We start from the raw sequence: 115,343 nt of genomic DNA, 5'->3' as shown, positions 1-115,343 counted from the left end.
GAGGAGCACGTCCTGCGTCGCCTCGTCGGCCCAGTGGACGTCCTCGATCGCGAGGACCACGGGGATCTCCTCGGCGATCGCGCCGAGCAGCCGCAGCAGGAGATCGGCGATCCAGCGCGTGCCGCCCGGGCCGATGGCGCCGCCCTCGTCGGCGAGCCCGACGGCGCGCATGAGCTCGGGGACGAGCCCTTGGAGCAGGGCGGCGTCGTCGGCGACCACGAGGCTGACCAGCCGGCGGATGCGCGCCGCGCGGCTGTCGTTGTGCCGCTCCAGCCAGAGCGCGACCTGCGTCAGCGCCTCGCGGATCGCGGAGTAGGGGATGAGCCCGGAGAGCTCGCGGCACCTGCCGTAGGCGACGATGGCCGTGCCCGTCTGCTCGACGCTCCGGAGCAGCTCGGCGACGAGGCGGCTCTTGCCGACGCCCGTGTCGCCGACCACCACGGCCGGCCGCGGCTCACCGCACACCGCGCCCTGGATGAGCTCGGCGAGCCGGCCGAGCTCCAGCTCGCGGCCGATGAACGGCGCGTCGTCGAGGGCCTCGGGCGGGGCGGCGTCGCGCTCGCGCTCGGCCGCGTCGGCGGCCGGGGGCTGCGAGGTGCCGTGGAGCGTGACGTAGTAGAGCTCCTTGAGCCGCGCGCAGAGCCGGGCCGCGCTCGAGAAGCGCCGCGCGGGGTCGCGCTGCATGAGCTCGTCGACGAGCGCGACGACCGGCGCCGGCGTCTCCGGGGCCACGGTGGCGAGCGGCACGAGGGTGCCGTAGACCTTCTGGTTGATGACGCTGTCGACGGTGCCGTCCGCGAACGGGAGGCGGCCGGCGAGCAGCTCGTAGAGCACGACGCCGACCGCGTAGAGGTCCATCCGGGGGCTCGGGCGCGCGAGCCCGCCCCGCTTCAGGCACTCGGGCGCGAGGTAGGCGATGGTGCCCGCGTTGACGCGGGCGTGCTCGGGCTGAAAGCTCACCGTGAGCGTGGCCAGGCCGAAGTCGAGGATCTTGAGCCGGGGCTCGTACGGATCGGTGAGGACGATGTTGCTCGGCTTGAGGTCGAGGTGCAGCACGTTGAGCGCGTGGCAGTGGGCGAGCGCCTCGGCCACGCGGCGCGCGATGCGCAGGGCCTCGATCGTGTCGAGCGAGCCCATCCGCGCGAGGTACCTGTCGAGCGTCTCGCCCTGCACGAGCTCCATCGCGAGGTAGAGGCCGATCCCGTCGAGGACGCCATACGAGGAGAGCTTCACCAGCGACGGATGGCGCAGGCGGAGCAGCGCCTCGATCTCGTTCTGCTGGGCGAAGAGCTGCCCGACGTTCTGGGCGCTCACTTCCTTGAAGATCTTGATGGCGGCGACGTTCCCGGACTCGTCGTGGCCGCGGAACACCGCGCCGAAGCCGCCCTCGCCGAGCGGCTCGTCGATCGTGTACTCGCCGATCCTGGCGCCGCGCTCGATCAAGGGACCGCCGACCATCGTACCTGCCCTTCCGAGTACCCCGTCATCACCCGCAGAACCGTCATGATACTCCGGACGCGGCGCCGTGACGGCGCGCAATGGCCACTTTTGCAGCCATCTTGCCAGCTTGCCGCCTCGCGGCGCGCCGCGCCTCGACGGCCTGCTGCATCTTGCCGGGTTCGACAAGAAACGTGCATGTCACGTTCGGGGGGAGATTCCGGTGCTCGCCTGGACGTCCGCGCGCCGCGCGGCGACAAGGAACGTGAGCCGGCACCCAGAGCTGCGCTGTCGACCTCGGGTCGGGGCCGAAAATGACGACGGCGGCGGCACCCCCGGGAGGGGGTGACCGCCGCCGCGTCCGGACTCAAGCCGTTCCGGGGATCAGGTCCCGCCGCTGGCCGAGCCGCTGGCCGAGCCGCTGACGCTGGCGCTGGCCTTGATGTTGACGTCGATCGAGGCCGTCGCGCTGGCCGACGCGTCCACCGCGGCCGCGACGCAGGCGACCGCCTTGCCGCCGGCCTTGAGCGCCGCGTCCTTGACCTCGACGCCCGCCTTGCCGACGCCGGACACGGCCGCCGCCAGCTTCTTGCCGGTCCCGAGCTGGACCTTGGCGATCGCCGGGAGCGACGCCCGGAGCGCGGCGACGAGCTTCTGCGCGTCGGCGTTCACCTTGCCGTTCGCCACGATGCGGACGTTCGGCGCGTCGCACTTCGCCTCGCCGGCCGTCTTCGCGGTGCACTGCATCTGGCAGCTCGGGTCGACGCTCGGGGGCTTGAACTCGCCCGAGCACTTCGGCTCCTTGATCTCGGCGCTGCAGCCGCCCGAGCAGGACCCCGAGCACTTGGCCGAGCCCTTGATCTCGCAGGAGCCCGAGCAGGAGCCGTCGCAGGTGCCGGTGCAGCTGCCCTCGGCCTTGGCGTCGCACTTGCCCTCGCAGGTGCCCGCGCACGCCGCGCCCTTCGAGTCCTTGCCGTCGCACTTGCCGTCGCACTTGCCGCCGCAGGTGCCCTTGAAGCCGGCTTCGCACTTGCCCGAGCAGCTCGCGTTGCAGGTGCCGGAGCACGCCGCGCCGGCGTCGACGGTGCACTTGCCCTTGCACTCGGCGTCACACTTGCCGCTGATCTCGCCGCCCTCGCAGCTCGCCTCGAGCTTGCCGGGCTGCACCGGCGAGCCGCAGTCGCCGAGGCACTTCTGCATGGCCTCGACGTCGGCGTAGCACTTCGGGGGATCGATCTGGACCGCGAGCTTCGCCTCGGCGTTCGCCTTGACGGCGGCGTTCACCTTGGCCGAGACCGCGTTGCAGACCTTCTCGGCGCCCTTGCCGCCGCCCGGCTCGGCCTTGAGCTCCGCGTCGCTCATGCCGAGGTCCTTGCCGAGCTTGCCGCACGAGGCGATGAGATCCGCCTCCAGGTCCGCCGTGAGCTTGTCGAGCGAGGCCGCGGCCTGGAGGAAGCCCTTGATTTTGCCCTCGACATCGGCGCCGCCCTCGAACTTGAGGTCGGCGATACCGCCGTTCTTCAGCTCCTCGCAGCCGCCCGCGGCGGACGCCAGGTCACCGGCGGGCCCGGGCAGGCTGTCCGCGCCGGGGATCCCCTTGCCGCCACAGTTCACGAGGAGAGGCGAAGCCAGCCCGAGCAGGGCCACGGGCATCGCGACCAACTTCCATCGATTGACGCTCATTTCAGAAACCCTCCGGCACCTCGACGGGTACCCCATGGGGCGCGGACCCTACACCAATGGCCGCCACCTTGAAAGCTGGGACAGCCGCGATCCTGCGCGGCCGTCGCTCGCGATGCCGAGCAGCCCGCACGTCGAGCCCCAGCGATGGAGCGCCCTATTGCCCTAAGTCACGATGGCTGTAAAGAAACAAGCTGAGCGCGCCGAGCGGGGATGTGCGGCGGAGCGGCGCGCCTCGCGCGCCTCGCGCGCCTCGCGCGCCTCGCCCTGATTACTCGTCGCCTTCGTCGAAGGGGAGGTTGAGCTGCGCGAGCGGGCGCGCGCCGACCGTGGGCCCGCCCTTCTTCTCGAAGAGCGCCTGCTCGCGGGCGATGTCGGCCTCGATGAGGTCCTGGTTGTCGTAGGCGAACGCGAGCGCGTCGAGCACGCGCGCGGGCCCGAGGTTCGGGTACCGCTTGAGCAGCGTCTCGACCGACGCGCCGCCGCGGTGCCACGCCCAGAGCCGCCGCACCGGGACGCGCGACCCGGCGACGTGCGGGCTCCCGGCGAGCACCTGGCTGTCGCACCGCACGTGAGGGTGGGGGACGCGGATTCGCGGGAGCACCGGCGCGGCCATCGCGCGGGGGAGCCTAGTACCGGTCGCGATCGGATGGAAGGGCGCCGCGAGCCGGCGGACACGCTCGGCGCCGCCGCGCGCCCGGCCCGCACGCCCGCGCGAAGCCGTCGCCGCGGCGGCGCGGCGACGGCGACGCGCGTCGTTCCGCCTTCCGCCGGCGCGATCGGAGCTACCCTACGCCGCGGAGGCGCGCGGGCATCGTGCCCGTCGTCGCCGATCGGAGCTCATCCATCATGACCCAAGCCGAGAAGAACCCGCTTCGCGAAGGAATGCCCGAGGAGCGAACCGCCTCGCCGGCAGCGCTCGTGATCTTTGGCGCCTCGGGCGACCTGACCCGTCGCAAGCTGTTGCCCGCGGTCTACAACCTGGCGCTCAGCCGCCTGCTGACCGGCGGCTTCGCCGTTGTCGGCGTGGCGCGGCGCCCGAAGCCGGACTTCGCCGAGGAGATGCGCGAGGCGGTCGGGAAGTACTCGCGGCGCCCGCTCGAGGAGGCGTCCTGGAGCGAGCTCGAGAAGGGCATCAGCTACGTCCAGGGGTCGTTCGACGAGCCCGAGACGTACACCCGGCTCGCCGCGGAGCTCGAGCGGCTCGACGCCGAGCGCGGCACCCGCAAAAACCGCGTCTTCTACCTGGCCGTCGCGCCCGACCAGTTCGCGCCCATCGTGCGCGGCCTGCGCGCGGCGAACCTCGTCGCGCCGCCGTCGCACGAGAAGGACGCGCCGTTCCAGCACGTCGTCGTCGAGAAGCCGTTCGGCGAGGACCTGGCGAGCGCCCGCGCCCTCAACCGCGACCTGCTCGCCCACCTGGCCGAGTCGCAGATCTACCGGATCGACCACTACCTCGGGAAGGAGACGGTCCAGAACCTCCTCGTCCTCCGGTTCGGCAACACGATCTTCGAGCCGCTCTGGTCGCGCCAGCACGTCGACCACGTGCAGATCACCGTGGCCGAGGAGATCGGCGTCGAGGGCCGCGGCAAGTTCTACGAGAAGGTCGGCATCACCCGGGACATCGTGCAGAACCACGCGCTCCAGCTGCTCACGCTCGTCGCGATGGAGCCGCCGTCGTCGTGGGACGCCGACGCGGTGCGCGACGAGAAGGTGAAGGTGCTGCGGACGCTCCGGCCGATCGAGGGGCCGGACGTGCTGGCGTCGACCGTGCGCGGCCAGTACGCGGCCGGCATCGTGCGCGGCGAGAAGGTGCCCGGCTACACCGAGGAGCCCGACGTGGCGAAGGACTCGATGACCGAGACCTACGTCGCGATGAAGCTTCACCTCGACAGCTGGCGCTGGGGCGGCGTGCCGTTCTACCTGCGGGCCGGCAAGCGGCTGGCGAAGCGGGTGGCCGAGGTGGTGCTGCACTTCAAGCCGCTGCCGCACGGCCTGTTCAAGGGCGCCCCCGGCGCCACCGAGGAGCCGAACGCGCTCGTCATGCGCCTCCAGCCCGACGAGGGCATCTCGCTCCGGTTCGCGGCGAAGATCCCGGGCAGCGGCATCGCGATCCGCGGCGTGACCATGGATTTCCGCTACGGCGCCGCGTTCGGATCGAGCACGCCCGAGGCGTACGAGCGGCTCCTGCTCGACGCGCTGCGCGGCGACGCCACGCTGTTCACGCGCGCCGACGAGGTCGAGGCGCAGTGGGGCTTCGTCGATCCGATCTTCGAGGGGTGGCGGACGCAAAACGCGCCGATCGCGCGCTACGCCGCGGGCACGTGGGGCCCGCAGGAGGCTGACGCCCTGGTCCAGCCGTCCGAAGGCGCCCGCGGGGCGTGCGGCGAGCAGCGGCCGTCGGAGCGGGCCTGGAGGCGGCCGTGAGCGCCGGGCGCATCGCCGAGGTGATCAAGCGGGTCGAGTCGGAGCTCGCCGAGTTCTGGTCGTCGCCCGACGAGTCGCGGCCGGAGCCGGCCCCGAAGACGCGCGCGTCGACGATGAACTTCGTCGCGGTGGGCAGCCGCGCCGAGGTCGAGCGCCTGAAGGAGCAGACCGAGGAGCTCGCCGAGACGCACGCGGGCCGGACGCTGCTCATCACGCTCGACGACCGGCTCGATCCGCTGAGCGTCCAGGCCGACTGGTCGGCCACGTGCCGCCGCGCCGGGGAGGTGCCGATCTGCTACGACCGCGTGGAGCTCACGTTCGGGGTGGCCGCCGCCGAGCGCGTCGCGTCGGTGGTGAGCGCGCTGACGATCTCCGACGTGGCGGTGATCGTCGAGCTCGCGCCGGGCGCGCCGAACGTGCTCGGCGACGCGCTCGCGCCGATCTGCGATCGGCTGGTGTTCGACTCGGCCGAGACGTGCATCGAGCGGATCGCGGAGGTGGCGCGCGGGACGAGGGCGCCGCTCGCGGACCGGGCGTTCGTGCGGACGTTCTCGTTCCGCGAGCTCGTGGCCCGGTTCTTCGACGACATGCCCGAGGCGTGCCGCGCGATCCGGCGGGTGGAGATCGCGCGCAGCGCGGGGCCGAAGCCGGATCCGGCGGCGCTGTTCCTCGGCTGGATGGCGTCGCGGCTCGGCTGGACGTTCGAGTCGCGGGGGCCGGCGCAGCCCGGCGGCGCCGGGGTCGTGGGCCGCGCCCGCGCGGCGGACGGCGCGCCGATCGAGATCGCGCTGGTCGACGGGCCGCCGGCCGGGGAGCAGGCGCAGCGCCGGATCGACGGCGTGCGCCTCTTCACGACGCTGCGCGGCGAGCCGCTCGCGCTCGGGTGCGTGCGGCTCGACAAGGCGCCCGCGACGGCGCGGTGGACGATGGAGGGGGCGCGGTCGGCCGACCACCTGCACCCGCTCGGCCACCGGGACGAGACGTGGGTGCTGACGAAGACGATCGACTCGCTGGAGGGCGATCGGCTGCTGCGCGAGGCGGTGCTCGCCGCCGCGGCGTGGAGCGCCCTCTGACGAGGCCGAGAGGAGGGAGGAGGACCGAGATGAACGGTGGTGAAGAGACGCTCGTCGCGGCGGACGCGGCGGAGCTCGCGCTCCTCGGGGCGGAGCTCATGGCGCGCGCGATCGCGGAGGCGATCGAGGCGCGCGGCGTCGCGCGCATCGCGCTGTCGGGCGGGGGCACGCCGTCTCCGGCGTACCAGCGGCTCGCGGCGCTGTCGCTCCCGTGGGCGCAGACCGAGTGGTTCTGGGTGGACGAGCGCGCGGTCGCGCCCGACCACCCCCGCTCGAACTACGGCGCCGCGCGCCGGGATCTCGCGGCGGCGCGCATCCCGGAGGACCGCTTCTTCCGCATGGAGGGGGAGGCGGCCGATCTCGCCGGGGCCGCGGCGCGCTACGAGGCGCTCCTGCGCGCGCGCTTCGGGGTCGCGTCGGCGGTGGCGTTCGACCTGATGACGCTGGGGATCGGCGACGACGCGCACACGGCGTCGCTCTTCCCCGGCACGGGGGCGGTGGCCATCGAGGATCGCCTCGTCGCCGCGATCCCGGCGCAGCCGGACAAGGGGCTGGAGGCGCGGCTCACGCTGACGCCCCCGGTGCTCCGGGAGGCGCGGATCAAGCTCTTGCTCGCGCGCGGCGCGAGCAAGCGCGCGGTCGTGGAGCAGGCGAAGCGGCCGGGGCCGGCCGACGAGGTGCCGGCGCGCGTCGCGCGCGGCGGGGCCGGACGGCTCGTCTGGCTGCTCGACGCGGCGGCGCGGCCCGCGTAGCGCGCGCGCGGCCGCGTCCCCTCGCGCGCCACGCGCCGCGCGCCAGCGGCTGCGCGCCAGCTCGCGTCGAGCCGCTGGCGCGCGGCCGCGGCGATTCCGCGCGGCGCGAGGCTTGACGCCATGGCTCCTTGCGCCAGAAGCCACGACACGCGCGCAGATGCCGTCGGGCGAGGGAGGAGCTGCAAGCCGAGAGCCGCGGATCGCCGAGGGCGACGACGCCGAGGCGCGCCTGTTCACGGCCGCGATCCTGACGGGCAACTACGTCGCCGCGCGGAGCGTGCTGCACGCCGCGATCGGCGACGGGCTCGGCTACATCTACGAGCGCGTCGTCGTGCCCGCCATGGAGGAGGTCGGGCGCCGCTGGTACGAGAACCGGATCAGCGTCGCGGACGAGCACCTCGCCACGGCGGTCGCGCAGACCGCCGTCGCCTCCATCTACCCGCTGATCCGGTGGCCGGCGGGGGGCCCGCTGGCGGTGGTCGGCTACGTCGAGCCCGAGCTCCACGGGTTCGGCGCGCGCATGGTCGCCGATCTCCTCGCCCTCGACGGCTGGCAGACGACGTTCACGAGCGGGGGGATCTCGCTCGCGCGCGGGCTCGACGAGCTCAGGCGGAGCGAGGTGAAGCTCTTCGCCGTATCGGTCACCCTCGGCGAGCACCTGCCGGCGGCCCGCGCGCTCATCCAGCGCGTGCGCGAGGACGTGCCCGGCGTGAAGATCCTCGCGGGCGGCCGCGCCGTCGCGGCGCTGCCCGACGCGATCCAGCTGCTCGGGGCCGATGAGGTCGCGGCGTCGGCCTCGCGGGCGGTGGAGGTCGCGAGGGCATGGCGGTGACGCAGCCGGACGCCGCGGCGCTCCTCGGCGCCCTCCTCGCGAGCGAGGACGACCTCCTGCTCGTGGTGCAGCGCGGCGAGATCACCCACGCCAGCGCGGCGGCCGAGCGGCTGCTCGGCGGCGCCGCCGCGCCGGGCAGGGACGTCGCTTCGCTGTTCCACGAGGAGAGCCGCGAGAAGCTCTCGGCCGCGCTGGCCCACGAGGCGCCCGCCACGTGGGAGCTCCAGGTGTGCCGCGAGGGGGAGGGGCAGGCGCCGGTGAATTTCCTCGTGGTCCCGGCCGCGGGCGGATCGCGCATCCTGCTCGGGCGGGCTCCCGCGCGGGACGAGGCGGTCCGGATCAAGGAGGCCGCCATCACGCTGACGACCGCGCTCGCGGACATCGCCCGCGAGCTCGCGACAAAGGGCGCCGAGCTCGAGGCGGCGCGCGCCGGGCTCGAGGAGCTCGGGCGGCACCGCGACGAGCTCCTGTCGATCGTGTCGCACGACCTGAAGGCCCCGCTGCACGCCATCCGGCTCCAGGGGTCGCTCATCGAGCACGCCGAGAGCCCTCCGACGGCGGCGCAGCGCGCGACGATCGCGGGGCGGCTGCTCCGCAACGTCGACAGGATGACGTCGCTCATCTCGGACATCCTCGACGCCGCGCTCGCCGACGCGGGGGAGCTGCGGATGGAGCCGCAGCGGTTCTCGCTGGGCGACGTGGTCGCCGAGGTGGTCGACACGGTGGCCCCCATCGCGGCCGAGGCGCGGGTGCAGCTCCGCCGCGAGGCCGCCGGCGCCGCGCTCGTGGACGGCGACGCCCGGCGGCTCTACCAGGTCGTCCTGAACCTCGTGGAGAACGCGATCCGGCACTCGCCGCGGGGGGCCGAGGTCCTCATCGCGCTCGAGGCGCAGGGCGCGCGCGCGCGCTGCTCGGTCGAGGACGCGGGGCCCGGCATCGCGCCCGAGGAGCGCGCCGCGGTGTTCGAGCGCTTCCAGCGGCGGGGCGGGCGCGCGGGCCGGGCCGGCCTCGGCCTGTACATCGCGCGGCGGATCGTCGCGCTGCACGGGGGCTCGATCTGGGTCGAGGCCGGGGCGCGCGGCGGCGCGCGCTTCGTCTTCGAGATCCCGGCGCCCGGGGGCGCGGGCGGGGCGGAGGACGCGGGCGCGCGCTGAGGCGGCGTCGCGCGCGCGGGGCGCGCGCCTCGCTCAGGACCTGCGGGACGGCGCGCGGCGCCGGGGCGCGCCGTCGTCGTCGTCGCCGCGCGCGGTGAGCTCCCTCGCGAGGGCGAGCGCGCCGCGGACGCCGACGAGGGGATCGGTGACCACGGCGACGGGCACCCCCTCGAGGAGGGGCGTGAGGCGGCCCTTCTTCAGGAAGGACTTCATGAACAGCTCGCGCCGGGCGGTGACGAGGTTCCTCGCGATGTTGCCGAGGACGAAGACCCCGCCGAGCGCGAGCTCGCGCAGGGCGAGGTTGCCCGCCTCGGCGCCGTAGATCTCGACGAACAGGTCGACCGCGCGCGCGGCGGGCCGGAACGCGCGCGCGAGCCCGAGCTCGGCGATCGCCGCGTTGCGGTCGCCCTCGGAGAGGCGGCGCTCGATCGCGCGGGGCACGCGGGCGGCGCGGGCGGCGAAGAAATCGAAGAGGGCGCCGAGCCCGTCGCCCGAGAGGACCCGCTCGTAGCTCACGTGATCCGGGTGGCGCTCGGCGAGGAACTGCCACAGCTCGACCTCGACGGCGGAGCGCGGGGCGAAGTCGGCGTGGCCCCCTTCGGTCGGGAGCGTCAGGTGCCGGGCGCCGTCCCAGATGAGCCGGGCTTCGCCGAGGCCGGTGCCGGCGGCGATGACGGCCAGGTTGCTCTCCTTCGGCCGCGGCCGGCGCTCGGTGAGCGGCGCGATCGCGGCGCGGGGGATGTGCAGGCAGCCCCGGGCGCCGACCACGAGGTCGTTCGCGAGCAGGACGCGCGCGATCTTGAGCCGGCGCGACAGCTCGCGCTCGGCGAGGCGCCAGGGCAGGTTCGTGATGGTGGCGACGTGGTCCTTGATGGGGCCGGCGACGCCGAGCACGGCGACCGCGGGGTGGGGCGCGTCGCTGCGGACGAGGAACGGGAGGGCGATCTCCTCGAAGCTCGCGTGCTCGCGGCTGCGGAAGACCGCCTCGGAGAGCGGCCTGTCGCCGGAGGCGTCGTAGAGCGCGAGCCGGGTGTTCGTGCCTCCGATGTCGCCGACGAGCAGCGACGGGGCCACGGATTTCTTGGTCCTTGCCACGCGGGCGCCCTGCCAGCGCCCCGCGGCGGCGGCAAGGCGATCCGTCATCGGGCGGGCGCCGGCGGGGCGATCGTCGGAGCGGCCCGCGGCCTCGACCGCCGCGCTGGCGTGGGCGCCCGTGGTTCCCGCGAGCGGCCTCGTCGCTATCCTGCCTTGACCGGCGCACCGCCTCCGGTCGAAAGTGCCGGCGTGCAGCGGCTGTTCCCCGCGCTTCTGGCCGCGCTCGCCGGCCTCGTCTCCCTCGCCGGCCCAGCGTTCGCCGACGCGGCGCAGGGCGCGCTCGCGCAGCCTGCGCCCGCGCCGCTCGCGCAGCCTGCGCCCTCGCCGCAGCAGCGGGCGCCCGCGCCGCCTTCTCAGCACGCGCCCGCGCCGCCGCCGCCCGCACCGATGCCCTCCGCCTCGGGGGCCGCGCCGCGATCTGCGCGGGCCACGGCGGCGCCCGCTCAGGCGACCTCCGCGCCGTCGGCGCAGCACGCGCCCGCGCCGGGCTCCGCCCCGCCGGCCGTGTCGGCGCCGGCCGCGTCGGCGTCGGCCGCGTCGGCGCCGGCCGCTCAGTCCGCCTCCGCGCCGCCGGCGCAGCCCGCGCCCGTGCAGGCCGCCTCGGCGCCGCTCGCCGCCGCGCCGGCGCCGTCCGCCGATCCGCCGGCCGCGGCCGATCCGCCGCCCGAGCAGGCCGCCGCGACGCCGCCGGCGCCGCCCGCGGCCCAGCCGCCGCCCGTGCAGCCGCCGATCGTGCACGTCGCGCCGTCGCCCGCGCCGGCCCGGTCGGCGGCCGCGCAGGTCGTGCTGGCGCCCGCGCCGCCGCAGCCGACCGCCGAGCAGGCCGAGCCGCGCGCGCCCGACCCCCCGCCGCCCCCGACGGTCGAGCAGCCCGAGGCGCGCGTCGAGCTGCTTGGCCGCACGGTGTTCGCCATCCGCGTGCACCGCGGCAGCCTCTCCCCCCCGGAGCGCGCCCGCGAGGCGGCGAAGGTCCTGGAGCGCGCCGCCCAGGAGAAGCAGGTCCCCGAGGTCCGCGTCGACGAGCAGGCGGGCGTGGCGGTGATCTACGTCGGCGAGAGCCCGCTCATCCACATCGGGCCCGAGGACGCCGTCGCGGCGGGCACCACCACCGTCTCGGTCCACGCCGCCGCGATCGCCGCCACGGTGCGCGACGTCCTCGCCAAGGAGCACAGCCGGAGCCGCCTCGCCACGAGCGTGTTCTCCTTCTCGCTGCTCGTCTTCTCGGGGCTGATCGCGCTGCTCCTGCTCCGCAAGGTCGGCGAGCTCGTCGAGCGGGCGCGCGCCTGGGTCGCCGAGCACCCGGAGCGGCTCCCCGCGCTGCACGTCCGCGGCATCGAGATGCTCCGGCCCGCCGCGTCCCAGGGCGCGCTCTCCGTCGCGCTCGGCGCCGCCGGCATCCTCGTCCGGGTGGGCATCGCCTACATCTGGATCCTCTTCGCGCTCTCCCTGTTCGAGTCCACGCGCAACTACAGCCAGAAGCTCACCGGCTTCGTGCTCGCGCCGATGTCGGAGCTCATGGGGCGCATCGCGCGGAGCGTCCCCGTGCTCGTGCTCGCGATCCTCGCGACGCTCGCGGTCATCGTCGTCATCCGCTTCGTGGGGCTGTTCTTCGGGAGCGTCAGCCGGGGCGAGACGTCGCTCGGGTGGCTCCCCTCGGATCTCGCGGTCGCGACCGGGGTCCTCGTCCGCTTCGGCATCCTCGTGGCCGCGCTGCTGCTCGCGGCGCCGCTCATCACCGGCACCGACGAGGGGGCGCTCACGCGGATCGGCTTCGTGGTGCTCGCGTCGGCCGGGCTCGCCGGCACGCCGCTCATCGCCTCGGCGGGCGTCGGCCTCTCGGTCATCTACGGGCGGCGCCTGCGCGTCGGCGACGTCGCCGACGTGGGCGGCCGGTCCGGGCGGGTCCGCGAGCTGACGCTGATCGAGGCGCGCCTCGAGGACGAGGACGGGTGCGTCGTGCGCGTGCCCCACCTGCTCAGCCTGTTCCACCCGACGCGCGTCCGCGGCCGCCCCCCGCTCGTGTCCCTCGAGATCAGCGTCGACCCCTCCGCGGATCTCGACCGGGTGCGGGAGCTGCTCCTGAAGACCGGATCGAGCCTCGGCAGCCGCGCCCGCGCAGCGCTCGTCGCGATCGACGAGGGCGGCGCGCACTTCCGGGCCACGATGGCGTGCGACGGCGACGACGTGCGCAGCCGCTGGCTCACCGCCGTGGCGCAGGCGCTCGTCGCCGCCGGCATCCCGCTCGGGCGCGCGCCGGCGCCCTCCGGCGGCGCGCCGCGCCGCGCGCCGCCGGATCGGGGCGCGGCCTCGTGAACGCCGTCTGGCTCCTGATGGGGCTGCTCGTGCTGTCGTACCTCGGCAGCTCGCTCGTCGGCGGCCGCGTGCTGCGGGGCATCGGCCTCCCCTCGGGCGCCGAGTACGTGGTGCTCGGCTTCGTGCTCGGGCCCTCGGCGCTCGGGCTGCTCGAGCCCTCGTCGCTCGCCGCGTTCGAGCCCGTGGCGGGCGTCGCGCTCGGCTGGCTCGCGCTCGTGGTCGGCCTCGATTTCGGCTTCGTGGGCAACCGCCGCGTCCGGCCGTCGCGCATGGCGCTCTGCGTGCTGATGAGCCTGCTCACCGGCTCGGCGGTGGCCGCCGCGGTGTGGTTCGCGGCGGCGCGCGGCGCGCCGTCGCTGGAGCGCGGCGACCGGGTGCTGCTCGCGGCGGGCGTGGGCGCCGTCTCGGCCGAGACGACGCGGCACGCCGTGCTCTGGGTCACGCAGCGCTACAGCGCGAGCGGCAAGCTCTCGGACCTCATCGCCGACATCGCCGACTGCGACGACCTCGGGCCGCTGCTCATGATGGGCGGCGCCTTCGCGCTCGTCCCGCAGGCGACGGGCCACTGGCCGCTCTCGTTCTGGGGGTGGACGATCGTCACGGCGCTCATCGGCGTGGTGCTCGGGCTCATCGCGGTCGTGCTCCTCGGCAGCGATTTCCGCCTGATCCAGAGCTGGGGCGTGCTGCTCGGCACGTCGCTGCTCACGATGGGCACGAGCGCGCGGGTCGGCCTGTCGCCGCTCTTCGCGACGTTCGCGCTGGGCGTGACCATCGCCGCGCTCTCCCGGCACCGCGAGGAGATCGTCGCGATGGTCGCGCCGACCGAGCGGCCGGTCATCCTGCCGGCGCTCCTGCTCGCGGGCGCGCACGTGAACCCGAAGGCGGCGCCGTTCCTGCCCTGGATCGTGGCGATCGCGCTCGCGGCGCGGGTCCTCGGCAAGCTCGCGACCGGCCTCGTCTTCCGGGTCGCCTCGCCGGACGCGCGCGAGACATCGCCCTGGCTCGGCCTCGGGCTGCTCTCGTCGGGCGCCGTCGCCATCAGCGTCGGGCTCGCCTTCGCGCTGCGCTTCCCGGGCCCGGTCGGGCACACCGTCCTCGTCGCCGCGGCGGCGGCGGCCGTGTTCGGCGAGCTCGTCGGGCCGCAGGCGCTGCGCGCCACGCTCCGCAAGGCCGGCGAGCTGGCCGCGCCCGAGCGGGAGTCGCTCTTCTTCGGCCGCGGGCTGGCCCGCGCCGCGCGCGACGCCGCGCCGGGCGACGGCGATGTCCCGCCGCCGCCGGTGGCCGAGCGGGGCGAGGGGTAGGAGGTGTCCCCGTGAGCGCTGCAGCACTCCCTGACATCGCGCCCGACGCGCCCGCCGGCGCGGCCGCGCCCGCCGGCCCGCCTGGGCCCGCGGCCGCCCCCGAGCCGCACGGCCCGCCCCCTTCCGGCCATCACGGGTCGGCCCCCAAGGGCCCGCTGAACCACCTCACGCACGCGGTCGCGCTGGTGATCCTGTTCGGCGTGCTCTACGCGACGACGCGCGCGGTCCCGAACGACAACGGCCCGGCGGGCACCATCGCCTCGATCGGCTTCCTCCTGCTCGCGGGCACGCTCGCGAGCGAGCTCGTCGAGCCGCTCCGCTTGCCGCACCTCTCGGGCTACATCCTCGCGGGCATCGTCGCGGGGCCGCACGTCCTCAAGCTCGTCGATCACCACGCCGTCGAGGAGATCTCGCGGGTCAACGCGCTCGCGCTGGCGCTCATCGCGCTCGCCGGCGGGGCCGAGCTCCGGCTCGAGATGGTCAAGAAGAGCCTGAGGAGCCTCCTCTTGCACAACCTCGTGCAGACGGTCCTCGTGTTCGTGGCGATGACCGGCGTCTTCTACGCCGCGCGCTCGCTCGTCCCGTTCGCGGCCGACCTCCCGATCGCCGCGGCGTTCGGCGTGGCGGTCCTCTGGGGCGTCATCGCGGTCACCCGCAGCCCCTCGGCCGTGCTCGGCATCCTCTCGCAGACGCGCGCGACGGGGCCGGTGGCGATGAACACGCTCGCGTTCGTGATGACGTCGGACATCATCGTCATCGTCGTGACGGCGGTCGCGCTCTCCACGGTGCGGCCGCTGATCGAGCCGGGCACGACGATGTCGATGCACGAGATCGAGCTGCTCGGCCGCGAGATCCTCGGGAGCATCTCGATCGGCACGACGCTCGGGCTCGCGCTGGCGGCCTACATGCGGCTCATCGGCCGGCAGCTCATCCTCGTGTTCGTGGCGCTCGGCTTCGGGGCCACGGAGGTGCTGCGTTACCTCCGCTTCGACGCGCTGCTCGTGTTCGTGGTCGCCGGGTTCGTCGTCGCGAACCTGTCGAAGCAGGGCGAGAAGCTGGTGCACGCGGTCGAGGACGCCGCGAGCGTGGTGTTCGTGCTGTTCTTCGCGACGGCGGGCGCGCACCTCGATCTGCCGCTGCTCAAGACGATGTGGCCGGTCGCGCTGCTCTTCGGCGCGTCGCGCGCCTTCGTGACCTGGGTGGCGAGCCGCATCGGCAACCGGCTCGCGGACGACCCGCCGGTGCTGCGCAAGTGGGCGTGGTGCGGGCTGATCTCGCAGGCCGGGCTCACGCTGGGCATCAGCCTGACGATCGAGCGCGCGTTCCCGAGCCTGGGCGCCGGCTTCCGCGCGCTCGTCATCGGGTGCGTGGCGCTGAACGAGGTGTTCGGCCCGATCCTCTTCAAGTACGCGCTCGACCGCGCCGGCGAGACGGCCGTGGAGGCGTCGCGCGGGTCGCTGCCGAAGTCGCTGCCGGACCTCGGGCGCCCTGGGTGAGCTCGGGCGTGCTCACGGGGTGAACCGGAGCGAGTAGCTCACCACGGTGGGGCCTCGCCTCGGCTTGAGGAAGTCGATCCGCTCGAAGACGCCGACCACGCATTTCGTGAACGCCGCGCCCTTGAGCGCCGTGCGCGGCTTGCGCACCTCGGCCTTGCCGCCGTCCTTCTCGATGCGCAGGTCGATCCCGAAGTCGCCGCCCTTGGTCGGGTCCTCCGCGAGCGCGAAGCAGCGGCGGAAGTCGTCGAAGTGGGGCGCGACCGAGCGTTTGATCGGCTCCTTCGTGAAGTCGTCGTGAGGGCCGCCGCCGATGTGCATGCCGATGTTCGCGACCTTCACCTTCGGGAGCGGCCCGGCGTCGGCCGGGGCCGAGGCGGGGGCCGCCGGGTCGGCCGCGGCGCTGGCGGCGGGGGCGGCGGAGGCTGCGGCGCTGGCGGCGGGGGCGGCGGGCGCGGAGGCCGCGGGAGCGGGGGTGGCGGCGCTCGCGGAGGCGGAGGCGATCGCGGGTGGATCGGTCGGCGGCGGCGCGGCGCTCGCCGGCGCGGTCGCGAGCGCCTCCGCCTGCGGCGCGGCGTGGCGCTCGGCCGGGGGCGTGGCGCCGGACGAGCAGCCTGCTGCGGCGAGGGCGAGGGGAGCGGAGAGCGCGAGGAAGAGCGGGGCGGGGCGGGGCATGATGGCGCGCGAATCTACTGCGGCACGCGCTGCTTCAGGAAGCGGACGGCGCGCGGACGATCGGAGCGCCGCCGGAGCGATGGGGCGGGCGGGTGGAGGCGCCGTTCGTGTGCTGGGGGGCTTCCGGACCGCGCGCGAGCGGTCCCGTCGCTGGCGCGGAGGCTTCCGGCGCGGTCCGGAAGGCTTCGCGCGCGGTCCGGAAGCTTCGCGCGCGGGGCGGAGGGTCGAATTTCCCGGGAAATTCGTCTCACGGCGCGCGCCGGACGGCCCCGGGGACGCCGCGGACGCCGCTAAGTACGCGAAACCTCGTGCTCCGGAGCGCGCGCGAAGGTCTCGGGAGCGCGCGCGAAGCTTCCGGAGCGCGCGGGAAGGTCTCGGGCGCGCGCGGGAAGCCTTTGTGGCGGCACCGGCGGTCCCAACTGTGTGAAAAATTACTCGACGTCGGTCTCGCCGGACGCTTCGCCCGGCTCTGCCGGCTTGGGCGGCGCGGCGGTGAGCCTGGGCGACGCCGTCGCCTCCCGCCGCTTTCTCACCGCGTCGTTGTGGTCGTCCAGGCTCTCGCTGAACCGGTGGCGCCCCCCGCCCGCCGCCACGAAGTACAGGTACTTCGTCGCCGCCGGCGCGAGCACGGCCGCGATCGACGGCCCCCCAGGGTTGGCGATCGGCCCCGGCGGCAGCCCCGGGTGCGCGTAGGTGCTGTAGCGGTTCCTCGGATCCCGCACCACCGCGGGCGTGGGCTTGCCGCCCCACTCGGCGCACGACGGCGCCTCCTGGGGCCAGGCGACGCAGCCGTAGAGCGCCGTCGCGTCGGACTGGAGCCGCCGCGAGCGGAACGTCGGGTCGAGGAGCCGGTTCAGGAACACGCTCGCGATGAGCGGCCGCTCCTCCGCGACGACCGCCTCCTTCTCGACGATGGACGCGAGCGTCAGCACCTCGCGACGACCCCAGCCGAGCGTCGCCTGCAGCGCGGCGAGCCCGTCCTTGCTCTCGGCCGTGAGCGCGGTCCAGCGCCGGTCGGCCTCGGCGACGAGGCGCTTCGCCACGTCGCGCGCGTCCGTGTCGAGCGGGAACTCGTACGTCGCCGGGAAGAGGTACCCCTCCGCGCTCTCCGCCCCCACGGCGCCGCCGCGCTCGATGCCGAGCGCGTCCAGGAACGCGCCGTCCGCGGTCGCGGCGAGGAACGTCTTCCTGCCGGCGACGCGCAGCTTCTCCAGCCGGGCCGCGACGTCGAAGCGGTTCCACCCCTCGGGGATCGTCACCTTCGCCGTGGGGCGCCCCTCCGCGCGCGTGAGCAGCTGCCGCAGCTCCCGCGGCGTCGCGCCCTCGAAGAGCAGGTGCGGGCCCGGCACGAACCCCTCGGTGCCGCCCGTCGCGCGCAGGTAGAGCGCCATCGCGCGCTCGCTCTCCACGAGCCCCTCGGCCGCGAGGAGCGAGGCCGCCTCGCCCGCGTCGAGCCCCTCCGGCCAGTTGATCTCCACGACGCGCCCCCGGTCCGGGACCCTCGTGCGCCCGAAGCCGATCACCAGCGCGAGGAGCGCCGCGCCCGCCGCCGCGAGCGCGCCCGCGAGCCCGAGGAGCAGCGCCCGCCCGCGCCTCGGCCAGGGCCGCGCCGGGCGCCGCGACGCCGGCGTGCGCTGCCCCGCGCCGCGGCCCCGCCGCGCGGGGGGCGTCTTCCGGGTCGGCGACGGGGGCTCCCGCGGGGGCGAGCCCTGCGCGCCGTCGCCACCGGTCCGCCGGTTCCCCGGACGGCTCGCCCTAGGTCGAACGCCCACCGCCCGGAGTCAAAACCCGAAAGCCCGACCCGTGTCAACGTCCCGGCCGCGGCGCGCGGCTCGCCGCCGCGGGAGCGCGCGCCGCCGCACGAGCGCGCGCCGCCCCGGACCGCGCGTCAGCGGGCGAGATCGAAGGCGTCCGCCTCGTTGCGGCGGACGGCGGCCTTGCCCTCGCGGGACTGCGCCGGGGCCGGCCGCGCCGCCGCCGGGGCCTGCGCGAAGCCGCCCGGCTTCGCGGGGGCGGCCGGCGGCGGCGGCGTCGCGAACGACGGCGGCGCGCCGAAGCTCGTGTCGGCCCGCTCCAGCGCCGCGATCTGGCTCTCGAAGTCGGACGCCACGTCCTTCGCGCGGCCCGCCGGCGCGGCGCGCTTCGCCTTGTCGGCCGCGCTCCGCAGCGACCGCTGCTGCGCGTCGAGCTTGCTGCGCGCCTCGTCGAGCCGCCCCTGCTCGAACAGGAAGTTGGCCTGCTTCAGCGTCGCCGCCGTCTCGCTGCGCTGCACGCGCCCCGCGACGAGCGCGTCGAGCTCGCTCGCGTCGGCGTCGCGGTCCGCGATCGCGACGCCGAGCTTGCCCTCGCACCGGGCGTCGGTCTTCGCGACGAGATCCCGGTACGTGAGGCCGACGTCGGCGATCGGCGACGCGCCGCGTGCATCGCCGCCGAGGCCGCCGAGGCGCACCTTGAGCAGCACCGTCTTCACCTCGCCCGCCGCGAACGCGCCGAGCGGCACGATCACCTGGTCGCCGGCGCGCCGGAACGAGCGATCGAAGACCCGATCGAGCGTGACGCCGGGCGCGAGCGCGATCGCGAGCTCCGCGCCGTTCGCCACGGAGGCGGTGAGCTGCTCCGCCTCCGCCTCGAAGATGCGCGCGAGCGCGGCGTCGTTCTCGACGAAGTAGTGCCGGCCGTTCGAGTCGAGCGCGATCGCCGACAGGATCTTCTCGTTGTAGTCGACGTCGACCCCGATGGTCGTGATGCTCACGCCGCGATCGCGCGCCCGCTGCGCGATCGCGCGGAAGCCGGGGAGATCGCGCACGCCGTGGTTGGCGTCGCCGTCGCTGAGGACGAGCATCCGGCTCACCCCGCCGCCGGCCTGGGCGAGCAGCGACAGGCCCTCCTCGATGCCGCACGAGATGCAGGTGTCGCCGCCGAGCGAGATGCCGCGGACGCCCGCGAGGATGCGGCCGCGCGTGTCCGGCCCGACGGTCGTGGGCGGCACGACCACGGTCGTCCTCGTGTCGAAGGTGACGACCGACACCACGTCGCCGTCGTTCATGCGGCCGACGGCGGTCGTCGCCGCCTGGACGGCGTTGGCGAGGCGGGTGCCCTTCATCGAGCCGGAGCGATCGATGACCAGCGAGAGGTTCGCCTGCGCCTGCGCCCTGGCGGGCGCGTCGTCGCTGCGGACCTCGAACATCAGGAACGTCTCCCGCGCCGAGCGGGGGAGGCGGGCGTGGCCGACGCGCCCCTCCAGCATCAGCCTGGATCCGGTGGCGAAGCGGCTCGGATCGACCGCGGCCACGGCGCCGCCCGTCACCTCCGGGACGACGGGGGGCGGCTCGGCGGTCACCTCGGCGGCCTCCACGGCGGCGCCCGAGGGGACGAGCGAGTAGACCGAGAGGCTCGTGAACATCATGCCGAGGGCGGAGAACAGGGCGACGTGGGTCGGCTTCATGGCTCCTCCAGAGAACGGCCTGCGCCCCTCGATCTTACGTCGAGCTTACGTCGGGCATCCGTTGGCATCCGCCGAGCTCACGGCGGAGGGCCCGCAGGCGTGGTCCCTTCGACGTCGCCGGGCGCCGAACGATCTGACGGCTCCACGGTCGGCCGGACACCGGCGGCGCGGAGGGCGCTCCAGGGCGGGATGCTCCCGATCAGGACGAGCACGGCGTCGCACGGGTGCGCCTCGGCCCCGGACGGCGACGCGAGGGTCGCCACGAGCGCGCCGCGCGGATCCGCGGCCAGCGCGGCGACGTCGGTCTCGAACCGGAGCGAGAGGCGGGACGCGGCATGAAGCCGGCGTATCTCCTCGATATTTCGCGTCTTTCCGCGCCGGAACCCGCCGCCGCGGTAGACGACGGCGACCTCGGTGGCCGGCTGGCGGGACAGCGCGATGGCGGCCTCCATGGCCACGTCGCCGAGCCCGACGATCAGCACCCGCTGGCCCGCGAGGCTCCGCGCGTCGGCGAGGTGGTAGTACACCCGGCCCTCCACCTCGGCGGACAGCTCGAACGGAAGCCGGCGGGGCGAGCCGCGCTGGCCGAGGGCGAGCAGCACGCGCCGCGCCCGGCGCTCGGTGCGCGGCCCGCCGTCGCGCGGCTCGGTGACGACGGCGAAGCCGGCCGGGGCCTCGGCGGCTGCGCCCGCGCCGTCGCCGAGCCGCGCCACCGACACCATCCGCGTCTCCTGCACGATGGGGAGCCGCTCCTTCCGCACGATGCGGAGCCAGTGGGCGAGGAGCTCCTCCTTGGTCGACTCCTTCAGCCACAGCTTCCCGGTCACGGGCAGGTCGAGCGGCTGATCGAAGACAAGCTTGCCGCGCGGGAAGCTCTGGATGCTCTGCGCCACGCTGCCTTGCTCGATCACCTCGAACGAGAGGCCGAGCTCCTTGGCGCGCAGCGCGGCGCTGATCCCGGCGGGCCCCGCGCCGACGATGATCAGATCGAGCCCCGGGCCGCGGTCGCCGGCCTTCCGCAGGTCCTCGGCGATGCGCGACGCCGCGAACGCGCCCTGGTGGATGGCGTTCTTGATGAGGGGGAGCCCGGTGACGTCGCCGGCGAGGTACAGCCCCGGCACGTCGGGGCTCCCGAGGTCGTCGCCGAGGCGCGGGCGGCCCTCGATCGGCGCGCCGCCCTCGATGGTGAGCGACCCGTTGGGGCAGCGCTGCTCGCACAGGGTGAGGCCGCAGCACGCCTCGGGGCGGGCCACGACCGCGACGTACCGCTCGACCGCGAGCACGTCGTACGGGCAAGCGTCGACGCACGCGTAGCAGCCGAGGCAGGTGGTCGTGTCGATCCGGGGCAGGCGCACGCGCGCCGCGGGGCGCAGCATCGCCTCGGCCGCCTCGGCGTCGCGCGAAGGCCGCCGCGAGCGCCGCGCGCGCAGCGCATGGCCGCCGCGGGCGCCCGCGAGCGCGAGGCCGGCGGCGGCGAGGCCGGCGCCCATCCAGAGCAGCGCGCGCCCGTGCGGCAGCGCGCCCCCGGGGGCGGCGCCGGCCGCGCCCGTCACGACCGGCATGGCCGCGGCGGCGTCGCGCGCGGCCTCCCACGCGAGGGCGCGGTCCTCGGTGTGCTGGCCGCGGCACACGCCGCCTCCTCCGCTGCGGCCGGCGCGGCCGGTCGCGGCGTCGTCGGGCAGGGCAGGGCGGTGCTCGTCGAAGCAGGCGATCGGCCGGGCGTCGCCGAGCGGCGCCTGCGCCGCGACGAGGCAGCGCGCGATCGGGTCGCGCGGCGCGCCGAGGTCGTGGCACGACGCGCAGCTCCCGGCGGTGACGATCGCGACCGTGGCCGGCTGGCTCGGGCGGAAGGCCGCCCTCGGGAGCTCCACCTCGGCGCCCGGCGCGAAGCGCACCGGCGGCCCCGCGGGGTCGAACACGACGCCCTGGTCTCCGCGGTGGATGGGGTGGCACGTGGCGCAGCTCATCGCGCCGCTCGCGAGCAGCTGCGCGTGGCTCGCGCGGGTGGACCCGTGGTCGCCGTGGCACCCGGCGCAGGCCCGGTCCAGGCGCGCGCCCGCCGCGGACCCGCGCGGCGCGGCTTCTGCGGCTCCCCGCGGCGCGGCTTTCGCAGCACCCCGCGGCGCAGCTTCCGCAGCACCCCGCGGGCCCGCGGTCGCCTCCTCGGCGTGGCACGACGCGCACGCGAGCTGCGCGCGCGCGTGGGGCAGCGAGAGCGGCCCCGGCGCCGCGTGCCCCCCGGGCGGCGGGAAGAGCAGCGCCGCCGCGCCGGTCGCGACGGCGCCCGCCAGCGCGGCCGGCAGCACGCCCCGGAAGCGGGTGACGTCGGACGTCGACTCGGCGCGGCGCGCGGCGCGGCCGCGCACGATCTCGCGCGGCTGGGCGGCGCGCTGGCGCGGATCGGACAGGTCGGCGCGGTACAGCGTCTTCGATGGGTCGGGCGGCGGTGCAGGCTCCCGGGTGGCGCCGCCGGACGGAGCCTCCCCCTCGGCGCCGGCGGACGGGGCCGCGGTCCGGTTCCCTCCGCCGGCCGGGCTAGAGGATCGTGACATTCAGTCGATAGAAGAAGGTCGCGTCGGGGACGAGGTCCGAGGCCCTGACCCGCACGCGATAGGTGCCCGCGGCCAGGTCGGTGGCCGACGCGGAGGAGCAGTAGCCGACCCCCGAGTCGTCGTCCGAGGCGAGCACGTCGGCCCCGTCGCCGCCGAGGATCTCGACGTAGCTGTCGAGCCGGTTCGTCGCGCAGGCCTCGGTGCCGTTGTCGCTGACGGTCGCGATCAAGGTCGAGCGCGGCCCGGGCACGTTCACGGCGACAACGTCGACGTCGCCTGCCGGCGAGATCTCCGCGAGCCACGGCGCGGCGTGGGCGTTGGCCTGCGCCGGCGCGTCGTTCGGCTCCGTCTCGTGGAGCTCGAAGCGGCAGGCGGCGCTGCACCCGTCGCCGGGCGCCGTGTTGCCGTCGTCGCACTGCTCGCCGGCGGTGGTGTCCCCGTCCCCGCAGACCTCGGGGACGAGCGTCACGAGGAGCCCGTACGGAGCCCGCTGCTCGGGGCCGACGCGCGCCGTGACGCGGACGTAGTAGTCGCCCGCCGGGAGCGCCGGCGCGACGGCGCGGGCGCACAGGCCGATCCCCCCGGAGTCGCGCCGCACGATCAGCGCGCCGCTCTCGTCCAGGATCTCGACGATGGTGTCGAGCCGGCCCTCGAGGCAGTCGGAGCTCGTGATGTCGCCGGTCTCCACGACGAGCGCCGTGGGCCCGGTCGGCACGGTGACGCGCACGACGTCCTTGTCCTCGGGCGGATCGATGATGGCGAAGAACGGCTCCTCGTAGGGGTTGGCCGTGGCGATGGCGTTGTTCGGCTCGACCTCGGTCGCCTCGATCCGGCACTCGTCGCTGCACCCGTCGCCCGGCTCGTCGTTGCCGTCGTCGCACTCCTCGGCCGGATCCTGGATGCGGTCGCCGCAGGCGGTCACGCGGCTCCTCACGCCGAGCGCGAACGCGCCCGCCAGGTCCGCGCTCGCGCTCGTGACGATCACGTGGAACGCGTCGCCCTCGCGGACGGGGACGGTGAGCCGGTTGTCGATGCCCGCGCCGGCGCTGGCGCCGCCGCACGCGAGCTCCGTCCCGGCGTCGTCGCAATCGCCGCGCAGCACGGCGACGAGCGCGGCGTCGGTCTCCGGGGTCAGCACCACGTCGAGGAACCCGGTGGTGGTCGCGGTGAACGTGTAGGCGACGCCCGGGGCCCCCGCCGCGCACCCGCCCTCGACCGCCGCGTGGCCGCTCGTATCGCCGGTGACGAGCGCGGGATCCGAGAGCGCCACCGGGGCGGCGCACAGGTCCGCGCACGCCGCCTCGCACTCCGGATCGCCGCAGTCGGCGCTGCCGTCGCCGTCGTTGTCGCGGCCGTCCTGGCACGCCTCCACGCCCGTGCAGCCCGACGTGTCGGCGGTGCACTCGGGGCTGCACTGCAGCACGCCGCCGTCGAAGCCGAGGCTCTCGCACGTGGCGCCCCCGAGATCGGCCCCGTCGCACGCCTCGTCCAGCTCGGCGACGCCGTCGCCGCAGGCGCCGCCGCCCGCGCCGCCGCGGCCGCCGTCGCCGCCGCCGCCCGCACCGCCGGCGGCCCCGGCGCCGCCGGAGGGAGACTGAGGCCTCGGCCGGTTGTCGTCGTCTGCGCCGCACGCCGCGGCGACGGCCGCGGCGGAGAGCAGGGCGATCGCCGCAATGCGGCGGCTCATTCGGAATCCGGACATGAATACGTGATCTCCCAGTCCTGCACCTGAACACCGCCGCCGCCCGTGCTCGTCGGATTGAGCCTCATCTGGATCTCGAGGTACTCGGTCCGGGCGTCCGGCAGCTCTTGCAGCACGTCGAAGAGGTCGATCGCGCACGGCGGCGTCGAGTCCTCATCGCAGATCCGGGTGTCGGTGGGCACCGCGTGGGCGGTGGCGGCGAGCCGCACCGTGGCCCCGTCGAGGTCGTCGGGGTCGTCGGCCGCGCGCACGAAGAACTCGACGCTCGAGTCGCCCGGCGTCGCCGTCCTGTACCGGAGGAACCCCCACTGGGTCTTGGTCCCCGGCGGGCAGACGCCGTGGTAGCGCTCCCAGCTCGTGGTCATGGGCGTGAGCGTCGTGGTCACGCACGGGACGGTCGCGCGGACCTTCCCAGGGGTGTCACGGAGCGCCGTGCACGTCTGTGGGCAGAGCTTGACGCTCGTGTTCGACGCGTCGGCGAAGTACCAGCCCTGGCCGCAGCTGGCGAGGTCGGCCCGGGGCGTGAGCACGGTCTCGGTGCCGGCGCTGTTCACGTGGACGACCGACACCGAGGCGGGATCCGACGCGCCGGCGAGGGGGACCGTCACGTCGCAGGAGAGCGCCTGGCCGCGGATCGAGACGAGCGCGTCGCGGAGGGTCGTCGCCAGCCCCATGCCGGCGGTGAGGTTGAACGCCCGCCCGCCGCCTCGCATGGCGATGAGGTTGATGATCTCCGCGCTCGAGGCGCCGAAGCCGACCGCGTGCACGCGGACGCCGTGGTTCTCGTAGGCATTGCGCGCCAGGTCCGCGATGTGGCTCGGGACGGTGTCGCAGTTCGACGGGATGCCGTCGGTCACGAGCACGACCGCGACCTCCTCCTCGGGGTGGGCGTTTTTGTAGTTGATCGCCCAGGTCGTGGCGCCGTCCAGCGCCGGATACATGGGCGTATCGCCGTTGGTGCCGGGGCCGGGGTCGAGCGCGCTGACGAGCGCGAGCTCCTGCTGATCGAACGGCGCGGGGTCCGCGGTCAGCCTCCGGGCCGTCGTGCCATCGAAGGGAACGATCGGGTTGGAGCACCCGCTGACGGCGTAGCCCGGGCAGTTGCCGGCGGAGTCGTTGCAATTGCCGGGGTTGTCGTGCGGCCAGAACCGGAGCGCGACGCCGAGCCCGGCCGACGCCGGATCCGCGAAGAACGCCATGAGGGCGTTACGCGCCGGGGTCCATCGGTTGGCGCTCGCCCCGCTCGCCGTCATGGAGGCGGACCGATCGAGCGTCACGAACAGGGTGGCCGGCCTGATCATCGAGACGCTGGCCGTGGCGATGCAGCCCGGCGACTCGCACATGGGCAACGGATGATAGATGCTCCCGTTGTTGCCGCACTGGCACTCGGCGATCTGCGCCGGGCCCGGCGGGTTGACGATGAGCTCCATGCCGTCGGCGAGGCCCGTGCAGCCGGCCACGCTGATGCACTCGCCCGGGGCGATCGGCTGCGCGGTCGTGCAGGCGAGGGTGCCGCCGGTCGGGCTGCAGGAGTTCAGGATGCGGCCCGGGGCCGAGGAGGGGAGCTGGCCCGCGCCCGCGGGATAGCGGTGAATCTCGATGCCCGCGGGCGCCGGCATGGTGCCGCGGTTGCAGACCGGGATCGTCGCGCCGCAGGGCACGCCGACCGTGAGGTCCACGCCGCCGCACGCGGGGTTCGTCTGGTTCGGCAGGTAGGACTTGCAGAGGCCCTGTTGCACGCCTGGCTCGGTGCCGCACGCGGCGCCGCACTCCTGCTCGGCCAGGGCGACGCACGTCGCGTCCCACGAGTTGGTCGGCGTGGTGCACGTCTTGGGGGCGCACCGGGTCGCGACGAGGCCCCTGCAGTAGGTGCCCCAGGTCGGCACGCACGCGCCGTCGGTGAGCGTGGTCGGCGTGGGGCAAATCATGCTGGTGGGCCGACTGCACCTGCCGCCGGTCATCAAGGTGCTGCCCGCTCCGATGAGCGTCTCGCAGTCCGACGAGCTCATGGGGTGGATCTCGCAGCAGAGCGGGTTCGACGCGCAGATGGCTTGGATGCACGGGTCGCCGCAGGTCGTGGTCATGTTTGTCGCGGTGCCGGTCTGGCAGGCGTCATGTCCACAGTCGGCCGGTATCGTCGGCTGATAGCAGCAGCTCGGCCGAGCGTCGCAGACCTTCGCGACGCAGCCGCTGCAGGTCGTCAGGAGCGTGCCGCCGGTGTCGCACGGGCTGTGGGCGCACGCGCTCTGCGCGGGGTGCTCGCAGTACTGGTCGAACTGGCAATCCTCGCTGGTCGTGCAGGGCTGGTGCGTGCCCTGCCGCGCCACGGACTCGGGCAGCTCGTTGATGTCCCCGACCGACCACGTGTACGTGATGCCGGTCCCCGAGAGGTCGATGGGCCCCCCGTCCGGCGCCTCCTCGAACGACTGGCACGACGGATCGCACGGGTTTGTCGCGCAGAGACCCCCGTCCGAAGCCTCGGAGTTGGCGAGCGGGCGCGGATACCCGCTCTCGCCGCTCCCGCGGGGCGAAGGCCCGAACGGCGACCTCCGCATCGTCATCGTCCCGTCGCAGCTGCCGTAGCGCCCGTCCTGGCACCGGCGGACGCCGTCCATGCAGGTCAGCACGCCCGCGTTCTCGCCGAGGGTGATGTGACACTCCACCTCTTCGCCATCGACGCACGGGTCGCCCGCCTCCGCCCCCGCGTCGGGCCCGCCCGTCCCGTCCTGCGGCCCCGGAGGGCCGCTGTCGTCTCCGCTGCACGCCCCGGCGATCACCGCCGCCGCCGTGAACAACGTGACGAGCAGCAGCGCTCTCGGCGCCCACGCCTCGGCGGAGCCTGATCGGGAGAGCGCTCGCATCCACTTGGTCGAGGGACCAGCCATCAGCTTCTCTACCTTCTACTGGGGTGGTGTCAGGAAAATTGTACCTGGGCGCTGAAGGCAAAGTCCAGGCCTCTCGCCCGCGCGCCGTCGGCCGCGCGAAACGCGGTCGCCACGCGCGGGCGCGCGCCTCGCCGCGCGGCGGGCGGCGCGCGACGCACAAAGAAATGCCGTGCCCCGCAACCATTTCATAGCGAGTCTGGCGCCCTGTCGATCGGCCGGCGCGCGCTCATCGGGGCACGCTCGCCGCCGTGATCGCGTGGAGCACGAGCAGCGCCGCGGCGACGCCGAACGTGATGATGTGCGCCGGCAGCCCGCCGCGGAGCGCGGCGAGGAGCGCGCGCTGGGCCGGGAGCGCGCGCAGCTCCACGGCGATGCGGATGAGCTCCGCGAGGCCGGCCAGCCGCTCTCTGCCGCGCCCTTCGAGGACGGCGTCGATGCGGGCGCGCAGCGCGCGCTCCTCCTCGCGCAGCCCGCGACCCGAGGCGAGGAGCGCGAGCGGGCCGAGGGGGCTCTTCAGGTAGGGCACGAGGACCTTCTCGACGATCTTCTTGACCAGATCGCTGCGCCCGCTCACCGCGCGGTAGAAGCGGTCGAGGAGCTCGCGGCGGGCGGCGGCGAAGTCCTCGGGGAGCGCGGCGGTGCGCTCGATCCGGGCGAGGCGCCGCGGCGCTAGCCGGTACGCGAGCGCCGTGAAGGCGCCGGCCGCCGCGGTCGCCCAGAAGGCGAGGTGGAGCGCCGCGCCGAGCGTCGGGCGGCCGGACCGCGGCCACGGCGCGTGCGCGAGCGCGAGGCCGGCGGTGACGAGGCCGATCGCGAGGTGCGCGGACAGCTGCGGGCGCAGCCGGCTCCGGACCGGCGCGGCGTCGTCCGCCTCGCCGGCCGCGCCGCCGCGCCGCCCGGGCCGCATCCACAGCCGCCGCCCGGCGCGCTTCGGGACGGCGTACCCGAGGAGCAGCGCGACCCCCACGGCCGCGGCGGCGCCAGCCCAGAGCGCGGCGCCGTCGCCCGGCCGCGCCCCGCGCGTGTGCGCCGACAGCCCCGCCGCGCCGAGCCCTGCCGCCGCGATCGCGCTCCCGGCGAGGAGCGCCGCGCCGCCCCGCTGCCCGGCGGAGCGCTCCTGCTCGCGCCGCGCCCCGCCGAGCAGATCGCGCACGTCGGCGATCTCCTCCGCCGGATTCACGCGGAAGATCGAGCCCGTGGGGCAGGCCTTCACGCACGCGGGGCCGTCGTGCTCGCGGCAGAGATCGCACTTCACCGCGATGTCCGGGAAGCCCGCGCCGCCCGGGCGCTCCGCGGCGGGGGGGCGCGGCGCGATAGCGATGTTCTCCCAGGGGCACGCCTTGGCGCAGGCGCCGCAGCCGGTGCAGAGCGCGTCGCGGATGAACACCTCGCCTCCCGTGTCCTTGCCGATGGCGCCGGTCGGACACTCGATCATGCAGGCGGGGCGCTCGCAATGTTGACAGGAGTTCGGCAGGAGCAGGCTCCGCGGCGCCTCCGCCGGCGCGCCCGGCGCGTCGTCATCCACCCTTGCGCGTATTTTGTCGCCGCGACGGACGAGTCGCGAGATCCCGTGTACGTCGGCGCAGGACCACGCGCAGTGCCCGCAGCGGGCGCACGTATCGAGATCGATGACCAGGAGCGACCGCGCCACCTGGAGGCGATAGAGGTCCCGGAAGAGATGTGCGGTGTGGTTGCGCGCCCGGCCGGCGACGATCGCTTCCTGGGCGGCGCGCTGCTCGCCCGTGATGCGCCGGAGTCGCGGGATCAGATCAGGGTGCTTCCGCGCGAGGCCGGCGAACGTCTTCGACGGCACCGACAGGAGCGTCGCCGCGCCGCTGGCCACGGCGCTCGCCGTCCGGCGGCGACCCTCGTCGAGCTCGACATCGCCGAAGAAATCGCCCCGGGTGAGGTACGCCCGCACATGAATCCGATCTCCCTCCTCGGTCTGGATTTGCACCATCCCGTCGGCGATGAGCCACAGCTCGGTCGCGGGATCCCCGTCGCGATAGATGGCCTGACCGCGCTCGAAGCGCCGGTGACTCACCGCGTCAAGGAGGGTGTCGATGTCTTCCGGATCGAGGTCGCGCGTGAAGGAGAGGGTGCTGAGGAGGTCGCGCGTGGCGCTCCTCCGCAGCGCGCGATCGAGCTTCTCGGCGATCTCGGCCTTGCCGGAGCGGCCGGCGGCGCGGCGGAACAGGTGGACGGGGATCTCCGCGAGCACGCTGGGCGCGAGGGCGACCGCGGTGGTCCTGCGCGACATGCCCACGACGGCCTCCTCGCCGAGGACATCGCCCACAGCGGCGGTGCGCACCTCCGTATCGCGATCGTCTCCGCGGCGTGTCGCGCGCAGCGCGATGCGCCCGGAGGCGACGACGAAGAGCGCGTCGCCGGCGTCGCCGGCGCGATAGACGACCTCGTCGGTCGAGGGGGTGCGGAGCTGCCCTGCCTCGGCGATCTCGCGCCGCGCGCGCTCGTCGAGCCCTCGCAGCAAGGGGGCGTCGAACACCGCCGGCGGCCAGGCGTCGGGGCGGCCTCGCGCCGCGCCTCGCGCATCGAGCGGCTCGAGCGCATCGAGCGTATCGACGTAGATGTGGTCCGATGAGGGCATCAGCGGGGCTCCCGGTCGCCGAGCACAGCCGGAAACGCGGCTACCGGCGCGCGATTCGCTCCATACCATCGCGCATCAGCTGTCGTAAGGGACGACATGGTCTTACTTCACGTTCGAGCGCTCGAAAAACTGCAAAAAAAGGAAGAGCGCCCCGAAAAAGCCTTGACACCTAACCCGATCATAGAGAATATCCATCCTGCTAGACTCGGCATGTTCGGCGCCAGGGTTGTTTTGATGGTTCAGCATGAAATGACTAGCATCTGTTCCAGAGTGCACATGCAAGGTCATTCACATCAACGAGGTAGAAGTATGAACAGGCGCACGACGAGTTTGGCTGTTGCATCGCTGGCTGCCGCGTCCTTCCTCATGCTGGGTTCGGCGCCCGCGAGCGCCAAGGACCACACGGACTGGGCCCTCGATTTCATCGACAACGCCGTCACCAACGACGCGACCGTCGGGGACGAGAAGTGCTACATGACCTGGGATGACCCCGAGGTCGTCAAGATCGATGGGGAGGACGTCCAGATCAGCCCCTGGACCGGCAGGACCAAGGGCGCGTGCTTCTTCGTGCTGTCGCTGAAGAAGGCGATGGGGTACTCGGACGACGATATCAGGTACCTGTGGGTGAAGTCTCGCCCCTCGTCCGCCGAGCTCTTCGACCTCATCAACGAGAGCCCGGTGCTCGGCGGGGCCGCGCGGGAGCCCGAGAACTACTTCCGCCGCGTCAACAAGGCGGTCGACATCCAGAAAGGCGATGTCCTCGTCATCGACGCCACCTCCACCTACGCCGGTCACACGGTCATCATCGCGGGACCGGCCCAGGAGCTCGTCCCGCAGGTCATGCCGCGCTACTCCGGGACGAAGCAGTACGCCGTTCCGATCGTGGACTCGACCAGCTCGCCGCACGGGTGCTTCGACCCGGACAGCAAGTACGCGGACAGCCGGTGGCAAGGAGAGTGCACCGGCGGTTACATGGCGGCCGGCGCCGGGACGGGCACCATGCGCGTGTACACCGACTCGATCACGAACGGCCTGCTCGGCTACACGTGGAGCGTCACGCCGTCGTCGACGAGCTACTACTCCCCCTCGACGCGGCCCTTCCGGATCGGCCGGCTGTTCAAGCTGCCCGAGCCGATGTCGACCGAGCCGCCCCCGCCCCCTCCCTGATCGCCGGGGCCGCTCTTCACGATCACCTCGAGCTGAGCCTTTCAGCTCCTGACCAGCGAAGCCCTTACCCCGCGGGCCGGGGTGGGGGCTCGCCCCTTTTTGTTCGCCGGTGCGCCGAGAGGCCTGCGTCGCGGGTGGCTCCATCGCGGTCGCCTCGGCTCAGGGGATCTCGATCTCGGCCCGCGCGAGCTCGACGACCTCGAGGCGGGCGAGCATCGACTCGGTGACCAGCGGGCCGGTCGGCCTGAGGCCGCGCCGCGCCTGCTCGCGCTCGTACGCGGCGAAGGCGCGGATCAGGAAGGGCGGAAACGCCCGGAAGAGCAGCCTCGCCTCGGCCCGGAGCGGGCCGCGGAGCGCGCCGGCCGGGAGCTCGTACGTGTACAGGATCGGCACGCCGGGCGGCGCGGAGCGCGTATCGATGATCGCGTCCGGGCCCTTCACGACTCCGCGGCTCGCGTCGAGCGCGCCGACGGGGAAATAGGTCTCCAGAAAGGCGTTCTGCCCCGCGAGGTTCGAGCGGCACGCGCCGGTGTCCGGATCGTAGTCCCCGTCCGCGTACCGGTCGGCGTGGTGCAGCCCCTGGCCGGGCCCGGGCTGGCAGCTGCCGTCCGCGGCCACGACACCGATGCAGCGGACGCAGCGCAGAAACCCGTTCTGGAAATTGATGAGCCCTCGCCCACGGAACGAGGTGCCGCCGAGCCGCGGGGGCGGCGCCCAGAGGGGGACGTCCGGCCCGTCGCGCACGTCTGCCCCGAACAACCCTCCTTGGGCGCCCGACGGCCCAAGAGGGTTGTTCGCGTCCGGGTGGGTGGTCACCCGGGTGAACACCTTGTCTTTCAGGTCCTCATCCGCGCGGTCGACGCGGCCGACCTCGTAGATCACCCGCCGATCTGCGTCCCTGACCGCGAGGTGAACCCAGATCTCGCGCTCCTGGCTGAAGCCTGCCGGCACCTTGTGCCCGGCGCCGACGTTCTCGATCTCGATCGGGATCTCGACGCGACCGCCAGCCGCGCCGGCGCGCCGCGCGGCGCCGAGCTCGAAGCGGAAGGTGTGGCGCAGCAGCAGATCGCGGCGGCGGCGGGCGCTCGTGGGGATGCCGTGCGCGTCGAGCGACGGCTCATCGATGAGCGCCTCCGGGAACTCGTCCGACAGCGGCACGTCCACGCCGGAGAAGTAGTGGGTCGCGACGTCCGCCGGGGCGGTGGAGTGCGCCGCGATCCGGCCCCGCGGCCGCGCCCCCGGCGGGCGTGGGGCGAAGCGCGTGCCGGGCGGGCACTCGGGATCCGGCGCCGCCGCCTGCGCGGCGCCCGCCGGGGCCGCCTCGCAGACGCCCGGGTACGTGCTCATGTGGCAGTCCTGGCAGCTCGCCGCGGCGCGGCCCGCGCGCTCCTCGGACCTCGCCCAGTCCGCCCACTCGGTGTAGGCGTTGCGCAGCCGCTTGAAATGCTCGCCCCGCGCCGCCGCGAGGCTGTCGGTGCCGAAGAGGCGCACATCGTGGCAGGCCCCGCAGAACTCGCTGGAGCGCAGGTACGCGCTGGCGCTCGCCGACGGCCGGCCGTGCACGACGGGGTCGTCGCCGACGGCCGGCCGCGCCGGCGAGGATCCGGCGCGGAGGTCCGCGCGCCGGCCGGCGGGCAGCAAGAGCTCCTCGGGGCGGAGGTCGTAGCCGCTGTTCGCGATCCCGAACAGGCCGCGCGCGTCCTCGGGGCGCGCGGCGAAGACGGCGCCGGTCGTGAAGGACGTCCATGTCGCGTTGCCCTGGTACCCGGGGCGCCCGCGCGGGCCGACCGGGCCGTGCACCTGGTGGCAGAAGCCGCAGGAGATCCCCTCGAGACCGCGGCGGGTGAGCAGGTCGCGCACGGGCAGGCGCGCGCGGGGATCGCCGCCGGGGCGGCCATCCCACGCGGGCACGGCGGCGTCGAGGTTCTCGGCCGGGCTGTGGCAGTTCACGCACCAGTGCTCGCCGCCCGAGCCGGTCACCACGACGCCGCTCTGCCGGTCGCGGCAGGCGCGCGCGGGATCGACCTTGCGCAGGATGCCCGCGCCGTTCGGGCAGTCGGCGTCGCGCCCGACCTGCTCCTCGATGAGGCTCTCGAGCGCGTTGAAGAGCGGGCTCTTCACCGAGTGCGCCATCACCGAGCGGCGCCACTCCGAGGCCTGGCGGCCGTGGCACGCCGCGCAGTCCTCCGCCGCCGTCTGCGCCTGCGCGAGCGGCGCGACCGGCGCCACGGCGACGGCCCGCGGCGCGGCCGGCTCGGGCGCGCCCCGCGCGATCGCGAGCGCGGCCGACGCGGCCAGCGCGCCGGCGCCGAGCGGCGCGAGCCGCCACAGCCGCGCCGCGGCGCTGTCTGGCCCAGGCGGCGCGCGGCGGGCGGTCGCCTCGCCCCGCGGCGCGCGCGCCGGCGCGCCGGAGCTCGTCTGCGCCGATGCGCCGGAGCTCGTCTGCGCCGCCGCGCCGGCGCGGCGCGAGGTCCGGGCGACCTGCGCCGGCCGCGCCGGCGGATCGCCCTCGAGGAACGCGCTCAGCGCGTCCGCGATCGCCTCGGCGCGCGGCGGCCGCTGCGCCGGATCCGGATGGAGCAGCCGCAGGACGTGGCCCTGCAGGCCCGGGGGCAGCGCCGTCGCGACGCTCTCGACGAACGGCGGGGGCTCTCTGCGAGCAGCCTCGCCGAGCGCGTGCCGCAGGCCCGCGCCCGCGAACGGGTGCTCTCCCGCGAGCAGGCGGTAGAGCGCGAGCCCGAGCGCGTACCGGTTCGCGGCGCTGTCCCAGATCGCGCCGTCGGCCTGCGCCGGCGGCGTCCAGAGCGGCGGGATCTCCGAGGATACCCGCGCGCCCTCGGCGCGGGGCGAGGAGCCGGCGCCGCCGCGCGCCGGGGCCCCGACCAGCGCCGCGACGAGCGCGCTCGCGGGCAGCGTCACCTGGCCTGCGTCGTCGACGAGGACCGCGTCGGGCGAGAGCGGGCCTGGGAACAGGCTGGCCCGCTCGCAGGCGGCGAGCGCGCGGGCGATCGGGAGGGTGAACCGGAGCGCCTCCTGGAACGGAAAGGGACCGCGCCGCGCGCGCATCCGATCCGCGAGCGGGGCGCCCGCGAGCCTCCGCACGAGCCAGACGCGCGCGCCGCCCGGGCCCGCGGCGGGCCCGCCCTCGGCCGGCGCGTCGATGCCGCCGTCGACGAAGCCGCCGACGCCCGCGCCGCCGAGCGCGAGGAGGCGCGCCGCGACGGCCTCGCGCTCGGGCCCTGCCGGGCCGCCCTGGTCCGCCTCGCCGAGCCGCCACAGCTCCTCCGCCGCGCCGCAGCGCGAGCGCGCCGCGGAGCCCACGGCCGGGAGGGGCGCGCCTTCCGCGTAGCCCGCCTGCTCCGGCGACGCGCGCCTCACCGCGCCCCCGGAGGCGGCGCCGGCGTCGCGGCGCTGGCGGGCGGCTCCGGCGCGCCGCCCCTCGAGCGCAGCGCGTAGGTCCCGAGGCCCGCGAGCGCCGAAAGCGCCACGATGATGGCGATCGCGAGCCCGGCCGGGACGTCGCGTCTCCGGTCGATCTGCTCGACGAGCGCGATGGTGTCGGCGCGCGGCGCGCCCGCTCCACCGGTGACGCGCGCTGCTCCCGGCGCGCTCGCGCGGCCGTTGTCGTCAGGCCGCTGCGGCGCGCTCGCGCGGCCGTGGTCGCCGGTCCGTTGCGGCGCGCTCGCGCGGCCGTGGTCATCGGTCCGCTGCGGCGCGCTCGCGCGGCCGTGGTCGCCGGTCCGCTGCGGCGCGCTCGCGCGATCCCGGCTGCCGGCGGCGCGCTCGCCGCTCGCCGCCCCGCGCGGCGCGGCCGCGGCGGTCTGGAACGGCTCCAGCCGATCCACGACGTCCTGCGCGAGGTACGGCCGATCCTCGGGCGCCTTCTCGAGCAGCTGGAAGAGCAGCTGCTCGACGCCGCGGGGCAGCCCGCTCCGCACGTCGTCGTCGAGCGGCGGGGGCTCTGCCGTACACTGCAGGTTGAGCAGCTCCCGCGGCGAGGCCGACTGGAACGGCGGGCGCCCGGAGAGCGCCTCGTACAGGATGAGCCCGAGACAGTAGAGATCCGAGCGGTGATCGATGGATCGCGCGTCGATCTGCTCCGGGCTCATGTACTGCAGGGTCCCGACGCTCTGCGTGTTCGTCTGGTTCATCGCCTCGACGACCTTGGCGATGCCGAAATCCATCACCTTCACGGCGCCGTCCTTCTGCACCATGATGTTCTCGGGCTTGAGATCGCGGTGGATCACGGGCGGCTGCTGCCCGTGGGCCGCCGCGAGGGCGCTCGCCACGCTGGCCGTGATCCGCACCGCTTCCGGCCAGGGGAGGCGGCCGGCGGCGCCGAGGAGGGAGCGCAGCGTCTGGCCGTCCAGGTACTCGAGCACCATCACGAGCTCGCCGGAGGCCTCGATGCTGGCGAGGCTCCGGACGATGTTCGGGTGCTCGAGGTGCGCGAGGATCTGCATCTCGTTCAGGAAGAGCCGCCGCCCCTGCTCGCTCCGGGCGAGCTCCGGGCGGAGCACCTTCAGCGCGACGCGCCGGCGCGACAGGCGCTCTTCGCCCTCATAGACCTTGCCCATCCCCCCCTCGCCGACGAGGCGTCGAACGAGGTACTCGCCGATCTGGTCCATGCGCGCCGTCTCCTCTCCCTGGCCGGAGCGTCTCTTCTACGTGCGAGCGGTACCAAGGGCTTACACCCGATTTCGTGTCCGGTGGTAGAACTGGCCTCCATGCACCCACGTCGGGCATCGGTCGCCCGAGCCGCGATCCTCTCGCTCGCGGTCTCGGCCTGCTCGCGGACCGCGGCGGAGCCGGAGCCGCCGCCGGCCGCCTCCGGCGCGCCGGTCGCCGCGCCCCTCGCGTGGGACGCCCCGGGGAGCTGGGCCGCGCTCGAGGCGCCGCGCGCCGGCCCGCGCAAGGCGCTCTACAAGGTGCCGAGGGCGGCGGACGACAAGGACGACGTCGAGGTGCAGGTCCTGTCGTTCGGCCTGGGGAGCAAGGGGGACGTCGAGGCGAACTTCCGGGAGTGGTTCGCGCAGTTCGACGGCGACGTCGGGGCGAAGGCCCGGCGGGAGTCGTTCGAGGTCCGCGGCATGCGGGTCGAGCTGGTCGAGGTGGCCGGCACCTACAAGATCCCGCTCGGGCCCCAGGGGGGCGCCCGCAGGCGCGCGCCCGTGGAGATGGTGAAGGACGGCTACCGGCTCCTCGGCGCGGCGGTGAGGACGCCCGATCGCGGCAACTGGTTCTTCAGGATGGTCGGCCCGGACGACACGGTGCAGTCGGCGCGCTCGGGCTTCCGGAGCTTGCTCGAGTCGGTGCGTTAGCCGTCCGGCCGGCGGCCGCGCGGCCGCGCGAGGGCCGCGCCGGGCCGCGCGGCCCTCGCGGGGCGCTCGGCGAGCGTGATACGTTGCGCGCCATGGATGCTGACCGAAAGCGCGACGCTCGCACGCCGGCCGAGATCTTCCGCGCCGAGGCGGAGGCCGAGGCGGAGCAGAACCGGCTCTGCGAGGAGAGCAAGCACCAGCTCGCGAACCGCTGTCCGGAGTGCGGTAGCCTCGGCAGCATGGAGCTGGTCGACGGGCTCATGCGCTGCATCGACTGCGACGAGGTGGTGGCCAGAGCCCGGCAGCTCCCCGGCTTCGGCCGCCGCTGAAGCGCTCGCGCGCTTGCACGCGCGGGCAGAAGCGCGCAATGTCAACGCCAACGCCCAGGCTGTGCCGGACAGAAATCATCGGGCAAGTTCTTTCCTGATGATTTTCGCTCGAAGCCGTGACTATTCTGCAAACATTGGCGCACTCGCGCCTAGGTCGGTTTTTCGCCCCAGACGCGGTGTACGGAAGTACAGCTGGCCAGCCAGCCGGGGCGATAACAGCCGGACTGAAGTGTTGAAGGAGTTGGAGATGAAGCAGATCGCAGCGGAAGGCTCGGACCACTCGTCACGGGAGACAAGCCAGGGATCCCGGGCGACGACGGCACGAGGCGCGAGCGGAGGCCTGCTCATCCTGATGATCGAAGACAGCGCGATCGCGAGCTTCGGGCCCACCCAGGAGGGTGAAGTGGCCAACAGTCCGCGCTGGTCCCGTCCGAAGCGCTGACACCGGGCGCCTCGACGCGCGCGCCCTCGTGGCCGTGCTCCCCTCGTGGAGCGCGAGCAGACCACGTCGTTGTAACGCGGTGCGTTGTCGTTTTTGAGGGGGCTTTGAGCCGCCGCGCTGGCGGCGTTTCGCCCGAGCCCCGCATCCGCTCCGCGCCGGCGGCTCTTCGTGAGCCCAGCGCGGTGAGCCCGGCGAGGGCGACGGGGCCTCAGGCCGCTGCGTCGCCGTTTTTTCGCCCGCTCCGCTGAATCGTGGCACCTCGTCGGTGTGCATACCCGGGGAACGACGCGGAAAACCATGGTCTTGACGCTCGCCGTCGCCGCTTTCGGCGGGGGGGCGCTCGGTTGCAGCGACGCGAGCGAGGCGATCGCGCGGATCACCCGGGAAGAGCCTCCCGCGCTGAGCCGCGCGGCCCACGGGCGGCCGGGCGACGGGCAGGCGAGCGGAGCCGCGGAGGACGCCGAGGCGCGGTCGGCCGCGGACGGCGCTGCCGCGGAGGGCCGGAGCGACGCAGACCGCCGCGACGCGGCGATCGCGGCCCGCGGCCCGGCGCGGGAGCGGCGCCGCAGGTCGGGGTCGGCCCTCGAGGCGCGCGCCGCGGGGCCCGGGGCGCAGGACGGCGGCGCTGGCGAAGGGGCTGCCGCGGCGCCCGAGCTCCAGGTGATGCGGCTCGTCGTCGCGAAGGGCATCGCCGGTCGCGAGCCGATCGAGCCGGCGACGTCGTTCGCGAGCGCGGAGATCGAGCGCCTCTACGCGTTCGTCGAGCTCTCGAACAAGGACCGGGCCGCCTCGGAGATCACCGTCGTCTTCACGCCGCCCGGCGGGAGCGCGCCGCTGCGCATCCCGCTGGCGGTCGGCGCAGAGCGGCGCTTTCGCACCTGGGCGGCCACGCGGAAGGCGCGCGCGGCGGGGCTCTGGTCGGTGACGGTCAACGACGCGGCGGGCAAGGAGCTCGCGCGCGCCTCGTTCACGATCACGACGTAGGAGGCGCCCGTGGCTCGCATGTTGCGCTCGCACCTGGCCTTGCTCTGGCGCGCCCGCCGCGCCGCCGTCCTCGTCCTCGCGCTCGCTGCTGCGGGAGGCTGCGTCTCCCGCGTCGCCCGGGAGCCCGACGCCGCCGGGCCGCGGCGCTCGCCCGCGGCCGCCCGCGCTCCCGGCGACCACGGGGAGCTCGACTTCTGGGTGCCCGACGGCCCCGCGGCCAGGGTGCTGTCGCTGCAGGTCCCGGAGAGCACGGAGGACGACCCGTCCGACGCCGAGCGCTCCGACGACGAGCCGCCCGCGCCCGCCCGGCCGCGGCGGGGCGTGACGTCGGCCGAGGCCGACGAGGAGCGCCGCTACGTGGTCCTGCCCGGCGTCGATCTGGCGCCCGCCGTGGAGCAGAAGGTCGCGGAGATCGCCTCCGCTTACCATCGGCGGACCGGAAAGGAGCTCGTGGTCACGAGCGGCACGCGCGATCCCGCGCGGCAGGCCGAGGCGATGCACGATCTCTTCCGGCACGGCGCCGACGTCCTCGGCCTCTACAAGGACAAGGCGGCGGCGCGCGAGATCAAGAGCGCGTACGAGGAGGGGCTGTCGACCGACGAGCCCCGCGAGGCCGTGATCGCGGCCCTCGAGCGGGTGATCCGCGCCCAGATCGACCGCGGCGTGTTCATCTCGGCGCACCTCAGGGAGGGCGCGGTCGACATCCGGAACCGGGACATGACGCCGGCCGAGAAGCGCGCGTTCCGAGAGGGGCTCGACGAGGTCGGGGGCGTGTTCGCGCTCGAGGAGTCGCGGCCGCCCCACTACCACCTGCAGATCGATTGATCCCGGGACGCCGAGCGGTCCGCGCTGCGCGGCCGCTGGCGCCGCGGATCACTCGTCGTTGAACCTGACGATCTGCCCGGCGTCGGTGTTCGTCCAGTAGACGCCTGACCCGTCCACGGCGATGCCCGTCGGGCCGCCCTGACCCGGCGCGATGATCTCCGGCTCGGCGGTCCCGTCCTTGCGAATCCGGTACACGTCCCCCGCCGTCCTGACGGTCACGTAGAGGTAGTCCCCGTGCGCGGCGATGCCGGTCGGGGGGCCCGACAGGCCTTTGAGGAGGGGCGATGGGGCGTCTCCCTCCGAGGTGATCCGCGGGTATCGCATCACGCCGTCCTGGGTGAGCCAGTAGAGATTGGCCTCGTCCAGCACGAGCAGGCCCGGCTCCACGAGGTCGCTGCGGAGCTGCTCCGCATCGTCGGCGTCGCTCGTGTTGTCGACGGAGAGCGTGTTGTCGGCGCGATCGGTCCAGTAGACGAGGGCGCCGTCGGTCGCGACCCCGGCGGGCTCGTCGCCCACGAACAGATCCTTTCGCGTGCCGCCGGCCTTGGGGATCCAGGTGATGCGGCTGCCGTTCGGGCGAGCGCTGTAGACGTTGTCGGCGCTCAGCGCGATCGCCTCCGCGGCGCCGCAGCTGCCCCACAGCGGCTCGTCGAGAGCCGCCGGAAACGTCGCGGCTTTCGGCAGCTTCCGCAGCTTGTCGCGCTGATGCTTGGTGCTGTCGCAGTCCCCGGTGAACGCCGCGTCGGTGCTCGACCAGTAGATGTGCGTCGCGTCCAGCGCGATGACGTCGGGCACCTCGCTGGAGGGCGCGAGCAGGTCGATGACCTCCCGCTCGTCCTTGATCTGCCGCCGGAGCGCGCCGCCCCGGCTCCCGTCGGCGGTCGCGCTGGTCCAGTAGATCGCCTCCTCGTCGAGCGCGATGCCCCGAGGCTCCCCCTGGTCCTCGGCGATCACGATCAGCGGGATCACCTGGCGATCCTCGATCCCCGCGATCTCCGCGCATCCGTGGAGGCCCGGCGCGAGCGCGGCGAGCGCGAGCGTCGCGGCAGAGCGCTTCGACCCGCGCATCACCACCGCCCTCCGAGCGTCACGCGCCCCCCGTCCGAGGCGACGGTCGGCGAGAGCCAGACGCGCTCGCCCGCGACGGGCTCCTCCGGCGACCGCGACAGCAGCACCATCGCGGCGCCGGCCCCGAGGCACAGGAGCCCCGCGCCGACGGCGATGTTCGAGACCATCGCCGTCGCCCGGGCGCTCTCGTTCGCCTCGACGTCCGCGCGGCTGCAGCCGAAATTGCCGCCGCAGCCCGCCTCGACGTCCCCGGCCTTCTGGATCGCCATGATCCCGAACACCGCGCCCACGCCGAGCCCGGCGAGCCCGACCCCGCCGGCGACGAAGCCGAGCGTGCGCACCGGGCTGCCGGTCGCCTCGGGCCTCGCGGCCCCCGGCCGGACGGCCGGCGCCGGCGGGGCAGCGGGAGCGGCCTGCGCCGGCCGCTGAGCGGCGGCGTCCGCGAGCGGCGGGATGACCACCCGCGGCGCGCTGGGGCCGGGATCGAGCGTCACCTGCTGCGACCACGGCTGCTTGCCCGGCGCGTTGGCCTCGATCGTCGCCGTGCCCGGATCCACGGGGATGCCCGAGCCCGTCGCCGCAGCGGCGCTCAGCTCCTTGCCGTTCAGCGTGATCGACATCCCCGGCGCCGCCTCCGCGACCTCCAGGACGAGGCGCGTCAGCCGAGCTTCGAGCTCGGCCGCGCGCCTGGCCGCGAACTGGGAGCGATCCTGCTGCCCGGCGGTCGCCGCGAGCGCGGACGCCTCCTTGAACTCGGCCCACGCGCTGGCGGTCTTGCCCTCCTTCTCGTGGCACACCGCCAGGTTCAGCAGCGTCCCGACCGTGGGATCCACCCGTTGGCTCTCGGCGAGCTTGGGGCACGCCTCCGTCAGCCTGCCCTCGTCCATGAGCTTCTTACCGTCCTGGAACAGCCCCTCGGCGAGCGCCTTGTCCGCCGCCGTCGGCTGCGCCCGGAGCGGCGAGGTCAGGCTCATCCCGGAGAGCAGTGCGAGCCATGCGCCCGCGTGTCGCGCTCGAAACGATCTCAATGGCGGCTCCTCAGCATTTCGTCCTCGCTGGTCGACACCGGCGGCCGGGGCAGGGGGCCCGGCCTGAGCGGCGCTCCCGACGCGGTCGTCTTCGGTCGCGCGCCGGTCGCAGCGCTGCCCGCGGGGGCCGCGCTCGGCGCAGGGCTCGGGGGCGCAGCGCTCGCCGCGGCCGGCGCGCTCGAGGGCGCAGCGCTCGCCGCGGCCGGCGCTCCCGGCGATGCCGCGGGCGCGCCTGGCGATGCCGCGGGCGCGCCTGGCGCCGCGGCGGCCGTGCCGGGGACGCGCTCGACGCCGCCGGGGCGGTCGGGCTCGCTCGCCGCGGCGGAGCTCGGCGCCTCCGCGGTCACGCGCACGCTCCCGACGAGCCACACGCCCGCGCCGGCCACGCCGGCGAGCAGCGCGGCCACGCCGGCGGCCATGAGCAGCCTGCGCCGCGACCGGCGGCGGAAGCCCGTGTGCGTCCACGAGGCGCCGGACAGCCGGTCGCTGTCCTCGGCCGCCCTCGAGTTGAGCAGCGTCTGCCCGGCCGGCGACGCCGCGCCGATCGCGCTCTGGATGCGCGAGGTCGAGAGCTTCGCGAAGCTCGACCCGAGCGGCTCGAGCGCCTGCGCGAGCTTGCCGACGTTGGCGTAGCGGGCGCTCACGTCGCGCTCCAGGCAGCGCGCGACGATCCGCTCCAGCGTGGCGGGCGCGTCGCTGCGCTTGTCGCGCAGCCGCGGCACCGGCTGGTGGAGGATGTTCGCCATCACCGCGGCGACCGTCTCGCCCTGGAACGGCGGCTCGCCCGTCACCAGCGTGTACAGCAGCACGCCGAACGACCACACGTCGGCGCGCCCGTCGACCGTCCTCGGGGCCATCATCTGCTCGGGCGACATGTACCCGGGCGAGCCCATCACCTGCTTCGTCGACGTGAGCCCCGGCTCCGCCGGCGAGTCGAGCCCTTGCCCCTTCGAGATGCCGAAATCGAGGACCTTGATGTGCCGTGTCCCGTCCGGGTGCTCGGCGAGGAACAGATTCGATGGCTTGATGTCCCGGTGCACGACGCCGGCGGCGTGCGCCTCGGCCACCGCCTCCAGCGCCTGCAATACATAGTCGACCGCGTCCTGGATGGACAGCGGGCCGTGGGTCTCGATGACCTGCTGGAGATCGAGCCCGCTCAGGAACTCCATCACCATGAAGGGCACGCCGCTCTCCGTGGTGCCGACGTCGAACACGCGCGCGACGTGCTCGCCTTGCAGGCGGGCCGCGGTGCGCGCCTCGCGCAGGAAGCGCGCGACCGCCTCCTGGTTGGTGAGGGCGTCCTGGCGCAGGATCTTGATGGCGACCTGCTGGTCGAGATCCTCGTTGCGCGCCGCGAGCACGACGCCCATCCCGCCGATGGCCACGACCCGCTCGACGCGGTACTTGGCCGCGATGAGCTCTCCGGGCTGGGCCACCGGTGCGAGGAGCTGCGCGGTGCGGTCGGGGGTCACGGCTGGCGCTCAAGCCTACATGAACGGACTCGGTTTTCCGAGAGCCGCGCGAGCCCCAGCGCCCTTTGTCATGCACGGGCAGGTTTCGCCGCGGCAGGGCGCTGCCCGCTGGCGTCATGGGCGCTCTCGGGCGCCACCGCGCTGCCATGCTGCCGCGGTGACCTTGTCAACCGCGCGGGAAGAGGCCGTGCCTGCCGGCCGTCCGGAGCTCGTCGAGCCCCGCCTGCATCCGCGCGACGACCCGCGCGAACGCGCGCTCGACCTCGTCCGGGTCGTCCGCGGCCTCGCGCGGGAGGCCGAGGTGCAGCGGGCGGAGCACGCGCGTGTGGATCTTCACCGGCAGGGGCACATGGGGGATCGGGACGCCGACGATGAACCCCCACGGCAGCGCGAGGCCGAGCGGCGCGACGTTCGAGCGCGCGAGCTGGGGGAGGCGGAGCCACTCGGCCACCTTGCGCCCGTCCGTGGCGATGTAGAGCGACTGGTGCGCGCCCGCGCTCACGATCGGCACGATGGGCACGCCCTCGCGGATGGCGAGCCGGACGAAGCCGCGGCGCCGGCCGAAGCGGATCGTGTACTGCGCCGACGTGGGCTTGCAGGCGTCGAGATCGCCGCCGGGGAAGACGAGGACCGCCGCGCCCCGGGCGAGCGCCCGCCGCGCGTTCTCCGGGCTCGCGGCAATGGCCCCGCAAGCGTTGAGCCAGGGGCCGGCCTTCGGGACGTTGAACGGGAGATCGTGCATCAGCCCGTAGGACAGGCGCGAGGGCCCATAAAGGCGCCAGAACGCCGTCATGTGGCAGTACATATCCGGCATTCCCGTCATCGCGTTGTGGTTGCTGACCGCGAGGAAGGGGCCGTCGGGCAGCTCCGCTTCGAGCTCGGTCTCGCAGCGGAAGTAGTCGTCGTAGAGCAAGCCGAGCAGCGGGAGCACGCGGGCGATGAACGCCGGGTCGCGCGCGTCGAGATCGTCCGGGCGCGCGCGCTCGCGGCCCTTGGCCGAGAACGCCGCGATGGCGTCCCGCATGAGGTCGAGGCTGGGGCGGGGCTCTCTCGGCAGGGTCAGCACCGTGTCCCGGTGCCCTAGCCTGCGGCGCGACCGAGGGGAAGCGGTTCGTCCGGGGCGCCTGCCGCCGGGCCTCGGGCGCGCGGCCTCGCTCGCGGCGCAGCGGACCTTCGCGAGCGAGGCCGCCGCGGCGCCGGCCGGGGCGGCGACGGTGGGCCCGTCACCCCGTCACTGCGCGTCGCGGCAGCACCGGAAGCTGGTCTCGTAGAAGCGGAACCCGTCCGCGTGCGCCGGGTTCGTGGAGCCGCACCGCGGCTTCGCGCCGCCGAAGCAGCCGGACCAGTAACAGCCCTTGAGGACATGGGGATACTCGTTGACGTGGTACTTGGTGCGCACCACCCACTCCTCGACGTTTCCTGTCATGTCGTAGACGCCGAACGCGCTCACGCACCCCGGCCGCGAGCCGCTCGGCTCGGCCTGGTACAGCGCCTGGACCTCGGCGAGCGCCGCGTCGGAAGGCCAGGTGTTGAGCGCCCCCTCGTCGGGCGCAATCCACGTCTTGCCGTCGTTGCAGCGCTCGGCTTCGTGGGTGTTCCCGTAAGGATAGACGAGCGCCTCCGGGCCCTGGCACGCCGTGTCCCACTCGTCCTCGGTGCAGAGGCGTTTGCCGCGCTCCTGGCACCAGGCGTTCGCCGAGACGGCGCTCTCCATCACGAGCGGCAGGGCGCCCTCGGTGTTCGGCGCCTCGAAGCGATCGATGCAGTATCCCTCGATCTCCACCATGTCGGGCGGGCACGGCCCTTCGGGCGGCGTGTCGAGCGGGAAGTCCTGTCCGTCGACTCCGCCGCTGCCTCCGCCCGCGCCGCCTTCTCCGGCGCCGCCCGCCCCGGCGCCGCCGCTTCCTCCAGCGCCGCCGCTGCCGGCGAGCTCCATCGAGGTCGACGAGGACGAGGACGTCGCTGCCGCCCCCCCGCCGCCCGAGGCGTCGTCGTCGCCGGAGCCGAGGCCGCCGGTGCAGGAAGCGCTGAGGAGTGAGACGAGCCCGAGGCGCGAGGCGAGCCGAACGGCGAGAGATCGAGCGCGCATGGCCGGCTCCTCGCCGATCAGGGTGCCAGAGCTGCGCTCTCTCGTCGAGCGCGGGCGCCGCGCTTCGCGCGCTCTCCGCCGTGGTCCGTCGCGCCAGATCGTCCTCGACACCGACCTTCGTCCTTCGCCTTCCTCCTTCATCGCCCCTCGCCGTGCCCGGACGGAGCCACCCGCCGGGGGCGGCGACGCCCGCGCGCGGCGCTCAGGCGTACATGAAGAGAACCGCCCTGGCCCACGGCCCCGGGAGACTCCGAATTGAAAAATTCTCCTCTTGGCGTACTTGGCGCCTCGGCGGTGCTCTTTCCCGGCTTCCGGCCGCCGTGCGCCTCGATCTCCGCTTCCGCGCTACAGCCGGAGCTTGCAGCGGAGGATCGCGCTCGGATTGACCCGCGCGGCGGTCAGTCGGCTCGCGCGGGCGTCGACGCGCACCTGGACCGCCACCGAGCCCGCGAGCGTGCGGCTCACCAGATCGCGCGCGAGCAGGCCCACGGCGCCGGTCAGGTGCGCCATCGCAGCGGAGCCGGCCAGCAGCGAGCACGGGATGGATCCGGATAGATCCATCCCGATCGAGGCGTCCGCGCCGTCGCGCTGGATCGTCCCCGTGCCCTTGAGCTTCAGCGCGCCGGCGGCGACCTCCACCCCGTTCAGCGCGATGCGCCGGCGGTCGCCCGAGATGTGCGCGTCCGCCGTGACGGTGGTGGTGTCGCCGAAGAGGAGCCCGTCGAGCTCCCTGGGATGAGGCAGGGTGAAGCCCTTCACCGTGAGCGCGATCGGACCCTCGAGCGGCGCCTCGGACAGGGCCGTCCGGTCCGCCCCGGCCGCGAGCCGCAGCTCGAACGTGCCGGAGACCACCATCGTCGAGGCGCCGACGTCCACGCCGAGGAGCGCGCCCACGGCGGCGAGCTGCGTCGGCGCGAGCTCGATCGAGGCGCTCGGCGAGGGCCGCGGCCGGAGCTCGGCCCGGAGCGGCGCGGCGGCGGCGTCCTCGCCGCCGAAGCCGAGGGAGATGGAGGCCGCGCCGATCGACCAGGCGACGTCGGTGCGCGCCACCTCCTTGCCGGCGACAAGCACGCGCGCCTGCTTCAGGACGCCGGCCTCCAGCCCCGGCGCGCCCGGCGGCGGCGCCGCGGCGCCCTGGACCGAGCCGGCCGAGCGCCGCACGAGCGAGGCGTCAGCCAGCGCGAGCACCTCCGGCCCCCCGTCGCGATCCCGCAGGCCGAGGCGGACGCGGCCCGTGGTGAGCGGCAGCGACGCCGCGCGCGGGCCGTGCTGCGCGACCCACGCTGGCAGGCCCTCCAGGGCGTCGATCCCCGCGACGGTGAGCTCGACCCCATCCGCCGCGATCCCGGCGGGCGAGAGCCCGCGCAGCGCGATCGTGGTGCGCGCCACCGTGCCCGAGAGCCCGCGCACCCCGAGCAGGGAGAAGCGCGCGTCGCGCAGGCGGACCGCGCCGAGGCCGACGTCGATCGCGCCCGGATCCAGCGCGACGCCGCGCGCGCGGGCCTCGGCGACGATGTGCCGGCGGAGCGCGGGCGGACCGAGCACGAGGAGCGCGGCGACGGCCGCCGCCACGGCGGCGATGGCGACGAGCGCCGCGATCAGGGCGCGGCGGCGCCGCCTTCCGCGCGGCGCGACGCCGGGGGCGGCGGGCGCGGCGCCGTCGCCGGGGGCGGCGGGCGCGACGCCGTCGCCGGGGGCACGCGGCGCGGCGAGCGGCGCCTCCGCGGGGGTGTCAGGGGAGGGGCGGGAGGTGGGCACCACGACGTGGGATCCCTCTAGCGTCGTTCCAGCGCGCTCGCGAGCGCTTCGCGCGGCTCAGCGCGCTTGCGGCCAGGCCCTCGGCTGCGCTACGGGTCACAGGAGCCGTCCGTCGTCGTTCCCGTTCCGCGGAGCCCGGTATGAAGATCACCATCGTCGCGAGCGGGAGCGGAGGCAACGCCACCCTGTTCTCTTCCCGGGGCACGCGGGTCCTCGTGGACGCGGGCGTCGGGCCCCGGGTGCTGGAGCAATGCCTCTCCGCGGCGGGCGCGGGCGGCCCGCTCGGCTGGGCCCCCGACGCGATCGTGATCACGCACGCGCACGCCGACCACGTCGGCGTGGCCGCCAAGTACAACAAGAAGCACAAGATCCCGATCTACGCCTCGGAGGCGACCGCCCGCGCCGCGGAGCTCGGCGACCCGGAGCGCGTCCGGAGCTTCTCGCCGCGCGAGCCGTTCGCGATCGGCGCGCTCACCCTCTCGCCGAGGCCGCTGCCGCACGACGCGGCGCAGGTCGCGCTCGTCGTCGACGACGGGGCGCGGCGCGCCGCGCTCGTGACGGACCTCGGGGAGGTCCCGCCGGGGCTCCTCGAGCACGTCGCCGGCTGCGACGTGCTGCTGCTCGAGTCGAACTACGACGCCGACATGCTCGAGGCCGGCCCGTACCCGCAGCACCTCAAGCGCAGGATCCGCTCGGCGCGGGGCCACCTGTCGAACGCGCAGGCGTGCGCGCTGCTCGCGGCGCTGCCCGGCGGCACGCACACGGTCGCGCTGATGCACCTGTCCGAGGTCAACAACCGCCCGGATCTCGCCCTCGACGCCGCCCGCGACGCGCTCCTCGGCAAGCGCGCGCGCCTGCTCGCCGCGCCGCCGCGGGGGCCGCTCGTCCTCGACGCCGCGCCGCCGGCCCCGCCGCCCGGCGCGGCGCGCTCGGCGCTCGGCCCGCCGGCGCCCCCGCGCCAGCTCGGCCTGTTCCCGGGGATGTAGCGCCGCGCGCGCGCCGGCCGAGGCGACGCCGCCCCGCCCCCCGCGCGGGCGAGCGTCAGATCCCCTCGAGCCGGACCTTCTGGCCCGCGCGGACGCCGTGGCGCCGCGCCCAGCCGGCGTTCAGCTCGAGGACGTACGTCGAGGGGCAGCCGACGTCGAAGGTCGAGTCGTTGAGCGTCGGGGTGTTCTCCTCGATACCGACGATCGTTCCATCGCCGTCGATGAACAGCATGTCGAGCGGGATGCAGGTGTTGTGCATCCAGAACGAGTGTTGGGTCCGCTGCTGGAAGACGAAGATCATCCCGCGGTTCTCCGCCATGCTCTTCCGGTACATGAGCCCGCGGGCGCGCTCCCTCTCCTTCCGCGCGATCTCGACGAGGACGTCGGGCGCCTGGGCGTCGAGGAAGATCACCTTGCCGGTCGCGAGCTGGAACGGGCCGGTCGGGTCCTCGGGGCACGCCGGATCCGGGCCGGCCTTCGGGGTCGGCCGCTCCGGCGCGTCCGGGGTCGGCTCGATGCAGCGGCCCGCGGCCGTCGCCTCGGCGACGGCGGGCGGCGCCTCGGCGACGGCGGGCGGCGCCTCGGCCGAGCGGGGCGCCGCCACCTCGCCGCGGGGCGCGACCTGGAGCGGCTCGTCGACGCGGCGCTCGCACGCGCCGAGGGCGGCCGCGAGCATCAGCGCGCCCAGGGCGGGCGCGAGCGGGGCGAGCGAGGCGAGCGAGGCGAGCGAGAACGGACGGGTCGCGAGGGCGCAGCGCGAGCTCATGCCGCTTCCTACCACGGCGAGGCTCGCCCTTGACCGCTGGACCGCGACGCGCGAAACCGTCCCCCGATGATCGCTCGAACCCTCGCCATGCAGCCCGTCGCCGCGCTCGCCGCGCTGGCGGTCCTCGCCGGATGTTCGAAGACCCCGGAGCCCACGGCCGAAGAGTCGCCGAAGACGAAGGCGACGACGACGCCGGCGTCGACGGGGGCGGCCGGCAGCAAGACGGAGAAGACCGAGAAGGAGCGCCCCCCGCCGCAGCGGCGCAAGGTCTCGGCGAAGCCGGTCGCCGAGGTCAAGCCCAGCGAGGACGACCCGGTGAAGGGCAAGTGGACGCTCGAGGACGCGACCAAGGGACTCCCGCCGGGCAAGGCGCTGACCGCGTCGATCGAGACCGACCTCGGCACGCTGTCCTGCAAGCTGTTCGACGACAAGGCGCCGATCACGGTCGCCAACTTCGTCGGCCTGGCGCGCGGGATCAGGCCCTGGAAGACGCCCGAGGGCAAATGGGAGAAGAAGCCCGCCTACGACGGGACGATCTTCCACCGCATCATCCAGGGATTCATGATCCAGGGCGGCGACGCGAAGAAGAACGGCACCGGCGAGGCCGGCTACGTGATCCCCGACGAGATCTGGGAGGACGGCAGCCACGACCGCCCGGGCCTCCTGTGCATGGCGAACCGCGGCAAGAACACGAACTCCGCGCAGTTCTTCATCACCGACGCGCCGGCGTTCCACCTCGACAACGGCTACACCATCTTCGGCGAGTGCGGGCCCGAGGAGCTCGTCCACAAGCTCGCCGGCGTCGAGGTCAAGGGCGAGCGCCCCGTCAACCCGCCGGTCATCAAGAAGGTGACGATCACCCGGCAGTGAGCGCGCCCCGGCGCTCGCCGCGCCGAGCTCGCGCCCCCGCCGCGCCGCGGCGCGGGGCCGAGCCCGGAGGGGAGGTGGCTACTCGCAGTCGTTCTCCTCGCCGGGCGAGGGCGAGGTCGACACGGTGAAGCTGACGTCGAGCCACTCGCTCGTCTCGTCGTGCCCGCTGATGCCGTTGCCCTCGGTCAAGAGCTCGCCGACCTCGCGATCGTTACATCGGACGATGCTCTCCCCGCTGCCGTGCGCCGCGGCCGGTCGCTGGCTGTTGCGCGAGGTGTCGTCGGCATAGCCGGTCTTCCCCGTCTTGTACGCCATCGCCGAGTTCCCCAGCTCCGCGCCCCAGATGACGTAGTCCACGTCCTTGAGCGGGCTGCCCTCGGTGCCGTCCCACTCGAAGAGGATCACCATCTCCCCACCGTCGGTGAGCAGCGCGCCGGCCTGCGCGCCGAGGGCGCCGTTCGTGGGCGCGATCATGGGCGGCACGTCGTCGCCCCCGCAGGGGATGGGCGACTCGTCAAGCGCGAAGTCGGCGCACCGATTGTACTCGAGCTCGAACGCCTCGTCGCTCGCGAGCACGAGGCGCGCCCCCGCCTCGATCACGGTTCCGGGAGGGAACTGGACGAGGAAGTCCGTCCCTGCGCTGCCGACCGGGGCCCAGGCTTTCCCCTCGGTGATGGCATAATAAACGGCGTTGTCCGAAAGGTAGTAGTTGGTGAGGTCGACCGGCGCGTCGGTCGGGTTCCAGATCTCGACGAACTCGGCCGCTCCTGGCCGGACGACGACCTCCGAGATCAGCAGGTGGTCGGCGGGCTCGCCGACGACCCCGCCGCCGCCGCCGCCCTCGCCGCCGCCGCCGCCCTCGCCGCCGCCCCCGCCCTCGCCGCCGCCGCCGCCCTCGCCGCCGCCCCCGCCCTCGCCGGCGCTGCTCGAGGTGGTGCTGGAAGAGCTCGCCCCGCCTCCTCCGGCCGCGTCGTCACCGCCGCAAGCCATGAGGTGGGCGAGCGTCAGAGGGGAAGCTGCGAGGAGCGCGATACTGAGCAGGTTGCGTTTGTGCATTGTTGAGAGATACATCAGAGCGCCGGCCAACAGGCAAGTGGGATTGCAGCCTGGGGGAAACGATCCACCTCTCGCGACCGCGTCAGGACGCTGCCCGCGCTGCCAAAGGCATGGCAGGCGCGCGTGGAATCGATAGCATGGCGCCATGCGACGCTGCTCCTCGCTCTTCCTGACACTCCTCTGCGTGCCGCTCCCTGGTCTGGGTCTCGCCGTCGGTTGCGGACAAACCGTCATCGTGGACGATCCGTCCGCGGAAGGCGGGGGCGGCCAGGCCGGCGCGCCCCCCGTTCCGGGCGTCGGGGGCGGCGGCGCCGACGCGGGCCCGGACCCGCTCGAGGAGTACGAGGACCCCGGCTGTCCCGACATGGGGCCGCCGATCACCGATTTCGCGTGCGATCCCTACGATCAGTCGAGCGGCTTTTGCGCGCCCGGAGAGGGGTGCTTCATCTACGTGCAGTATCCGAGCGAGCCGTGCGGGCAGGAGATCTACGGCGCCTTCTGCGCGCCGGCCGGCCCCGGCGGACAGGGCGATCCGTGCAGCGGCGGCGGCCAGTGCGGCGCCGGGTTCGCCTGTGTCGTGACCGGCTCGGGCACGCAGTGCGTGGAGCTCTGCGCGCTCAGCGGCGACGACAGCTGCGCTCCGGGGCTCGTGTGCGAGCCGATCGACGTGGAAGGGATGGGCGGATGCCTGTGACGACGCGCTCCGTGGGTCCGCGCGCGCATCGGAGGACGGCCCTCGCGCTGGTCCTGCTCGGGGTCGCCGCCGGCGGCGCCGCGCTCTCGGGGGGGTGCGGGGCGCGGACGGGGCTGAACATCCCGCCGCCCGCGCCGGAGTGCGAGGTCGACGCCGACTGCCCCGGCGCCAAGGATCTCTGCAACCCGGTGATCTGCCAGCTGTTCGAGGCGGGGCAGCCCGAGGGCGGCGCGGCGCCTTCGCCCGAGGGCGGGGCCGGCGGCGCCGCCCCCCGGCGCGGCGGGACGTGCGTCTCCCTGACGCCGGTCGACTGCGACGACGGCGATCCGTGCACCCGCGACACCTGCGAGAGCGCGACCGGGCTGTGCAGCTACGGGCCGTCGACGCTCGATCTCGACGGCGACGGTTTCCGCGCGCCGCTGCCCGGCACGATCCCCGGCGAGCCGCTCGCGTGCGGCGACGACTGCGACGACTCGAACGCCGCGGCCCACCCCGGCGGGAGGGAGATCTGCGACGGGGTCGACAACGACTGTGACGGCACGGTCGACAACGGGGCGCGCTTCGTGCCGCGCGACCTGGACGCGATCCGCATCTCGGGCGACATCGCGCCGGCCGGCGCGGGCGGCCTGTCCTGGAGCGGGACGTCGTACGCGGCGCTCTACACCGGCACCGCGCGGGGCTTCAACGTGTACCGCTCGATGATCAGCGCCGGCGGGGAGCCGCTCGCGCCCGGCGAGGAGATCATCACCCCGAAGAACGGCGACGCCTCCGGCGGGCCGATCGTGTGGGTCGGCGATCGGTACGGCGCCGCCTGGCAGGACCGGCGCGACGGCGACTACGAGGTGTACTTTTCCTTGCTCGACGAGAACGGCGAGAAGGTCGAGGGCGGCGATCGGCGGCTCTCGAACGCGCCCGGCTTCTCGGTCAACGTGTCGCTCGCGTGGAACGACGCGGAGTTCATCCCCGTCTGGCAGGACGAGCGCAACGGCGCCTTCGACCTGTTCGCCCAGCGCATCGACGTCGACGGCAACCTGATAGGCGACAACGTCCAGCTCACCGACGGATCCAGCGGCTTCGACAACGAGGCGCCCTCCGTGGCGGCGGGCCGGAGCGGCATCGGCGTCGCGTGGTCGGCGGGCGACGCGGTCACGCATTTCATCCAGTTCCAGACGTTCGACGCCGAGCTCCGGCCGAGCTCGACGCTCGTGACGCTGACGAACGGCGACACCGACGCGGTCTATCCGACGGTGGTGTGGAACCGCGATCGCTACGTCATCGCGTGGTACGACAAATCGGCGAGCCCCAAGGCGATCTACGCCGCCGCGGTCTCGGAGGACGGCGAGATCCTCATCCGGCCGAGGGCCATCTCGAACCCGGGCCCCTTCCGCTCCCGGTACCCGTTCCTGCGCCCGCTCGGCGATCGGCTGCTCGCGATCTACTCGGACGATCGCGACCAGAACGACGGCTACGAGCTCTACGCGGTCACGGTGAACGCGGATCTCGTGCCGATCAGCGACGAGCAGCGGCTCACCTTCGCGCGCCGCGACAGCATCGGCCCGGTCGCCACGTTCGGGCCGGACGGAGACGTGGGCATCCTCTTCCGAGACGATCGCGAGGGCGGCGAGCACCACGTCTTCTTCACCCGGCTCGAGTGCAAGGCGGGCGACTGACGACCCGGCGGCCGAGCGCGCCGCGGCGCTCGGCCTCGGGCTGAGCGCCGCGGCGCGCTCAGCCCCGGGTCGGCAGGCGGCGCAGCCGGAACGGGCCGGCGCGGTGGACCTTGCCCGGCAGCGGGCGGCCGATGACCTGCTCGGCGACGTTGCCCGCCTCGATGATCTTGTCGAGATCGACGCCGGTCCGGACGCCCATCCCGTGGAGCATGAACACGAGATCCTCCGTCGCCATGTTGCCGGCCGCGCCCGGCGCGTAGGGACAGCCGCCCACGCCCGCCACCGACGCGTCGAAGTCGCGCACGCCGAGCTCCAGGCCGACCAGGATGTTCGCGAGCGCCGTGCCCCGCGTGTCGTGCAGGTGCAGCGCGAACCGCTCGGGCGGCATCGCGTCCAGGAAGCGGCGGACGATGTCGTGGGTCTGCCGCGGGGTGCCGACGCCGATCGTGTCGCCGAGCGAGACCTGGTAGCACCCGAGCTCGATGAGCCGCTCCGCGATGCGCACGACGCGGGCGGGATCGACGTCGCCCTCGTACGGGCAGCCCCACACGGTCGAGACGTACGCGCGCACGGCGACGCCCGCCTCGCGCGCCGGCGGGACGATCTCCGAGAACACCGAGAGCGTGTCGTCGATCGACTTGTTGACGTTGGCGCGGTTGTGCGCCTCGCTCGCGCTCAGGAAGACCGCGATCTCGCGAAGGCCCACCGCGAGCGCCCGCTCGAGGCCGCGCGCGTTCGGGCACAGGGCGCTGAAGGTCACGCCCGGCTCGGTCGCGATCGTCCTCGCGAGCTCCTCGGCGTCGGCGAGCTGCGGCACCCACTTCGGCGAGACGAAGCTCGTGATCTCGATCCGGCGGAGGCCGGCGGCGACGAGCGCCGCGATGAGCCGCCGCTTGCCCTCGATCGGGATCATCGCCGCCTCGTTCTGGAGGCCGTCCCGCGGGCTCACCTCGTAGATCGAGACCTCGTCGGCGACGCGCGCGAAGAGCGGCGCGGACGCGGCGCCGCCCGCGCTCGGGCGCTCGGCCGAGCCCTCGGTCGCCGGCGGACCCTCGGCGAAGGGGCGGGGCAGCGTCAACCGCTCACCATCCGGAGCTGCCGGCTCGGCGCGGCCGGCGTGAAGGGGATCGGGTAGCTGCCGGAGAAGCACGCGTGGCAGTAGCTGTCCGCCGACGGCCGCGCGGCCGCGGGGTCGCCCTCGCGCGCCTCGATCGATCGCACGCCCTCGACCAGGCCCTCCAGCGACAGGTACCCGACGCTGTCGGCCGTCAGGTAGCTGCAGATCTCGTCCACGGAGTGGCTCGAGGCGATGAGCTCCGATCGCGTCGGCGTGTCGACGCCGTAGTAGCAGGGCCAGCGCGTGGGCGGGCTCGAGATGCGGACGTGCACCTCGCGGGCGCCCGCGTCGCGGATCATCTTGACGATCTTGCGGCTCGTCGTCCCGCGGACGATCGAGTCGTCGACGACGACGACCCGCTTGCCCTCGATCACCGCCCGGTTCGGGTTGAGCTTGAGCCGGACGCCGAAGTGCCGGATCGACTGCTGCGGCTCGATGAACGTGCGGCCGACGTAGTGGCTGCGGATGAGCCCCATCTCGAACGGGGCGCGCGCGCGGTCGGCGAAGCCGATCGCCGCCGGCACGCCCGAGTCGGGCACGGGGATCACGACCAGATCGTCGCCCGTCTCCACCGGCTGCTCGATGGCCAGGCGCCGGCCGAACGCCTTGCGGACCTCGTAGACGCTCACGCCCTGGATCGTCGAGTCGGGGCGGGCGAAGTAGACGTGCTCGAAGATGCAGAGCTTGCGCGGCTCCGGCGCGAAGGGGAACTCGGAGCGGACCCCGTCCGCGTTGATGATCACCATCTCGCCCGGCGCGACGTCGCGCACCTTGCGCGCGCCGATCAGATCGAACGCCGTCGACTCGCTGGCGACCACGTGGGCGACGCCGCTGCCGCTCGGCATCTCGCCGAGGCAGAGCGGCCGGATCGCGCGCGGGTCGCGCACGGCGATGAGCTCCCGCTCGGTCAGGAAGAGCAGCGAGTAGGCGCCCTCCACCTGCTTCAGCGCCTCGGCGATGCGCTGGCGCACGTCGTCCTTCTTGCTCATCGCGATGAGGTGGACGATCGACTCGGTGTCGCTCGCGGTCTGGTAGATCGAGCCGCGCGCCTCCAGCTGCTCGCGCAGGGTCTCGTGGTTCGTGAGGTTGCCGTTGTGCGCGACCGCGAGCGAGCCGCGCGCGTAGTCGACGCCGAGCGGTTGCGCGTTCTTCAGGTGCGAGCCGCCCGCGGTGGAGTAGCGGACGTGGCCGATGGCGCGGTCGCCGGGCAGCGACGCGAGATCGGACGGCGCGAAGCCGGACTGCACCCGCCCCATGGCGCGGTGGCCGTAGAGGCGCTCCCCGTCGCTGCTGACGATCCCCGCAGATTCCTGCCCTCGATGCTGGAGCGCGTGCAAACCGAGGTAGGTCATGTTGGCCGCCTCGGGGTGGCCAAAGATTCCGAACACACCGCACATGCCGCCTATCTAGTACGAAAACGGGGCATGACCCACCATCATGGCGATCTGTCGTCATGATGAGGCGGCCGAGCGCCGGCGCCGGGCCGGAGGCCGGCACCGGCGCGCGCTCCGGAGCGGGCTGGCCCGGAGGGCGATCGTGCCTGAAATGTAAGCAGTTTAACGAATTTGCGGCGGGCGCGGGGCGCTAGGCGCGCCGGAGCGCAAGGAATTCCGCTGCTGGAGGAGGAGGACGGCGGTTCAAGGCAACCGGACGACTCCCGTTATTTAGGGATGTTCCAGAGTTTCTCGATGATCTTGGTTTCCATGGCATCGCCGTGGCAGGTGCCGCACTCCATGTCCTCCTTGTTCGCCCGCGCGAGCTTGTTTTGGTACTCCTCCTCCATGAACGCCTGCAGGGCCTTCTTGTCCTTGCGGTTCAGGACGTGCTCGTTCCCGGCGTGACAGCTGTCGCAGAAGAGGGTGCCGCCGCTCTCGCTGCGGAGGGGCACCACGAAGTTGCGCCACATCTCGCGGGCGACCTTCATGTCGCGCGTCTCTTTCTTGAAGTCGCCCTCGGCGTGGCAGCCCTCGCAGGTGTCGTAGCCGAGCGCCTTCTGGAGCAGCGGCATCACCTTCTTCTTCTGCGCCGTCGGGAGCTTCTCGAGCGCGGGGATCTTCTTGAGGTTGATCCCGATCTTCTTCAGATCTGCCTCGAACTTGGTCGCCTGGATCGGCGTCGACTTGGCGGGCGCCGCGTCCTTCTCGCCCTCGTCGGCCTCCGCCGTCTTCTCCGCCTTGGCGGGCTTTTCGCTCTTCGCGTCGGCGGTCGCGTCGCCCTCGCTCGGGAGCGTCTCCCCGTCGAAGTCGTTCTTGTCGGCCGCCGTCTCGGGCGGCGGCGTGGCGGAGCCACATGCTCCTGCGAAGGCGCCCATCCAGAGCGCGAGGGCGAGCGCTGCGTGCTTCATCCTGGCTGCCATACTCCTCCAAAGGAACCGTTGATCGTGAGCAGAACGCCGCTGCCCGTGCAGCAGGGCGCGCCGCCCGGGGCGCGCTCGCACGGTCGCCGGGCGATCGGGCCGCACTCTACTCGAATTTGCCCGAAACGGAGAGGAACGTGAGCTTGTTGTTGGTCTCGCGGAGCCGCTGGACGAGCATCCGGACGACGTTCCAGAGGACCTCGTACGCGAGCTCTTTGTGCAAGAAGAGCAGATCCTCGAACGCGTCCTTCGACACGGTGAGCAGCCGGCAGCGCTCGTGCACGCGCGCGTCGGCGGAGCGCGGGGCCTCGTCGAGCAGCGCCATCTCGCCGAACACCGCGCCCGGGCCGAGCACCGCGAGCGCTTCCTCGCCGATCCCGGCGATCTCGCGGCTGATCCGGACCTTGCCTTCGAGCAGGATGTAGAGCTTGTCGCCCGGATCGCCGTGCTCGAAGATCTTGGTGCCGAGGGCGTGCGTTTCCTCGCTCGCGACGCGCGAGATGAGCTCGAGCGCGGCCGGGGTGAGGCCCTTGAACAGGGGGACCTTGGAGAGCTGCTCGATCCGTTCGGGGACGATCACAAGCTGTCGCGGAGAATAGCCGAGGCGCCGGCCGCGAAGCGAATTTTCCGGGAGCCCTCGCGACGCGCTAGCGCGTGAAGTTCACCGTGATGGGCGGGGTCGTGCCGGTGATCGGGGAGCCCGCGCGATCCTTTGGGGGCGAGTAGCGCCGGCTGAGCGCGCACATGCGCGCGGCGCGACCGAAACCGTGGCCGGGCTCACTGACGACCTTGACGGACAGCGGGCTGCCGTCGGGGCGCACCGTGACCATGAGGACGACCTTCGCCTGATCGATCTGATCGACGTCGGCCTCCGGAGGGAAAGGGCAGTTCCAGCTGCTGCTGCCGACCAGGCCGGCCGGGGCCGAGAGGTCCGGGCCCACGACGGCCGGCGGCGGCGGGACCGGGGCGCCCGTGCCCTTGCCGCCGACGACGCCGCCGACCTTGGCGTTCGGGTTGAACGTGGGGGACTTGGCCGTGCCCGCGCCGGCCACCTGGCCGTAGCCGACGCCCTGCCCCTCGCCGCTCGCGATCCCGCGGTCGGTCATGTCGAGGACCTCGTCCGGATCCGGCTCGCGCGTGAGGACCTTCGCCGCCTCGGCGGCGGCGGGGGGCGGATCGTAGGGGTCGTCCTTGGGCGGCGGCGTGTTCGCCTGCGGAGGCGGCGGGGCCTTCACGACGGGCTGGGGCTCCGGCTCGGGCTCGGGCGGCGGCTCGGGCTCGGGCGGCTTGGGCTCCTCGGCCTTCGGCGGCGCGACGTCGACCTCGTAGATCGCCCAGAGGTAGTCGTGGATGCCGGCGCGCATCTCCTCGACCATGTGCCGCATGTCGCGCAGCGACCCCGAGACGATCGCCCGGGCGGACGCCGCGCTGTGGCTGGTGAGCGCCAGCGTGACCCCGAGGAAGGCGCCGACGCGCGAGGCGCGGTCCCCGAGCCCGAGCACCGCGGCGAGCGGATCCGCGGCGCGCCGCCGATCGCCGGGGTGACCCGCGCCCGGCGCGCCGAGGGCGTTGGGGGGCTCCTTGGCGTCCCCGGGGTCGGGGCGCTCGTCGCGGCGGCGCCCGTCGTGGAGCGCCCCCGCGGCGCGATGGCTCGTGACCTGGCTCATAAGCTCTCGCTCGGCGCGCTCAGGGCGCGGGGCTCGGTGTTGCCGGCGCGGGGGCGGCCGGGGGCGGCGCGGCCGGGGCGCCTGGCGCGGCGCCGGGCTCGGGCGCGATCGGCGTCACGCCGAACGCGATCTTGGAGACGCCCGCCTGCTTCAGCAGATCGAGCGCGCGGATCACCCGGCCGTGCGGGACCGTCGTGTCGGCGCGGATCACGGCGCGGAGCTCCGGGTTCTTCGCCTGGGCCTCGCGCGCGATCGGGAGGATGGCGTCCTCGCCCGCGAGCTTCTTGCCGTCGGCGAACGTGTCGCCGTTCGCGTGCAGCTCGAGCCCGAAGACGAGCTGCACCTCCTGCCCCTGCGCCGCCTTCGGCAGATCGAGGGGGAGCGACTGCGAGACGATGATCTTCGCGGTCACCATGAAGATGATGAGGAGCACGAGGGTGATGTCGACGAGCGGCGTGACGTTGATGCCGCTGATCATCTCGTCATCGTCGTTGCGGCCCGTGGCGGCCATCAGCGCTCCTCCTCGCCCGCGCCGCCCTTCCTGCTCTCCTCCTGGCGCGGCGCCCGCGCGGCCTTGGCGCGAGGCTCGGCGGCGACGGCGGGCGCGGCCCCGGCGAACGCCGGGTCGATCTTGAGGTGCGCGAGCAGGACCCGCGTGAGCGCCTCGGTGTTGGCCAGCGTCGACTTGATCATGCGCTGGAAGTAGTTGTTCGCCGCGACGGCCGGGATGGCGACGGCGAGGCCGACCGCGGTCGCGACGAGCGCCTCGGCGATGCTCGACATGACGGCCTGCGGCGCCATGGCCTGCGAGGCGGCCTGCGCGACCGGCGTCTTCGCCGCCTGGCCGAGCGCGTCGAAGGCGCCGACGACGCCGATGACGGTGCCGAACAGCCCGATGAACGGCGCGTTGTTGCCGAGCGTGCCCAGGTAAGCGAGGCGCCGCTCGAGCTTCATGCGCTGGAGCGCCGCGGCGCCGGCCATGGCCTCCTCGGCCGCGTCGGGCCCCTGGTGCGCCACCGCGAGGCCGGCCGAGACGACCGCGGCCTCGGCCGAGGGCGAGGCCTCCATCCGCTTCCGCGCGGCCTCGATCGAGTCGTCGAGGGACGTCCGGAGATCCCGCGCGAGGACGGCGAGATCGTCGCGGAGCGACCAGAAGAACCAGGCGCGCTCCAGGATGATGGCGACCGAGACGACGCTGAGGCCGATCATCAACCACATGACCCAGGCGGCCCCGAAGCCGACCATGATGCGCTGCAGCCACTCGACGAGGTTCATCTTCTTCCTTGGTGCCTTTCCGATGGTGGGGTGGGTGGGGGCCGCGCCTCGAGACGTCCTACGGTTCGGCGCTGGGCTGCCCTTCCTCGACTGCGTCCTCCTCCTCCGGAGCGGGGGCGCCGGCCGCGCCCGGCCTGCCGACGGAGGGCTGGGGGGCGGAGGCGTCGACGAGCCGAAAGACTCGCCCAAGGACGGTGGTCGCGTAGCCGCCCTTCGGTAGCACAAACGAGACGACAATTCCTTGCCCTGCGCCTCTAGCCCCCGCGGGCTCCGGCGCGCCGGCGCTCGCCGCCTCCTCGGCGGCGGACACCGCGAGGCCGTCCACCTCCAGCCGCAGGGGGCGCCGCGTGCCTTCTCCGGCGTGGGCGAACGCGTCGAGCTTGCGGGGGTCGCCGATCGCCGCCGTGAGCACCTCGCGCTCCAGCGCGCCCGGGGCGCCCTCGGGCCAGCGCATCTTCCGGCCGAACATCGGGCCCGTCGCCGAGATCGAGAGCGCGGCGGCGCGCGCCTCGGCGTCCGCGACCTCCGGGCCCTCGAGGGGCACGAGGAACAGCCCGCCGGTGTCGCGCTTCTTGGCGAGATCGCCGGGGAGCACGGTGCTCCAGGTGCCGTCCGCCTCGCGGCGCGCGAGCACCTCGTTGAACCAGAGCGACTGGAGCGCCGAGAAGAGCAGCCGCTGCTCGCGCCGGTCGCGGGGCCCGCGCTCCCGGCCCGCGATCCACGCGAGCGCGCGCTCGGGGTTATCGCCGTTCCTCCCGAACCGCTGCGGCCCGAACGCGTTCGGCACGCCGGCGCGGCCCATGTCGGCGAGGCGGCGCTCGGCGAGCGGGAGCGCCGCGGGGGCGATCCCGCGGAGCGTGATCCGGAACCGGTTGCCGACGAGGTGCCCCGGCTTGAGCTTGTGGTCGTGGCGCGCGATCGAGAGGATCTCGATCCCGGGCAGCTCGGCCCGCTCGAGCAGCGGCGCCGGATCCCGCGCGAGCGGGAGCTGGACCGATGCGGTCTGCGTGGTGATGGCGTGCCGGTCCTTCATGCCGGCGAAGCCGGCGCTGCCCGGGTCGGCGCCGAGCGCGAGCGCGATGGCGCGCACCGCGTCGGGCGTGGTGCGCCCCGTCTTGCGGAAGGTCACGAACACGTGCTCGCCGCGGCCGCTCGGCGCGTAGGCGGGGAGCTCTTCGACGACGAAGTCCGCGGGCGAGCTCCGGAGCACGGCCGTGGGCAGGTCGCCGGGCGGGCCCGCGGCCGCGGGGGCCGCGGCGGGCGGGGCGGTGGTGGTCATGGGAGCGCCAGCGTGACCGAAATCGCCCCGGCGTCCAGCGGCGAGCGCGCGCCGGCGGCCGCGCGGGGCGCGCCGCGCGTGCCCGGGCGGGCCGCGGCGCTACCTGGGCCCGGAGAAGCCGCCGACCCCGCCGCCGCCGGGCACGGGGTTCTTCACGACCTTGCACTCCTCGTCGCCCGTGTCGACCGTGGTGACGTCGTAGCAGCAGAGCTCACCGTCGAAGTCGCCCTCGCTGTCGATCGACTCGATCGAGCTCAGACACCCGGGGTTCTGGAAGAAGACGTACGCGTCGTCGCTGGACGGGCACGCCCCCTCGAACTCGGTCCAGTGGAAGCAGGCCCGCTTGCCGCAGCCGCCGACGAGCAAGAGGAGGGCGGGGGCGGCGAGCGCGAGGGACAGCGAGCGGAGGCGGACGGTGCTCATGGCGATCTCCTGGAGCGGCGGCCGCGCGCGGGCGCGGGCGGCGTTGGCGATCAGAGCTCGTGCGGCATCAGGTCGCGCGGGCTCCTGAAGTACTGCAGCGGCGAGTAGGCGAGCAGGTTGGAGACGCGCGACGTGTAGATGCACGCGTACTCCTCGACCTGATCGCCGAAGCTGGACGTCTCGTTCGCCTCCTTGAGCAGCGAGCCCCAGTAGGGGTGGAAGCGGCGGGCGATCTCGCGCTCCAGCTTGGCGACCCCGGCGTCGACGGCCCGGAGCTGGCCGCGGATGCGCTCGACCGCGCGCTTCGTGCGGCCGCGCTCGGCCTCGTAGAACGACGTCGCGTAGTCGATCTGGACGTGGTCGCCGACCGCCTCCGCGTGCAGCGCGCCTCCGCCGCCGTTCGGCGAGCCGTTCTTCTTCTGCTGCTCCTCCTCGATCTTGCGGGTGAGGTCCTTGTAGCGCTGCTGGTAGAAGCGGAGCTGGTCCTCGAGCTCCTCGCGGCGCCCCTCGAGCAGCGCGCTCTCCATGTGCTCGCGGCGGCACGACTCGTGGGCGGCGACCTCGGCCTCCATCTCCTGGATGATCATCGCCGTGCGCCACGCGCTCTCCTTCTTCGAGCGGAGGATGTCGCCGTAGATGTGATCGCCCACGTAGAGGACGCGATCGCCGGAGATGTTCAGGAACTTCTCGAAGTCGTGGAGGTTGCCCCCCTCGTAGATGGCGCCGCGCTCGAGCGGCGCCGTGGCGGGGCGGACCTCGGCGCCGTCGCGGATGAGCAGCGGGCGGCGCTCCTGGAAGAACGCCGGCTTCTGCGCGGCGACCACGATGACGTCGAAGTAGTGCCGGAAGCTCGGGTATTCGGGCATCGCGTCCCCGAGCAGGTACGTCATCATCTTCTCGGTGAACGGCCAGCGCGAGTTCGTGAGCAAGAAGAGCTTCTTGCCCGCCGAGCGGAACTTGTGGAGCGTCTGCGCGAGGTTCGGGTCGCGCTCGACGAAGCGCGGCAGGTCGGAGCGGACGACGTCGAGGATGGTGCCGTCGCGGTGCGCCTCGTCGATGCACTCGCGGATGTCGGTGAAGAGCCGCGCGTAGTCGAGCGGGACGCCGCGCGCCTCGAGGGCGTCGACGATGCCGGCGTAGAGCGTGGCCTCGCTCAGCGCGTACAGCGTGTCGATCCAGTGGTAGCGGGCCGTGTTCGGCCGGATCTTGCGGTGCTGGTAGAGCGACCGGAGCTCTTCCTTCGTGAGCTCGCGCAGGCCGTGGTACCCGCGCTGGACCACCTTGAACCGGTCCATCTTGAGCACGTGGCCGAAGCGCTTGTCGATCAGCAGGCCGCGGATGGGGAAGTGGATCGGGTAGCGGAGGCTCCGCAGGAGATCCTCGGGGTAACCGCGGGCGGCGAGCTTCGTGACCGTCCCCTGGATCGAGAGGTTGTCCATCTCGGTCTGGTTGTAGATGGCCAGGGTGTAGTCCATGTCGAAGCCGACCCAGTCGATCCCCGCGAGCTTGAGGTTGCGGTTGACGAAGACGCGCCGGGTCCGCGGGATGCGCGTGGGCTCAGTCTGGGGAGTGAGCCCTCCGAGGGGGAGCTGGAGCTGCTCGAAGAACACAGTGGGTCGACTATGGTATCCCACGCCCACGAGGCGTACAAAGGGCGCCTCCTTGACGAACGCGTCGCAGCGTCACGTCTCGCCTAGTCCAGCCTAGCCGCGCGCCGCCGCGCCCCGAGCGCCCCGGGTTCGTCCGCCCGGCGTCCTCCGCCGGCGCACCGGCGCGCTCCTGGTGCGCCGCGCCGGAAAACTGCGCTATGGTGCGCGCCCGTCCCGTCTCGTGCGATCGCGGAGGAGGATCCCATCCGTCGCCGACGGGCACCTCGTTCGATGCTTTTCGCAGCGCCCCAGCCGGTCTCTCGCAAGCCCCCCGTCCAGCGCCCCACGTCCTGGTGGCTCAGCATGCTGCGCCGCCGCGCGGAGCGGATGTACGACGAAGAGCTCGACCTCTCCCAGCCGATCCCGTGGGAGAGCGAGGCCGAGCGCCAGGCGGCGATCGCCTTCTTCAACGCAGCGTTCCGCGCCGAGGAGTCCGGCCTGACGCAGGCCCACGCCTTGGCCGACGAGGTGAGCGCCTGGGACCCGGAGCTCGGCGAGTGTCTGCGGCTCTACGGCGACGAAGAGGGGTGGCACCGCGAGCTGCTCACGAAGTTCCTCGCGCACATCGGCGGCGAGGTCCGGCCCATGGGCCGCGTCACCGGCACCTTCTATCGCCTGTACGGCCGCGCGAAGCGGGTCGAGACGATCGTGCTCACGAACCTCATGTTCGAGACCATCGGCTCGACGACGTACCGCCTCGCGCTGCGGGAAGCCCGCTACCCGGCCGTGCGGCAGATGCTCACGATCCTGACGCGCGACGAGTCGTTCCACGTCCCGCTCAACGTCCACTTCCTGCGCGAGGCGCTGAAGCGCAGCCCGCCCTCGATGCGCCTCAAGCTGCGCGCCATCTACACGGCGCTCTTCGCGGCGCTGCTCGGCTCCGCGGCCGCGAGCCGCCGGCGCGCGCTCGCCTTCGACAGGATCCCGTTCCGGGTGCTCGCGGGCGCCTACGCCGAGCACCTCGGCCGGCTCTTCGTCCACGAGAGCGACCTCGACTTCGCCCCGCCGGAGCTGCTCCTGCGCCTGTTCGGGCACAGCCGGCGCGCGCTCGCGTCGTCCGACGACCCCTCCGCCGTCAGCGTGCTCTCGGCGGAGGCCGCGGTCGATCGCGAGCGCGTCGTCGTGACGGCGCTCGGCGGCGCGCGCGACGCCTGACGCGCTCGGGACGCGCGACCCCCGCGCGTCAAAGAGCTGTGACGCAAAGCGGCGCGGCGTCGTCGACGCGCGCCGGCGCGATGGCGACGGACGGTCGTTCCAGTACCCACGGTAAACTTTTCACCGGAACATTGTAAGCAGTACACTCTTACCTCCGGCGTCGTGGGCTCGCGCGGGGCGGGCGGAAGGTCGAGTCGGGGCGTCGATGGCAGGCAAGGAGCAGCGCCGGAGCGGCCCAGAGAGCAGCCCGGCCACGAGGAGCACCGATTCCGCGGAGCACGCGCTCGCGCCGCACGAGCCGGGGGCGCGGCCGTCCGCGCTCGCCGACGCGGAGGGGGACGAGGGCGTCCTCGCGCAGATGCGGCACGAGATCCGGACGCTGCTCAGCGGGATCGTCGGCATCAGCGGCCTCCTGCTCGACACCGAGCTCGATCCGGAGCAGCGCGCCTTCGCGCGGCGCATCCGGAGCAGCGGTGACGCGGTGCTCTCGATGGTCGACGAGCTCATCGATCTCGGCCAGCCCGGCGGCCTCGGGCTGCACGTCGACCGCGTCGACTTCGACCTGCGCCGGGCCGTCGAGGACGCGGCGGAGCTGCTCGGCGATCGCGCGCACGACGACAGGACCGAGCTCGTGCTCGAGGTCGAGGCCGACGTGCCGGGCGCGGTGCGCGGCGACGCGGCGCGGCTGCGGCAGGTCCTGCTGAGCGTCGGGACCTCCGCGATCCGCGCGGCGCCCCGGGGCGAGGTGCTGGTGCGCGCCGCGCTGGACGCGGGCCGGGAGGGCGAGCCGCCGGGCGGGCCCGAGGGCGCGGCCGAGGGGGCGAGCGCGCGGGTGCGCTTCGACGTGCGCTTCTTCGACGTGCGCTTCGCGGCCGCAGCGGGGCTCGCCGGCGTTGCGGAGGCGCCGGGGAGGGCGGGCGCGCCGGGCGGCGCTGCGCGGCTCCTGCCCGAGCAGGACGCGCGCGCCGCGGAGCTGCGCGCGGCGCCCGGCGTCGCGATCGCGAGGCGCCTCATCGCCGCGATGGGCGGCGAGCTCCGCGCCGCGCCGGACGCCGGCGCGCGCCGCCAGGGGATCTCGTTCGTGCTGCCGTTCGAGCGGCGCGGGCGCGGCCCGGAGCGCGCGCTCATCCCGCGCATCGACCTGCCCGGCAAGCGGGTGCTCGTCGTCGACGACAGCGGCTCGGTGCGCCGCGTGGCGCAGAAGCTGATCGAGGAGCTCGGGCTGGCGTGCCGCACCTCGGAGAGCGGCGCCGCCGCGCTCGCCGCGCTGCGCGAGGCGGCGGGCGCCGGCGCGCCGTACGACATGGTGCTGCTCGATCTCGAGCTGGCCGACCTCGACGGGCTGACGCTGCTCCAGCGCATCAAGGCGGACGCCGCGATCGCGTCCGCGCGCAGCGTGCTCATGACCTACCCCGGCAGGGAGGCGCCGAGCCGCGCCGAGGTCGACTCGGTGCTCATCAAGCCGATCCGGCGCGCGCAGCTGCACTCGAGCCTGCGGCTGCTCGCGGGGCTCTCGCCGGAGCACGTGGCCGCCGGCGCGCGCGCGCACGCGCCGAGGTCGCGGCGGGGGGCGGCGACGACCGAGCCGCGGAGCTCGTCGCGCCCGAGGGTGCTCGTGGTCGACGACAACGCGGTGAGCCAGAAGATCGCGGCGTTCATGGTCGAGAAGCGCGGCTACCTCGCCGACGTGGTGGACAGCGGCCGCGCGGCCGTCGAGGCGGTGCGGCGCGGCGGCTACGCCGCGGTGCTGATGGACTGCCACATGCCCGGCTTCGACGGCTACGCGGCGGCCGAGGAGATCCGCCGCGCCGAGCGGCCGGACCGGCGGACGCCGATCATCGCGATGACGGCGAGCGCCGGGCGCGACGCGCGGCAGCGGTGCCTCGCGGCGGGGATGGATGACGCGCTGTCCAAGCCGCTGAAGCAGGACGAGGTCGATCGCGCGCTGCGGACCTTCGCCACGGCGTCGCGGTCCGGCGCGTACGAGGCGGTGCGCCCCGAGAGCGCGCCGCCGAGCGTGGAGCGTCCGCCGCCGACGCTGGTCACGCCGTCGCCGCCGCCGGGCGGGGCGCGCGTCCAGGCCGCGGCGTCGGGGAGGCCGCGGGCCGGGCTGCGCGCGGCCCTGCCCGACGTCGTCAGCGAGGTGACCGAGCTCTTCCTCACGGAGGCGCCGAGCCGGGTGGCCGCGATGCGCGAGGCCGCGGCGCGGGGCGCGCTCGGCGAGCTCGAGCGGCTCGCCTGGGCGCTCTACGAGAGCGCCGACAAGCTCGCGGCGTTCAACCTGAAGGAGCTCTGCGCGCGGCTCGATCGGGAGGCGCGCGCCGGGACGATCGAGAGCGCGACCGAGGCGGTGCAGGCCGTCGCCCGGGAGGTCGGGCGCGTGCAGACCTCGCTCGCGGCGGACCTCAAGAAGCGGGGGCCGAGGTGACGTCCGCGCGGGTGAGGCCGGCGAGCCGCGCGCTCATGTCCCAGAGCCGCGCGGCCGCCTCGGCGTCGGTCGCCATCCCCTTGAGGGGCCTCGCCCGGGTCCGCTCGAAGAAGGCGGGGCTCTCGGCGGGCGGCGCGTCGGCCAGGATCGCGAGGAGGTTCGCGGCGGCCTGCGCCGGGGTCGCGCCCACGACGTCGATCAGCGTCTTGAGCACGCGCGAGGTCCCGTCGAAGAGCCCCGACCGCACGAGCCCCGGATAGTAGCAGAGCACCCGGGCCCCGCTGCCCGAGAGCGCGCCCGAGAGCCGCCGCGCCGCGAGCACGAGCGCGAGCTTCGACCGCGCGGAGGCGGCGAGGAACGAATAGGAGCGCTTCGACATGAGGTCGTCGAAGTCGAGCCGGATGCTGTCCACCGGCGCGACCAGGTTGACCACGCGCGCGTCGCGCGCGGCCTTGAGCCGGTCGAGCAGGAGGTTCGACAGAAGAAAATGCGACAGGTAGTTCACCTGGAACGTCATCTCGAGGCCGTCCGCGGACTCCGCGCGCTCGCGCAGGAACACCCCCGCGTTGTTCACGAGCAGGTGGACGGCCCCGCACCGGTCGGCCACCTGCCGGGCCGCGGCGCGCACCGACGCGAGCCGGCCGAGGTCGCACTCGATGAGGTGGACCTCGCCCTGCACCTTCAGCGCGGCGAGCTTCCTCGCGCCCTCGGAGCCGGTCCTGCGGCAGAGCACGGTCACCCGGGCGCCCTGCCGCGCCAGCGCGGATGCCGTCGCGAGCCCGATCCCCGAGGTCCCCCCGGTGATCACGGCGACTTTCCCCCTCATGCTTTGCGCACACCCCATCTGCCGTCTCCTCGTCTCGCCGTTCTCGTCCATCTCATCGCCTGCGGCGGCGGGCCGGTCACGACGCTCCGGGAGCGCGTCGGCGACAGGAGCCCTCAGCGGCGCACGCCGGAGCGCCGGAGCGGCGCGATGCCCGCTGGAAACCCCCGAAGAGAAGAGTCGTCGTCCCCCCGCCCGCGACACAGGTACGACCATGCACGCATCACGTCAAGCGAGCATGGTGCATCGCAGCATGGGCGTGAAGTAGGCAATTTCCAGATTTTACTGATTTTGGCGGGCGGTGTGTCCGCGTCGGATCGCAGCACGCGGGACGGGAGGGGTGACGAGGCTGGTGCGGCGCGTCAGGGGGCGGGCGTCTCCTCGAAGACGCGCACGCCGTATTTCTCGAGACACCAGAGCACGCCGATGATCAGGCTCCGTTTGTCGTCCACGAACGACGGCTTCTTCCCCTCGAAATAGTGGCCCGCGAACTGGAAGCCCCAGCCGGTCGCGAACATCGCGGCCGCGAGCGGGAGGCCGATGAGGGTGGCGCCCACGGGGAAGCTCGCGACGATGAGCGGTATGCCGACCTTGTGACACGCCTGGTTGCGTGGATCCTGGTGGTCTTCCTTGTAACGGCGGAGCACCTCTGTCCATTCGGCGTTGAGACGGAGCATGCGACCACCTTACCACGCTGCCGCGCCCGCGCCGCGCGAGGAGGGAGCGCGGGCGGCGAAGCCGCGCGGCGGGCCCCGCGTTCAGCCGCGCTTTCGTCGAAGACCCGCGGCGCCGTTGCTTCCCGGTTGCCGCTTGGAGCAATGAGGCGTAGTTGGGCAGTGTGAGCGGTCACAGAACCGGTCCCATGGCGACGACTGCACCGCTGTCAGTCAAGACAGGGGAGCTGATCCAGGGCGCGCGCTCGGAGAAGCGCCGTGTCCTCTTGCTCGTTTACCACCATGATGGCGTCGAGATGGCTCCGATGAGCCCCGGCGTCGGCGTCGTCGTCGGCAGGGAGCCCCCGGCCGACGTCGTGATCCGCGACAGGAGCATCTCGCGCCGGCACGCGCGCTTCACGCTCGTGGGCGGCGAGGTCGTGGTCGAGGACCTCGGCTCGCGCAACGGCACGCGCATCTCGGGGCAGCGGGTCGAGAGCGGCGTGGTCAAGGCCGGGGACGAGGTGCTGCTCGGCGGCATCGTCGCCTCGGTGCACGTGCTCGCCGGCGGCGAGCTGCCGCCGTTCGGCCTGGAGGGCTCCGACGCGCTCCGCGTCGCCCTGCAGGCCGAGATCGTGCGGTCCAGGTTCTTCGGCCGGAAGTTCGCGCTCGTCGTGGTCCGCTCGCTCGGCGCCCAGGCGAGCCACCTCCGCCACTGGGGGCTCCGCGTGCGCGAGGCGCTGCGGCCCGTCGATCGCGTCGCGTTCTACAGCGCCGACACCCTCGAGATCCTGCTCCCGGAGGTCACGCCCGAGCTCGCGGAGGAGCTCGCGAAGACGATCGTCGCGCGCCGCGAGGGCGAGCCCGTGCTCGTGTCGGGCGTCGCGGTGTTCCCCGACGCCGCGACCTCCATCGACAAGCTCATCGAGGTGAGCCACGAGGCGTCGCGCAGCGCGAGCCCCGCGGCGCCGGTGCACCTCGCGGCCCCGGAGGGCGCGCTGCTCTACGTCGCGCCGAAGGTCGAGGGCGCGCGGCCGCCCGAGGAGGAGGGCGCCGCGGGCGCGGTGCCCGAGAGCCAGTGGGAGGCCGACGGCCACGTCCTCGCGACGAAGAGCCCGCTCATGCGATCGCTCGTCGAGGTGGCGCTGCGGGCCGCGCGCTCCTCGATCCCGGTGCTCCTGCGCGGCGAGACCGGGACGGGCAAGGAGGTGCTCGCGCGGTTCATCCACGACCGCAGCCCGCGCCGCGGCGAGCCGCTCATCTGCGTGAACTGCGGGGCGATCCCGGCGCTGCTCATCGAGAGCACCCTCTTCGGCCACGAGCGCGGCGCCTTCACCGGGGCGAGCCAGCAGCAGAAGGGCGTCTTCGAGGCCGCCTCCGGCGGCACGGTCCTGCTCGACGAGATCGGCGAGCTGCCCGCGGCCGCGCAGGCCGCGCTCCTGCGCGTGCTGGAGACCAAGCGGGTGACGCGCGTCGGCGCGACCAAGGAGATCGAGGTCGACGTCCGCGTGATCGCGGCGACGCACCGCGACCTCGACGCGATGTGCGACGCGGGCACGTTCCGGCTCGACCTGCTCTACCGGCTGAACGCGATGACGCTGAACATCCCGCCGCTCCGCGCGCGCCGCGACGACATCGCGACGCTCGCGGCGGGCTTCCTGCAGCAGGCGAACGCGGCGAACCTCAGCCGGGTCCAGTCGATCACGTCCGAGGCGCTGGCCCTGCTGAAGAGCTACTCGTGGCCCGGCAACGTGCGCGAGCTCCGCAACGCGATCGAGCGGGCGGTGGTGATCGCCGAGGGCGAGGCGATCATGGCGCGCGACCTCCCGGAGCGCATCCGCACGGCGGTGACCGCGCCCAGCGCGCCGCCCGCGCCGTCGCGCGCCCTCGACCCCTCGCGCTCGTCCGATCCCGGCATGCCGGCCCTGTCCCAGCGCTCGTCCGAGCCGCTGCCCTCGCGCCTGTCGGAGCCGGCGTCGTCGGCGGCCCCCTCGACGGGCGGCCTCAAGACGCGCCTGGAGCAGATCGAGGCCGACCTCCTGCTCGAGGCGCTGCGCGCGTCCGACTGGAACCAGACGGAGGCGGCGCGGCGCCTGGAGCTGCCGCTCAGGACGCTGCAGCACAAGATCAAGGTCTACGGCATCAAGAAGCTCGGGTACGGCGTCGCCCGGTAGCGCCGCCCGGCGCCCGGTGCCAGGTCGACGATGGGCGCGCGCCTGCGCTCCTCCGGCGACCGACCGCGGGCGGCGCCTGCGGTCCGGCGGCCGGAGGCGCCGCCTACTGGGAGAACCCTTCCAGCATGTAGTGCGCCTCGATGCGCTTGAGCGCGAGCACCATCGCGGCGAGCCGCATCGGCAGGCGCTTGCCGACGACGAGCCCCGTCGAGTCGTGATCTTCGGTGCGGCGCGGCCGGTCCTCCGCGATGTCGCAGATCAGGCGGTAGTTGCTCTTGATGGCGCGCTCGAGGCGCGCGTTCACCTCGCCCTCGGTCCAGTGCTCCATGCGCTTGTTCTGGATCCACTCGTAGTACGAGACGGTCACGCCGCCCGCGTTGCCGATGATGTCGGGGATGACGCTGATGCCGCGCTCCGCCAGCACCTTGTCCCCCTCGGTCGTGGTCGGGCGGTTGGCGCCCTCGGCCACGAGCTTCGCCTTGAGCCGCTCGGCCACCTCGCCGGTGATGGCGTCGCCGAGCGCGGCCGGGATGCAGATCTCCGCGTCGACGCTCCAGAAGTCGTCGCGCGCGATCGCCTGGGCCCCGGCGTAGCCGGCGACCGAGCGCCGGAGGTTCTGCGGGTTCTCGCTCACGTAGGCCGTCAGCGCGCCGACGTCGATGCCGTTCGGGTCGTACACCGCGCCGTCGGCGTCCTGCACCGCGACGCACCGGGCGCCCATCCTGCACAGGATTTCGGCCGCGGCGGAGCCGACGTTGCCGAAGCCCTGCACGATGAAGCGCGCCCCGGCGAGGGAGGCGCCGCGCTGCGCGTACCACTCCTCGATGCAGTACGCGAGCCCCTGGCCGGTCGCCTTGACGCGCCCCTCGGAGCCGCCGATGCGCACGTCCTTGCCCGTGACGACGCCGCGGTGGTTGTGCCGCTCGCGCTCGCCGTCGCTGTACTGGCGCAGGAGCCACGCCATCACCTCGGCGTTCGTGCCCACGTCGGGCGCGGGGATGTCGACGTTGGGCCCGATGAGCTGCTTCAGCCGGTACATGTACCGGAGCGAGATCGCCTCGAGCTCGTCCTTGCTGTGCTCGCGCGGATCCATGCGAATACCCCCCTTGGCGCCGCCGAACGGGACATGCGCGATGGCGGCCTTCCAGGTCATCTCGGCGGCGAGCGCGTTGAACAGGTCGAGCGACACGGCCTTGTGGAAGCGGAGCCCGCCCTTGTAAGGCCCCCGCGCCTGGTTGTGCTGGACCCGATAGGCCTTGAAGCGGACGAACCCGCCGGGCTGGATCCGGTAAAGGCCCTGGTCGGCGAGGCGGATCACGCCGTCCTGCACGTGGATCGAGCCGCTCCGGAGCGCCTCGGGGCGGAGGATGAGCTTGCCGTTGAAGAGCGGGGTGACGGCGGCGCGGTTCGGGATGACCGAGGCAGGGAGCCGCTCGTAGGCCCCGGCCGCCTCCCCGCGGAAGGGGACGAGGCGGTCCTGGAGCTGCGTGGTGATGTAGAAGATGTGCTCGTAGTCGGGCTGCTCGAGCTCCAGCCGGATGCGAGGGGCCAGGCCGATGAGGTCCGCGGCCGTGTGAAACACCGCCATGGACTCACCGAAAATGTTGGTCTCCGGCTCGCGCTCTAGGAGGGGGGCGTCTTCCATCGCCGTATGCTGCCTCGTCAGCGCGGCGGGGGTCCAACCTTTCGCGCGCCCGCGCGGCGCGCCGCTCGAGCCAGCGCGCCGCGCGGGCGCGCGATCTGGAGAGACGTCGATCGACCACGGGCCGCCGGCCTCGCGGGGAGCTGGTGCGGCTCCCCGCGGAGATTCCGGCGGCCCGTCGCGTCGGTCACCGCTGTCCCCGACCGGCAGCGTGGCCGGCGCCCTCAGGACATGACGTCAGGGGGAGAACATCCCGGGGACCGCGCCGCCGTACGGGGAGCCGCCGAGGCCGCCCGGGAAGCCGTAGCCGCCGCCCGGGAAGCCGAAGCCGCCGCCCGGGAAGCCGCCGCCGAGCCCGCCGCCCGGGAAGCCGCCGCCGAGCCCGCCGCCCGGGAAGCCGCCGCCGAGGCCACCGTAGGGCCCGAGGCCGCCGAGGCCGCCGTAGGGCCCGCCGAGGCCGCCGAGGCCGCCGTAGGGCCCGCCGAGGCCGCCGTAGGGCCCGCCGAGGCCGCCGAACGGCCCGCCGGGCATGCCGCCGGGCATGCCGCCGGGCATGCCGCCGAACGGCCCGCCGGGCATGCCGCCGAACGGCCCGCCGGGCATGCCGCCAGGGACCTGGCCGACAGGACCCTGGCCGACAGGGCCCTTGCCGATGGGAGCCTGGCCAGGGCCCTGAATCGGCCCGCCCAGGCCCGGGCCCATGGGGATGCCCTTGCCCACGGGGCCTTGAGCGAGCGGCCCGCCGAGATCGGTCTTGCCGGGGATCACGGGCCCGCCGCCCCGCGTCTCCTCCGTATCTCCCGCTGTATCTCCCTCCAATGCCTGCTCGCTCGACGCCACGTCGACGTCGGCCTGCTCCAAGTCGGCCTCTTCCGGCGTCACCGCGCCGAGCGCGCACCCGGTCATCAACGCAGACAAGAGCATCGCCGCTTGCGCCATCTTCATATCGATCGAGCTAACCATCCGTCCTCCTTCCATGCCCCGCCAGGGCTCTCAGGCCCGCGGTGGCATGTTGAGCGGCGTGGAGAGCAGGCTGCGTGCCTGACAGCGCGTGTGCAGAGCCTGCCGCGTCGGCCCTCCGCGGCTCGCCGGACGGCGACGGCGAAAGTGCATTGTCTGAATCCGCGCCGTGTGGGAGCCCAGCCCCGCTTCATCGCGCCCGAGCGCCGCCGCGCCGGCGCGCTTCGAGGCCGCGTCGCAGCGCCGATGTGGGAGGCTCCCGAGCGCTGGAGAAAGGCAAATGTCGACGCGCGCAGCGGGGCGCCCGCGGCGCGCGGCGCGCGGCGGGACGGGACGAGGGCGACCCGACTTGCAGCTTTATCGGGCCCTGCAAACCGCATTTCCGAAGACCTGGTCGATCTCTGCAATCGAGGGCTGCGGACTCGACATCATCGCTGATGGGCGGCAACGTCCCGCGGCCCAGCGTCCTCTGGTCACGCCCTGCGCAGCCCACGTGAGCCGACAGAGGCCCAGGGCGGCGCTCCCCCTGCGGCGACCGCGCCGCGCGGCGCGCGCCCGAGCCGCGCGCCGTCGCCACGTCGTCCGGAACGACGGCGCCGGCGCGGGCTTCGGCCGCGGACGGCGGCCCCGCGAGGCGGCGGGAACGGCCTCCTCCGCGGAGCGTCCCGGCGGCGCTCGGCGCGGCCCAACGTGGTTGACAGAAAGCGTGCGACCCGCACGATCGGCGGCGCGCGCGGGCCCGCGCTCGGAGAGATCCGCGCGCGCGCCCGAGACCTCGGCGCGGCGCAGACGTCCGCGGCGACGCAGGGAAAGTCGGCGCGATCGCGATTCCGCTGCCTGGCCGGAGGCTGGCTCCTGTTGTAAGATTCATTACTCCGAAGGAGTTCGCGCGGCGCCGATCAGGCGCTGTCCTCGTCATCCTGTCGCGGGCTCGGCGGTGATCTCCGGCGCTCGGAGCGCCGGTTCATGCACGACAAGCGGTCTTCGCGCCGCCGCGGCGGCTCCTCGGCCTCGTTCGCCCCCCGGGCGCGCGGAGGCGCGCGGGGCGCGCGCCGGGGCAGCGCTGTCCGAGGAGGGTATTGCATGCGCCTCTGCGCGACGCGCCCGGGTTCGTCTTGGCTGGCCGCCTGCATCGCGGTCCTGTCGCCGCTCGCCGCGGCGTGCAGCGACCTCTCGCGCAGCTCCGACACTCCGCTGGTGGGCGATCCCGCCGCGCCGCCCTGCGCGCGCGGGCACGTCCTCGGGCCCGGGGGCGCGTGCATGCCGGTGGGCATCCAGGGGTGCGCCGAGCTGTTCGTGGAGGACGATGATCTCTGCCACCCCTCGATGGCCAAATGCCCTCCGGGGACGATCCCGAAGTTCGACGAGGGGTGCATTCCCGTCGGCCTACCGCGCTGCGCTCCCGAGCTCGTCGGCGACGACGGGCTCTGCAGGCCGGCCATGGCGAAGTGTCCGGCGGGCACGTTCGCGACGCCGGAAGCGGGGTGTGTGAGCGTCGATGGCCCCGACGGCTGCGGGCGCGGGCCGTGGGGGGACGTGCCTCGGGCGCCCGGCAACGTGTATGTCGACCCGAGCTACGCCGGCGCGGACGGCGACGGCTCCGAGGCGAGGCCGGTCGCGACGCTCGAGGCGGCGCTCGAGCGCGTCGCCGACGGCGGGACCATCGCGCTCGCGGACGGCACCTACGACGAGCCGGCCGTCATCGCGAGGCCCGTCGCCATCGCCGGCCGGTGCGCCTCGCGCGTGCGGATCCGCGGGGTGAGCCCGCTGGTCGTCCCGCCCGCGATCGTGGCCGTGCTCGGCGCGGGGGAGGTGACGCTCCGGGGGCTGGAGATCGGCGGCGACGGCGCCGGCGTGGTCGCGATGGGCGCGAGCGCCGTGACGCTCGAGCGCGTGCACATCAAGGGCGCCGCCCACGCCGGCGTCCTTGCGGGCGACGGCGCGCGGGTCTCGGTGGCGGCGAGCTGGATCGAGGGGACGCGCGCCGGCGCGGCGGGCGACGGCATGGGCGCGCTCGCGGACACGGGCGGCGCGCTGTTCGTCCGGGAGAGCGCGGTGACGGGCAGCCGCGCGGCGGGCGTGGCCGCGCTCTACGCCGGCGCCTCGGCGGCCGTGGTGGGCAGCCTCGTCGAGGGGACCTCGCCGTCGGAGCGCCTCCGGGACGGCGAGGGGATCGTCGCCCGCGACGGCGGCGAGGTGTCCGTCGAGCGCACGGCCGTGGTCGGAAACCGCCTGTCGGGCATCGTCGCGACGGGGAACGCGTCGGCGACGATCTCCGGCGTGCTCGTCGAGGGGACGATGCCCGGGAGCCTGGAGCCCAGCTACGGCGTCGGCGTGTACGCGGCGAGCCGCGCGCGCGTCGCGATCGACTCGAGCGTGCTCGTCGGCAACGCGGAGATCGGCGTCGCCGTCCTCGGCGAGGGCACGGCGGCGACGATGACGCGGAGCCTCGTCCAGGAGACGGTGGCGGCCGCGTCCTCGTCGCTGCTCGGCGGGTTCGGCGTCGCCGTGGCCCGCGGCGCGGCGATGCGGCTCCACGACAGCGCCATCGTCCGCAACCGCGGGACCGGGGTTCACGTGGGCGATCTCTCCGCCGAGCTGGTCGCCACGGGCAACCTCGTCGAGGGGACGATCGCCGGAGGGGCCTGGGGCGACGGCGCCGGCGTGTCCGTGCTGGAGGGCCGCGCGACGCTCGCGTCGAACGTCCTTCGCGACAACGAGGGGACCGGCCTGTCGGTGGGGTATGCCGGATCCGAGGCGACCGTGACAGGCAACCTCGTCGAGGGGCATGTCGCGCCGGACCGGCGCGCGCCGGCGGGGCAGGGGATCGTCGTCTACCGCGGGGCCACCGCGGCGCTCTCGGGCAATCTGATCCGCGGGAGCCGCTCGGTCGGCGTCCTCGCCGGCGCGGAGCTCCCGGCCGGCAAGGTCGAGATCACCGGGGACCTCATCGAGGACACGTCGGGCGACCACGGCGCCGGCATCGGCGTCGCCGCCGCGGGCTATCAGCTGCGGCTCGCCTCGTCCCTCATCCGCGCGAGCCGCACGGCCGGCGTGGCGCTGTTCGCCGCCGACGCGGAGATCGCAGAGACCGTCATCGACGGCGTGACCGGGGACGGCAAGGGCGCGCGGCACGGCGATCTCGTCGCCGACGGCGTCCTCGCGCTCGCCGGCTCCACAGCCACCCTCGACGGCGTGCGGGTGACCCGCTGCGCGCGGGCCGGCATCCTGTTCGATCGGAGCTCGGGTCGCCTCTCCCGGGTTCGCGCCTGGGACAACCTCTTCGGGCTGGTGGTACAGGGCTCGCCCGCGCCCGAGCTGAAGAAGGGCGGCGAGAACGCGTTCATCGGCAACATCGCGGCAGACGAGCGCTTCGACGCCGGCCTCCTCGTGCCCGCGTCCGCTCCCCCGCTTCCGTGAGGCGCGCCCGCCGGATCGCGCCGCGCCCCACCGCGCGAAACCTAGAAGACATGGAACGGAATCGCCTCCGATACATCGTTGTCGGGTCACGTCCGGGCGGATCGAGGCGCCACACGTCGAGTCGCGCGCCCCGAATCGACGCCGCGCGCACATGCGTATCGCTCGCATCGCCGCGCGCTCCGGACGCGATCTCCCGCCGCCCGCGCAGGGGGCGCGCTGCGCCTCGCCCGCTCGCAGAGTGCCCATCCGCCCGCAGGGACGAGCCGGAAAAATCTGGTCTTGTCATCGCTCGCGGACATCTGTATAGACGTGCCCCGGCCGCTCCCTGAAACGATGCATCATCGACTGACTCCTTATCTTGCCGTGAACGAAGAAAATAACAGTGTGAGCGCCAGAGTGCTCAGGTGTCATGACGCGCGATGACACCATGAGACGGAATTGCTGCTGCGGTGCTGCTGCGATAGATGACGCGCCACGACATCTCCCTTGAAATCGCGCCTGAGTGAGCGGCACGAGAACTTGGTAGCGACCTCGAATCCCCGTTGACACTGCTGTGCGAAGACGGCTACAGTGCCGACGGCTGGATGCCGGTATGGTGCGCTGCGTCGCGGCGAAGGGGTCCGGCGAGTCGCTGTGTCACGTGGCGGCTTCCAGGAAGATCAGCTGAATGGGAGAGGGACGGTGGGCGCTCGGGCGTGTCCACGAGGGCCCCGCGAGGAGCATTCTCATGAGGAACTGGTTGTTGCCGCGTCGGACGTTGGTTCTCTCGGCGTTGCTTCTTTCGGTCGGCGCCGCGGCAGGTTGCACGAAGCCCGACGCGAAGAAGGACCCCGCGGGCGGCGCGGGCACCGCCCCGGCCGCTCCAGGGGCGGCCAAGAACCCCGCGGCGGACACCTTCCTGACCGTCTCGATCGAGCAGCAAGCGTCGTGGGTGCGCAACTTCAATCCTCTGCTGGCCCCAGGCAACGTTCGCTGGCCGACCGTCGCTGGCATCTACGAGCCGCTCCTCGTTTACAACACGATGAAGGGCGAGTTCACCCCCTGGCTCGCCTCGAAATACGAGTGGAGCAACGGGAACAAGACGCTCACCTTCACGATTCGCCCCGAAGTGAAGTGGTCCGACGGCCAGCCCTTCACGGCGAAGGACGTCGCCTTCACCTTCGGGCTCCTGAAGAAGCACGCCGCCCTCGACCTGCAGGGCGTCTGGAAGTGGCTGACCGCGGTTGAGGCCAAGAGCGACTCGGCGGTCGAGTTCTCGCTCACGCGGCCGTACGTCCCCGGGCTCGTCTTCCTCGGGCACCAGCCGATCGTGCCGGAGCACAAGTGGAAGGACGTGGCCGATCCGGTCACCTTCACGAACGAGAACCCGGTCGCGACGGGGCCCTTCACCGAGGTGAAGAACTTCCAGAACCAGATCTACGAGCTCGGTCGTAATCCGAACTACTGGCAGCAGGGCAAGCCCGCGATCAAGGGGCTCCGCTTCCCGGCCTACCCGGGCAACGACCAGGCGAACCTGGCGCTCCTGAACGGCGAGGTCGACTGGGCCGGCAACTTCGTCCCGGAGATCGAGAAGGTCTACGTCGGCAAGGATCCGACGAACCACCACTACTGGTTCCCGCTCGTCGGCAGCACCGTGTTCGTCTACACGAACACGACGAAGAAGCCGCTCGACGACGTGCGGGTGCGCAAGGCGATCAGCATGTCGCTCGACCGCGAGCAGATCGTCAAGGTCGCGATGAACAACTACACGCGGCCGGCGGACGCGACGGCGCTCAGCGACGCGCACGAGCGCTGGCGCAGCCAGAAGGTCGTCGAGGCCGGCGACTGGGTGAAGTTCAACGTGGCCAAGGCGAACCAGATCCTCGACGAGGCGGGCTACGCCAAGGGCGCGGACGGCATCCGCGTGAAGGACGGCAAGCCGCTGCGCTTCGACATCAACGTCGTCACGGGCTGGTCCGACTGGGTGCGCGCGGCGCAGATCGTCACGCAGCAGGTGAAGCAGATCGGCGTCGAGGCCACGCTGAAGACGTACGACTTCAGCGCGTTCTTCGAGGCGCTCCAGAAGGGCACCTTCGACCTGTCGATGGGCTGGTCGAACGAGGAGCCGACGCCGTACAACTTCTACCGCGACCTCCTCGGCAGCGCGACCGTGAAGCCGGTCGGCGAGTCGGCGGCGCGCAACTGGCACCGGTTCGGCGCCAAGCAGGCGGATGGCCTCTTCGAGGCGTTCGAGGCCGCCACGGAGCCGGCGGAGCAGAAGAAGCTGCTCGAGCAGCTCCAGGAGATCTTCTCCGAGACGGCGCCCTCGGTCCCGCTGTTCCCCGGGCCGTCGTGGGGCGAGTTCAACACCCGCCGCTTCACCGGGTTCCCCAGCAAGGAGAACCCGTACGCGAAGCTGTCGCCGAACAACCCGCCCGAGTACCTGCTCGTCCTCACTGAGCTCAAGCCGAAGTGACGTCGGGCGTGATCTGATCCGGAGAGCAGGTTAGAAGAGAGAGCTTCCGTGCGTTACCTTCTTCGACAGCTGGGCTTGTATTTCATCGCGGCGTGGGCCTCGCTCACCCTGAACTTCATCATCCCGCGGCTCATGCCGGGCGATCCCGCCTCGGCGATGTTCGCGCGCTTCCGCGGCCAGCTCCAGCCGGAGGCGATCGACGCGCTGCGGAAGGCGTTCGGGTTCACGGGGGAGCCGCTCTACAAGCAGTACATCACCTACCTGGGCCACACCCTGACGGGCGATCTCGGCACCTCCGTCGCGCACTTCCCCGCGCGGGTGACGGAGGTGATCGCGACGGGGCTCGGCTGGACGCTGCTGCTGTCGGGCGCCGCCGTGATCATCAGCTTCGGCCTGGGGACGCTGCTCGGCATCGTCGCGACGTGGAAGCGGGGCGGCCTGCTCGACTCGGTGACGCCGCCCGTCCTGATGTTCCTCGGCGCGTTCCCCTACTTCTGGCTCGCGATGGTGTCGCTCTACCTCCTCGGCTTCGTGCTCGGGCTCTTCCCGCTGCGCCACGCCTACAGCGACACGCTCTCGCCCGAGTGGAGCCTGGAGTTCATCGGGAGCGTGATGTCGCACATGGTCCTGCCCGGCCTGTCGATCGTCGTCGCCACCATCGGCGGCTGGATGCTCGGCATGCGCAGCGCGATGGTCACCGTGCTGTCCGAGGAGTACATCACGATGGCCCAGGCCAAGGGGCTCTCGCAGTGGCGGGTCATGTTCACCTACGCCGCGCGGAACGCCCTCCTGCCCAACGTGACCGGCTTCGGCATGGCGCTCGGCTTCGTGCTCGCCGGCTCGCTGCTCACCGAGATCGTCTTCTCGTACCCGGGGCAGGGCTACCTGCTCATCCAGGCGGTCCGCAACCAGGATTACCCGCTCATGCAGGGGATCTTCCTCACCATCACGTTCGCCGTGCTGGGGGCGAATTTCCTGGTCGACATCATCTACGTCTTCCTTGACCCCCGCGCCCGCGCGCGCTGAGGTCTGGCTCCAGGAGAAGCGATGGCTGCGCAACAAAGCAACAGCGGGGGCGTCTCCCGCGCGGCGGGCTGGTTCCGCCTCCTCCTCTCGAACCGCAAGGCGATGGTGGGCACGCTCATCGTGCTCTTCTTCCTGCTGCTCTCGCTGCTCGGCCCCACGTTCGTGCGCCAGGATCCGCACGCGTTCGTGGGCATGCCGCACGAGGCGCCCTCGGCCGAGCACCTCTTCGGCACGACGGGCCAGGGGCAGGACGTGCTCGCGCAGACGATCGTCGGCGCGCGGACCTCGCTGGCCGTCGGCTTCGCCACGGGCCTCGCCGTGATGGCGATCGGCGCGGTGATCGGCATGGCCGGAGGCTACTTCGGCGGCTGGATCGACAACGTGCTCTCGCTGCTCACGAACGTGTTCCTGATCATCCCCGGCCTGCCGATGGCCGTGGTCATCGCGGCCTACCTGCCGGCCGGGCCGATGACGATCCTGTTCGTGCTCGTCCTCACGGGCTGGGCGTGGAACGCGCGCGTGCTCCGGTCGCAGGTGCTCGCGCTGCGCGACAAGGACTTCGTCTCCGCGGCCCTCGTGAGCGGCGAGGGCAGCGCGCGCATCATCTTCGTCGAGATCCTGCCGAACATGACGTCGCTCCTCATGTCCGGCTTCATCGGCGCCACGATCTACGCGATCGGCGCGCAGGTCGGCCTGGAGTTCCTCGGGCTCGGCGATCTGAGCGCCATCACCTGGGGGACGAACCTCTACTGGGCGAGCAACAACGCCGCGCTCCTCACGGGCGCGTGGTGGACCATCGTGCCCACCGGCGTGTGCGTCGCGCTCGTCGGGTTCGCGCTCACCCTGATCAACTATGCCATCGACGAGATCTCCAACCCGCGGCTCCGCGCGGAAGGGGCCTGGTCGCGTATGCTCAAGAGCCGCAAGGTCGCGGCTGGTCCGTCAACGCCGGTAGTGAGGGCTCATGGCGCCTAGTCCGATTCTCTCGGTTCAGGATCTGCGGGTCGAGTTCATGACCCCGACGGGTCCGGTCTGCGCGGTCGACAACGTCTCCTTCGACATCGCCCCGGGCGAGGTGCTCGGCCTCGCCGGCGAGTCGGGGAGCGGCAAGTCGACGGTGGCGATGGCCATCATGCGGCTGCTCCGCCCGCCGGCGGTCATCACGGGCGGACGCGTGCTCTTCGCCGGGCAGGACGTCCTGTCCATGACCGAGGAGCAGCTCCGCGCCTTCCGGTGGCGGAAGATGGCGCTCGTGTTCCAGAGCGCGATGACCGCGCTCAACCCGGTGCTGACGATCGGCGAGCAGATCGCGGATCCCATCATCGCGCACGACGGCGTGACGCCGGCGCAGGCGATGGAGCGCGCGGCCGCGCTGCTCAAGCTCGTGAACATCGACACGTCGCGCCTGGCGAGCTACCCGCACCAGCTGTCGGGTGGCATGCGCCAGCGCGTGGTGATCGCGATCGCCATGGCGCTCAAGCCGCCGTTCCTCATCATGGACGAGCCCACGACGGCGCTCGACGTGGTCGTGCAGAAGGAGATCCTGCAGCAGATCGCCGACCTCAAGGACCGGCTGGGCTTCTCGATCCTCTTCATCACGCACGACCTCTCGCTCATCGCCGAGTTCTCCACGCGCATCGCCATCCTCTATGCGGGCAAGCTCGCGGAGACGGCCCGCGCCAAGGACCTGTTCAGCGATCCGAAGCACCCGTACACGCAGGGGCTCCTCGGGTCGTTCCCCTCGGTCCGGGGGCCGCGCCGCAAGCTGCAGGGCATCCCGGGCTCGCCGCCGGACATGCGCAACCCGCCGCCCGGCTGCCGCTTCCACCCCCGGTGTCCGCAGGCGTTCGCGACCTGCCAGAACGAGCTGCCCGTCCTCCGTGAAATCGCGCCCGAGCACCGCGGCGCCTGCCACCTCTACTGACGATGACGATGACGCAACCTTATGTCTCGCCTGTCCTCGACGTGGTGCGCCTCGCCAAGTACTTCCCCGTCGGCGGCGGGCTGCGGACGCAGCAGCTCCGGGCGCTGCACGACGCCTCGTTCTCGCTGGCCGAGCGTGAGGTCATCGCGCTGGTCGGAGAGTCGGGCAGCGGCAAGAGCACGATCGCGCGGCTGCTCGCGCGGCTGATGCCGCCGAGCAGCGGACAGATCCTGTTCAAGGGTCGCGACGTGCTGAAGGAGGAGCCGAACCGCGCCTCGCTCGCCTACCGCGGGCAGGTGCAGATGATCTTCCAGGATCCGTTCGGCTCGCTGAACCCGGTGCACACGATCGGCTACCACCTGGAGCGGCCGCTCCTGCTCCACAACAAGGCGCCGAACGCCGCGATCCTCCGGGAGAAGGTGCACGCTCTGCTCAAGACGGTCGATCTGAACCCGCCGGCGGAGGTCGCGGCCAAGTACCCGTACCAGCTCTCGGGCGGCCAGCGGCAGCGCGTCGCGATCGCCCGCGCCCTCGCCGTGGATCCCAGCGTGATCCTCGCGGACGAGCCGATCTCGATGCTCGACGTCTCGATCCGCATGGGCGTCCTCAACCTGATGGAGCGCCTCAAGGAGGAGCGAGGCATCTCGTACCTCTACATCACGCACGACATCGCGAGCGCGCGCTACGTCGCGGATCGCACGATGGTGATGTACGCCGGGCACATCGTGGAGGGCGCGCCCAGCGAGGAGCTGATGCAGCAGCCGGCGCACCCGTACACGAAGCTCCTGCTCTCGGCGGTGCCGGACCCGAGCGGCTCGATCCGCAGCGAGCTCCCGGCCCGCTCCGGCGCGCCGAAGCTCATCAACCCGCCGCCGGGGTGCCCGTTCGCCGATCGCTGCCCGAGCGTGATGAACGCGTGCCGGGAGGCGATGCCCGCGGCCGTCGACGTCGGCTCGGGGCACTGGGTCCGCTGCCACCTCTACTCGCCCGGCTCGGTCGCGCCCTCCGCGCACTACGACCGCAAGGTGCCCGCCTCCGTCGAGGCCGTGCCTGTCTGAGGAGAATTACGACACAACATGCCGTCTCTGAGATTTCCCGACAAGTTCGTCTGGGGGGCCGCGACGTCCTCCTATCAAATCGAGGGTGCCACGAGCGAGGACGGGCGCAGCGAGTCGATCTGGGATCGCTTCGCGAAGACGCCCGGCCAGATCACGGACGGGACCAACGGCGACGTCGCGTGCGACCACTACCACCGGTGGCCTGAGGACATCGCGCTGATGAAGAGCCTGGGCCTGATGGCCTACAGGTTCTCGATCGCGTGGCCGCGCATCCTCCCGAACGGCCGGGGCGCGGTGAACCAGAAGGGGCTCGACTTCTACAGCCGGCTGGTGGACGGCCTGCTCGAGGCCGGGATCGAGCCGTACGCGACGCTGTTCCACTGGGATCTGCCGCAGGTGCTCCAGGACGAGGTCGGGGGCTGGCTGCACCGCTCGACGGCCGACGCGTTCGTGGAGTTCGCCGACGTGGTGTCGCGGAAGCTCGGCGATCGCGTCAAGAAGTGGATCACGCACAACGAGCCGTGGTGCACGGCGTTCCTCAGCTACGAGAAGGGGATCCACGCGCCGGGCATGCGCGATTTCGGCAAGGCGCTGACGGTGAGCCACCACCTCCTGCTCTCGCACGGCCTCGCGGTGCCCGTGCTGCGCAAGAACTGCCCCGGCGCCGAGGTGGGCATCACGCTGAACATGAACTACGCGATGCCCGCGTCGCCGAGCGCCGCCGATTACGACGCGGCCCGCCACTACGACGGGTATTTCAGCCGCTGGTTTCTCGATCCGCTCTACGGCCGGCACTACCCGGCGGACATGATCGCGGACTACATCAAGCTGGGCTACCTCCCGCCGGAGGGGCTGACCGTGTGCAAGCCGGGCGATCTCGAGATCATCGCGACGCAGTGCGACTTCCTCGGCCTCAACTACTACTCCCGGGCGGTGCTGCGGAGCACCACGGTACCCGAGGAGCAGAACCTGCCGAGGACGGTGCACGTCGCGCCCGCGTCCGAGCAGACCGAGATGAACTGGGAGGTGTACCCGGAAGGCCTGCGGCAGCTGCTCATCCGGCTGCACGTGGAGTACGGGGTGCCGAAGCTCTACGTGACGGAGAACGGCGCGGCCTACTCGACCGGGCCGGACAAGAACGGCCGCATCCCGGACGAGCAGCGGCTGAAGTTCCTGCGCGATCACTTCGTCGCGGCGCGGCGCGCGATCGACGCCGGGGCGCCGCTCGCCGGGTACTTCGTGTGGTCGCTGATGGACAACTACGAGTGGGACCGCGGCTACTCCCAGCGGTTCGGCATCGTCTGGGTGGACTACGAGACCCAGCGCCGCATCCCGAAGGACAGCGCGCTCTGGTACAAGGGCGTCATCGCCGAGAACGCCGTCGACGACGGCGCCTCACAGGCCACCTGACCGGCGGCGCGCGCCGCGCGCGGGCTGCGTCAGACGAGCGCCGCTCGCTGCGCGCGGCTGCGTCTGACGAGCGTCACGTCACGCGGAGCACCTCGTCCAGGGAGGTGATGCCCTCCTTCACCCGGGCGAGCCCGGCCTCCCGGAGCGGGACGAGCCCCACCCTGCGCGCGGCCTCCCGGTAGGCGCGCTTCCCCGCCCGCGCCTTGACGAGATCCCGCAGGTCGTCGTCGAGCTCCAGCATCTCGAACAGCCCGATCCGGCCCCGGTAGCCCGTCAGGTGGCACGACTGGCACCCGACGGCGCGCTTCAGCTCGGCGCCCTTCTCGATGAGGACCTCGTCCTCCTCGCCCGTCACGTCGCTCTCGAGCTCGTACGTCTCCGCGCACTCCTCGCAGAGCCGCCGCACGAGCCGCTGCGCGAGCACCGCGAGCAGGGCGTTCGCCACGATCCACGACTCCGCGCCGAGGTCCACGAGCCGCGCGACCGTGTCGACCGCGTCCGAGGTGTGCAGCGTCGACAGCACGAGGTGCCCCGTGAGGCTCGCCTGCAGCGCGATCTGCGCCGTCTCGGGGTCGCGCATCTCGCCGACCATGATCACGTCCGGGTCCTGCCGCAGGATCGCGCGCAGGCCCGTGGCGAACGTGAAGCCCTGCCTCGGGTTGGTCTGCCCCTGCGTGATGTCGGCGAACTCGACCTCGATCGGGTCCTCCAGGGTCACGATGCTGAGCTCGCTGGTCTTCATCACCTTGATCAGCGAGTAGAGCGTCGACGTCTTGCCCGACCCGGTCGGCCCGCACACGACGATGAGCCCCGAGGCGCGGTCCGCGAGCCCCTGGACCCGCGGCAGGTCGCCCTCGGAGAGCCCGAGCTTGTCGAGCGGGATCAGCTGGTGGCTGAGCAGCACGCGCATCACCAGCGTCTCGCCGTGGATGGCGGGGAACGTCGAGGCGCGCAGGTGGATGAGCGGGTGGCCGTAGAGCTCCAGGCTGAACTGGCCGTCCTGCGGCAGGCGCCGCTCGGTCATGTCCATCCGCGCGAGCACCTTGACGCGCGAGGTGAGCGCGGGCGCGATCTCGATCGGGATCTGCCCCTGCGCCACCATCACGCCGTCGACGCGGTAGCGCACGCGGATGCCGTCGCGCTTCGGCTCGACGTGGATGTCGCTCGCGCCCATCGAGACCGCGCGGCGGACCAAGTGATCGAGCACCTTGACCGCGTCGAGCTCCTCCGACGCCGAGGACGCGGGGGGGCGGCTGTGGTTCACCGCGCGCCTCCCTTGCCGCCGACGTCGATCGTGCGGAGCGAGACCATCTTGAGCTCGTTCGAGGGGGGGAACGTCGCCCAGACGCTGACGCCGTAGAGGCCTGGGCGCTTCCGGTCGTCCAGCGGGACCTGGATGTCGAATCGATTGCCGTTCACCTGAAGAGGAATAGGCGTCTTGAAGCCCTTCGGGAAGAACGTCGCGTAGGGCGGCGGGATCGCATATCCGCCCATCTTGAGCAGCTTCTCCGGCGGGATCGGCTTGCCCGCCTCGACCCGCGAGATCCCGACGCCCGCGATCTTCGCCAGCGCGTCGATCTCGCCGGCCACCCGGATCACCTCGCCGACCTTGGCCCGCTTGGGCAGCGGCTGGTACGTCCCGTAGTCGTCGACGAACTCCTGCGCCATGCAGGCGATGTCGAGCCCCTTGGCCTTGGCGAGCCCGACCCCGAGCGACGTGTGCGACGCTGTGAGCACGTTGCGCCGGTGCCCGTCGGCCGGGGGCTTCTCGTTCATGAAGGCGTGGTGGACGCGCTCCAGGCTCTCCGTGGAGAAGCGCGGGTCCGGGTCGAGCTCGCGCGGGATCGCGTCGGCGAAGCAGCCGGCGTTCTCCATGACGAAGCCCTCGCCGCCCGCCGCGGTGTAGCGCTCCTCCGGGACCGCGCCGTCGCTGCCCCAGTGGCCGGTGAACCCCACGCGGACCATGTCCTCCGCGTGCCGCCGCCCCGCGCGCGCCGCGGTCTCGTCCCACCGGACGGGCGGCAGCTTGTGCGCCTTCCGATCGCGGTTCACCAGCTCGAGCACGTACCGCCCCGCCTCCGCGCGGGTCATCAGCTTCCCCGGCGCGGGCGGCGCCGACGCGGCCTGCGCCGGGCCGCCGCCGCCGGGCTCGGCGCCCGCGGCCTCGCCGCCCGAGGGCCGCGCGCCCTCCTCCGCCGCCGCCTCGGCGGTCAGGTCCCACGGCGGCCCCTCGGCCGGCGCGCTCCCGGCGCTCGCGCCGCACCCGAGCGCGTGGGCGCCCGCGGCGATGAGCCCCAGCCAGGGCGCCCCGCGCCAGCGCTCCCGCCGGCCGCACATCGCTCCTGCTCTTCGACCTCTCCTCGTGATCGCGCGCATCACTTCGACGGTAGCGCCTCGCTGTCGCGCGCGCACCAGGGAGCGCCGCCCTCGCGCGCGCGGCGGCGTGCGCGGCGGCGAGGTGGTAAGCGATGCGCCTCGTGAGCACGTCGTCGTCGTCGTCACAGGGTGCGGTCGCCGCGCACCCGCCCGGGGCCTCCGCGATCGTCCTCGCCGCGGAGCGCGAGGGGCGCGCGGCGCACCCGACCGCGGGCGTCCTGTGGATGATCCTGGCCCAGGCGCTCTTCGCCGCGATGAACGTCCTCGCGCGGCTCTCGTCGGCGGGCGCCCCGTGGCCCGAGGTGGCGGCCTCCCGCACGCTCGTGGGCGCGGCCACCGCGCTCGGCGTCGCGCTCGTCCGCCGGGCGCCGCTCTCCATGAGCCGCGGCGACCGGCGCCTCACGTGGGCGCGCTCGCTCTGCGGCACCGGCGCGATGCTCTGCAGCTTCTACACGCTGGGCACGCCGGACATCGCGCTCGGCGACGCCGTCACGCTCGGCGCGACGAGCCCGATCTTCGTCGCGCTCCTCGCGCCGCGGATGCTCGGCGAGCGGAGCAGCCCGCGCCTCTGGCTCGCGACCGTGCTCGCCTTCGCCGGCGTCGCGCTGGTCGCCGCGCCGCGGCTCGCGATCGCGGGCGAGGTCGCGCTCGTCGCCACGCTCGGCGCCGTCTTCTCGGCGTTCGCCATGATCTGGCTGCGCCGCATCGGCGGGAGCGGGACGCGCGCGAGCCCCGAGTCGATTGCGCTGCACTTCTCGCTCGTGGCGAGCGCCGCGATGATCGCCCTGTCGATCCCGGTCTTTCGGGCGCCCGACGCCCTCGGCCTCGTCCTGCTGGTCGGGACGGGGCTCGCCGGCGGCCTCGCGCAGCTCGCGATGACGCGCGCCTACGCGCTCGACAACGCGGCGCGCATCGGCGCGATCGGCTATGTCGGGGTCGTCCTCTCGCACGTGCTCGCCGCGGCCTGGCTCGGCGAGATCCCGTCGGCGCGCCAGCTGCTCGGCACGGCGCTCGTGATGGCGGCCGGCCTCTGGCTCGCCGCCCAGGCGATGCGCGACGCGCGGCGCCGCCCGCGCTGACGCTCGCGTTGCCGCGTTGACCGAGTCCAGCCCTCATGAGATAGCCACCTCCGCTCAAGGAGGATCCGCATGAAAGCGTTCGCCATTCAGGGTTCGTTCGGCCTCGACGCGCTCCGCCCGATGGACCTTCCGGATCCGAAGCCCGGTCCCGGGCAGATCGTCCTCCGGATGAAGGCCGCGTCGCTCAACTACCGCGATCTGCTCGTGACGAAGGGCCTCTACAACCCGAAGTTCTCGCTGCCGCTCGTCCCGCTCTCCGATGGGGTCGGCGAGGTGATCGACGCGGGGGAGGGGGTGACGCGGGTGAAGGTCGGCGATCGCGTGTCCCCGATCTTCCACCAGCGCTGGATCGACGGGGAGATCTCCTGGGCCAAGACGAAGGGGGCGCTCGGCGGGGAGCTGCCCGGGGTGCTCGCGGAGCAGGTGCTCGTGGATCAGGAGGGGGTCGTCGCGGTCCCGCCGCACCTCACGGACGAGGAGGCGGCGACGCTGCCGTGCGCCGCGGTGACCGCCTGGAACGCGCTCTTCGCGTCGAGCCACCTCAAGGCGGGGGACACGGTGCTCGTGCAGGGGACGGGCGGCGTCTCGATCCTCGCGCTCCAGCTCGCCCGGCTCGCGGGCGCCCGCGTCATCGTCACCTCGAGCAGCGATGAGAAGCTCGAGCGCGCGCGGTCGCTCGGCGCGTCGGAGACCATCAATTACCGCGCGACGCCCGACTGGGACACGCAGGCGCTCGCGCTCACCGGCGGCGCGGGGGTGGATCACGTGGTCGAGGTGGGCGGCGAGGGCACGATCGCCCGGTCGCTCCGCGCGGTGCGGATCGGCGGGCGCGTGAGCCTCATCGGCGTGCTCTCGGGCGGCGCGCCGGCGCTCAACCTGTTCCCCTTCCTGATGAAGCAGATCACCGCGCAGGGCATCTTCGTCGGCTCGCGCGCGATGTTCGAGGACATGAACCGCGCGATCGCGGCGGGCGGCCTCCGGCCGGTCGTCGACCGGGTGTTCCCCTTCGCCGAGATCCGGCAGGCGCTCGATCACATGGCGAGCGGCGGACACTTCGGCAAGATCGCGCTCCGGTTCTGACGGGGCCGGCCGCGGCGCGTGGCTCCCGGCCGGCGCGCCCCTCAAAAGTGGCCTCGTCGGCCCGAGTCGTTTACGAACGGACGCTGCGGCCAGCCACGCGCCTGCGCCGCGCGAGAGGTGGTGGACGGTGCAGCTCGATCTGGCGCTCGAGGTCCTGTGTGGTCAGCTCATCGTGGGCGGTTTCGACGGCGCCGAGCCGCCGCCCCGGTACCTCCGGGCGCTCGTCGAGGGGCGGAGGGGCGGCGCGATCCTGTTCCGGCGCAACGTCCCCGACATGGCCGCCACGCTGCGGCTCTCCGCGGCGCTCGCCGCGGCGTGCGGCCCGGATCGGCCTCCCTTCCTCGGCATCGATCAGGAGGGGGGCCGCGTCACGCGGCTCCCCGCGCCGTTCTTGAAGCTGCCGCCGATGCGCTCGCTCGGCGATCTCATGGATCTCCCGCTGCTGCGCCGCGCGGCGCGCGCCGTCGCGGCCGAGCTCCGGGCCGCCGGCATCAACCTGAACTTCGCCCCCGTGCTCGACGTCGACTCGAACCCCGCGAACCCGATCATCGGCGATCGCGCGTTCGGCCGCGACCCGCGCGCCGCCGCGGAGGGCGGCGTCGCGTTCCTGGAGGGTCTCCAGGAGGAGCGCGTGCTCGCGTGCGGCAAGCACTTCCCGGGGCACGGCGACACCGCGCTCGACAGCCACCTCGCGCTCCCGACCATCGCCCACGGCCGCGGCCGCCTCGAGGAGATCGAGCTGCCGCCGTTCCGCGCCGCCTGCCGCGCCGGGGTCGCGTCGCTGATGACGGCGCACATCGTCGTCGAGGCGCTCGATCCGGGCGTGCCGGCGACGCTCTCCCGCGCCGTCTGCACCGGCCTCCTGCGCGGCGAGATCGGCTTTCCGGGCGTGCTCTTCTCGGACGACCTCGAGATGGCCGCGATCGCGGCGCACCATCCGGTCGAGGAGGCCGCCACCGCGGCGATCGAGGCGGGCTGCGACGCGCTGCTCGTCTGCAAGGACGAGGACTTGCAGGATCGCGCGCACGAGGCGCTCGTGCGCAGGGCCGAGCGCGATCCGCGCTTTCGCGAGCGCTGCGCCGAGGCGGCCGGCCGCTGCCTCGAGCTGCGCCGGCGGTGCCCGCCGCGGCCGGTCGACTCGCCCGAGGCGCTCGCCGAGGTCGTCGGCGGGCCCGCGTCGCGGGCGGTGCTCGCGGACATCGAGCGGGCGCAGGCCGCGCTCGCGGCCGGGGCGGCGACGTGACCGCGCCGCCGGGGGGCGCGCCGGCGGACGCCGCGCCGGCGGGGGCCGCGCCGGCGGAGCTCGCGCGGCGCCCCGATCGCGCCTTCGCCATCGTCGCGCGCCGGCTCGTCACGTGCGATCCGTCCCGCGCCTCGGCCGGCGACCCGCTCGGGGTGATCGAGGACGCCGCGATCGTCGTGCGGGGCGGCGCCATCGAGGCGGTCGGGCCGCGGCGCGAGGTGCTGCGGCCCGAGGCCGGCGTGCCGGTCGCGATCGAGGCCGCGGGGGTCGTCACGCCCGGGCTCGTCGACGGCCACACGCACGCGCCCTGGGTCGGCTCGCGGGACGCGGAGTACGCGGTCCGCATGGCCGGGGGCGACTACGAGGCGATCGCCGCGGCGGGCGGGGGCATCGTCGCGAGCATGCGCGCGGTGCGCGCCGCGACGGCCGGCGAGCTCGCCGGGGCGCTCCGCGCCCGCCTCCGCCGGATGGCGGCGCTCGGCGTGACCGCCGTGGAGGCGAAGAGCGGCTACGGCCTCGACGAGGCCTCCGAGCGCAAGCAGCTCGAGGCGGTCGCCGAGGCGGGGAGGGACGCGCGCCTGCCCCGCGTCGTGCCGACGTACCTCGCCCTGCACGCGCTGCCGCCGGAGGCCGGCGGCGATCGCGCCGCCTACGCCGGCGTCGTCGCGCGCTCCTGGCTGCCCGCGACCGCCGCGGCCGGCCTCGCGCGCTACGTCGACGCCTACATCGACCGGAGCGCGTTCTCGGTCGCCGAGGCGCGGCCGGTGCTGGAGCGGGCGCGCGCGCTCGGGCTCGGCGTGCGCGTGCACGTCGGGCAGTTCGCGGACGTGGGCGGCGCCGAGCTCGCGGCCGATCTCGGCGCCGCGTCGGCGGATCACCTCGAGCACGTCGCGCCCGCGGGCATCGCGGCGCTCGCCCGGGCGGGCGTGGCCGCCGCGCTCTTGCCGGTGGCGAGCTTCACGCTGCGGCAGGAGCCACCGCCCGTCGCCGCGCTCCGGGCCGCCGGCGTCCCGATGATCGTCGGCAGCGACGCGAACCCCGGCACGGCGCCGACCGAGAGCCTCCCGCTCGCGCTCGCGCTCGCGGTGCGCCTCTACGGCCTCACGGTCGCCGAGGCGATCCTGGGCGCGACGCGCGAGGCGGCGGCCGCGCTCGGCCTCGCCGGCGTGTGCGGCGCCGTGCGGCCGGGCCTCCGCGCCGATCTCGCCGTCTGGGACCTGCCGCACGAGAACGCGATCGTGCAGCCCTGGGGCGCGCCGCGCGCCCTGGCCGTGCTGCGCGACGGCGAGGTCATCGCGGCGGGCGGGTGAGGCGCGGCGTGCGCCTCACCGCGGCGATCCGAGCTTCCAGACAGGGTCGTCCGGCGCCTGCGCCGCGAGCCAGGCGACGCAGTCGGTGCTCGTGGGGTTCGCCCAGTGGACGCTGCGCAGATCGGCGACCGAGGCGGCGAGGACGGCGAAGTGCCTCCTCACCTTCTCGTCGAGCGAGAGGACGCGCCTATCGGTGGCCAGGGCGGCCTCGACGAGGAGCATGTCCTTCGCGACCGCTTGGCGTGCATCCTTGTCGAGCAAGGCCTTCGCGGCCTTTCGCGTCGGCCCGTGCTGCTCGGGCGCAACGTCCCGGACCCGTCGGCTCGAGCGCATCTTGTAGAACCAGCGCCGAGCGAACGAGCTCCAGTGGCGCTCCCACTCGGCGAGGAGGGCGGGGGACATCGCCAGCATGAGGCCGGCCTCTCGCAGCGCGATCAGCGCGTCGAGGCATGCAAGGGCATGGAGGTCCGCGGCGCCTTGCTTGCCGCAAGAGCGCGCGACGGACGTGTCGACCACGATCGCTACGGCCCGCTTCTTCCTCACGCGCCGGCTGCCCGGAGCGAGGCGCGGAGGTAGCTGCTCTCTACATCCAGCTCCACGTCGGCGAAATCCTCCGGCCAGTCGCCGAACGCTCCCTGCTCGTCCAGGTCCGCAGCGGTCACGTGCGTGGCCCCCGCCTTGTCGCGGGCGAACCAGTGAAGCTTGACGAGCGTCGGATCCGCTCCCCGGGCTACCTCGAGCTGCACGCCTTTCAGGAGCAGGTTGCTATGAGTCTCGACGACCACGATGACGCCGCGCTGCGCCGCCTCCAGGAGACATCGGGCCAGGGCGACCTGCGCGCGCGGGTGCAGGTGGATCTCGGGTTGCTCGACGTAGATGATCTGTCCCGGGTCTGCGCTGAGGAGGGCGACGAGGAGCGGAAGCGTCTGGGAGACCCCGACGCCCACGTCGGCCACGTTGACGAGGTCGTTGGCGCCGCCCGGAGCCGGCGAGGGCAGCCGTCCCACCCGAACCTCGACGTGGGTGGCATCGATGCGGCGCGCCTCGGCCTTCCAGGACAGGCCGAGCAGCGCAAGGTACTCCCCGAGCTCGCGCTGCCTCACGTCCTTCTGCTCCTGCCAGGACGCGATCACGCTGGCGGTGTAGTGGTGGAAGCTCCCCGGGAACGAGCGGCCGACCTCCGTGAGCGGATACGAGCGCTCGGGGTTTCCGCGCAGCCCGGGGAGGTGAATCATGCGCTCGATATGACCCGGCACCGCAGGGCCCAGCCATTGCGGAGGAAGGATGGATCCCCAGTCATACCCGCCAGGGCCCGTCAAAGTCACAGCGAGAAAGCACCGATTTCTCTGGACCCCCAGCTGAAGCTTGATGCTTGGATTCACCGGAGTCGCGAGCCTGGAACGTTTGTTCAAGGCTCGCAGCTCTCGTGAGCTCATCTCTTCGCGGAGAACTCCCTGGTGCTTGGGGAAGGCATCGAGGTCGTCGAACTCCAGCCGATCGAGGGCGATGTCATGCGGCCGGTCTCCGCGTCGGAAGACGAGGGACATCTCTTGCCGTGATCCCGTGCGAGGTCCGTGCGACCAGTCCACTCCACGGAACCCGATCGAAAACTCCTGCGCCGTGTCGCCCTTCCGCGCGCCTCGCCAGAAGAGCTGTTCGACGTCGGTGAAGCGGACGTTCGGGCCGTCGAGGCGGAGCGGCCCGGGATCGAACGGAGCGTCCAGGGTCTGCTTCAGCAGGAGGAGCGCCTGCATGACCGAGGATTTGCCCGAGCTGTTCCTCCCCGCGAGCAGCGTGAGCGGGCGCAGCGCGACCTCCGTCCGGTCGCGCAGCGACTTGAAGCCGCCCACGAAGACGCTCGTGATTTGCGGCGGCTTCTCCGCCCGTTTTTCTTTGGCTTTGGCCATGGCACCCGGCTTCACGACGTGCAGCGTTCCTGGGGGTTGTCAAGCGTACCATGCCGAGCTTGCACGCCGCGCGCGCCCAATGCCGGGGCCACGCGAGCAGGTGCCGGTTTTCGTCTCAGCCCCCGTCCCGTATGCCGTCGCCGACACCCTCGCCGGTTCCGTCGCCGTTCGGCCTCTTCGCCTTGCGGGCCGCGCGCGAGAGCAGCGGGGGGACGTGCTCGTCGACCTTGTCGACCCAGAGCCACATGCCGGCGCGGCGCAGCTGCTCTTCGTGCCGCAGGCTGAGCAGCGTCCAGAGCCGATCGCGCGCCTCGACCGCGTCCTTCACGGCGGCCGGCGTCTTCGCCCTCGCCCCCTTCGGCTTGAGGAGCGCGAGCAGCTGGTTGCCGACGGTCGACGCCTCGTCGATCTGCGCCCTCGTCACCGCGGTCTTCCCCCGGAGCTCCGCGGCGTGGTCGCGGAAGAGCTGCGCGAGGTCGACGCAGTCCTGCACCATGTCGCGCGCCCCCGAGCCGGCCATGATCTTCTTCACCCTCTGCGCGGGCAGGACGCCCGCCTTCATCAGCGCCACGGCGGCGCTGAGCAGCACGTCGCGGAGCTCGTGCGCGCGCTTGAGGAGCTTCTTCGCCGTGCCCGGCGACGAACGATCGACCTGCGCCGCGGCATACACCAGGCCGAGGGCGAGGCGCCGGAGCGATCGCATCGCGTCGAGGTCGAAGGGCGCCGGGAGCTTCAAGAGGTCGGCCTCGCGCGAGCTCACGGCGTCGAGCCCTACGCTGATGTTGTGATGGATGAGCGCGGCGTCGGCGCGCAGCGGCCGGATCTCGCGCGCGGGGATGCCCCGCGCTTCCTGCAGGAAATCGGCCGCTGCTTCGGCCGAGCCCTCGATCTCGCTGGACGCCGCTCGACGCGCCGCGCCCTCGCTGGCCGTCTTCCTGTCAGCGCTCGTCTTCTCTTTTCTGGGTGTCTTCTTCGCAGGTGCCTTGGGCATTGTGTCTCCTCGCTTCAGCGGGTCTTCTGCCTGGAGGATAAGCGGGTCGTCACAGGGGCGAAAAGTGCTCCGCACGGACGCGGCGAGACGGGCTCGCCGCTGGCGAGCCCCGCGCTCGACCACGGCGCGGCGGTCGCGCGAGGGTCGCCGACCTTGCGGCGAGCACAGGGAAGCGGTCGCGCGAGCGTCGCCGACCTTGGAATGACCACGCCGCAGCGGTCGCGCCAAGGTCGCCGACCTTGCGGCGAGCACAGGGAAGCGGTCGCGCGAGCGTCGCCGACCTTGCGGCGACCACGGCGCAGCGGTCGCGTGAGGTTGCCGAAATTGCCGGGTGGCTACGCTCGTTGCGGTGCGCGCGCGCCGCGCTTCCGGGCTATGTAAGTCAAGCCTGGACGCGCGTGCACCCTGCGCGTATGCCGCGCCCATGACTGAGACGCAGAGCCCTGTCGCTGTCCCGAGCCGCACGGACGGCTCGTTCGATCCCGTCCCGCTCCTCGCCGAGGAGCTGAGCCTCCCGCGCCAGGGGGTCTCGGCCGTGGCCAAGCTGCTCGCCGAGGGGGCGACGGTGCCGTTCATCGCCCGCTACCGCAAGGAAGCGACCGGCGGGCTCGACGAGGTGCAGATCCGCGCGATCGAGGAGCGCCGCGCCTACCTCCTCGAGCTCGAGGAGCGCCGCGCCACGGTGCTCGCGGAGATCCAGAAGCAGGGCAAGCTGAGCGACGCGCTCGCGTCGAAGATCCGCGCCTGCCGCACCAAGGCCGAGCTCGAGGACCTCTACCTGCCCTTCAAGCCGAAGCGCCGCACGCGCGCGATCATCGCGAAGGAGCGGGGGCTCGAGCCGCTCGCGGATCGCATCTGGTCGCAGGTGGAGGACGGCAGCCCCGAGGAGGAGGCCCGCGCCTTCGTCAGCGCCGAGAAGGAGGTCCCCGACACGGCGGCCGCCCTCGCCGGCGCGCGCGACATCTGCGCCGAGCGCATCGCCGAGCACGCCGACGTGCGCAAGCTGGTCCGCGACGCCTACGCGAAGGAGGGCGTCATCAAGGTCCAGAAGAACGAGGAGCACGAGGGCAAGCAGACGAAGTTCGACATGTACGCGAGCTTCGAGGAGCCCGTCGCGAACATCCCGTCGCACCGCTACCTCGCCATCCGCCGCGGCGAGGCCGAGGGCGTGCTCCGCGCCGCGATCGAGCTCGCGCCCGAGCCGCTCGTCCCGCCCATCCACGCGGCGGTGGGGCTGAAGCCGAAATCGCCGTGGGCCGGCGAGCTCACGAAGGCCGCGGACGACGCCGTGAAGCGGCTCCTGCTCCCGGCGGTGCAGAGCGACGTGCGCGTCGACCTCAAGATGCAGGCCGACCGCGCCGCGGTCGAGGTCTTCGCCCAGAACCTCCGCGAGCTCCTCCTCGCCGCGCCGTTCGGCACGAAGGCGGTGCTCGGCATCGACCCGGGCCAGCGCACCGGCTGCAAGTGCGCCGTCGTCGACGAGACCGGCAAGCTCCTCGAGCACACGACGATCTACCTGGTCGGCAGCAGCGACGCGCTCGAGCGCGCGCGGCAGGACCTGCGCCGCATCTGCCGCAAGTACCCGCTCCGCGCGGTCGCGGTGGGCAACGGCACGCACGGCCGCGAGACCGAGGCGTTCGCGAAGGACGTGCTCGCGTCGGAGGGCTTGAAGGAGATGTTCTGCGTCCCGGTGAGCGAGGCGGGCGCGAGCGTCTACTCGGCGAGCGAGGTCGCGCGCGAGGAGTTCCCCGACCTCGATCTCACGGTGCGCGGCGCGATCAGCATCGCCCGGCGGCTGCAGGATCCGCTCGCGGAGCTCGTGAAGGTCGATCCGAAGAGCATCGGCGTCGGCCAGTACCAGCACGACGTCTACCAGGGCCTGCTCGCGCGGAAGCTCGACGAGGTGGTGGAGAGCTGCGTCAACCTGGTCGGCGTCGAGCTCAACACCGCGAGCGCCCCGCTGCTCGCCCGCGTCGCCGGCATCGGCCCGAGCCTCGCGAAGAAGATCGTGGCCCACCGCGACCTGCACGGCGCGTTCAAGAGCCGCAAGGGGCTGCTCGACGTGGCCGGCGTCGGCCCGCGGACGTTCGAGCAGGCGGCGGGCTTCCTCCGGGTGCGGGGAGGGGAGCACCCGCTCGACGCGAGCGCGGTGCACCCGGAGCGCTACGGCCTCGTCGAGCGCATCGCGACGGATCTCGGCGTGCCGGTCGGGTCGCTCATCGGCGACACGGCGGCGATCGCGCGGATCGATCCCAAGAAGTACCAGTCCGGCGACGTCGGCTCGTTCACGCTGAACGACATCCTGAGCGAGCTGAAGAAGCCCGGGCGCGACCCGCGCGCCACGTTCGAGCCGCCGAAGTTCCGCGACGACGTGCGGACGATGGAGGATCTCAAGCCGGGCATGGAGCTCGAGGGCGTGGTGACGAACGTGACGGCGTTCGGCGCTTTCGTCGACATCGGCGTCCATCAGGACGGCCTCGTGCACGTCTCGCAGCTCGCGGATCGGTTCGTGAAGGATCCGAACGAGGTCGCGAAGGTCGGCGAGAAGATCAAGGTGCGGGTGCTGGAGGTCGACCTCGTGCGGAAGCGCATCTCGCTGACGGCGAAGAAGGGCGGCGCCCCCGCCGGCGCGCGTCCCCAGGCGGGCGGCCCGCCTGCCGGCGACGCGCGCGGCCGCAACGACGGCCGCAAGCCGGCCCAGGGGCAAGGGAAGGGGCAGGGCGGCTCGGCGGGGGGATTCCGGAACAATCCGTTTGCGGATCTGCTGCGGAAGTAAGAGGCGAGCCCCCGCCGGTATCCGTCTCCCGTCTCCCGTCCCCCGTGCTCCTCTTCGTGCGCGTGCGCGTACCTAGAACCCGTGATCCGCGAAGAACCGCTCGATCCGGAGCGAGACGAGCTCCGGAAACTCGAGCGCGGTCGTATGGGTCCCTCCGCGGACCACGAGGATCTCGGCCAGCGGAATCCGCCGCGCCATCGACTGGACCAGCGCCCGGGGCGTGAACGCGTCGCGGTCGCCGGTGATGAGCAGCGTCGGGACGTCGACGTGCTCGAGCACCTCCTCGGCGTCGTGCGTCCCCAGCGCGCGCAGGTTCTGGAGGAACGCTTCCAGGTCCACGCCGCCGAACGGCTCCACCAGCTCCGCAAACACCTCGCTGTCGAGCGTCTTCCCGAGCATCCCCAGCCGCCTCAACCACGGCACGGCGTCCGCCTGGCCGATCGTGCGGCGCGTCATGCGGCTCGTGGCCGTGTGAGCGCGCGCGGCGAGCGCCACGAGCGGCGGGAACAGCCGCCCGAGGCCCGGCAGCGGCCCCATCGTTTCGAGCGGCGGGCGATGCGTTCCGTTCAGCAGGACCAGGTTCGCGGCGAACCCCGGCAGCCGGCGGAACGCCTCCAGCGCGACCTGGACACCCATGCTCCACGCCATGAGCGAGCCGTGCCGGACCCCTTCGGCCTCGAGGATCGCCTCCAGGTCGCGGACGTGGCGCGCGACAGCGTAGGCGTCCGGAGCGTCCGGCGACGGGCGCTTCGAGGCGTACATCCCGCGGTAGTCCCACGTGATGAAGCGGTACTGGTCGGCGAGGTACTCGATCTGCGCCCGCCAGGCGAGGTAGGGCCCGCCGAGCCCGTTGACGAGGACCACCGACTTCGCCCCTTCGAACGGCGGCGGCGTCACTCGGTAGGCGAGGTCGGTTCCATCAAAGCTCGTCACCCGGCGGGTTTCCATCCGGAGCGGCGGTCGTCGCGGCGGCGATGCCTGCCGGTCCTCGCCGGGGGAAGAAGGGGGCGGCGCTTGCCGACCCCCGCCGAACTTGAACGAGACCATGCGCCCCTGCTTCCTACCCGGTCCCTCCGCGGAGGGCCATGCTGCCGATGACCGCCTGCGTCACGGTCGGGAGAGGCCTCACACCCCGGCGAGCGCGCTGCCGCGGATCGCGGCGGCGGAGCGGCGTCGCGCGGCGGCGGAGCGGCCTGGCGATCGCCTGCCGAAACACATCCCGCGCCAGCATCGCCATCGCGTTGACATTCCAGGCGGCGCGCCGCTAACGTGCCCGGCGGGTCGTCCGCTCGCCCGGCGCTCCCGTTGTGTTGCTGATCTTTTCCTGCCCGCTCCCATGTCGGTCCGCTGGAGGCCGGCCCGTGTCACCTCCTGTCGCCGCTCGCGCGGGAGCAGCTCCGGTTCGGGCCGTGGTGGGTCGGTTCCCTCGGGCGGGCTGGAAGTTTCAGGGCGAAGTGGTGCAGCGATCCCGTCCCCGAGGAGCCGATGGCTGAAGAAAAGAAGAAGAGCAAAATCGATCTGAAGGCTCGGCTTGGCAAAACGTCGATAGGCGGGGCACCGGGAGCGGCCGTCCCCCTCCCCGTGCCTGGCCCGCAGCCCGGATCGGGGCCGCCGCCCGACGGGAGCCCGGTCCCGGGTGGCGTGCCCTCGCCGAGCGCGCGGCCGCCGATGCCGTCCGTGGGAGGCATCGCGCCCCCGCCGGGCATCTCTCCAGGCATCCCGCTGCCTCCGTTCGCGGCGCAGCCGCGCCCCGTGATCCCGACGCCCCCGCCGAAGCCGACGGCGGCCGCGCAGACCATCAAGGTCGAGGTCGGCGAGGAGGTCGAGCAGGAGCGCCGGAAGGCCTCGAAGAAGACGGCGCTCTACGCGAGCCTCGCGGCGGTGGTCGGCATCGCCGTGGGCTTCGCGGTCGGCGGCGCGAAGGAGCGCGGCGATCGCGGCAAGGCCGCCGTCGAGGGCGCCGCGGCGCTCGAGAAGGACGTGCGCGCCGCGAACGACAAGATGCAGGAGCTGAACAAGAAGCTCGAGGACGCCGCCGCGCAGCTCGCGCAGAAGACGTTCCCCGCGCAGCTCACGACCGAGCTCGGCGCGATCAACGTCCCGTTCGACGCCACCAACCTGGAGGGGAAGCAGATCGGCAGCCTCCCGGGCCGGGTGATGCGCTCGCTGCTCGCCTACACCACGTCCGTCCAGGATCTCAACAAGACCAAGGACAGCCTCAAGAACCTGCTCGCGGCGGCGCAGGGTCCCGTCGAGAAGTCGTGGAAGGAGGCGGACGAGCCGGTGGTGAACTTCTCGGTGGTCTTCCGCCGGGACGGCGACAAGACGCTGGCCGAGCTCGTTCCGAACAAGGCGCCGTTCCCGTTCGGCAAGGACTGGCCGGCGAAGTACACGGTGACCCGCCTCGAGCGGACGCAGCAGGGCCTGAAGCCCGCCGAGAAGGAGGCCACCCGCTGGACGAAGGGCGATCTCGCCGGCGGCGACCTGCAGGTCCTTCCGGTCGATCCCCAGTCGGTGGCTGCCTTCACGAGCGAGCAGATCGTCTTCAAGCTGCGCAGCGCGATGATCGACGTCCGCCAGCTCCTTGAGGGCAACAAGGACAACCCCGCCACCGAGACGCCCGGCCTCATCAAAGAGGGCGACGATCTCGCGAACGAGCTCCGCAAAATCTCCCTCGCCCGCTGAGCGACGCGCGCCCGCTTCGGATACGGGCCCACCTCGGCGTTTTCGGTGCTCGGCGTACGAGAGTACGCCTGTGCGCCGAAAACGCCGATCTGGGCCCGTCTCCTGTGCGGGCGCGCGCCGCTCGGCCGCGGCAGAGCAGAGCAGAAAGCCGGGCGGCTCGGCAAGGCCGCTCCCGTGCGACGGCCGCCGATTCAAGCCATCCGTACGGATCGACTCGACCGCTTCAGGCGGTCCGTCCGGTCGGACTCGGCCGCTTCAGGCCGCCCCGCCGGCGCCCATCGCTCGCGGACGGACGATCTCCACCTTGCCGATGTGACGCTCGTCGCTGTCCCGCACGATGAAGCGCAACCCGAACTTGCTCACGGCCGTGCCCACCTCGGGCACCTTGCCCACATGCTGTGTGAGCATGCCGCCGAGCGACTCGTACTTCCCCTCCCGGTCGAGCTCCGCGCCCAGGTACGCCGAGAGATCGCTCATCGACACGGCCGCGTCGGCGACCAGACGGCCGTCTCCGAGATCCTGGATCGCCGCCCCGTCGTCCGTCTCGTCGTGCTCGTCCCGGATGTCGCCCACGATCTCCTCGAGCACGTCCTCCAGGGTGACAATCCCGGACATCCCGCCAAACTCGTCGACCACGATGGCAAGGTGCTGTCGCCGGCTCTTCATCTCCCGCAGCAGCGAGGAGAGCGGCTGCGACTCGGCGACGAAGTTGGCAGGGCTCCGCGTGATCTCCCGGAGCGTCGTGTTCTTGAGCCGCCGCTCCTCGAGGACCTTGAACAGGTCCTTCGCGTAGAGAAGACCAGCGATGTTGTCGATCTGATCCTTGTACACCGGATACCGGGAGTGACCGCTCTCGGTCACGATCTCCAGCACCTTCTCGAGCGGAGTGGAGATCTCGATCGCCTCGACCTTGGACCGCGGCACCATGACGTCCCGCGCCGTGCGATCGGCGAACTCGAGCACATTCCGGATCATCTCCGCCGGTTCTCGCCCGAACAGGCCAGAGCGCTCGACCTCATCGACCAGGATCTCGACCTCCGCCTCGGCGACCCGCGGATCCGACGGCTGCTCCCCCTCCCGCGGCCCCAGCTTGGAGCCGATCCAGCCGAGCGGCACGGCGAGCGGCAGCATCGCGATCTCCAGCGGGCGCAAGAAGCGGACCGCCATCGACGCCGCTCGATCGGCGTGCTTGCGGCCCAGCGTCGAGCTCACCTCGTACAGGGCCCCGCTGACGACGATCGTCGTCGCCAGCCCAAGCACCAGGGCCACCTCGGGGAAGCTCCGACGGAAGAAGAGGTCGAAGCAGGCGGCGGTCAGGCTGGTCGATACGACCCAGCCGAGCAGGTAACGGGAGCGAAGCTTGGCGTCTTCTTGACGAATCCGCTCGTAGGCGGCCTTCGTGGGGCCCGTCGACTGCTCAATCAGCGCGCCGAGCCTCGTCGCGCTCAGCGTCGTCAGTGCGGTGTCGGCGCCGACGAACAGCGAGCCAAGTACAGCGGAGAGAACTGCAGCGCCGAGCGCTGGCAATGGAACGATATCGGGACTCAAACCGAGGCTCCTAACGGACGAATCGTAACGGAACAGGCGAGGGGAGCGCAACCGGACCCGGGCGCGAAATCTCAGGAGATGACGGATCCTCGCGCATTCTCCGGACTCGATGCAAGACAGACTCCCAGGCTCGGCCGTCTGCGCCGAGCTCGTCCAATGACATGATCCGTGGATCTGCCGAAGTCCAGGGAATTGCCCTCTCCTGTAGTTTTTCCCCTACCGAGCAGCATTTCCACGGACATCGGCCGTCTCAGAAAAACCGCGCAGGACGGAAAATCGGGGCTCGGGCAGCGCAGGCGAGCGCTCGGCGCCCTCGGTGTCGGCGCCCTCGGCGGCCTCCGGGGCGCCGAGCGCGACGACGCGTCCGTCCGGATCGAGCCAGACAGCGGGGCCAGGTTGCGCAGGAGCCAGGGAGAAGTCGGCGCCGGTGAGCGGCTGTCCGAGGCGGGCGCGCCGCGCGCCGTCCTCGGTCAGGCGGGCGACGGGGAGGCTCTCGGCGGCGGCCTCGGCGAGCGGGCGCAGGGAAGCCCGCAGCGCGTCGGCGCCGGCGTCGAGGGGCACCGCCCGCGCCACGGTGAAGGCGCCGCTCGCGGTGCGGCGGAGCGCGGACAGGTGCGCGGGCACGCCGAGGTGCGCGCCGAGGTCGCGCGCCAGCGAGCGCACGTAGTAGCCCTTGCTCACCTCGAGCTCGAGGTCGAGGGTGGCGACCGCGTCGGGCGCGCCGGGGCCGCCGCGCGAGGCGCCGGAGACCGCGAGCGACCGGACCTCGACGGCCCGCGCCGCCAGCTCGACCGCCTGGCCGGCGCGCGCGAGGGCATAGCTGCGCTGCCCCGCGATCTTGATGGCCGAGTAGGCGGGCGGCGTCTGCTCCCGCCGCGACAGCTCCGCGTCGAGCGCCGCCGCGATGCGCGGCGCCGCCGCCGCGAGCGCCTCGGCGCCGGGGGGGCCGCCCGCCCCGGCGAGCGCGCCGAGCTCCGCGTCGAGCCACGCCGGAAGCGGCTGCGCCGCCGTGACCTCCCCGTCGGCGTCGAGGGTGTCCGTCCCGACGCCGAGGACGACCCGCGCCGTGTAGCGCTTGTCCTGCGCCGTCAGGTACGGGGCGAGCTTGGTGGCCTCGCCGACGAGCGCCACGAGGACGCCGGACGCCATCGGGTCGAGCGTGCCGGCGTGCCCGATGCGCTTCACCCCGAGGGCGCGGCGCAGCCGGGCCACGACGTCGTGGCTGGTGGGACCGCGCGGCTTGTCGATCACCAGCACGCCGTCGGGGCGCGGCCTCCCGGTCGCCGCCCGCTCGGGCGCGGGGGGCGGAGCCGCCTCCGTGGCGTGCTCGGGCATCGGTGGAGGAGCCGCCGGCGACGCCTGCTTCATCCGAACCAGATCGACTTCCGGGTGGCCAGGGTCTCGTCGAGGAGCCCCTGGATGGTCGCGCGCACCCGCTCGGCGAGGCGCCGCACCAGGATCTGGTCGTCCGCCGCCTCGGGGCCGTAGGCGTCGAACCGCACCGGCTCGGCCATGCGGATCTTCCACTTGGTGGGCGCGGGCACGAGGCCCAGCGGCCCGAGCGCGGGGAACGTGGGGGTGATCGGCAGGTACGGGATGCCGAGCGCGCGCGTGACGTGCTCGACCCGGTAGAAGAGCGGGTTCGTCTCCTCGGCCCCCACGATGGCGCACGGGACGAGCGGCGTGCGCGTGCGCAGGCAGAGCCGGATGAACCCGCCGCGACCGAACCGCTGGAGCTGGTAGCGGTCCTTGTAGAGCTTGCCGCTGCCCTTGGCCCCCTCCGGGAACACCGCGACGAGCCGCTCGCCCGCGAGCAGCCGCTCGGCGTTCTCCGGGCAGGCCCGCACGGCGCCGAGCCGGTTCATGATCGTGCCGGCGAACGGCAGGTAGTACACGAAGTCGTCGGCCAGCCAGCGGAGCTCCCGGCGCACAGGGTGCTCGCGCCGCACCGCGGCCCGCAGCATGAGCCCGTCGTACGGGATGGGACCGCCCGAGTGGTTCGACACCATGAGGCACCGCCCCTCGCCGGGGATGTGCTCGACGCCCTCGAGATCGATCCGAAAGTAGTGCCGGTACAGGAAGTCGAAGAGCGGCCTGTACCGGGCCTCGTACTTGGGATCGAAGCCGAACTCGTCGACCTCCTCCGAGCGGCTGCGCAGGCCGGCGCGACCCCACTGCCGCAGGTAGAAATCGGTCGACAGGACGTCTCGCGCGGTCCCGGGCTCGGACAGCGGCGGCTCGCTGGCGTAACATGCGTAACCGCCGTGGCCGCCGTAACCGCCGCGACCGCCGTGCGCCGCGGGCGCGCCGCCCTCGCGGGGGCTCCTCTCGGTCTCGGGCCCGCCCGCGGCCCCGCCGCTCGCGTCCTGCGAGGCGCTCCCGGCGAGCACGCCCTTGAGCCGCGCCTCGAGCTCCCGGATCTGGCGCTGCAGCTCCTCGGCCGTCACCGGCACGACCGGGGCGTGCGCCTCGGAGGAGTGCGTCTCGCGGTCGTCCGAGGGCTCCGTCGGGCCGATCGGCGCCAGGTACCTGGTCTCGTCCTCCTCGACGTCGATGCTCGGCACGACCGGCATCGACCCCGGCCGCTCCGAGCGCTTCCGCGTCGACGCCGGCGGCCCGTTCACTGCTCCCTTGCGCTCTCGATCGTGCTCCGTGCCCATGCCCTACCCCCCGAGCCGCCTCACGCGGGTGTCTCCTGCAGGAGCCGCACGTCCCGCAGCCGCTGCGCGCTGATGTAATCGAGGAGCGCCTCGCGCGTGGTGTAGACCGGCCGGAACCCCATGACCCGCGCCGCCTTCTCGCCGTCCGCCACGCACACGTAGCGCAGGTAGCGCAGGAAGCTGGGCGGCGCGATCGCCGCGTGCGCGGCCCAGAGGGCGGCGACGAGCGGGCCCGCCGCGCTGTGCAGCACCGGGAAGGGCGTCCGGCCCGCGAGGCGCACGATCGTGGAGACCGGCAGCACGCCGTCGCCCACGATGTTGAACGTCCCCGGGAAATCGCCGTCGATGGCGAGCTTGAAGGCGGCGATCGCGTCGACCTCGTGGATGAACTGCCACAGCGGGTCGAAGCCGAGCATCGTCATGACCAGCCGCCGCGCCAGGTACCGGGTGAGGTAGTTCTGGACGGTCGGCCCGAGGATCGGCGCGGTCCGCAGGATGGTGACGGTCGTGCCCTTGGCCTTCGCGCCGAAGGCGTTGAACTCCCGCTCGGCGGCCATCTTGTCCGCGAAGAAGCGCTCGTCCGGATCGGCGCGGAGCGGGTGCTTCTCCGTGAGGAAGTTGGGGTTGGTCGGGTGCGCGCCGTAAAGGATCGTCTGGCTCCAGAGGATCAGCTTGCGCAGGCTCGCCTGGCGCGCGCCGTGGAGCAGGTGCATCGTGCCCACCGACTCGAGCTCGTGTGCCCAGGCCGTCGCCGGGGTCGGCGACGAGAGGAAGCAGAGGTGGACGAGCGTGTCCACCTGCTCGGCCGCGAGCACCTCGGCGACGCGCTCCTCCGAGGCAGGCGCCGTGAGGTCGACCGAGTGCAAGCGCAGCTTGGAGCCGCCCGTGTCCGGCGGCTTGATGTCGATGGCCACCACGCGGGCGATGCCGGGGTCCTCCTCGAGGATCCCGATGAGGTTGCGCCCGAGGAAGGACGCGGCGCCGGTGAGGGCGACGACCCGGCCCCGCGGCCGCGACGACGCCTGCCGGCTGAGCGGCGAGGCCTCGGCGGACGCCGGCGCCGCGGGCTCGCCGGGGCCGCTCGCCGCCGCGTCCGCGCCGGGGGCGGGCGCGGCGCGGTCCACGCCGGCGGAGGAGCTCTGCTCGGCAAGATCGTTGGCCGGAGCGTCGGGGTGCTCGGACGGGGGAGCCATGCGCGCGGGCGCGACACTACCTGGTCGGCCGGCGCGCGCAAGCGCAGCGCGACCGGAGGCGGGCCTCGCCGCCAGATCCGCGCCGCGGCGACGTCACAGCGTCCGGCGGAGGACCGGATACGGATCGAACGCGTGCACCTCGACGAATCCGTTCCGCGTGAACGCGGAGACCGGGCCGGTCCACAGCTCCTCGTCGCTCACCGGCTCCCGCGGGCGGCGGGGCAGGGCCTCGAGGGCGCGTGCGCCCCAGGCGGGCGCGAGCTCCACCGCGCCGGCGACGAGCGCGGTCGCGACGCCTTGCCGGCGATGGCGCGGGTGCACGACGGCGCATCCGATCAGGAAGACGCCGGCGCGATCGCCCGCGAAGCACGGCAGCCCCCGGTACAGGCGGCGCTCGTAGGCCTTCGCCACGGCCGCGGCGGGCGCGACCTTGAGCCACCCGACCACGTCCGTCGCGCCGTGCGCGAGCGCCACGACGCCGCGCGCCTCGTCGCTGCCCGCGGCGAGCGCCGCGGCGAACTCCCGGCGGTTCTCGCCCTGGCCGTCCGAGCACCGCGCGAGCCACTCGTTGTTGGTGCCCCCGAAGTGGTAGTAGCGGCAGTAGCAAGGCGTGCCGGCGGCCTCGAAGAGCGCCTCGAGCCCGGCCAGGTGCTCCGGGCCGGCCGCCGCCACCGCGATCGCGGAGCTCACCCTCGCGCCCCCCTCCGTCACGCGACCGGCGCGCGCAGCCCGCGCACCGGAGAGATCTGCTCCCACGCGTAGGCCGCCCTGCAGAGCCGCGCCTCCTCCAGCGCCGGCGCGATGAGCTGCAGGCCGACGGGCAGCGGAGGCCCGCCGTCGGGGGCCGGCGCGGTCGCGCACGGGACGCTGATCGCGGGCAGCCCCGCCATGCTGGCGGGCAGCGTGTAGACGTCGGCCAGGTACATCGACAGCGGGTCGTCGACGCGCTCGCCGAGCCGGAACGCGACCGTCGGCGAGACCGGCGCCGCGATGAGGTCGACCTCGCGGAAGGCCTCGTCGAAATCGCGCCGGATGAGCGTCCTGACCTTCTGCGCGCGCAGGTAGTACGCGTCGTAGTAGCCCGCGGAGAGCACGTACGTGCCGAGCAGGATGCGGCGCTTCACCTCCCGGCCGAACCCCTCGCCGCGCGTGCCGCCGTAGAGGCCCTGGAGGTCCGCCTTCCCGCCGCGCTCGCCCTCGACGCGCAGCCCGAAGCGCACGCCGTCGAAGCGCGCCAGGTTGGACGACGCCTCGGCGGTCGCGACGATGTAATAGGCCGCCACGGCGTAGCGCGTGTGCGGCAGGTGCACGGGCCTCACCTCGCAGCCGAGCCCGCGCAGGCCCTCGATCGCCGCGCGCACCTTCGCCTCGACCTGCTTGTCGATGCCCTTCGCGAAGTACTCCTCGGGCACGCCGATGCGCAGGCCCGCGACGTCGCGGCCGCACGCGGCCTCGTACGCGCCCACCGGCGCGTCGAGGCTCGTCGCGTCGCGCGGATCGCGGCCCGAGATCACCTCGAGCAGCCGCGCGGCGCCCTTCACGTCCTGCGCGAACGGGCCGATCTGGTCGAGGCTCGAGGCGAACGCGATGAGGCCGTAGCGGGAGACGCGGCCGTACGTCGGCTTGACGCCGACGACGCCGGTGAGGCTCGCCGGCTGGCGGATCGAGCCGCCCGTGTCCGAGCCGAGCGAGCCGGGCGTCATCCCCGCCGCCACCGCGACCGCGCTGCCGCCGGACGACCCGCCGGGGATGCGCGTCCGGTCCCACGGGTTCTTCACCGGGCCGAAGGCGCTGTTCTCGTTCGACGAGCCCATCGCGAACTCGTCCATGTTGCACTTGCCCGGCAGGATCGCGCCGGCCTCGCGGAGGCGGGCGACGACCGTGGCGTCGTACGGCGGGCGGTACCCGCGCGCCGGATCGAGCGCCTTCGACGCGCCGCCGGACGGCGCCCGCGTGAGGATCTTCGAGCCGGCGGTCGTCGGCGCGCCCTCGGTGCAGAGCGCGTCCTTGAGCCCGATCGGCACGCCGGCGAGCGGGCCGAGCGCCTCGCCGCGCGCGCGCCTCGCGTCGAGCGCGCGCGCGGCCTCGATGGCCTGCTCCCCCTGCACGGTGAGGAACGCGCCGAGCGCGCCGTCGCGCTGCTCGATGCGCGCGAGCGCGGCCCGGGCCACCTCCTCGGCGCTCACCTCGCCGCGCTGCACGAGCGCCGCGAGCTCCGGGATCGATCGATCGAGGATCGCTGTGTCCATCGGCCTCACCCCTCGTCCACGAACGCCGGCACGGCGAACCCGTCGTCCTCGACCCGCGGCGCCTCCCGCAGGGCCACCTCGCGCGGCAGGCTCGGCGCCTCCTCGTCGGCGCGGAGCGGCAGCCGCTCGATCTGCACGTGCGCCGTCGGCGGCACCGCCGAGACGTCGAGCTCCTCGAGCTGCCGGACGTAGCTGAGGATGTTTCCGAGATCACCGGTGAGGCGTTCCATTTCCTCGGCGGAGAGATCGAGGTGAGCGAGGCGCGCGATCGTCAGCGCCTCATCGCGGCGGAGAGGGGGCGAGTCAGCGTTCGACATGGCGAGCGCCCGATGTAGCACCGCCGGTTCCGCGGACGCTAGCGCCGGACGCATGAGCGGCGCTCCGCGGGCGCCCCCCCGAAGCGCCGCGCCGCGGGCGCCCCCCGAATCTGGCCGCGGTACAAAAACGGTGATAACGGCGGGCTCTCGCGCGCCCTCGGCCGCTCGGGCAGGAGCCCCGGCCCTCCGCGCGTTGTAGGCGAATGCAGTCCCCGAAAACGCCCCCCCTGCGCCGAGAGCGCATCGGCATCATCGTCCTCTGCGCGGCCGCGGCCGCGGCGATGGCGCCCGACGTGGGCGGAGGCGCTCGGGACCGATCGGCCGCGCTCGTCGCGGAGCTCGCGGAGCAGGGCATCGCCGCCGCGTCCGGCGACGTGGTGTGGGTGGACCCGCCGCGCGAAGGTTTCCGGCCGCTCGGCGCCCGGGCGCGCGCCGTCGCTCGCGGCGCCGTCCGGGGGGAGCCCACCGACCTCTACCTCGTCGACACGCGGCTCTCGCCCGAGGGGGTCCTGCTCGACGTCTCGGGCATCCACAACCTCACGGAGACGAGCGGCGCGGACGAGTCGAAGCCCGTGCTCCGCCGCGAGGCGCTCGCGTACGTCTCGCGCCCGCTGATCGAGGCGGCGTCGCCCACGGTGCACGTGCTCGACCTCGACGGACAGGCGCCACCGGGCGGCGCCGACTGGTCGCCGCTCGAGCGGCTCCAGCACGCCATCACCAGCTGGCAGACGACCGGCCGGCTGCGCGGGATCGGCCGCCGGACGTTCGTGATAGACCCCGCCCGCAGCGAGGGCCCCGCCGCGGAGGACCCCGGCGCGGGCGGCGCGGAGGACCCCGCCGCGGAGGGCCGCGGCGCTGCAGCGCCCGACGAGGGCCGCCGCCCCGCGAGCGCGGTCGACGTCGCGGTCGCGCTGGAGGGCGACGGCGAGGTCGTCGTCCGCGCGGGCGGCCGCGAGGCGCACCTGCCGCTGCGCGGCGCGGACGCGCCGCTGCCCGCGTGGATCCGCGCCGAATCGTTCGAGATCGCGCGGCCTGGGAACCTCGTCACCTGGGCGGTCGACCGGGTGCGCCTCGTGATCGGCGACGCGGCGATGCAGACGGTCAAGGCCGTGGCGTTCACGGCGCTCGACTTCGTCCTCCGCAACAAGGAGGCGGTGACCGGCGACACGGGCGCCGAGGACATCGCCGCGGATCTCGGCCAGACCGCGCTGGATCCGCCTGTCCGCCAGATCCCGATCGATCCCGAGATCGGCTGGCCGCCCGCGCCGCTCGAGCCCTGGGTCACGCCGGCGCTGCCCGGGGAGGGGCAGTGGAAGCCGCAGGGCGGCGACGCCTTCGTCCGCAAGCTCGACGGGCTCCCGCCGGCGTTCATGACCACGTTCATCCGGGCGGATCGCTCCCGCAAGGCGACGCGCGTCTACATCGCGCTCTGGGATCCGCGGCAGGTGGAGCTCCACATGATGGCGGGCACGGTGGAGCCCAAGGGCGCGACGGGCGAGGCGGGGCCGGGGCTCATCCCGCGCACGCCCGAGGTCATGAAGCGCGTGGTCGCCGCGTCGAACGCGGGCTTCCAGGCGATGCACGGCGAGTTCGGCATGATGGCCGACGGGGTGATGTACCTGCCGCCGAAGCCCTACGCCGCCACCGTGGCCGTCCGGCGCGACGGCAGCACGCTCTTCGGGACGTGGTCGGAGGACGAGACCGTCCCCGAGTGGATGCTCTCGTACCGCCAGAACATGACGGTCATGGTCCAGGACGAGAAGTGGAATCCGTTCGGGCGCACGTGGTGGGGGGGCACGCCGCCCGGCTGGGCCGACAAGACGCACACGGTCAGGACCGGCATCTGCCTGACCCGGGAGCGCTTCGTCGCGTATTTCTACGGCGCCGACGTGAGCCCGGAGGCGCTGTCCCAGGCGATGATCCAGGCCCGCTGCTCCTACGGGATTGCGCTCGACATGAACGCGGGCCACAGCGGGCTCGAGTTCTACCACGTGGCCCCGAGCGGCGAGCTGCCCGCGCTGGGGCGCCCGCTCCAGGGCGAATGGGAGGCGGAGGGAGACGTCTCGGGGCTCTCGGGCTACCGGTTCCGCGGCCGCCGGCTCATCCGCGGCATGGGCCTGATGAACTTCCCCCGTTACATCCGGCGGGAGGCGCGCGATTTCTTCTACATGACGCTGCGGCACCTCTTGCCGGGGCCGCCGCTCGCGCCGCGCGCCGCGCCGGCCGAGGCGGGGGAGGGCGTCTGGCGCACCCAGGGGCTCCCGCAGCACGGCTTCCCGTACGCGCTCGCGATCACCGAGATCCGCCCCGATCCCGCGCGGCCCGGCGTGCGCCTGCGGGTGCTCAAGGTCGACCCGCGGACCGTCGCGGCCGCACCGCTGAGCGAGCCCGGGGCGCCCCCGCCGGCCGGGGCGGGCGCGGTCGTGGCGGTGCTCGGCGACGGCGGCTCGGCGCCCGGCGCGGGCCAGGGCGGGGCGTCGAGCATCTGGCACTCGGCCGGGGCGTTCTCGGCCTCGCCGACCCCGCCGGTGCGCGGCGCGGTCCGGATCGCGACGGGGGCCGACAGCAGCGCGGGGGCCGTGGCCGCGCTGGGGGTCAACGACGAGGACGGGATGCTGATCTACGTCGAGCGGGCCGCGGCCGGCCCGCCCGGCGCGCCGGACGCCGCGCTGTCGCCGGACGCCTCGGCGCCGCCCCCGACGCGCGTGGATCCGCGCGATGCGAAGCTGCTCCAGGACTTCCTGGCGGGGCTCGGGTGCTCCTCGCGGATCTACCTCGCCCGGCCGCTCTCGGTGGCCCTCGGCGGCGATACAGATCTTGCCGGCGCCGCCGTCCACGCGCCGTCGGGCCCGCGCGCCGTCCGGCTCACCCGCGCCGAGGCGCCCGGCGCGGGCCGGATGTTCGAGTCCACACCCATCGTTCCGCACAGCGTCTGGTATCCGCTCCAGCAGAAGCGCGTTCGATACTTCAAAAAGCCGAAGAAAGAGGAAACCGCGGACGGCGACCACTGAGCGTGGCGGCGCCCGGATCCTCGCCTGGGATGCAGTAGGCGCTTGTGCGTTGGCGGTCCGAGGGATTAGAAACAGGGGGTCGGTGCATCGTTTGCCGTTCTTCGGAGCTTGCGACCTCTCGGCGCGGATCGGCGTGGGCTCGCTGGCGGAGGTCGCGTGCACTGCGCGCCGTGAGCGCGGGCGCAACATCGCGTCGAGGCGCGCAAACCAGCGCCGCGCGCGGTCGATCCACGTTGCGCTGGGCCACGCCGCGCTGGGCGTCTGTTTCCGGACGATGACGGCAGGAGAGCGCTCGTCCGAGGCCGCGAGCGCCGCGGACGTCATGGGGCGTTTCGCCGGCCGCGACGCGCGAGATCCCCGCGAGATCGCGGCACGCGCGCCGCGGTGCCGCGCCTCGGATCGTCCCGATGGCGCTCGCGAAGTCATCGGACCAGCGGTACGCTGCAGCGGGCCAGGGTGGCGCAGGGCTCTCCGAGCTCGCGCGCGACGAAGGCCCGCTCTTCCACATCACGCTCATCGCGCGACGCATGCGCGATCGTTTCTCGGAAGCCGCGGCGAACGGCGCCGCATGTCCTGAGGAGTTCTCGAACATGGCCGATAACAAGGGCGGCAGCGATCTAGACGTCTTCGAGGGGCTCGCCAAGAAGTCATCCCGCGCCGCGAGCCCCGCGCTCGTGCCCCCCTCGCCGCCGACGCGCCAGCGCACCCTCGTCGGCGCCGCGGTGCCGCCGCCCCCCAACGCTCCTACGGTGACGCTCCCTGGGGGGATGGCCTCCCCGCTGCCGCCGCCGCCGGTGTCGGCGAAGGGGACGAGCCCCGCCTCTCTGCCGCCGCCGGTGCCGGTGAAGGGGACGAGCCCGGGCTCGCTGCCGCCGCCGATGCCCCCCTCGGTCAAGCCGGGCTCTCTGCCGCCGCCGGTGTCGGCGAAGGGGACGAGCCCCGGCTCGCTGCCGCCGCCGGTGCCGGTGAAGGGGACGAGCCCCGGCTCGCTGCCGCCGCCGGTGCCGGTGAAGGGGACGAGCCCCGGCTCGCTGCCGCCGCCGATGCCCCCTTCGGTCAAGCCGGGCTCTCTGCCGCCCGTGGTACCGCCTCCCTCGCGGCAATCCGCGCTGCCCCCGGTCACCGCCCCGGCCCTGCCGTCGAAGAGCCCGGTGCCGCCTGCGCCGACCAGCGCGCTGCCCCCGGTGGTCCCTCCGCCGGTCCGCGTGCCGTCGGTGAAGCCGCCGCAGAAGGCGGCCGACGAGGGGAAGCCTGCGTCGGGCAAGGGCACCGCGGTCGACATGGACTGGGACGACGACGAGGAGTCGACCCACGTTTACGACCGGCCGGGCAGCGACAGCATGCCTGGGCGGACGAGCCCGCTGCCGACGGTGAGCTCGCCGTCGCTCCCGAAGGCGGCCGCGACGCTGCTCGCGAGCTCCGGCGGCGCGGCGCCGGCCGCGAGGACGCGCACCCCGATCCCGACGCCGCCGCCGATCCCGAGCGCCCCGCCGGCGCCGGCGATGCCGCCGGCGATCTCATCGGAGATCGGCCACCGCCCGCTGTCGCGCAACGACGAGCCGACGGCGATCCGCCCGCGCCCTACGATGCAGCAGGGCGCCGGCAAGGCTGGCGTGCTCCTCGGCGGGCTCGCGCTGGTCGCCGTGCTCATCCTGGCCGTGGTCATGCTCGTGCCGAAGAAGGGCGCGCTCACCATCGACCTGAAGGCCCCGGGCGGCACCTCGGTCGCGAGGGCCGAGATCTTCATCGACGGCCAGAAGCGCTGCGACACCGTGCCTTGCGTCGTGCGCGAGCTCGATCCCGGCTCCAAGGTGGTCAAGATCCTCGCCCCCGACTTCCCGCCGCACGATGCCGTCGAGGTCGTCGAGGGCGGCAAGGAGAAGGTGGTCGTGATCACGCTCGACGGCGCGGCCGCGGCGCGGGCGTCGACCGCGCCCGGCGTGAAGGCGTCGGGCGCGCAGCCCGGCGTGAAGGTCTTCATCGACGGTGTGGAGAAAGGCACGCTGCCGCTGGAGGTCAGCGTATCTCCGGGAGAGCACAAAATCCGTTTCGACGGCGGCGAGCGCTACGAGCCCGTGGAGCAGACGGTGGAGGTCGGTCAGGGCCAGACGAAGGACCTCGGCACCGTCGCGCTCAAGGTGCTGACGGGGCAGGTCACGCTCGATCTCGCGACGTCGGGCGCGTCGGTCAAGCTGGTGAACGCCAAGGGGACGGAGAAGAAGCTGCCGGATTCGGCCTGGAAGAAGCCGCCGGTCAAGGTGGATGTCAATCCGTCGGAGGGCTGGAAGGTCGTCGCGACGAAGAGGGGGTATACGGACTTCTCCCAGGCGATCTCGTTCGAGGACGGGCAGGCCGAGAAGACGATCCGGATCGCGCTGGAGGAGGCGAGCAGACCCGAGCCGGCCGCCGCCCCGGTCGCCGCCGCCGCGCCCGCGCGCGCGTCGGATCCGGCGCCTGCGCCGGCCGCCCCGGCGCCGAAGTCGGAGGCGCCCGCCGCGGCGCCGAAGGCGGAGGCGCCCGCCGCGGCGCCCGCGCCCGCGGCTGCCGCCGGCAACGCGACCCTGAACATCAACTCGATCCCGGTCTCGAAGGTGGTCCTCGACGGGCGGCCGCTGGGGAGCACGCCCAAGGTCGGCGTCAGCGTCCCCGCGGGATCGCACACCGTGACCTTCATCCACCCGGATCTCGGGAAGAAGTCGGTCACCGTCTCGGTGAAGGCCGGCGAGACCAAGACCGCGGCCGTCAGGTTCGACTGACGCGCCGCGGTCGCCCGCGGCGCCCGGCTCACGGGCGGCGCTGCGCGGACCCGAGGCGCTGCCTCGCGCCGTCGGGCGAGGCCCACGGCATCTCGCGATTCCCCACGTGAACCCTCCCTGACGTCGCTCGTTTCGAACGGCGCTGTCGTGGCGGCGGCGTCCGCGCCCCGGCAGCGTCGAGGGGCCTCACCGCTCGCCCGCGACCCGCTCGGCCCACGCGCTCCACGTCGTCGCGCACCGCGGCTCGTCGGCGTGCGCGCCGCCCGCGCAGTACGCCGGGTCGCGCGGGGGGCCCAGCACGAGGATCGCCGTCTTGCTGACGAACGGCAGATCGCGCCGCCAGATCTCGCTGAAGCCGTCGATGCGCCGGCGGTAGGCCTCTGCGGCCTGCTCCCCGAGGAGCTTGTCGAGCTGCGCGCGGATCTGCTGCTTCAGCCCCTCGTCGTCCGTGACGGCGAGGGTGCGCTGGAGGAACCGGATCTGCGCCTCGCGCTCGCCGGCGCGCCCGAGGATCCCCGCGCCGCCGAGCGCCTGCCAGCTGATGTTCGCGTCGTTGCCCCCGAGCTCCGCGGCGCGCGCGAGCATCCGGGCCCCGTCGAGGCGCCACTGCGCCTTCTCCGCGGGATCGGTCAGGTACGAGGCCGGCGCGATGAAGGCGACGAACTGGCCGAGCGCGAGCCAGATCTCGCCGTCCAGGGGGCGGTTCTGCACCCCGCGCTCCATGATCTCGCGCGCCTTGACGACCTCGTCGTGGGGCGTCGTGCTCGTCTGGAACGTGATGAGCGCGTCGGCGAACAGGTAGGGGTCGCGAAAGGTCGGGTCGAGCGCGTTGATGGCGTCGAGCAGCAGGGTCAGGTTCTCGAACCTGCGGCGCTCCATGGTGTGCAGCCCCTGCGAGACGAGCACGTGCGACCACAGCAGATCGGCCAGCGCGGAGCGATAGCCGAGCGAGAGGGTGACCACCTCGTCCGGCGGCGGCAGGACGTACACGTCGGAGGTCTCGGCGACGCGCTTCTCCAGCGCCGCGGCCGGCGCGCGCACGCTCCCGATCGCGACGGCGGCGGCGGCCGAGAGCGCGACCGTGACGAGCGCGTCGCGCGCGCCTGCGAGGCGGGAGAGGAGCGGGCGGGGTGGCGGGCCGTCCGCGGACCCGGGCGCCGGACGAGCCCCCATCATTCCACCTCGCGGTCCACGAACATGCCCGGGAGCACGCGGGCCGATTCCCCGGGGATCCGCTCGCCGCGCACCTCGAACGTGGAGAGCGCGCCGTCGCCGTCGAGATCGCCGTGCGCGGTCGCGATGAAGCGCATGGCCTTCGACGCGTCGAGCTCGCTCGTGAACTGGAAGGCGAACGCGTGTGGCCCCTCGAAGCGGAAGTCGAGCGACCGCCACGTGAGGTGCTCCCACGACTCCGGCGGATCGACCGCGCGCACGCCGCGCGGCACCTGCGCCGGGGTCAGCGGGGCGGACGGGGGGAAGCTGATCTCCTGCGGCCGCGACTCGGCGTAGGCGACCGCGCTGGTCACCAGCCGGTCGAGCCCCTCGATCGGCTCGCTCAGCTTGGATGCGCTGAGGTTTCGGAAGAACGCGGGGACGGCGACGGCGAGGACGCTGCCGCCGACCGCGAAGGCCGCGCTGAGCTCCAGCGCGCTCCAGGAGCGCCAGGTCATGGGCTCCTCTCTACCTCACCCCTCCACGATCCAACAAGGGCGACCGAAGGCCGAGGCCCGCGTCAGTCCGGGTCGTTGTTCGTGAAGATCACGGTGCTGGTCACGATCTCGCCGTCGCGCACCTCGCCGGTGCGGACCAGCGTGCACGCCAGGCCGTCGCCGTCCAGGTCCGCGCGCGCTCCCGCCTCGAACGCCTCCGTGCCGAGGACGGGCGCGCCCGTCATGCCCTCGCTGAGGTAGCCGCCGCCGACCTGGTACGAGTACTGGAAGTAGATGGGCTGGTCGACGGTGAAGCCGAGGCACTGCCAGCCTTCGGTCGTCGAGCCCGACATGAAGTCGACGCCGGGCGCCGCGTTCGGCTGGTACTTCGTCCCCAGGACGTAGGTGAAATCGAGGGGGACCGGCGTGGCCGAGGCGCAGAGGGTGTGGGTGCTCGCCGCGGAGACCCCCGCGGGGGGGAGCACCTGCGAGGCGTCGCGCTCGCGCTCGAACTGGTTGATGGCGCTGCGGGTGATGGCGCCGACGATCTGCTTCGCTTCAGCCGTCCTCGCCGTCGTGAGGTAGTTGCGCACCCCGGTGATCGCCAGGGCGGCGAGCACGCCGAGGATGGCCACCACGATCATGAGCTCGACGAGCGTGAATCCGCGCACACGAGACGTCGCCGTGTATCGCATCGTACACCCTCATGACCGGTGGCTCGTTCAGCGCGCGCTGCCCGGCTCATCCGTGAGCCGGGCAGCCTGCGCTCAGATCATTCGTACTCTCGCTCGATGTGGACCTGCGTGGCCACGGTGAGCTGTCCCGTCGCGTCGTCCACCGCGCCCAGGCGCGTGAACACGCTGTAAACGGCCGGGGTGTCCGCGTCGAGGTTTCCGACCGCGCCCGCCTCGAAGTAGTTCGTCGCGCTGACAGCCGGAGCGTCTTCCTGGTTGGGGACGCGGTCGTTCAAGAGATAGTGGTACTGGAAGTAGATCGGCTGCGTCATCGCGAACCTCAGGCACGGCCAGCCCTCGGTCTCGGTGCCGTGCTCGAAGTCCTCGTCTGGGCCCGAGCGCGGCTGGTACTTGCCGCCCGACGGAACGTCAGTGGGCACCGCAGTGGCGCTCGCGCACAGGCTGTGGGTCGCGGCCGCCGAAGAACCGCCGGCCGGCAGGATCTCGGAGTTGGACGTCTCGCGCTCGAAGGCGGCGACCGCGCCTCGGGAGATCGCGCCCACGGTGTTCTTGGCCTCCGAGCTCTTCGCGCTCGCGAGGTACCGGCGGACCCCGAAGATCGCCAGCGCGGCGAGGACGCCGATGATGGCGACGACGATCATGAGCTCGACGAGGGTGAAGCCTCTTCTGTCGTATCGCTTCAGTGCACGCATGAGTGTCGATCCTCCGTGATGATTTCTTTAATTGGATTCGTTGCCGAGACGGACCGTCAAGATGCCTGGTGCGGGGCCCGGCCAGCCCGCAGCGCGAAAACCTCTCCCACGGACAGGCGCTCTCGGCGCCGCCGGGGCAAACCATCCTCTACTCCGTGTCGTTCTCCCAGTAGATCCCCGACATCGTGGATGTCGTCAGGAGCAAGGCGAGCGTCCCATCCATGTCGCGATCGCCGGCCGCCTGGATGACGTACCAGGGGCCGTTCGGCGCAAACTGCGGATC

Annotated in this window: 89 protein-coding genes (2 of these 89 cut by a window edge); 36 read left to right on the top strand and 53 right to left on the bottom strand. The window is 73.5% G+C overall.

The window, feature by feature from the left end; translation table 11 throughout:
• The 3 genes from WMF20_RS25570 to WMF20_RS25560 all read right to left on the bottom strand — a co-directional run.
• A protein-coding gene (locus WMF20_RS25570; protein ID WP_437604571.1) for a serine/threonine-protein kinase crosses the window boundary here: on the bottom strand, positions 1–1,458 show its beginning. Its footprint begins 2,313 nt before the window's first position; only the first 1,458 of its 3,771 coding nucleotides appear in the window; the start codon lies at positions 1,456–1,458; the stop codon falls past the left edge of the window.
• 363 nt (positions 1,459–1,821) lie between these two features.
• The gene (locus tag WMF20_RS25565) at positions 1,822–3,120 is read right to left on the bottom strand and encodes a hypothetical protein (RefSeq protein ID WP_437604570.1); all 1,299 of its coding nucleotides are present in this window, start codon (positions 3,118–3,120) and stop codon (positions 1,822–1,824) included.
• Positions 3,121–3,388: 268 nt separating this feature from the next.
• Positions 3,389–3,733 carry a DUF433 domain-containing protein gene (locus tag WMF20_RS25560; RefSeq protein ID WP_129576857.1) on the bottom strand — a complete coding sequence of 115 codons (345 nt, stop codon included), beginning with the start codon at positions 3,731–3,733 and terminating at the stop codon, positions 3,389–3,391.
• A 233-nt stretch (positions 3,734–3,966) separates the two neighbouring features.
• Here WMF20_RS25560 and zwf point away from each other — a divergent pair, with 233 nt between their 5' ends.
• From zwf to WMF20_RS25535, 5 genes are all read left to right on the top strand, one after another.
• Positions 3,967–5,544, top strand: a complete 1,578-nt coding sequence (zwf, locus tag WMF20_RS25555) for a glucose-6-phosphate dehydrogenase (RefSeq protein WP_437604569.1) — start codon at positions 3,967–3,969, stop codon at positions 5,542–5,544.
• Positions 5,541–6,617, top strand: coding sequence for a glucose-6-phosphate dehydrogenase assembly protein OpcA (locus WMF20_RS25550; RefSeq protein WP_437604568.1), 1,077 nt, complete (start codon positions 5,541–5,543; stop codon positions 6,615–6,617). Before zwf ends, WMF20_RS25550 begins: the two co-directional genes overlap by 4 nt.
• A gap of 29 nt (positions 6,618–6,646) precedes the next feature.
• Positions 6,647–7,369 carry a 6-phosphogluconolactonase gene (pgl, locus tag WMF20_RS25545; protein ID WP_437604567.1) on the top strand — a complete coding sequence of 241 codons (723 nt, stop codon included), beginning with the start codon at positions 6,647–6,649 and terminating at the stop codon, positions 7,367–7,369.
• 157 nt (positions 7,370–7,526) lie between these two features.
• Positions 7,527–8,201: a cobalamin B12-binding domain-containing protein gene (locus WMF20_RS25540; protein WP_437604566.1), complete on the top strand. Its 675-nt coding sequence runs from the start codon at positions 7,527–7,529 to the stop codon at positions 8,199–8,201.
• Positions 8,192–9,355, top strand: a complete 1,164-nt coding sequence (locus WMF20_RS25535; RefSeq protein WP_437604564.1) for a sensor histidine kinase — start codon at positions 8,192–8,194, stop codon at positions 9,353–9,355. Before WMF20_RS25540 ends, WMF20_RS25535 begins: the two co-directional genes overlap by 10 nt.
• Positions 9,356–9,388: 33 nt before the next feature.
• Here WMF20_RS25535 and WMF20_RS25530 read toward each other — a convergent pair whose 3' ends face one another.
• On the bottom strand, positions 9,389–10,498 hold the full coding sequence (locus tag WMF20_RS25530) for a glucokinase (RefSeq protein WP_437604563.1): 1,110 nt from the start codon (positions 10,496–10,498) through the stop codon (positions 9,389–9,391).
• Between the two features lie 141 nt (positions 10,499–10,639).
• Between WMF20_RS25530 and WMF20_RS25525 the strand changes: the two genes are divergently transcribed.
• The 3 genes from WMF20_RS25525 to WMF20_RS25515 are packed head-to-tail and all read left to right on the top strand — an operon-like array spanning position 10,640 to position 15,560.
• On the top strand, positions 10,640–12,763 hold the full coding sequence (locus WMF20_RS25525; protein ID WP_437604561.1) for a mechanosensitive ion channel family protein: 2,124 nt from the start codon (positions 10,640–10,642) through the stop codon (positions 12,761–12,763).
• Complete coding sequence (locus tag WMF20_RS25520; protein WP_437604560.1) at positions 12,760–14,064, top strand: cation:proton antiporter; 1,305 nt, start codon at positions 12,760–12,762, stop codon at positions 14,062–14,064. The genes WMF20_RS25525 and WMF20_RS25520 overlap by 4 nt, the downstream gene beginning before the upstream one ends.
• Before the next feature lie 11 nt (positions 14,065–14,075).
• Positions 14,076–15,560, top strand: a complete 1,485-nt coding sequence (locus WMF20_RS25515; RefSeq protein ID WP_437604559.1) for a cation:proton antiporter — start codon at positions 14,076–14,078, stop codon at positions 15,558–15,560.
• Between the two features lie 12 nt (positions 15,561–15,572).
• On the opposite strand, the gene WMF20_RS25510 is transcribed toward WMF20_RS25515, so the two are convergent.
• The 7 genes from WMF20_RS25510 to WMF20_RS25480 form a co-directional block, all read right to left on the bottom strand.
• On the bottom strand, positions 15,573–16,232 hold the full coding sequence (locus tag WMF20_RS25510; protein ID WP_437604558.1) for a hypothetical protein: 660 nt from the start codon (positions 16,230–16,232) through the stop codon (positions 15,573–15,575).
• A gap of 431 nt (positions 16,233–16,663) precedes the next feature.
• Complete coding sequence (gene mltG / locus WMF20_RS25505; protein ID WP_437604557.1) at positions 16,664–18,004, bottom strand: endolytic transglycosylase MltG; 1,341 nt, start codon at positions 18,002–18,004, stop codon at positions 16,664–16,666.
• A 116-nt stretch (positions 18,005–18,120) separates the two neighbouring features.
• Positions 18,121–19,677 carry a vWA domain-containing protein gene (locus tag WMF20_RS25500; protein ID WP_437604555.1) on the bottom strand — a complete coding sequence of 519 codons (1,557 nt, stop codon included), beginning with the start codon at positions 19,675–19,677 and terminating at the stop codon, positions 18,121–18,123.
• Positions 19,678–19,754: 77 nt separating this feature from the next.
• Positions 19,755–22,229 carry an NAD(P)-binding domain-containing protein gene (locus tag WMF20_RS25495; protein ID WP_437604554.1) on the bottom strand — a complete coding sequence of 825 codons (2,475 nt, stop codon included), beginning with the start codon at positions 22,227–22,229 and terminating at the stop codon, positions 19,755–19,757.
• On the bottom strand, positions 22,213–23,916 hold the full coding sequence (locus tag WMF20_RS25490; protein WP_437604552.1) for a DUF4215 domain-containing protein: 1,704 nt from the start codon (positions 23,914–23,916) through the stop codon (positions 22,213–22,215). Before WMF20_RS25490 ends, WMF20_RS25495 begins: the two co-directional genes overlap by 17 nt.
• Entirely contained in the window at positions 23,913–26,816 is a 2,904-nt protein-coding gene (locus WMF20_RS25485) for a vWA domain-containing protein (RefSeq protein ID WP_437604551.1), read from the bottom strand. The genes WMF20_RS25490 and WMF20_RS25485 overlap by 4 nt, the downstream gene beginning before the upstream one ends.
• A gap of 226 nt (positions 26,817–27,042) precedes the next feature.
• The gene (locus tag WMF20_RS25480) at positions 27,043–29,424 is read right to left on the bottom strand and encodes a cyclic nucleotide-binding domain-containing protein (RefSeq protein ID WP_437604550.1); all 2,382 of its coding nucleotides are present in this window, start codon (positions 29,422–29,424) and stop codon (positions 27,043–27,045) included.
• A gap of 366 nt (positions 29,425–29,790) precedes the next feature.
• Between WMF20_RS25480 and WMF20_RS25475 the strand changes: the two genes are divergently transcribed.
• Entirely contained in the window at positions 29,791–30,591 is an 801-nt protein-coding gene (locus tag WMF20_RS25475; RefSeq protein ID WP_437604549.1) for a hypothetical protein, read from the top strand.
• A 159-nt stretch (positions 30,592–30,750) separates the two neighbouring features.
• On the opposite strand, the gene WMF20_RS25470 is transcribed toward WMF20_RS25475, so the two are convergent.
• Complete coding sequence (locus tag WMF20_RS25470) at positions 30,751–33,969, bottom strand: serine/threonine protein kinase (RefSeq protein WP_437604548.1); 3,219 nt, start codon at positions 33,967–33,969, stop codon at positions 30,751–30,753.
• Positions 33,966–35,219: a serine/threonine protein kinase gene (locus WMF20_RS25465; RefSeq protein WP_437604547.1), complete on the bottom strand. Its 1,254-nt coding sequence runs from the start codon at positions 35,217–35,219 to the stop codon at positions 33,966–33,968. The genes WMF20_RS25470 and WMF20_RS25465 overlap by 4 nt, the downstream gene beginning before the upstream one ends.
• A 99-nt stretch (positions 35,220–35,318) precedes the next feature.
• Between WMF20_RS25465 and WMF20_RS25460 the strand changes: the two genes are divergently transcribed.
• From WMF20_RS25460 to WMF20_RS25440, 5 genes are all read left to right on the top strand, one after another.
• A complete protein-coding gene (locus WMF20_RS25460) occupies positions 35,319–35,912 on the top strand; it encodes a hypothetical protein (protein WP_437604546.1) in 594 nt (197 codons plus the stop codon).
• Positions 35,913–36,004: 92 nt separating this feature from the next.
• Positions 36,005–36,241, top strand: coding sequence for a hypothetical protein (locus WMF20_RS25455; protein ID WP_020737154.1), 237 nt, complete (start codon positions 36,005–36,007; stop codon positions 36,239–36,241).
• 247 nt (positions 36,242–36,488) lie between these two features.
• Positions 36,489–36,683, top strand: a complete 195-nt coding sequence (locus WMF20_RS25450; protein WP_129576837.1) for a hypothetical protein — start codon at positions 36,489–36,491, stop codon at positions 36,681–36,683.
• A gap of 297 nt (positions 36,684–36,980) precedes the next feature.
• Positions 36,981–37,667, top strand: a complete 687-nt coding sequence (locus WMF20_RS25445) for a DUF2914 domain-containing protein (RefSeq protein ID WP_437604544.1) — start codon at positions 36,981–36,983, stop codon at positions 37,665–37,667.
• A gap of 18 nt (positions 37,668–37,685) precedes the next feature.
• Positions 37,686–38,492 (top strand): hypothetical protein, encoded by an 807-nt coding sequence (locus WMF20_RS25440; protein WP_437617166.1) that lies wholly within the window; start codon positions 37,686–37,688, stop codon positions 38,490–38,492.
• 48 nt (positions 38,493–38,540) lie between these two features.
• Here the strand turns inward: WMF20_RS25440 and WMF20_RS25435 are convergent, their stop codons facing one another.
• The 6 genes from WMF20_RS25435 to WMF20_RS25410 all read right to left on the bottom strand — a co-directional run bounded on the left by WMF20_RS25435 (position 38,541) and on the right by WMF20_RS25410 (position 45,910).
• Positions 38,541–39,560, bottom strand: coding sequence for a hypothetical protein (locus tag WMF20_RS25435; protein WP_165374191.1), 1,020 nt, complete (start codon positions 39,558–39,560; stop codon positions 38,541–38,543).
• A complete protein-coding gene (locus WMF20_RS25430; RefSeq protein WP_437604542.1) occupies positions 39,560–40,534 on the bottom strand; it encodes a hypothetical protein in 975 nt (324 codons plus the stop codon). The genes WMF20_RS25435 and WMF20_RS25430 overlap by 1 nt, the downstream gene beginning before the upstream one ends.
• 50 nt (positions 40,535–40,584) lie before the next feature.
• On the bottom strand, positions 40,585–42,060 hold the full coding sequence (locus WMF20_RS25425; RefSeq protein ID WP_437604540.1) for a serine/threonine-protein kinase: 1,476 nt from the start codon (positions 42,058–42,060) through the stop codon (positions 40,585–40,587).
• A gap of 166 nt (positions 42,061–42,226) precedes the next feature.
• The gene (locus WMF20_RS25420; RefSeq protein ID WP_437604539.1) at positions 42,227–43,084 is read right to left on the bottom strand and encodes a 1-acyl-sn-glycerol-3-phosphate acyltransferase; all 858 of its coding nucleotides are present in this window, start codon (positions 43,082–43,084) and stop codon (positions 42,227–42,229) included.
• A gap of 207 nt (positions 43,085–43,291) precedes the next feature.
• On the bottom strand, positions 43,292–44,149 hold the full coding sequence (locus WMF20_RS25415) for a formylglycine-generating enzyme family protein (RefSeq protein WP_437604538.1): 858 nt from the start codon (positions 44,147–44,149) through the stop codon (positions 43,292–43,294).
• A gap of 345 nt (positions 44,150–44,494) precedes the next feature.
• A complete protein-coding gene (locus WMF20_RS25410; RefSeq protein WP_437604537.1) occupies positions 44,495–45,910 on the bottom strand; it encodes a hypothetical protein in 1,416 nt (471 codons plus the stop codon).
• 137 nt (positions 45,911–46,047) lie between these two features.
• Here WMF20_RS25410 and WMF20_RS25405 point away from each other — a divergent pair, with 137 nt between their 5' ends.
• Complete coding sequence (locus WMF20_RS25405; protein ID WP_129576832.1) at positions 46,048–46,893, top strand: MBL fold metallo-hydrolase; 846 nt, start codon at positions 46,048–46,050, stop codon at positions 46,891–46,893.
• Positions 46,894–46,948: 55 nt separating this feature from the next.
• On the opposite strand, the gene WMF20_RS25400 is transcribed toward WMF20_RS25405, so the two are convergent.
• A complete protein-coding gene (locus WMF20_RS25400) occupies positions 46,949–47,659 on the bottom strand; it encodes a DUF192 domain-containing protein (RefSeq protein WP_437604536.1) in 711 nt (236 codons plus the stop codon).
• Positions 47,660–47,725: 66 nt separating this feature from the next.
• On the opposite strand from WMF20_RS25400, the gene WMF20_RS25395 reads away from it, so the two are divergent.
• A complete protein-coding gene (locus tag WMF20_RS25395) occupies positions 47,726–48,529 on the top strand; it encodes a peptidylprolyl isomerase (protein ID WP_437604535.1) in 804 nt (267 codons plus the stop codon).
• A gap of 78 nt (positions 48,530–48,607) precedes the next feature.
• Here the strand turns inward: WMF20_RS25395 and WMF20_RS25390 are convergent, their stop codons facing one another.
• Positions 48,608–49,585, bottom strand: a complete 978-nt coding sequence (locus WMF20_RS25390; RefSeq protein WP_437604534.1) for a lamin tail domain-containing protein — start codon at positions 49,583–49,585, stop codon at positions 48,608–48,610.
• A 145-nt stretch (positions 49,586–49,730) separates the two neighbouring features.
• On the opposite strand from WMF20_RS25390, the gene WMF20_RS25385 reads away from it, so the two are divergent.
• A complete protein-coding gene (locus tag WMF20_RS25385; RefSeq protein WP_129576830.1) occupies positions 49,731–50,279 on the top strand; it encodes a hypothetical protein in 549 nt (182 codons plus the stop codon).
• The gene (locus WMF20_RS25380) at positions 50,270–51,949 is read left to right on the top strand and encodes a MopE-related protein (protein ID WP_437604533.1); all 1,680 of its coding nucleotides are present in this window, start codon (positions 50,270–50,272) and stop codon (positions 51,947–51,949) included. The genes WMF20_RS25385 and WMF20_RS25380 overlap by 10 nt, the downstream gene beginning before the upstream one ends.
• 58 nt (positions 51,950–52,007) lie before the next feature.
• Here the strand turns inward: WMF20_RS25380 and WMF20_RS25375 are convergent, their stop codons facing one another.
• From WMF20_RS25375 to WMF20_RS25330, 10 genes are all read right to left on the bottom strand, one after another.
• Positions 52,008–53,027 carry a hydroxymethylglutaryl-CoA lyase gene (locus WMF20_RS25375; RefSeq protein ID WP_437604532.1) on the bottom strand — a complete coding sequence of 340 codons (1,020 nt, stop codon included), beginning with the start codon at positions 53,025–53,027 and terminating at the stop codon, positions 52,008–52,010.
• Positions 53,024–54,463 (bottom strand): amidophosphoribosyltransferase, encoded by a 1,440-nt coding sequence (gene purF, locus WMF20_RS25370; protein ID WP_129576827.1) that lies wholly within the window; start codon positions 54,461–54,463, stop codon positions 53,024–53,026. The genes WMF20_RS25375 and purF overlap by 4 nt, the downstream gene beginning before the upstream one ends.
• 263 nt (positions 54,464–54,726) lie before the next feature.
• Positions 54,727–55,410: a hypothetical protein gene (locus WMF20_RS25365; protein ID WP_437604531.1), complete on the bottom strand. Its 684-nt coding sequence runs from the start codon at positions 55,408–55,410 to the stop codon at positions 54,727–54,729.
• 118 nt (positions 55,411–55,528) lie between these two features.
• Positions 55,529–56,002, bottom strand: a complete 474-nt coding sequence (locus WMF20_RS25360) for a cyclic nucleotide-binding domain-containing protein (RefSeq protein ID WP_061621876.1) — start codon at positions 56,000–56,002, stop codon at positions 55,529–55,531.
• Between the two features lie 67 nt (positions 56,003–56,069).
• Complete coding sequence (locus WMF20_RS25355; RefSeq protein WP_437604530.1) at positions 56,070–57,089, bottom strand: energy transducer TonB; 1,020 nt, start codon at positions 57,087–57,089, stop codon at positions 56,070–56,072.
• 19 nt (positions 57,090–57,108) lie between these two features.
• Complete coding sequence (locus tag WMF20_RS25350; protein WP_129576824.1) at positions 57,109–57,600, bottom strand: ExbD/TolR family protein; 492 nt, start codon at positions 57,598–57,600, stop codon at positions 57,109–57,111.
• Entirely contained in the window at positions 57,600–58,364 is a 765-nt protein-coding gene (locus WMF20_RS25345; protein ID WP_129576823.1) for a MotA/TolQ/ExbB proton channel family protein, read from the bottom strand. Before WMF20_RS25345 ends, WMF20_RS25350 begins: the two co-directional genes overlap by 1 nt.
• A gap of 58 nt (positions 58,365–58,422) precedes the next feature.
• On the bottom strand, positions 58,423–59,643 hold the full coding sequence (gene truD, locus WMF20_RS25340; protein WP_437604528.1) for a tRNA pseudouridine(13) synthase TruD: 1,221 nt from the start codon (positions 59,641–59,643) through the stop codon (positions 58,423–58,425).
• A 99-nt stretch (positions 59,644–59,742) separates the two neighbouring features.
• Positions 59,743–60,066: a hypothetical protein gene (locus WMF20_RS25335; RefSeq protein ID WP_437604527.1), complete on the bottom strand. Its 324-nt coding sequence runs from the start codon at positions 60,064–60,066 to the stop codon at positions 59,743–59,745.
• Positions 60,067–60,116: 50 nt separating this feature from the next.
• Positions 60,117–61,676: an HAD-IG family 5'-nucleotidase gene (locus WMF20_RS25330; protein WP_437604526.1), complete on the bottom strand. Its 1,560-nt coding sequence runs from the start codon at positions 61,674–61,676 to the stop codon at positions 60,117–60,119.
• Between the two features lie 342 nt (positions 61,677–62,018).
• On the opposite strand from WMF20_RS25330, the gene WMF20_RS25325 reads away from it, so the two are divergent.
• Both WMF20_RS25325 and WMF20_RS25320 read left to right on the top strand, forming a co-directional pair.
• Positions 62,019–62,870 (top strand): ferritin-like domain-containing protein, encoded by an 852-nt coding sequence (locus WMF20_RS25325; RefSeq protein ID WP_437604525.1) that lies wholly within the window; start codon positions 62,019–62,021, stop codon positions 62,868–62,870.
• A 205-nt stretch (positions 62,871–63,075) separates the two neighbouring features.
• Positions 63,076–65,298: a response regulator gene (locus WMF20_RS25320; RefSeq protein WP_437604524.1), complete on the top strand. Its 2,223-nt coding sequence runs from the start codon at positions 63,076–63,078 to the stop codon at positions 65,296–65,298.
• Here the strand turns inward: WMF20_RS25320 and WMF20_RS25315 are convergent.
• Positions 65,276–66,124, bottom strand: a complete 849-nt coding sequence (locus WMF20_RS25315) for an SDR family NAD(P)-dependent oxidoreductase (RefSeq protein ID WP_437604523.1) — start codon at positions 66,122–66,124, stop codon at positions 65,276–65,278. The two genes, WMF20_RS25320 and WMF20_RS25315, sit on opposite strands and share 23 nt — an antisense overlap.
• Positions 66,125–66,483: 359 nt before the next feature.
• A complete protein-coding gene (locus tag WMF20_RS25310) occupies positions 66,484–66,798 on the bottom strand; it encodes an Mpo1-like protein (RefSeq protein WP_129576816.1) in 315 nt (104 codons plus the stop codon).
• Positions 66,799–66,983: 185 nt separating this feature from the next.
• On the opposite strand from WMF20_RS25310, the gene WMF20_RS25305 reads away from it, so the two are divergent.
• Positions 66,984–68,948: a sigma 54-interacting transcriptional regulator gene (locus WMF20_RS25305; RefSeq protein ID WP_129576815.1), complete on the top strand. Its 1,965-nt coding sequence runs from the start codon at positions 66,984–66,986 to the stop codon at positions 68,946–68,948.
• A gap of 103 nt (positions 68,949–69,051) precedes the next feature.
• On the opposite strand, the gene WMF20_RS25300 is transcribed toward WMF20_RS25305, so the two are convergent.
• A complete protein-coding gene (locus WMF20_RS25300) occupies positions 69,052–70,593 on the bottom strand; it encodes a Glu/Leu/Phe/Val family dehydrogenase (protein WP_129576814.1) in 1,542 nt (513 codons plus the stop codon).
• A 234-nt stretch (positions 70,594–70,827) separates the two neighbouring features.
• The gene (locus WMF20_RS25295) at positions 70,828–71,553 is read right to left on the bottom strand and encodes a hypothetical protein (protein WP_437604521.1); all 726 of its coding nucleotides are present in this window, start codon (positions 71,551–71,553) and stop codon (positions 70,828–70,830) included.
• A 1,080-nt stretch (positions 71,554–72,633) separates the two neighbouring features.
• On the opposite strand from WMF20_RS25295, the gene WMF20_RS25290 reads away from it, so the two are divergent.
• The 7 genes from WMF20_RS25290 (at position 72,634) to WMF20_RS25260 (ending at position 82,843) form a co-directional block, all read left to right on the top strand.
• Positions 72,634–74,970, top strand: a complete 2,337-nt coding sequence (locus WMF20_RS25290) for a right-handed parallel beta-helix repeat-containing protein (RefSeq protein ID WP_437604520.1) — start codon at positions 72,634–72,636, stop codon at positions 74,968–74,970.
• A 727-nt stretch (positions 74,971–75,697) separates the two neighbouring features.
• Positions 75,698–77,425 (top strand): ABC transporter substrate-binding protein, encoded by a 1,728-nt coding sequence (locus tag WMF20_RS25285; protein WP_207217489.1) that lies wholly within the window; start codon positions 75,698–75,700, stop codon positions 77,423–77,425.
• 48 nt (positions 77,426–77,473) lie between these two features.
• Positions 77,474–78,451 (top strand): ABC transporter permease, encoded by a 978-nt coding sequence (locus WMF20_RS25280; protein WP_437604518.1) that lies wholly within the window; start codon positions 77,474–77,476, stop codon positions 78,449–78,451.
• Positions 78,452–78,472: 21 nt separating this feature from the next.
• Positions 78,473–79,426 carry an ABC transporter permease gene (locus tag WMF20_RS25275; RefSeq protein ID WP_437604517.1) on the top strand — a complete coding sequence of 318 codons (954 nt, stop codon included), beginning with the start codon at positions 78,473–78,475 and terminating at the stop codon, positions 79,424–79,426.
• 37 nt (positions 79,427–79,463) lie between these two features.
• Positions 79,464–80,375 (top strand): ABC transporter ATP-binding protein, encoded by a 912-nt coding sequence (locus WMF20_RS25270; RefSeq protein WP_437604516.1) that lies wholly within the window; start codon positions 79,464–79,466, stop codon positions 80,373–80,375.
• Between the two features lie 2 nt (positions 80,376–80,377).
• Positions 80,378–81,433, top strand: a complete 1,056-nt coding sequence (locus WMF20_RS25265) for an ABC transporter ATP-binding protein (RefSeq protein WP_437604514.1) — start codon at positions 80,378–80,380, stop codon at positions 81,431–81,433.
• Positions 81,434–81,451: 18 nt separating this feature from the next.
• Positions 81,452–82,843, top strand: coding sequence for a GH1 family beta-glucosidase (locus WMF20_RS25260; protein ID WP_129576808.1), 1,392 nt, complete (start codon positions 81,452–81,454; stop codon positions 82,841–82,843).
• Between the two features lie 73 nt (positions 82,844–82,916).
• Here the strand turns inward: WMF20_RS25260 and WMF20_RS25255 are convergent, their stop codons facing one another.
• Together WMF20_RS25255 and WMF20_RS25250 are read right to left on the bottom strand one after the other, a co-directional pair.
• Entirely contained in the window at positions 82,917–84,107 is a 1,191-nt protein-coding gene (locus WMF20_RS25255; protein WP_129576807.1) for a GspE/PulE family protein, read from the bottom strand.
• A complete protein-coding gene (locus tag WMF20_RS25250) occupies positions 84,104–85,180 on the bottom strand; it encodes a CAP domain-containing protein (RefSeq protein ID WP_437604513.1) in 1,077 nt (358 codons plus the stop codon). Before WMF20_RS25250 ends, WMF20_RS25255 begins: the two co-directional genes overlap by 4 nt.
• A gap of 131 nt (positions 85,181–85,311) precedes the next feature.
• Between WMF20_RS25250 and WMF20_RS25245 the strand changes: the two genes are divergently transcribed.
• The 4 genes from WMF20_RS25245 to hutI all read left to right on the top strand — a co-directional run bounded on the left by WMF20_RS25245 (position 85,312) and on the right by hutI (position 89,931).
• Positions 85,312–86,298 carry a DMT family transporter gene (locus WMF20_RS25245; protein WP_129576806.1) on the top strand — a complete coding sequence of 329 codons (987 nt, stop codon included), beginning with the start codon at positions 85,312–85,314 and terminating at the stop codon, positions 86,296–86,298.
• Between the two features lie 69 nt (positions 86,299–86,367).
• The gene (locus WMF20_RS25240) at positions 86,368–87,378 is read left to right on the top strand and encodes a zinc-dependent alcohol dehydrogenase family protein (RefSeq protein WP_437604512.1); all 1,011 of its coding nucleotides are present in this window, start codon (positions 86,368–86,370) and stop codon (positions 87,376–87,378) included.
• A gap of 127 nt (positions 87,379–87,505) precedes the next feature.
• A complete protein-coding gene (gene nagZ, locus WMF20_RS25235) occupies positions 87,506–88,621 on the top strand; it encodes a beta-N-acetylhexosaminidase (protein WP_437604510.1) in 1,116 nt (371 codons plus the stop codon).
• Positions 88,618–89,931, top strand: a complete 1,314-nt coding sequence (gene hutI / locus WMF20_RS25230; protein WP_437604509.1) for an imidazolonepropionase — start codon at positions 88,618–88,620, stop codon at positions 89,929–89,931. Before nagZ ends, hutI begins: the two co-directional genes overlap by 4 nt.
• Before the next feature lie 15 nt (positions 89,932–89,946).
• Here hutI and WMF20_RS25225 read toward each other — a convergent pair whose 3' ends face one another.
• The 3 genes from WMF20_RS25225 to WMF20_RS25215 form a co-directional block, all read right to left on the bottom strand.
• On the bottom strand, positions 89,947–90,474 hold the full coding sequence (locus WMF20_RS25225; protein WP_437604508.1) for a hypothetical protein: 528 nt from the start codon (positions 90,472–90,474) through the stop codon (positions 89,947–89,949).
• A complete protein-coding gene (locus WMF20_RS25220; protein WP_437604507.1) occupies positions 90,471–91,838 on the bottom strand; it encodes an AAA family ATPase in 1,368 nt (455 codons plus the stop codon). Before WMF20_RS25220 ends, WMF20_RS25225 begins: the two co-directional genes overlap by 4 nt.
• A gap of 115 nt (positions 91,839–91,953) precedes the next feature.
• Positions 91,954–92,829, bottom strand: a complete 876-nt coding sequence (locus WMF20_RS25215; RefSeq protein ID WP_437604506.1) for a hypothetical protein — start codon at positions 92,827–92,829, stop codon at positions 91,954–91,956.
• Between the two features lie 424 nt (positions 92,830–93,253).
• Between WMF20_RS25215 and WMF20_RS25210 the strand changes: the two genes are divergently transcribed.
• A complete protein-coding gene (locus tag WMF20_RS25210; protein WP_129576803.1) occupies positions 93,254–95,605 on the top strand; it encodes a Tex family protein in 2,352 nt (783 codons plus the stop codon).
• A 72-nt stretch (positions 95,606–95,677) separates the two neighbouring features.
• On the opposite strand, the gene WMF20_RS25205 is transcribed toward WMF20_RS25210, so the two are convergent.
• The gene (locus WMF20_RS25205; RefSeq protein ID WP_437604505.1) at positions 95,678–96,652 is read right to left on the bottom strand and encodes an alpha/beta fold hydrolase; all 975 of its coding nucleotides are present in this window, start codon (positions 96,650–96,652) and stop codon (positions 95,678–95,680) included.
• Positions 96,653–97,273: 621 nt separating this feature from the next.
• Here WMF20_RS25205 and WMF20_RS25200 point away from each other — a divergent pair.
• A complete protein-coding gene (locus WMF20_RS25200) occupies positions 97,274–98,290 on the top strand; it encodes a formin (RefSeq protein ID WP_437604504.1) in 1,017 nt (338 codons plus the stop codon).
• Between the two features lie 255 nt (positions 98,291–98,545).
• Here the strand turns inward: WMF20_RS25200 and WMF20_RS25195 are convergent, their stop codons facing one another.
• The 7 genes from WMF20_RS25195 to gatC form a co-directional block, all read right to left on the bottom strand.
• The gene (locus WMF20_RS25195) at positions 98,546–99,838 is read right to left on the bottom strand and encodes a hemolysin family protein (RefSeq protein ID WP_437604503.1); all 1,293 of its coding nucleotides are present in this window, start codon (positions 99,836–99,838) and stop codon (positions 98,546–98,548) included.
• 216 nt (positions 99,839–100,054) lie between these two features.
• The gene (locus WMF20_RS25190; RefSeq protein WP_437604502.1) at positions 100,055–101,206 is read right to left on the bottom strand and encodes a tRNA pseudouridine synthase B; all 1,152 of its coding nucleotides are present in this window, start codon (positions 101,204–101,206) and stop codon (positions 100,055–100,057) included.
• Positions 101,203–102,498: a lysophospholipid acyltransferase family protein gene (locus WMF20_RS25185; RefSeq protein WP_437604501.1), complete on the bottom strand. Its 1,296-nt coding sequence runs from the start codon at positions 102,496–102,498 to the stop codon at positions 101,203–101,205. The genes WMF20_RS25190 and WMF20_RS25185 overlap by 4 nt, the downstream gene beginning before the upstream one ends.
• A 20-nt stretch (positions 102,499–102,518) precedes the next feature.
• Positions 102,519–103,691: an NAD-dependent epimerase/dehydratase family protein gene (locus tag WMF20_RS25180; RefSeq protein ID WP_437604499.1), complete on the bottom strand. Its 1,173-nt coding sequence runs from the start codon at positions 103,689–103,691 to the stop codon at positions 102,519–102,521.
• A gap of 93 nt (positions 103,692–103,784) precedes the next feature.
• Positions 103,785–104,381 (bottom strand): GNAT family N-acetyltransferase, encoded by a 597-nt coding sequence (locus tag WMF20_RS25175; protein WP_237244095.1) that lies wholly within the window; start codon positions 104,379–104,381, stop codon positions 103,785–103,787.
• 17 nt (positions 104,382–104,398) lie between these two features.
• Positions 104,399–105,940, bottom strand: a complete 1,542-nt coding sequence (gene gatA / locus WMF20_RS25170; RefSeq protein WP_437604498.1) for an Asp-tRNA(Asn)/Glu-tRNA(Gln) amidotransferase subunit GatA — start codon at positions 105,938–105,940, stop codon at positions 104,399–104,401.
• Positions 105,941–105,945: 5 nt separating this feature from the next.
• Positions 105,946–106,257, bottom strand: a complete 312-nt coding sequence (gene gatC / locus WMF20_RS25165; RefSeq protein WP_020737093.1) for an Asp-tRNA(Asn)/Glu-tRNA(Gln) amidotransferase subunit GatC — start codon at positions 106,255–106,257, stop codon at positions 105,946–105,948.
• 203 nt (positions 106,258–106,460) lie between these two features.
• On the opposite strand from gatC, the gene WMF20_RS25160 reads away from it, so the two are divergent.
• Both WMF20_RS25160 and WMF20_RS25155 read left to right on the top strand, forming a co-directional pair.
• Positions 106,461–109,268, top strand: a complete 2,808-nt coding sequence (locus WMF20_RS25160; RefSeq protein WP_437604497.1) for a hypothetical protein — start codon at positions 106,461–106,463, stop codon at positions 109,266–109,268.
• Positions 109,269–109,675: 407 nt separating this feature from the next.
• Entirely contained in the window at positions 109,676–112,024 is a 2,349-nt protein-coding gene (locus WMF20_RS25155; protein WP_437604496.1) for a PEGA domain-containing protein, read from the top strand.
• 186 nt (positions 112,025–112,210) lie between these two features.
• On the opposite strand, the gene WMF20_RS25150 is transcribed toward WMF20_RS25155, so the two are convergent.
• From WMF20_RS25150 to WMF20_RS25130, 5 genes are all read right to left on the bottom strand, one after another.
• Complete coding sequence (locus tag WMF20_RS25150) at positions 112,211–113,200, bottom strand: hypothetical protein (protein WP_437604495.1); 990 nt, start codon at positions 113,198–113,200, stop codon at positions 112,211–112,213.
• Positions 113,197–113,694 (bottom strand): hypothetical protein, encoded by a 498-nt coding sequence (locus WMF20_RS25145; RefSeq protein ID WP_129576795.1) that lies wholly within the window; start codon positions 113,692–113,694, stop codon positions 113,197–113,199. Before WMF20_RS25145 ends, WMF20_RS25150 begins: the two co-directional genes overlap by 4 nt.
• Positions 113,695–113,756: 62 nt before the next feature.
• Positions 113,757–114,344, bottom strand: coding sequence for a type IV pilin protein (locus WMF20_RS25140; RefSeq protein ID WP_437604493.1), 588 nt, complete (start codon positions 114,342–114,344; stop codon positions 113,757–113,759).
• A 101-nt stretch (positions 114,345–114,445) separates the two neighbouring features.
• A complete protein-coding gene (locus WMF20_RS25135) occupies positions 114,446–115,060 on the bottom strand; it encodes a type IV pilin protein (RefSeq protein ID WP_437604492.1) in 615 nt (204 codons plus the stop codon).
• 148 nt (positions 115,061–115,208) lie between these two features.
• Positions 115,209–115,343, bottom strand: the 3' end of a protein-coding gene (locus tag WMF20_RS25130) for a type IV pilin protein (protein WP_437604491.1). Its footprint extends 522 nt past the window's final position; the window shows 135 of its 657 coding nt (coding positions 523–657); the start codon falls outside the window, past its right edge; the stop codon is at positions 115,209–115,211.

The sequence above is a fragment of the Sorangium sp. So ce834 genome (genome assembly GCF_051521425.1).
Classification (GTDB): Bacteria; Myxococcota_A; Polyangia; order Polyangiales; family Polyangiaceae; genus Sorangium; species Sorangium cellulosum_D.
Note: the sequence above shows the minus strand (reverse complement) of the source record. Positions and strands in the feature narration are given on the sequence as shown.

Coding starts and splice junctions, on each gene's coding strand:
- WMF20_RS25565 (WP_437604570.1), bottom strand. CDS start 3,120: ATGAGCGTCAATCGATGGAAGTTGGTCGCGATGCCCGTGGCCCTGCTC.
- WMF20_RS25560 (WP_129576857.1), bottom strand. CDS start 3,733: ATGGCCGCGCCGGTGCTCCCGCGAATCCGCGTCCCCCACCCTCACGTG.
- zwf (WP_437604569.1), top strand. CDS start 3,967: ATGACCCAAGCCGAGAAGAACCCGCTTCGCGAAGGAATGCCCGAGGAG.
- pgl (WP_437604567.1), top strand. CDS start 6,647: ATGAACGGTGGTGAAGAGACGCTCGTCGCGGCGGACGCGGCGGAGCTC.
- WMF20_RS25540 (WP_437604566.1), top strand. CDS start 7,527: ATGCCGTCGGGCGAGGGAGGAGCTGCAAGCCGAGAGCCGCGGATCGCC.
- WMF20_RS25535 (WP_437604564.1), top strand. CDS start 8,192: ATGGCGGTGACGCAGCCGGACGCCGCGGCGCTCCTCGGCGCCCTCCTC.
- WMF20_RS25530 (WP_437604563.1), bottom strand. CDS start 10,498: ATGACGGATCGCCTTGCCGCCGCCGCGGGGCGCTGGCAGGGCGCCCGC.
- WMF20_RS25510 (WP_437604558.1), bottom strand. CDS start 16,232: ATGCCCCGCCCCGCCCCGCTCTTCCTCGCGCTCTCCGCTCCCCTCGCC.
- WMF20_RS25500 (WP_437604555.1), bottom strand. CDS start 19,677: ATGAAGCCGACCCACGTCGCCCTGTTCTCCGCCCTCGGCATGATGTTC.
- WMF20_RS25495 (WP_437604554.1), bottom strand. CDS start 22,229: ATGTCACGATCCTCTAGCCCGGCCGGCGGAGGGAACCGGACCGCGGCC.
- WMF20_RS25490 (WP_437604552.1), bottom strand. CDS start 23,916: ATGAGCCGCCGCATTGCGGCGATCGCCCTGCTCTCCGCCGCGGCCGTC.
- WMF20_RS25485 (WP_437604551.1), bottom strand. CDS start 26,816: ATGGCTGGTCCCTCGACCAAGTGGATGCGAGCGCTCTCCCGATCAGGC.
- WMF20_RS25480 (WP_437604550.1), bottom strand. CDS start 29,424: ATGCCCTCATCGGACCACATCTACGTCGATACGCTCGATGCGCTCGAG.
- WMF20_RS25475 (WP_437604549.1), top strand. CDS start 29,791: ATGCTGGGTTCGGCGCCCGCGAGCGCCAAGGACCACACGGACTGGGCC.
- WMF20_RS25465 (WP_437604547.1), bottom strand. CDS start 35,219: ATGGACCAGATCGGCGAGTACCTCGTTCGACGCCTCGTCGGCGAGGGG.
- WMF20_RS25460 (WP_437604546.1), top strand. CDS start 35,319: ATGCACCCACGTCGGGCATCGGTCGCCCGAGCCGCGATCCTCTCGCTC.
- WMF20_RS25455 (WP_020737154.1), top strand. CDS start 36,005: ATGGATGCTGACCGAAAGCGCGACGCTCGCACGCCGGCCGAGATCTTC.
- WMF20_RS25450 (WP_129576837.1), top strand. CDS start 36,489: ATGAAGCAGATCGCAGCGGAAGGCTCGGACCACTCGTCACGGGAGACA.
- WMF20_RS25445 (WP_437604544.1), top strand. CDS start 36,981: ATGGTCTTGACGCTCGCCGTCGCCGCTTTCGGCGGGGGGGCGCTCGGT.
- WMF20_RS25440 (WP_437617166.1), top strand. CDS start 37,686: ATGTTGCGCTCGCACCTGGCCTTGCTCTGGCGCGCCCGCCGCGCCGCC.
- WMF20_RS25435 (WP_165374191.1), bottom strand. CDS start 39,560: ATGCGCGGGTCGAAGCGCTCTGCCGCGACGCTCGCGCTCGCCGCGCTC.
- WMF20_RS25430 (WP_437604542.1), bottom strand. CDS start 40,534: ATGAGCCTGACCTCGCCGCTCCGGGCGCAGCCGACGGCGGCGGACAAG.
- WMF20_RS25420 (WP_437604539.1), bottom strand. CDS start 43,084: ATGCGGGACGCCATCGCGGCGTTCTCGGCCAAGGGCCGCGAGCGCGCG.
- WMF20_RS25415 (WP_437604538.1), bottom strand. CDS start 44,149: ATGCGCGCTCGATCTCTCGCCGTTCGGCTCGCCTCGCGCCTCGGGCTC.
- WMF20_RS25405 (WP_129576832.1), top strand. CDS start 46,048: ATGAAGATCACCATCGTCGCGAGCGGGAGCGGAGGCAACGCCACCCTG.
- WMF20_RS25400 (WP_437604536.1), bottom strand. CDS start 47,659: ATGAGCTCGCGCTGCGCCCTCGCGACCCGTCCGTTCTCGCTCGCCTCG.
- WMF20_RS25395 (WP_437604535.1), top strand. CDS start 47,726: ATGATCGCTCGAACCCTCGCCATGCAGCCCGTCGCCGCGCTCGCCGCG.
- WMF20_RS25390 (WP_437604534.1), bottom strand. CDS start 49,585: ATGCACAAACGCAACCTGCTCAGTATCGCGCTCCTCGCAGCTTCCCCT.
- WMF20_RS25385 (WP_129576830.1), top strand. CDS start 49,731: ATGCGACGCTGCTCCTCGCTCTTCCTGACACTCCTCTGCGTGCCGCTC.
- WMF20_RS25380 (WP_437604533.1), top strand. CDS start 50,270: ATGCCTGTGACGACGCGCTCCGTGGGTCCGCGCGCGCATCGGAGGACG.
- purF (WP_129576827.1), bottom strand. CDS start 54,463: ATGTGCGGTGTGTTCGGAATCTTTGGCCACCCCGAGGCGGCCAACATG.
- WMF20_RS25365 (WP_437604531.1), bottom strand. CDS start 55,410: ATGAAGCACGCAGCGCTCGCCCTCGCGCTCTGGATGGGCGCCTTCGCA.
- WMF20_RS25355 (WP_437604530.1), bottom strand. CDS start 57,089: ATGAGCCAGGTCACGAGCCATCGCGCCGCGGGGGCGCTCCACGACGGG.
- WMF20_RS25350 (WP_129576824.1), bottom strand. CDS start 57,600: ATGGCCGCCACGGGCCGCAACGACGATGACGAGATGATCAGCGGCATC.
- WMF20_RS25345 (WP_129576823.1), bottom strand. CDS start 58,364: ATGAACCTCGTCGAGTGGCTGCAGCGCATCATGGTCGGCTTCGGGGCC.
- truD (WP_437604528.1), bottom strand. CDS start 59,643: ATGACCACCACCGCCCCGCCCGCCGCGGCCCCCGCGGCCGCGGGCCCG.
- WMF20_RS25335 (WP_437604527.1), bottom strand. CDS start 60,066: ATGAGCACCGTCCGCCTCCGCTCGCTGTCCCTCGCGCTCGCCGCCCCC.
- WMF20_RS25325 (WP_437604525.1), top strand. CDS start 62,019: ATGCTGCGCCGCCGCGCGGAGCGGATGTACGACGAAGAGCTCGACCTC.
- WMF20_RS25320 (WP_437604524.1), top strand. CDS start 63,076: ATGGCAGGCAAGGAGCAGCGCCGGAGCGGCCCAGAGAGCAGCCCGGCC.
- WMF20_RS25315 (WP_437604523.1), bottom strand. CDS start 66,124: ATGAGGGGGAAAGTCGCCGTGATCACCGGGGGGACCTCGGGGATCGGG.
- WMF20_RS25310 (WP_129576816.1), bottom strand. CDS start 66,798: ATGCTCCGTCTCAACGCCGAATGGACAGAGGTGCTCCGCCGTTACAAG.
- WMF20_RS25305 (WP_129576815.1), top strand. CDS start 66,984: ATGGCGACGACTGCACCGCTGTCAGTCAAGACAGGGGAGCTGATCCAG.
- WMF20_RS25300 (WP_129576814.1), bottom strand. CDS start 70,593: ATGGAAGACGCCCCCCTCCTAGAGCGCGAGCCGGAGACCAACATTTTC.
- WMF20_RS25295 (WP_437604521.1), bottom strand. CDS start 71,553: ATGGTTAGCTCGATCGATATGAAGATGGCGCAAGCGGCGATGCTCTTG.
- WMF20_RS25290 (WP_437604520.1), top strand. CDS start 72,634: ATGCGCCTCTGCGCGACGCGCCCGGGTTCGTCTTGGCTGGCCGCCTGC.
- WMF20_RS25285 (WP_207217489.1), top strand. CDS start 75,698: ATGAGGAACTGGTTGTTGCCGCGTCGGACGTTGGTTCTCTCGGCGTTG.
- WMF20_RS25275 (WP_437604517.1), top strand. CDS start 78,473: ATGGCTGCGCAACAAAGCAACAGCGGGGGCGTCTCCCGCGCGGCGGGC.
- WMF20_RS25270 (WP_437604516.1), top strand. CDS start 79,464: ATGACCCCGACGGGTCCGGTCTGCGCGGTCGACAACGTCTCCTTCGAC.
- WMF20_RS25265 (WP_437604514.1), top strand. CDS start 80,378: ATGACGATGACGCAACCTTATGTCTCGCCTGTCCTCGACGTGGTGCGC.
- WMF20_RS25260 (WP_129576808.1), top strand. CDS start 81,452: ATGCCGTCTCTGAGATTTCCCGACAAGTTCGTCTGGGGGGCCGCGACG.
- WMF20_RS25250 (WP_437604513.1), bottom strand. CDS start 85,180: ATGTGCGGCCGGCGGGAGCGCTGGCGCGGGGCGCCCTGGCTGGGGCTC.
- WMF20_RS25245 (WP_129576806.1), top strand. CDS start 85,312: ATGCGCCTCGTGAGCACGTCGTCGTCGTCGTCACAGGGTGCGGTCGCC.
- WMF20_RS25240 (WP_437604512.1), top strand. CDS start 86,368: ATGAAAGCGTTCGCCATTCAGGGTTCGTTCGGCCTCGACGCGCTCCGC.
- WMF20_RS25220 (WP_437604507.1), bottom strand. CDS start 91,838: ATGGCCAAAGCCAAAGAAAAACGGGCGGAGAAGCCGCCGCAAATCACG.
- WMF20_RS25215 (WP_437604506.1), bottom strand. CDS start 92,829: ATGCCCAAGGCACCTGCGAAGAAGACACCCAGAAAAGAGAAGACGAGC.
- WMF20_RS25210 (WP_129576803.1), top strand. CDS start 93,254: ATGACTGAGACGCAGAGCCCTGTCGCTGTCCCGAGCCGCACGGACGGC.
- WMF20_RS25205 (WP_437604505.1), bottom strand. CDS start 96,652: ATGGTCTCGTTCAAGTTCGGCGGGGGTCGGCAAGCGCCGCCCCCTTCT.
- WMF20_RS25200 (WP_437604504.1), top strand. CDS start 97,274: ATGCCGTCCGTGGGAGGCATCGCGCCCCCGCCGGGCATCTCTCCAGGC.
- WMF20_RS25190 (WP_437604502.1), bottom strand. CDS start 101,206: ATGAAGCAGGCGTCGCCGGCGGCTCCTCCACCGATGCCCGAGCACGCC.
- WMF20_RS25185 (WP_437604501.1), bottom strand. CDS start 102,498: ATGGGCACGGAGCACGATCGAGAGCGCAAGGGAGCAGTGAACGGGCCG.
- WMF20_RS25180 (WP_437604499.1), bottom strand. CDS start 103,691: ATGGCTCCCCCGTCCGAGCACCCCGACGCTCCGGCCAACGATCTTGCC.
- gatA (WP_437604498.1), bottom strand. CDS start 105,940: ATGGACACAGCGATCCTCGATCGATCGATCCCGGAGCTCGCGGCGCTC.
- gatC (WP_020737093.1), bottom strand. CDS start 106,257: ATGTCGAACGCTGACTCGCCCCCTCTCCGCCGCGATGAGGCGCTGACG.
- WMF20_RS25160 (WP_437604497.1), top strand. CDS start 106,461: ATGCAGTCCCCGAAAACGCCCCCCCTGCGCCGAGAGCGCATCGGCATC.
- WMF20_RS25155 (WP_437604496.1), top strand. CDS start 109,676: ATGGCGCTCGCGAAGTCATCGGACCAGCGGTACGCTGCAGCGGGCCAG.
- WMF20_RS25150 (WP_437604495.1), bottom strand. CDS start 113,200: ATGATGGGGGCTCGTCCGGCGCCCGGGTCCGCGGACGGCCCGCCACCC.
- WMF20_RS25145 (WP_129576795.1), bottom strand. CDS start 113,694: ATGACCTGGCGCTCCTGGAGCGCGCTGGAGCTCAGCGCGGCCTTCGCG.
- WMF20_RS25135 (WP_437604492.1), bottom strand. CDS start 115,060: ATGCGTGCACTGAAGCGATACGACAGAAGAGGCTTCACCCTCGTCGAG.